The following is a 95,447-nucleotide window of genomic DNA, read 5'->3' as shown; positions in this document are numbered from 1 at the left end:
CCCCCCCCCCCCCCCCCCCCCCCCCCCCCCCCCCCCCCCCCCCCCCCCCCCCCCCCCCCCCCCCCCCCCCCCCCCCCCCCCCCCCCCCCCCCCCCCCCCCCCCCCGAGACCAAGCCTCCCCCGCCCGAAAACACAGCTAACCTCCGTGATCATGGCGACCCTCGAGCTCAGAAGACACAGCCTGCGCAAGACCGGCGGCGGGTCGCAACTCTCCCAGGCCGGAGTCGAGCTGGCCCGCGAGGTCGGCCGAACGATGGGCCCGTACGACCTCGTGGCGACCAGCGTGGTGCCCCGAGCCCGGGAGACAGCGCTGGCGATGGGCTTCGCCGTCGATCATGAAGTGGTGACGCTCGGCAGCGATCCGGGCCTCTACAGCGAGGGCGGGCAGGCGGGACTCGCGCAGGCCGAACAGCCGTTCGTCGTGCTGGCCGAGTTGATCAGGTCCGGCGGCGCCTACCACCGCTACGCCCACTCGCTGGCCGCGCTCTGGCGGGACCTGATGACCCCGCTCGATCCGGCCGGCTCGGTCCTCGTGATCGGCCATTCGGGCGAGCTGGAGGCGACCCTGGTGGCCTGCCTGCCGCAGGCCGACTACAGCACCTGGGGCGGGATGTTCGGCTGCTGCGAGGGCGCCCGGTTGACGTTCACCGATCACTTCATCGACGTCGAGTTCCTCCGGCTCTGATCATGATCGAACTCGAACGGGAACTCGCGGCCCTGCTGAGCCGGCACTGGTCGATCGACGCCGTGCTGACCGCGCCGGACCGTGGCACGAACAACCTGATGCGGATCGTGCACAGCGCGGCCGACCCGGCCGGGCGGCCGCTCGGTCTGATCCGGGTCTACCAGAATCTTGATCATGATCGGGTGCTCCGGGAGCACCGGTTGCTGGAGCGGCTGGCCGGCGCCGGGTTGTCGTTCCGGGTGCCGCGGCTGCGGCCGGCCGCGGACGGGCGAACCGTGATCGAGACCGAGGCCGGCCCGGTCAGCTTGATCGACTGGATCGACGGTGCGCGGCCGGACCTGAGCCGGCCCGAGGCACTCCGGGCGGCCGGCCGCGCCCTGGGGCAGCTGGATGCCGCCCTCGCTGACGTACCCACGGAGGAGGCGCCGTTCGACTGGACGACTCCCGACCTCGCGTTGGCCGGGATCGACGAGGGAAGGATCGACGCCCTCGCCGCGGCCGGCCTGGCGGCCGAGCAGGTCGCCTGGCTGCGTGACCATGCGGGACCGCCGCCCCGGCGGGCCGGACTGCCGCTGCAGGTCATCCACGAGGACTTCGGCGCGTCCAACCTGCTCGCGCTGGGGCCGCCGACCGTGATCACGGGCGTGATCGACTTCGAGGTGGCCGGCCGTGATCTCCGCGCGAACGAGCTCGCCATCGCGCTCGACCAGTCCGGCGCCCTGGACGGCCAGGACTGGCGGCAGAAGACACTGGCGCTCGCCACCGGGTACGGCGAGGCACTGCGGCTGAACGAGGCAGAGATCGCCGAGCAGCCACTGTTGATCATGGGCCGGACCCTCGGCACGGTCGGCTGGCGTACCGGCCGCTGGTTGGCCGGCCACGACACGCTCGACGACGTCGCCGGCCGGATCGAGGCGTCCCGGACCGCCGAACGGTGGCTGGCCGGCAACACCGCCGAACTGGTGGACCTGCTCCACGAGGGTCTTGCGGTTACCCTCGACCGGTGAGCCGAACCGTCTACGTCGCCTCCGTCGAGGGGCAGACCGGCAAGTCCGCCGTCGCACTCGGGCTGCTCGACGCGCTGATCCGCGAGGTCGGGTCGGTCGGCGTCTTCCGGCCCCTGATCAGCGCCGCCGGCGAGCAGGGCCGGGACGTGATCTTGGACCTGCTGGTCAGCCGGCCGGGCATCGAGCAGACCTACGACGAGGCCGTCGGCGTCGGGTACGAAGCGGCGCGGGCCGATCCGGACGAGGCGCTGCACCAGATCGTGCAGCGCTGCGCGGTGCTGCGGGAGCGGTTCGAGGTGGTGCTCGTGCTCGGTTCCGACTACACCGACATCACGACGGCGACCGAGCTGTCCTTCAACGCCAAGATCGCGGCCAACCTCGGCGCCCCGGTGGTGCTCGTCGTGCACGGCCGGAACCGTACGCCGGAACAGATCCGGGCCGCCGCCGACGGTGCGCTGGCCGAGTTCCGGGCCCAGCACGCGCAGGCCGTCGCGGTGATCGCGAACCGGGTCGACCCGGGCGCGGTCACCGAGGTGGTGGCCGCGCTGACCGGCCCGCCGGGACCGCCGCTGGTGGCCGCGCTGCCGGAGAGCCCGATGCTCTCCGCGCCGACGGTACGGATGCTGGGCCGGGCCGTCGACGGACAGCTGGTGCAGGGCACCGAAGCCTGGCAGGACCGCGAGTCGCAGGGCATCATCGTCGCGGCGATGAGCCTGCCCAACGTGCTGGACCGGCTCACCCCGGACGCGACCGTGATCACCGCCAGCGACCGCGCCGACCTGATCCCGGGCCTGGTGCTGGCCCACCAGTCCGGCACCTTCCCCACCCTGGCCGCGATCGTGCTGACCGGCGGCTACCCGCTGCCGGACTCGATCCGCCGGCTGGCTCGTGGCATCGAGCAGGACCTGCCCGTGCTGCTGACCGAACTCGGCACGTTCGACACCGCGGAGCGGCTGTCCCGGGTCCGCGGTCCGATGACCAAGGACTCGACGACCAAGATCGAGACGGCCCGGCGGCTGTTCGCCGAGAACGTCGACCAGGCGGCGCTGCTGCAGGCGATCGAGGTCTCCGCGTCGCAGGTCCGGACGCCGATCATGTTCGAGCACCAGGTGATGGAACGGGCTCGGGCCCGGCGGATGCACATCGTGCTGCCGGAGAGCACCGACGACCGGATCCTCGAAGCCGCGGCGATCATCCTGCGCCGCGGGGTGGCCGAGCTGACCTTGCTCGGCGACGAGACCAAGATCGTTTCCCGGGCCTCCAGCCTCGGCCTTCAGCTGGACCAGGCCAAGATCATCTCGCCGACCGACCCGGAGCTCGTGGAACGGTTCGCGGCCGCCTACGCCGAGGCTCGCGCCCACAAGGGGATGACGCTGGAGAAGGCGCGTGAGGTGATCACGGACGGCGCCTACTTCGGCACCATGATGGTGCATCTCGGCCTGGCCGACGGCATGGTGTCCGGCGCGATCAACACCACCGCGCACACGATCCGGCCGGCGCTGGAGTTCGTCAAGACCCGGCCCGGCGTGGACGTCGTGTCCAGCGTGTTCCTGATGTGCCTGGCCGACCGGGTGCTGGTGTACGGCGACTGCGCGGTGATCCCGGAGCCCACCGTTGATCAGCTGGCCGACATCGCGATCGCCTCGGCCGAGACGGCTCGCCAGTTCGACGTGGAGCCGCGGGTCGCCATGCTGTCGTACTCGACGGGGAGCTCGGGCACCGGCTCCGAGGTCGACCGGGTCCGGCAGGCGACCGCGCTGGTCGCGCAGCGGGAGCCGGATCTGCCGCTGGAGGGACCGATCCAGTACGACGCCGCGATCGACCCGGGCGTCGCGGCGACCAAGCTGCCGGACTCCGAGGTGGCCGGCAGGGCGACCGTGTTCATCTTCCCGGACCTGAACACGGGTAACAACACCTACAAGGCGGTGCAGCGCAGCGCCGGAGCGGTCGCGGTCGGCCCGGTGCTGCAGGGCCTGAAGAAGCCGGTCAACGACCTCTCCCGCGGCGCGACCGTCGACGACATCGTCAACACGGTGGCGATCACCGCGATCCAGGCTCAGGCGGTGGCCCGATGAGCGCGGTGGCACAGCGTCCGGTCCTGGTGATCAACGCCGGCTCCTCGTCGGTCAAGTATCGCTTGATCATCCCCGGCTCCGCCGAGGTGCTGGCCGACGGGACGATCGAACGGATCGGCGAGCACGGCGGCGAGCTCACGCACGAGACCGGCGGCGAGACCCACTCCGGCGATCATGCCGCCGAGGACATCGGCGCCGCGCTGGAGTTGATCACCGACCAGTTCGCCACCTACGGACCGGATCTTGATCACCTCGACCTGCTCGCGGTCGGTCACCGGGTCGTCCACGGCGGCCCGGAGTTCTCGCAACCGACCAAGCTCACCGATGACGTGCTGGCGACCATTCGGGATCTGTCCGGCCTGGCGCCGCTGCACAACCCGGCCGCCGTCGCCGGCATCGAGGCGGCCCGGCAGCGGTTCGGCGGGGTGCCGCACGTCGCGGTCTTCGACACCGCCTTCTTCGCCGAGCTGCCCGAGGTGGCCCGGACCTACGCGATCCCGCGCGAGCTGGCCGAGCGGCACCGGATCCGCCGCTACGGGTTCCACGGCACGTCGCACGACTACGTCGCCGGCGTCGCCGCCGAGCTCGCAGGGACCGGGGACCCGTTGCGACAGGTCACCTTCCACCTCGGCAACGGCTGCTCGGCCGCGGCGATCCTGGACGGCAGCCCGGTCGAGACCTCGATGGGACTCACGCCGCTGCAGGGACTCGTGATGGGAACCCGCTCTGGCGACGTCGACCCCGGCCTGCACAGCTACCTGTACCGGGAGGCCGGGCTGGGTCCGGACGAGGTCGACACCCTGCTGAACAAGGAATCGGGACTGAAGGGACTGGCCGGCGTCAACGACTTCCGCGAGGTGCTGCAGCGACGGGCCGACGATGATCATGATGCGGCGCTGGCGTTCGCTGTGGTCGTGCACCGACTGAAGCACTACCTCGGTGCCTACTGGGCGATCCTGGGCGGCCTCGACCAGCTGATCTTCACCGGCGGGATCGGCGAGAACAGCCCCGACCTCCGTGCCGCCGTGGCCGACGGACTGGCCGGCCTCGGCCTCCGCGTGGACCCGGACCGCAACGCCGAGGCCATGGACGAGGCCCGCGTGATCTCCCCCGACGACTCCGGCGTCGCCGTGCTCGTCGTACCCACCGACGAGGAGCTGGCGATCGCCAGGCAGACGGCCACCGTCGCCGAGGGCTGATTCCCCGGACGGGTGCCGTCGTCGCGTGCGAGCATGGTGCCCATGTCCGCCGAGTCGAGCGATCCGGTCCAGGCGCTGTTGATCGTCGATGTCCAGAAGGCCTTCGTCACCGGACCCGGGGCGGCGCCGGCCAGTGATCAACTTCTGCCGAGGGTGGGCAGCCTGCTGGAGCGCGCCCGGCAGGCTGGCGCCCTGGTCGTGCAGCTGCAGAACGACGGTCCGCCCGGCGCGGTCGACGAAGCCGGCCGGACCGGTTGGGAGCTGTACTTCCCTGCGGTGGAAGCGCAGCGCGAGACCGTGGTCCGGAAGTCCCAGGACGACGGGTTCATCGGAACCGCGCTCGAGGAGATCCTGCGGCGGCACCGGGTCGAGCGCCTCTGCGTGGTGGGGTTGATGTCCGAGATGTGCGTCCTGGCGACGGCCCGCGGCGCCCTCGAGCGAAAGTTCGGTGTCGTCATCCCGCACGACGGCCATGCGACGTTCGACATCGGCCCGGCGCCGGGCGCCACCGAGGGCGTACCCGCGGCGATGGCCTCACGGGTGGCCGAGTGGGCCCTCGGCGACGAGGTGGAGATCGTCGCGTCCACGACCGACATCTCGTTCACCGAGGTCTGACCGGCGCTCAGCCGGGCGGCGGCGTGAAGTCGGCGGGGCGTTCCCGGTTGAGCCGGTCGATCGCGGCCTCGGCGCCGGGGACCCGGACCGGGTACTGCAGCGAGGCGAGCGCGCGGGTGTAGTGACGGTGCGGGGCGAGATCGTACGAGCGCCAGTACGGCAGCGTCCGGAGCAGCGAACTGACGAAGGCCGCGGCCACCTCGCGGTTGCCGTGCCGGCCGAGCTCCTCGTACATGCCGAACAGGGCCGGCGGCAGCCCGGCCAGATCGTCGGTCTCGAACAGGTCGGCGGCCGTCCCGGCCCGGGCGACGAAGGTGTCGAACTCCGGCTCGGACATCGCCGCGAGGGCCCGCGGCAGCAGCCAGCTCTGCAACAGCCGCAGCAGGTCGACCAGCGCGAGGTACTCCTCGGTGCTGAGCACCGAGACCCGCCGGGTCCGGTGCGGCTGTCCGTCGATCAGGCCGGCGGCGATCAAGACCCGGATCGCCTCCCGGACCGGGGTACTGCTGACCCCGAGCCGCGCCGCGATCTCGGTCTCCCGGACCGGATCGCCGGGCTTCAGGGCGCCGCGCAGGATGTCCTCCTGCAGCTGCTCGATGACCTCCTCGTGCCTGGTCCGGCCGGCTTCCACCGGCGCCGTCTCGGCCGGCTCGGCCGGCTCGGCCAGGTGCGGCAGCACGGTCCGCATCCGGTCGGCGAAGCCCGTCATGAGTTCCGAGTACGCCCTCGCGGCCAGCCGCAACTGGCGGTCCCGCAGCGCCGTGGCGATCCAGCGCAGCTGCGCCGACCAGCCGGACCACGGCGTCCACACCTCCGCCGGGAAGAGCACCAGCGACCCGGCCCGGCGTACCGTCTCGTTCAGCTGGCGGCCCAGCTGTGGCTGGCGGCAGGTCGCGGCCAGCAGCTCCACGAAGCCGACCGCCGCACCGATCACCTCATTCGGGTCCTGCCGGTCGAGCGCGCCGGCCATCGCCTCGGCGCCGTCGGCGAGCCGGTCCAACTCGACCCCGGGGGCCCAGCGTCCGGCCCGTTCCAGCGCAGCCGGGATCAGCACCCCGAGCAGCTCGACGATCTCGATGCCACGCTCCGGGCTGAGCTTCATCACCCGTCGCCGTCGGTTCCGGCCGCCCTCGATGTAACCCTCCGAGATGAGCTGCCAGACGGCCTCCCGGACCGGGGTCGGGCTGACGCCGTACCGCTCCGCGAGCTTGACCTCGTTCACCGGGTCGCCGGGCTTCAGCACACCGGTCAGGATCTCGGCACGCAGTCTGGGCAGCACGGCCTTCGGCTCCGGCACCTCGCCGCCTCTCACCCCGATGCGGACCTACAGAATCCGGCCCTGACCGACGACATTCTGCAGCGTCCGCCGGAGCCGGGACGACCACCGTACGCCCTTCCCGCGCGGGGAAACCGGGCACCCGCCGTGCCGAGCCGAACGGCCTCCGACAGAATCACGGGCGCGGACGGGCCGGATTCTGTAGTTTTATCGTTGCAGCAGCCGGCCCACCAGCATCGCCAATTCGCGTCTGGTCAGGGCCGACAGCCGTCGCTGCTGCAGCCGGCGGACCACCGGATCAGCCCGCAGCGCCCGCAGCCGGTCCCGCAACGGCGGGCGGTTCATCGCCGGGGCGCGGAGCCACTCCTTCAACCGGAGCCCGGCTCGCTCCCGTACGGCGTCGGCGAGCGAGTCGAGCAGCGGGTCCGGCCGGTCCAGCGGCAGCAGCCGGAGCCAGGCCGCCGAACCGGCGATCGGCGGCGTGAACGCCGACCCCGGCACGGTCCGGCGAACCATCGCCGCGAACCGGGCGGAGACGTCGAGCGAGATCGCCGAGTAGTGCGGATCGGCCGGCACCGCGGTCACGGCCTCGGCCCAGCGGCGACCGACGCAGAGCTCCGCGGCCCGCAGCCGGGGCAGCCGCCGGGCCAGGCCGATCACGTGGTGCAGGGCCGAGAACGGCGGGTTGGCGATGATCATGGTGACCTCGCCGAGACCAGCCGGATCGAGGTCCTGGAGCCGGGCCGGCCGGAGGTCGAGGCACGGCAGCCGGGCCAGCGCGGCCAGGCAGCGTGGATCGGGCTCGACGGCGATCACCGCGCGAGGCCGGTGCCGCAGGATCGCCGCGGTCAGGGCGCCGGTGCCGGCGCCGATGTCGAGCACCACGTCGTCGCGGGTGATCATCGTGCCGGCGACCAGGTCGGCGGCCAGCCGGACGTCGAGCAGATGTTGATCAAGGTCGGGGTCGAGCGGAAATGAGTGCGCGGGCATGCGTCTCCGAGGGGCCGGGGTGGGCCCATCGGCGACAGCGAGAAGGGGTGCCCGGGCGGGCGGTGGCCGACGGACCCGGGAAAGGGTCGAGATCGACGCCGGCGGCGCGCGTGCTCGGACGCCGGGTGCATCCTCGGTGCACCGGCCGTGGGAGAGTTAGCGGGCCGTCCGGCCCTCGTTGGCGCGACGCATGTTCCGCTCCAGCCACTCGGCAGTGGGACAGCGCCACCCTAGGCGCGCGACAGGGCGCACCACCACCGGTTTTCCGCGTTACGCGAGCTCGGTGTGCTCCAAGATCAACTGGCAGAACATGGCGTTGGCCCAGGAGAACCACGGCCGGGTGAACCGGCTCGGGTCGTCCACGTCGAAGCCCTCGTGCATCAGGCCGGTGCCGCCGTCGGTGTCGATCAACAACTCGATCAGCCGGCGCCGCTCGGCAGGCTCGCGGCTGGTCAGGCCCTCGACGGCGAGCGCGATCGGCCAGACGTAGCGCGGCGGCGTGTGCGGGCTGCCGATGCCGGAGGCCGCGGAACCCTCGTAGTAGAAGGGATTCTCGGGGCTCAGGATCAACCGACGGGTGGCCTGGTAGACCGGGTCGTCCAGCTCCACGCAGCCGAGCCAGGGCAGCGACAGCAGGCTGGGCATGTTCGCGTCGTCCATCAGCAGCGTGTTGCCGAGACCGTCCACCTCGTAGGCGTACACCTCGCCATGATCGGGATGCCGGACGATGCCGTGCCGGCGCACACCGTCGGCCAGCTCGCCGGCCAGCCGCCGCGCGTCGTCGGCCAGGCGCTGATCACCGAGGACCTCGGTCGCCAGCTCGGCCAGGTGCCGCAGCCCGGTCGCCGCGAACAGGTTGCCCGGCACGTTGTAGTTGTAGGTGCAGGCGTCGTCACTGGGCCGGAAGCCGGACCAGGTCATCCCGGTGAACCCGACCGGGGCGCCCAGGCCGTCCCGGGCCAGGGTCTCGGTCTGGATGCCGACGTCCCGCACGAAGCGGTACGCGGAGCGCGCCTCGTGATCTTGCTCGAGCCGGAGCTGATCGACGATGATCCGGGCCGCCGCCCAGAACTCGTCGCCGGCGAAGTCGGTCCGGCCGGTCAGCCGCCAGAACCGGTGGGCCAGCCAGAGCGGGAACGCGAAGCTGTCGATCTCGTACTTCTGCTCCCAGATCCGCGGGTCGTCGCACAGGTCGCCCGGATGCCCGGACCCGGTCGGCGCCCGGTTGAAGGCGTTCGCGTACGAATCGACGGTGATCAACCGGAACTGGGTGCCGATCACCCCGGCGATCAGCTCCGCCATCGGAGCATGGTCGCGGGCCAGGCCGAGATAGGGAGCGAGCTGGGCGGAGGAGTCCCGGAGCCACATCGCCGGGATGTCGCCGGTGATCACGAACGGCCGGCCCTCGTCGTCGGCCTGGATCGTCGTCTCGATGGTGTTGCCGAAGCTGCGCCGGAACGCCTGCCCGATCCGTTCGCTGCCGGTGCGGTCCGTCACCGAGCTGACCAGGTCGTCCAGGAGTACGGCCGGCAGTGCCTCGGCCACGAGATTCGGCATCACCCGACAAGGGTGATATAAATCCATCAATTTGTCATTTCTCGGGCTACAGATTTGGGCACGTGCCGAACGCGCGCTGAGCCTGTCGAAGCCCCGAGCAGGATCCGGCCTGGCCCTTCGACGGGCTCAGGGAACGGGTTTCGACACCGCCGTTCTAGGGTGTCTGCCATGGCGACAGCTCTGATCACCGGCGGCACCTCCGGCATCGGCGCCGCGTTCGCGCGAGCCCTGGCGGCCCGCGGCACCGACCTGGTCCTGGTGGCCCGGAACCTCGACCGGCTGAAGCAGGCGGCCGATGAACTCTCGGAGCGGTACGCCGTCGCGGTCGAGGTGCTGCCGGCCGATCTCGGCGTCCGGGAGGACGTGTTCCGGGTGGCCGACCGGCTGACCGACCCGCAGCGACCGATCGAGATCCTGGTCAACAACGCCGGCTTCGGCATCCACACCAAGCTCACTGCGGAGGACCCGTCGCCGCACGAGCACGCGATCGACGTGATGTGCAAGGCGGTGCTGACCCTGGGCGGCGCCGCCGGACGCGCCATGGCCGACCGAGGACACGGCCAGATCATCAATGTCTCCAGCACCGCTGGTTTCGTCGTGCTCGGCAACTACTCGGCGATCAAGGCCTGGGTCACGTCGTTCTCGGAAGGCCTGGCCGTCGAACTGCGCGGCACCGGCGTCACCGTGACCGCCCTCTGCCCCGGCTGGGTCCGGACCGAGTTCCACGAGCGGGCGAACCTGAAAACGTCCAAGATCCCCGACCCGCTCTGGCTGGACGCGGACCGGGTGGTCGAGGAGTGCCTGGTCGATGTCGGGCGAGGCCGACCGGTCTCGATCCCGTACAAGCGCTACCAGCTGTTGATCTTCCTCGCCCGGCACCTGCCGCGCCGGGTGATCGGCGCCGTCTCGGCCCGGATCTCCTCCGGCCGGCGCTGATCGATCATGGACTGAGCGCCGCCCGGGTGCCGTCCAGATAGTCGGTGATCCGGACCAGGATCCGCGGATGGATCCGCAGCCTGCCGATCGCCGCCGGCCGGAACCAGCGCACCTCGTGCGACTCCTCACTGACCCGCAGCGCGCCGCCGACCGCATGGCATTTGACGCAGACCGAGAATTCCTGGCGGACCTCGCCGTCGTCGTAGGCCATCACATGCGCCGGATCGGAATACACGGCGATCACATAATCGGCGACGACGTCGAGTCCGGTTTCCTCACGCACCTCACGTACGGTCCCGTCCCGCACCGATTCACCCAATTCGATCGCACCACCGGGAAGTGCCCAGAGCGAATTGTCGATGCGACGATGGAGCACAATTCGACCGCTGTCATCCGTCACGACGGCCGACGACGCGACCACGAGTGCATTCGGTGCGGGGCCCTCGCCGTTGTCGTAATCGACCCGCACCATGGTCAGCCCCAGTCCTCGTCGGGAACCGGGACCGTGGTCAGCCAGATGTTCTCGAAATGGTCGGCGAACCTTGAGAACAAGCCGTTGTGGCCTCCTCCGCGCAGCCGCAGTGTCGGCGCCTGGGCGCCGGGCGTGCCGTACAGATGTGGGGTGACCAGCATGTGATCATCAAACCGGAAGATCGAGTTGTAGAGCGGGACATCCTGATAACGAAATTCCAGATTCGCCTGGGTTCGCAGTTTGCGGAAATACTTCAGCGTCGTACCGATGCGGGCGACCAACGTGATCGGATGCTGTTCCTCCTGATCGCGCTGCGCCACGTGGGGAGAACGCGGATCGGCGATCACCAGCCGAATTCGACAACCCTGCGCGCATTTCTCCGCCAGCGTCGGCAAGAGGTCCGGGTGGTCGAGCGGCAGGAAGTAGAGCGTGTAGCCGAGCAGATCGATCTGCCGCTCGGCGCCGGTGATCATCGACCACCAGTCCCCGGCCGGCACGTTCGACCGGTACGGATAGGCGGCCACCAGATCACCGGTCGGCGAACCGTCCGTACTCGCCGGCCGGGACTGCGGCCAGAGCCGGCCCTCGTCGGTGCCGAGATGCCTCGCGACCAGATAGCGCTGCCGCGGGTGCGGCACCCGGCCGCCGATCCACCGGCTCACCGTCTTCGGGTCGCGTCCGGTCATGGCAGCAAGATCGTGAATGGACACGCCCGCCCGCGCCATGGCAGCCCGCAACTGCTCGTTCGTCATGCCGACCCCGCAAGTCTCGAATGTTCGCGTTTCCTCAAAAATACCTCAAAAACGTCCCAAACGTCCTCAAACTGTGGTAGCGGCGTCCCCTCGACTGACGAGAGTGTTTGGACCATGACTTCTGCGGACCCCCGATCCGTGCTCGACCGCGCCGTGATGGCGAACAGCAACCCCACCGATCTCCAGGAATGGAGCACCGAACACGCCGCTGCCGCCGAGCAGCGCGTCCAGCTCTGGTTCGGTCCGCACGTGCTGCGGACCTACCGGGCCGAGTCCGGCGCTGCCGAGGAATACGCCCGGGCCATCGGCCGGCGTTTCCCGGGCCTGCGGGTCACCCTCGATCGCGATGTGGCGGACGGCATGGAGCCGCTGCCCGGCGAACAGCTCTGGTCGCTCACCCCCTGAGTCACGCTCCGGGCGGGGCCCGCGCAAGCCTGCTTTGGTCAGGTGGAATAACAGATCCGACAGCGCGGGAATACAGTTGACCTCGTGTCGAGCACCAGCAGCTACACCTCACCGATCCGGGCGGGAGCACGGTTCGTCACTCAACGGTTGCTGATGAAGTCCCTGGTCTGGTCGATCACGGACGTCACCGTGCTCGGCCGGGAGCGCCTCAAGGGAATCGGCTCACCGGTGATCGTGGTGGCCAACCACTCCAGTCACCTGGACACGCCGCTGATCCTCGGCGCGCTGCCGCGCAAGCTGTCCCGCTGGATCGCGATCGGCGCCGCCGGTGCCTACTTCTTCGACGTGAAGTGGCGCCGCGGCGTGACCTCGCTGTTCTTCAACCTGTTCCCGATCAACCGGCCCGGCGAGAAGAGCAAGAACGAGCGCCGTGGCATGGCCAGCACCCTGCTGGACGAGGGCGTACCGCTGCTGATCTATCCGGAGGCCACCCGGTCCCGGACCGGCGAGATGGCGCCGTTCACCGCCGGCCCCGCCGCCCTGTGCCGCAGCCGCGGCGTGCCCTGCCTGCCGATCGGGCTGGTCGGCACCTTCGACGCGATGCCGTACGGTGCGAACTGGCCGAAGCGCGGCCGCCCGCCGGTGTACGTCAACTTCGGTGCGCCGATGACGGCCGAGCCGGACGAGACCGTACCGGAGTTCGCGGCGCGGATGGCCAAGGAAGTCCGCGGCCTGATCGACGAGGCGGAAGAGCACCGGGCCGCGCGCGGCCGCTGATCATCACCCGGCGCGCCGACAGGGCGGCCTAGGAAGGGAAGTGGGATGCCGAACGTCAAGCACATGAAGTGGTGGGGCTGGGGTGTCGAGGGGGTCGGCTTCCACCACGAGGACAAGCCGGGCATGGCGCCCTTCGTGATCAAGGCCATCGACCTCGATCTCAACGAGGCCCCCGAGCTGAGCATCGACTTCGACGGGTTGGACATCCCCGATCCCAGGATCGGCGCGGACCTGCTGGCGCGGCTGACCGACATCGTCGGCGCCGACAACGCCGTCTCGGAGCCGATGGACCGGATCGTGCACACGTACGGGAAGAGCCTGCGGGACCTGGTCCGGCTGCGGAACGGCGACATCCCGCGGGTGCCTGATGTGGTGCTCTACCCGGCCGACGAGGACGAGGTCCGCGAGATCGTCGACGCGGCCGTCGACGCCGACGCGGTGCTGATCCCGTTCGGCGGCGGCAGCAACATCGCCGGCTCGCTCGAGGCACCGTCCGGCGAGACCCGGCCGGTGATCTCGCTCGACCTCGGCCGGCTCAACAAGGTGATCGACGTCGACGAGACCTCCGGGCTGGCCCGGATCCAGGCCGGCGCGCTCGGCCCGGACCTGGAGGAGCAGCTCGGCCAGCGCGGCTGGACCCTGGGCCACTTCCCGGACAGCTTCACCCACAGCACCCTCGGTGGCTGGGTCGCGACCCGGTCGTCCGGCATGCAGTCGGACAAGTACGGCGACATCGCGCAGATCGCCCGCGGCCTGCGGGTCGTCCAGCCGGGCAAGCTGCTGGTGCTACGGCCGCTGCCGGGTTACTCGACCGGGCCCAGTGTCCGCGAGATGATCTTGGGCAGCGAGGGCCGGCTGGGCGTGATCACCGAGGTGACCGTGCAGGTGCACCGGCTGCCCGAGGAGCGGCTCGTGCTCGGCTACCTGTTCCCGAGCTGGGAAGCCGGGCTGGACGCCATGCACGCCATCTCGGTCAGCGACGCGACCCCCTCGATCACGCGTGTCTCGGACTCCCGCGAGACCGGATTCTCGTTCGCCACCAGGAAGAAGAAGCCGGGCTTCTCGCTGTCCTCGGTGATCAGCAAGGGTCTGATGTCGGTGTTGGAGAAGCGCGGCTGGAACCTTGATCAAGTCTGCCTGTCCTTCATCGGGTACGAGGGCAGCAAGGAGCACGTGGCCCGGCAGAAGAAGCTGGTCAAGGACATCGTGAGCAAGCACGGCGCGATCGTCCTCGGCAAGGGTCCCGGTGAGCTGTACGACCAGAAGAAGTTCGACACCCCGTACATCCGGGACTTCCTGCTCGACCGCGGCGCCGCCGGCGACGTGTCCGAGACCGCCGCGCCCTGGTCGCAGCTGAAGTCGCTCTACTACGGGGTCGTTGCCGCGGCGAACTCCGCGTTCGACGAGATCGGCGTGAAGGGGTGGATCATGTGCCACCTCTCCCACTCCGAACACTCCGGCGCCTGCCTCTACTTCACCTTCGCGTTCAAGTTCGACAAGATCGATCCGCTGAAGCAGTACGACGTGGTCAAGCAGGCCATCCAGCAGGCCTTCGTCGACAACGGCGGCACCCTGTCCCACCACCACGCGGTCGGCGTCGAGCACGCGCCGTGGCTGGTCGAGGACCTGTCACCGGCGGGCGCGGAGCTGATGACCGGGCTGTTCACGTCGTTCGACCCGAAGGGCAACTTCAACCCGGGCAAGATCACCGGGTAGGAGCGTCGGAGCGCGCACTGGAACGTCAGGCCGGACAGGCTGGACTCGAACGCGCACTGAGCCTGTCGAGTGCCAAGCCAGAATCGGGCCTGCCCTTCGACAAGCTCAGGGAACGACGGGCTGGACTCGAACGCGCACTGAGCCTGTCGAGTGCCAAGCCAGAATCGGGCCCGCCCTTCGACAAGCTCAGGGAACGACGGGGGTGGACAGGGCTCGGGCTTCCGCGGCCAGCTCGCCGCCGAACTCGCGCAGGATCGGGACCAGTTCGGCCGGCCGGAGCAGGTCCAGTTCTTGATCATCCAGGGCGATCCGGGCCGTCTCGTAGCGGCCGCGGGCCGGGTTGTCGAACTCCGGTCCGTGCCGGGCGCCGTCGTCCAGGCTGATCAACTTCGCCAGGGCGTAGCGCTGGATCGCCCGTCGCGGGTTGCTCACGTACGCGACGTAGGCGGTGGGCCCGATGATCACCTCGGCGCCGACCTCCTCCCGGCACTCGCGGGCAGCGGCCTGGTCCCAGGTCTCGCCCGGCTCCACCCCGCCGCCGGGCGTGGTCAGGTACCGCGCCCGGCCCGGCCGGATCCGTCTGATCAAGATCAACTCGTTCGCCGGCCCGAAGAGCAGCACCCGGCTGGACCGGCGCAACGGCTTGCCTTCCATGATCATCCTTCCTCCGCAGGATCGGCGACGGCCGCGGCCACGGCGGTCAGTTGCTCCAGCACGACCCGGACCGCCTGCCGAGCCGCCCGGTCGGGCCGGGCCAGCGCACCGAGGTAGCGGGCCGCCCGCTCGTCGCGGAGCGGAACCAGGGCGAACCGTCCGGAGCTGCGGTCCCGCGTCGTGTACCGGGGCAGCAGGGCGACCCCGTGGCCGCCGGCGACCAGCCGCTCCATCAGCGGCAGATGGGTGGTCCGCAGCAGCACCCGCGGCGCCACGCCGGTCTGCCCGGCGAGCGCGGTGAGCACCCGGTCGATCGGGAAGCCCTCCGGCGGCGCGATCCAGTCCTCGGCGATCACGTCGGCCGGCGCGACGCTGCGGCGGCCGGCCATCCGATGGTCGAGCGGTACGGCGACGTCCATCGGCTCGCGCAGCAACTGGACCACCCGCAAGCCGCCCCGCGCGGTCCGCCGCTGGTCCGACCGGTGCGCGACCACGATGTCGTAATCCCTGGTCAGCGGTGCGAACTCGGTCTGCCCGACATCCTCGTCGCCGAACTCGAGGGCGATCTGCGGGTACGCGCGGAGCCGGTCCAGCAGGCCGGGCAGCAGCAACTCCGAGGCCGAATGGAAGAACGCGATCCGGACCCGGCCGCTCGCCTCGGTGCGGTACGCCAGCCAGGACGCCTCGGCCTCCGCCCAGGCGGTCAGCACCGCGACCGCGCCGTCCGCGAGGGCCCGGCCCGCGTCCGTGAGCCGTACCCCACGGCCGGAGCGCTGCACCAGCTCGGCGCCCACCTGACGCTGGATCAGCTTGAGCTGCTGGGAGACCGCGGACGGGGTCCGGTCGGTCGCCCGCGCCACGGCGCTGACCGATCCCCGGTCGGCCAGCTCCCGGAGCAGGACCAGGTGGCCCCGGTCCAGCCCGCGCCACGACCCGTTCATGAAGTCAAGCTACAACTACTCGGCAGAGAATTGTGATTGTCCTTCATGATTCGAGCGGCGCACACTGGCCGCGTGTCCGTCCGCGATCGCCTGCTCGCCGTCTTCGTCGCCGTCTGCTGGGGCCTCAACTTCCCGGCCACCGCGATCGCCCTGCAGCACTTCCCGCCGTTCCTGATGGGCGCGCTGCGGTTCACCTTGATCGCGATCCCGACCCTGCTGCTGGTGCCGCGGCCGAAGGTTCCGCTGCGCTGGCTGATCGGCACCGGGGTCGGGCTCGGCGTGCTGCAGTTCGCGTTCCTCTACGTCGGCATGGTGGCCGGGATGCCGAGCGGGCTCGCGTCGCTGGTGCTGCAGGCCTCGGCGCCGTTCACCGTGATCATCGCCGCGGTCGCGCTGCGGGAACGGCTGTCCGGGCGGCAGTTGGCCGGCATCCTGGTCGCGGTCGGTGGGCTCGCCGTGATCGCCGTACACCGGGCGCAGTACGCCAGCCTGCTGCCGGTGATCTTGACGCTGTGCGCCGCGCTGGGCTGGGCGATCGGCAACATCTGCAGCCGGCAGGCCGGCACACCGTCCCCGTTCCGGCTGACCCTGTGGATGTCGGTGGTGCCGCCGATCCCGTTGTTGATCATGTCCCTGATCTTCGAAGGCCCGACCCGGATCGGGCAGACCATGATCACCGTGATCACCCCGGCGGCCGTGCCGGCCGTCTTCGGGCTGCTCTACATCGTGCTGATCGCCACCCTGATCGGGTACGGGCTCTGGAACGGTCTGCTGGCCCGGTACCCGTCCAGTGAGGTCGCGCCGTTCTCCATGCTGGTGCCGATCGTCGGCGTCGCCTCGTCCTGGGTGGCGTTCGGCGAGCGAGCCGAGCCGGTGGTGATCATCGCCGGGCTGGCAGTGATCGGCGGCGTGCTGTGGGCGTCGAGAAAGGGGCGACTCAGGGGCGTCCCCGACCCGGTTCCGGTGCCGGCACCCCTAGGCTCGGGTCATGGCAGGCTTCTCTCGCGTGGCCTCCCGGCTGTACGCGCTGTTCACCAGGAATCCGTCGACGGCCCGGGTGGTGGTCGAACAGGCCCGGCTGCAACCGAATGACCGTGTCCTCGAGGTGGGCTGCGGTGCCGGTGGCGCGGTCGACCTGGCCGCGCAGGCGCTCGGGCCCGATCGGGTGGCGGCGGTCGACCCGTCGCCCACGTTCGTCGAGATGGTGTCCCGGCGGGTGCCCGGCGCCGACATCCGGGTGGCCGGCGCCGAGGACGTACCGTTCGATGATCAACGGTTCACCGTGATCTTCAGCGTCGCCTCGATGCACCATTGGGACGACCGCGCCGCCGGGCTCGCCACCCTCACCGCGAAGCTCGCCCCGGGCGGTCGGATGCTGATCGCCGAGCGGTTGCTGAAGAAGCCCGGCCACGGCATCACACCCGAGCAGCTCGCCGAGGTGGAGGCGGAATTGACCGAGCTCGGCCAGATCGGCGTCCACACCGTCGAGCGGAAGGCCGGTCCGCGGCAACTCGCGATCATCCGCTCCACCCGGCCGCTCGCCGCCGCCTGATCGATCGGGTTCCGGCGTGCGCAGTGATCAACTCGTGGTGCTGGTCAACGGTGTGCCGGCGGCCGGCAAGTCGACGCTGGCTCCGTCGCTGGCCGAAGCGCTCGGGCTGCCGTTGATCAGCAAGGACGTGATCAAGGAAGCCCACGCCGACATCCTCGGCGCCGAGCCGCCGGACGATCGTCCGCAGCGGGACTGGAACCGGGCGCTCGGCGCCGCCGCGTCGGAGACCATGTGGGCGCTGTTGGCGACCGCGACTCCGGGGGCCGTCCTGGAGAGTTCCTGGCGCGCCGACGTACGGGAACTGGTCGTCGCCGGGCTGGCCCGCGCCGGCGTGGACTCCGTGGTGGAGGTCTGGTGCGACGTCCCGGCCGAGGTGGCCCGGCGCCGCAACAAGGAGCGGTGGCCGTCCAGGCATCCGATCCACGGCGCCCCGATGACCGAACCGGAGCGGACCGGGGTCGAGCGGCACGCGGAGCCGCTGGGACTCGGCCCGGTGATCCGGGTCGACACCACCCGCCCGGTCGACGTGGCTGCGCTGGCGCGCCGAGTCAGGGCGGCCCGGTCATAGCGCCGGACCGCCGTCGATCGCGACGGCTGGTGGATTCTCGCCGGTCAGTCGCGGCGGAGATCCACTCAGGATGTCGTTGCGGCCGTGACGCGGTCCAGCCACTCGCCGAACAGCGCCCGCGCCAGCACCGGCTGCTCGGCGTCGAGGGCGTGACCGGCCCGGTCGAGCACCGCGAACGTGGCCCGCGGATAGCGCTCCAGGATCGTCCAGGCATCCCGGTAGCCGGTGATGTGGTCCTGCCGGCCGGCCATGATCAGGCACGGCCGCGGGAAGTCGGCGACATCGACCGGGAAGCTGCCCTGATAGTTCGCGGCGATCCGCGTCGTCACCTCGGGGTCGGCCAGGTCGAGCCCGGGCTGGACGTAGGTCTGCAGGGCCCGCCAGGTCCCCTCGGTCTGGGCGACCAGGAGGTCCTCGGTGTCCAGTTCGGCGCCGAGCCGCTGCACCAGTTCCGGGTCCCGGACGAGCACCCGCCGCGGCGGCAGCTCGCGCTCCTCGTGCCGCGGCATGATCACCGGCACGATGATCGCCAGGCCGTCCAGCCGGTCGGCATGCGCGGCGGCGAGGCCTCGGGCCTGATAGCCGCCGTACGATTGGCCGACGAGCGCGTACCGGCCCGGGACCAGGGCCTCGACCGCGGCCCGGAGCACCCGGAACACGTCGTCGCTGCTCGCCACCCCGGGGGCGACGGTCCGGCCGTGACCGGGCAGGTCCAGGTAGATCCGGCGCCAGTGCGGGCGTTCGGCGAAGACCGGCTCGAACGGTCCGGACAGCACCCGATGATCCACCGTGAACCCGTGCACCAGCACCACCGTCGGCGCGGCCGGATCGTCCGGCCCGGTGATCACGTGGTGCACCCGGACGCCCTCGACCTCGACAAACGGCATGCGCGCTCCCCTCGTCCTCCTGATGCACCCATCCTCGCCTGCCGCGGTCCGGCCGGTCCGCCGGTAGTTCGCCGAATGTGAGACTGCGACCTCGAAAAGGCGCTGACGCCGGTCGCAACCTCACACTCGACGACGTGTCGCGACGAGGCCGGCGGTCCGATCGCGCCACCCACCCTGGCCCGGTCCGCCCACCACCCGATCGACCGATCACAACGACGAGGCCGGCGCCCATCCGATCGCGCCACCCGCCCCGGGCCCGATCAACCGCCCACCACCCGATGGACCCATCACTACGACGAGGTCGGCGCCGGTCCGATCGCGCCACGCGCCCGATCCCCTTCCCCACCGAACGACCGGCCATCACCACGAGGCCAGCGCCAGTACTACCGCCGCCGCCCGATCAACCCACCGTCGACCGACCGATCACAACGACGAGGCCGGCGCCCGTCCGATCGCGCCAGCGCCCGATCCCCTTCCCCACCGAACGACCGGCCATCACCACGAGGCCAGCGCCAGTACTACCGCCGCCGCCCGATCAACCCACCGCCGACCGACCGACCACAACGACGAGGCCGACGCCCGTCCGATCGCGCCACGCCCCCGATCCCCTTCCCCACCGATCGACCGGTCACTTCTGCAGCGACACGCCGCCAGAACGCCTGCTTTTGTGACCGGTCGGCGGGTCTTTTGGGGGTTCTCAGAGGGCGAGGGTCCAGCGGATGGGGTCGAGGCAGCGGAAGGAGGCTATGCCTCGGTGGTGGATTCGTTCGCCTTCCGCGGCTTCGCCGAGGGCGGAGACGGCGAACAGGCGGTGGGCGAAGGGGCGGCCGTGGTGGGGGGCGGTCATGGTGTTGAGGAAGCGTTCGGCGCCGAGGCGGATCAGCAGGCTGCGGACCTCGGCGTCGAGCAGGGCGCCGTCGTCCTCGTCGTAGCGGAGGGCGGCCAGGCCGGGGTCGCGCTGGAAGGCGGCGCCGGGGTTGGACATGATCCGGCTCCACTCGGTGCCCTGGACCGCGCGCAGGGCCTGCATGGTGTCGAACTTCGACAAGATCATCGCGATCGGCGGGGTGGCCGAGCCGAGCAGCAGGATCAGGTTCTCGAGTACGGTCTCCGGGCTGCCCGCCTCGTGCAGCTGCGGCGGCAGCAGATCCTTCAGCATCTCCCGGACCTGGTTGACCGCGGTCGGGTCGAACATGAAGAAGACCGAATCGGCCTGGGCGAAGTAGCTCAGGTGATCGACGCCGACGGTGCTCGCCTCCAGGTCCTCGCCGGCCACGTCGCGGATCACCAGGTAGCGGCGCTGGCCGTCGATCACGCCGAGACTCAAGATCAACGGCTCCCGCTGGTACGCGTCGGCGACGCCGGCCGCGGCCGTCGGCGGCATGATGCCGCGGGCCTCGAACAGCGGCCGCTGGTAGACGTCGGTGTAGATCCGCCTTGAGGTGTCGGTGGCGAACTTGAGCGACGATCCCATCCGGGACAGCAGGTAGTCGAGCTGTTTGATCATGACGCCGATGTAGACGCTCTTGCCGGTCGCCCGGGCCCCGGCCAGCGCGACGCAGGTCGCCGTGCCGAGCCGCCACTCCGGCGGCAGCCCGTAGTGGCAGTGCGGGCAGACCTCGACACCGGGCTGCTGGCAGGACGGGCACAGGTGGGCGTCGTCGGGCAGCCGCCAGTGCTTGACCTCCGGATTGCGCCGGACGCTGTGCATCGGCCCGATCCGGACCCCGATGCCGGTGTGCGCGGAGCCGACCGGGTCCTCGTACTCCTGACAGCGGCCGGACCGGCAGGCGAACACCCACTCGCCGTCCGGCAGTCGCCGGAAGCAGCGCGGGCACTTCGTCATGATCATGGCGTTCCGATCAGGTTTCCGGCACCGATCAACGGACCGGCTGCGGCCAGCAGCGAGGCGACGATCCGCCCCACCTGGTCGCGATCCAGCGGCTGATCACCCGAGAGTACGGGCACGCCGGTGGCGCCGGCGCCCAGGGGTCCGGGCGGTTGGGCCTCGCCGACCACGACGACGCCGGTCAGCGTCCGGTCGGCCAGCCCCGGCGGCACCGCGTCGGTGATCAGGAACCGGGCCGTCCGGTCGGCAGCCGACCCGGCCGTGCTCTCCTCGAACAGGCCGGTCCGGCAGCCGATGTCGAGCGGCCGGTCGGCCAGCCCGGTGATCATGGTCGCGGCGAACTCGGCGGCCGGGCCGGCCGGCACCGGCACCGGCTGCCAGCCGACCAGGGTGCCGTGCGCGGTCTGGTCGCCGGCGATCACGACGCCCAGGCCGGCGAAGATCTCCAGGCAGGGCCGGGCCAGCCGGTCCGCGGGCAGTCGCCGCATCGAGGCCGACGTGTCCAGCCCGACCACCAGCCGGACCCGCCGCTCGGCCGGCAGCCGGGGCAGGCCGAGCACGCCGCGGGCCGCGTCCCGGGCCATCTCGGCGGTGGCCGGCAACGCCTCGTCGTTGACCACGCCGACGGTGCTGATCTTGATCCGGCCGGCGTCGGGTTCCATGATCACGATGTCCCGGCGGCGCAGCCCGGACAGGTCCACCGCATCCAGAACGGCCCGGTCCGCGTCGCCGCCGGCCGGGCTGTCCGGTCCGAGCGCCACGGTGACCACGCTCTGCGGCCCGAACACCTCGCCCTCCGGCAGCAGGCTGACCTGGACCGGTTGGTCGACCACGGGCACGATCACCTGGTCCGGCCGACGCACGGTGCGCACCGGCCCGCGTTGACCGGCAACCTCGACCCGGTACCCGGCTGTGTCCCCTCGGTCCGAACCGCCGCCGACCGGCTGCACCCGGATCGCGATCGGGAGCGCGTCCACCCGGACCGAGTGGCCCTCCCGTAGCAGGTACGTGGTCATGATCAGTTGCTCCTTCCGCGGAGGAAGCCGGGCCGGTCACCCGGGCCCGACTGGCCTCGGGCGATCGCCCGCAGCCGGGCGTCCGCCTGCCGTTCCAGGGCTCGCCGGTCGACGTCCATCCGGGCATACCGCTGGGCCAACCGCTCCGCGGTGACCCGGCGGGCCTGGTCCCAGCGGTTCCCGATCTGGTTCCCGGCCCAGTCCTGCACGAGCGTGTTCAGCAGGGACTTCCGGCTCGAGGTCAGCGAGCCGAGCCACTGCTGCGGCGTCCGGTCCACCCCGCCGAGCGCGAAGCCCCGGTCCGCCAGCAGCGCCGCCCGCAGCCAGGGCTCCTTGCGCTCGGCCGAGAACAGATTCTTGATCAACAACGCCGAGTCCAGCTTGAGCTCGAACCCGCGACCGGAGTTGATCTTGCTACGAAGCCGTTTCGCACCGGGCAGGCCCAGCTCCCGTACGGCATCGAGGACGAGAGCACAGAGCAGCGCGTCGGACGCGTCCTCGGCCAGCCGGCCGGGCAGGTCCCAGGCCCAGAGCGCGCCGGAGATCACCGCCTGCACCTCGGCGTCGGGCGGGTTGCGCCGGTTCTGCAGCCAATACTGGTCTCGGGCCAGCAGCCGCAGCACCAGCAGGTCGGCGCCGACCTGGCGATCATGGTCCAGGCCGCGCAGCAGGGGATCCCGGAGGTCGTCGATCAGCCGGGTCAGGTCGTCGCTCGGCGGGGCCGCCTTCACGGTCGGCGCCCACTGCCGGACACCGACCGCGGCCGGCCAGCGGCGCCGGATCAGCAGCAGGTCACCGGCCGGCCAGGCGCCGCCCTCGAACGCGCGTTCCAGCTCGGGCGGCGGCGACTGGTAGGGCGCCAGCGCCCGCAGCGCCGACCAGGCGACCAGCGGCCGTTCGGCCGGATGGCGGTCCGGGTCCGTCGTCCACCGGTGGTACGCCAGCTCGGCCCGCAACGGGTCGTCGTCGCCGGCGGCCAGCCGACCCAGCGGCGGCGGCGCGCCCTCCTCCGGATGGAGCCACTCGGCGACCGGGGCAGCCAGCCGGCGGCCGATGGTGCCGCGGACCACCCACTCCTGACCGACCAGCACCGGCCGGATCACCCAGCGCAGGGCCCGCTCGGACACCGGGCCGGCCCGTTCGATCAGGGCCGGCGCGGGGTGATCGCTTCCGAGCAGGTGACAGCAGCGTTCCAGGGCGTCGACCAGCGGTTCCGGCGGCTCCAGGTGGTCCAGTCCGCTGCGGGCCAGCAGGTCGGCCAGGTGCAGCACCGCCACCGCCCGGTCGGGTTCGGAAAGCCCGGCCGCGGCGATCCCGGCGCAGGCGTCGCCGACTCCGGCGATCAGTTCCCGCTCGGTGATCATGGACAGCCGAGGCGCCGGCTCGGGCAGCGCGGCCGCGCCCGGCCGGGCCAGCCAGGCCGGTTCGGCGACCGCTCGGCGCAGGTAGGCTTCCATGATCAACTGCGCGGTCTGGCCGCCGACCCGGGCCAGCGCCTCGGGATTGCCGGCGATCTGCCAGGCGTCGGCGGTCGTCCGGCCCAGGCCGCGCCCGATCAGTTCCCGCGCGGTCCGGTGCAGCTCCTCGTCGGCCGGCGCTCCGTTCGGGCCGGTCCGGGTCACCACGGCGGCCGCCTCGCGGACCGCGTCGGCAAAACGGTCCCCGGCCCGGCCGACCGCCATCGCCAGCGGCCAGGCCACCGCCGCGGCGGGCAGGTCCGAGCCGTCGAGCCGGGCGGCGATCCGGTCCAGTTCGGCCAGCGCCCAGGCCGCGCCGGCCTCGTCGCCGAAGATCACCTGGGCCAGGACCGACCACTCGGTGACGGTGATCCGGTCGCCGGCGGCGGTCCGGTGCGGCTCGCCGTCGAGATCACCGATGGCCAGCGGCTCCGATTCGTCGATGATCACCACCGGTGTCTGGGCCCGCAGCGGGCTGCGTGGATCCGCAGCGGCCGCGGCGACCTGCTCTTGGTCGACCACCGGTACGCAGGCCAGCTGGACCCCTTGATCGAAAACGTTCGGGACCGAGGAGATCCGTTCCAGGGTTGAGAAGGAGAAGCCGGCCGCCTGCTGTGCCGCCATCAGCAACGACACCGCTCCGGTCCACAGCGCGGCCCGGTCGGTCGACTCGGTGATCAACACGATCCGCGGGCCGCCGGCCAGGGCCGCGGCGGTCGCGTCCAGCAGTGCGGCCAGCACACCGAACCGGAACCGGGTCGGGTCGAGCAGGAAGTTGATCACCGAACCGGCGGTGATCATGGTGCCGGACTCCGGCCGCGGCCGGTCACCGAGCCGGGCCCGGCTGACCTGATCGGCGCCGTACGGAGCCAGCCAGTCCGGGGAGCGCCAGAGCTGGATCGGCCGGACCGCCGTCGGCTCCGGGGCTCCCGGGGTGCGGTCCAGCACGACGTGGGTGAAGACGTTGCCCGGCCGGCCGGTAGCGTCCGGCCCGGCCGGCCCGGCGTGCCACCAGGCCGCCGCTCCACGCTTCGCGCCGGGGTCGACCGGCGCGTAGACCAGCCGGCGCGGCAGCTCGGCGATCTGCTCCGGGGTCGGGAACCGGGGGATCTCCACCCCGGCGTCGAACTGGGTGGCGACCCGGGCCCGGAGTTGCTCCCGCTCCTCCCGGTTCAGGTCGCCGTCCTCCTCGACGATCTGCCAGCCACCGGCGCTGATCCGGGTGCCGGCGGCATTGACGCCGTGCAACGAGGTGTAGGTCAGCCGCCCGTACCGCGGGCTTCTGGAATCCGGCATGGTCAGCCCAGCCGCAGCGAGTCGACCGGCGGATCGAGGATCGCGACCAGCGAGGTCCGCTCCGGCGGCAGGTCGGCGAACAACCGGACATAGCCGGTGCGGCCCCGGACCGACGCCTTCCAGGCCACCGCGCTGGGCCGGGTGCCGATGCCGTCCGGCCGGAACCGGAGCACCGGCCGGGTCACCTCCTCGATGTCCTCGGTGACCTCCAACTGCTGGCCGTCGCCCGGGTGCAGCGGCAGCCGGGTCGGGTGGTGCACCAGCACCAGCGGCGGGCAGTTGCTGATGTCGGACTCGCTGGACAGCCGGACCAGCACCCGGTCCGGCTTCAGCAGCAGGGTGCGGCGCAGCTCGAGCCCGTACCGGATCCGCATCAGGCCCGGGTAGCCCACCTCGACCGGCACGCTCTCCCGCCGTTCGCCGCCGACGAAGGAGACACCGGTGATCCGGACCGTGGCGCCGCGGTTGGGCAGCGGCCGGCCGAACTGGACGCCGCCGAGCTGGTTGTAGAGATCGGTCGAGCACTCCACGGTCCCGGTCACGTCGCCGCCCTGCAGGATCTCGGCGAGTACGGTCGCGGCGCCCGGCGGCCAGCCGAACTTGAGCACCTGCTGGTCGCACCGTTCGACGATCACCGGGTCGTGCACCGGCCGGACCCGGACCGCGGGCACCGTCCGGCCGACCCGGGCGACGCCGTCCAGCACCACGACCGGGGTGAAGTAGGCCCGGTCCCAGCGGCGCGGCCAGGGCACGTTGCGCATCCCGACCCGGCCGTCCGGTTGCGGGCTGATCGGGTGGGCCAGCCGGTCGCTGTCGGCCAGGTTCATCTGCGGCAGCGCCGACTCCGGGTGACTGCCGTGCTCGGCCCCGGCCAACGGCCGGTTCTCGGTGCGGTAGACGAACACCCGGCCGGCCGGCTGCGGCGACCAGAGCAGATCGAACTGCCAGTCGTCACCCCGTTCTTGATCAGCAGGGGCGCCGTGCTGGGAGACCTCGAGGTCCTCGATCGGGTCGACGACGGCCGAGACGCCGACCTCGACGGTGACCGCCCCGGACAGCTGCGGTACGCCGTCGACGGTCGCCTCGGTGCAGAACTGGTAGAGGTAGCGGCGGCCACGCTCCGCGTCGTTGTCGACGAAGCCGCCCAGGTTGGGCTCGGCGGCCAGGATCCGGTACCGCGGATCAGGCTGGCCGGGCCGGGCCCGTTCCACCGGGGTCCGGTAGATGTGCACCCGGTCGATGCCGTACCAGACCGACCACTGGCCGATCACCCGTCCCTCGTCCTCGCGCAGCTCGACGTCAACGACGCGGCTGATCACCGCCTTCTCGGCGATCAGCCGCGGTTGGCCGCGCCGGGCCAGCGCCAGCGTGGGGCCGGTGTTGCACCAGACCTGGTAGTAGCGGACGGCCGCCGTGAACGGCCGGCTGTCCAGCGTGCCCCGTTCGGCGTCGCCGAGGACGACGCCGACCAGGTCGGCCCGGTCCGGTGAGTACGGCCGGTGCTCGTCGCTGGCCACCACGCGGTACGCGGTCGCACCGGCCAGCCCGGACGGCTGGTCCCAGGCGAGCCGGACGCCGTCGGAGCCGGTCAAGGACCGCAGCGCGACCGAGGACGGGCCCGCCTCGGCGCCGAACCCGGCCGCGTCGAGATCGGAGCCGAACTCGTACGGGGCGAAGCCGGCGGCAAGATCGGGCGACGGCACCCCGGCCGGTGCCGCCGACGGCTGGTGCTGGTCGGCGGCGCGGCGGGGACCGGGCGGATCCACGACGTGCGCTGAGCTTGTCGAGGCGCCGGGGCTGATCGGGCTTTGCCCTTCGACAGGCTCAGGGAACGTGGGGTGACCGGGCTCAGGGAACGTGGCTTGTGCGGGCTCGGAGCGCGTTGGTTCAGGCGTCGGTTCAGGGCGCGTCGGTTCCGGGCGCGTCGGTTCGGGGGGCGTGGGGGCGTGCTGGACCGCGGTGACCGGGGTGTCGTTGAGCTCGGCCGGCATCGTCGGCGTCGCCGGGCCGGCCGGGGTGGCGACCAGGCGCTCCAGATCGGGGGCGTACTTGCGCAGCGCGGCCGGCAGCATCGCGGCGATCTCGGCGGCCCGGCGCTGGCCGGACCGGGCGACCGCGCGCAGATAGGTGTCCTTGATCTCGCCCAGCTGCAGCCGGCTCTCCAGCACCTCGCGGTCCCGCCAGGCCTTGAGCCGCTCGAACGTCGGGTCGACCGGCGCGCCGCCCAGGGTGTGGTCGTCCATCAGAACACCTCGTCGATCTCGGGCATCGGCCAGCGCGTCCGGTCGGCATCGGCGTCCGGGGTGCCGGCGCCGGGCACCGCCGCGAGCTCGTACGCGGCGAAGGCCTCGGTCAGCTGGACCAGGACCGCGGCCCGGCTCAGCTCGTGGCCGGTGCCGCGGAACCAGTTGCTGACGATCCGGTGCCGGCCGGCCACCCGGGCCTCGGCCCCGAAGCCGACCTGGTCGAACTGCTGCCCGGTCCAGGTCTCGGCGGGCTGGTCCAGCCCGGCCATGAATTCCGGGTACGGCCGCGGCGTCGACTCCTGGCCGGCCATCCGGACCGACGCGACCAGGGACCGGCCGAGCTCGCTCTCCGGCAGCGACCGGCCGACCGCCTGCCAGAGTGCCCGGCCGCCGTCGCTGAGCGGATCCCCGTCCGCGGCGTCGGCCGAGCCGGTGGTCCCGGCGGCGGACTCGAGCAGGTCGGCCCAGCGGACCAGCAGACTGCCCTCGCCGGCCTGCTCGGCGTACATCCGTTCCGGGCTCTGGGCCAGGTCGATCGCCTCCGGCCCGAGCCGGCCGGGGGCCGATTCCAGCAGCGCCTGCCAGGGCCGGCTCAGCCAGCCGGCCCGGAACACCTCGCGCCGGATCACCGTGGCCGCCTTCGCCACCGCCTCCGGCTGCAGGTCGGCCACCCCGATCCGCGCCGACAGCGGCAGCCCGGCCGCCGGCAGCCGCCGCTTCGGGCCCGAGTCGGCGGGCCCGCCGAACGGGGCCGCCAGCACCACGCCGGCGATCCGGGACCAGGCCAGGAACTGCTCGTACGCGGCGGTCAGCCGGTTCAGGTCGCGCAGCACGTGGCCGAGGTTGACCCGGTTGGCGTCGGTCTGCGAGGCGGCGTCGCGGCGTCGGTTCAGCTCCCGGAACAGTTCCCGCTGGCTGACGAAGAACACCGCGCAACTGCCGAGCAGCCAGACCACCACGGCGGCCACGATCGCGATCGTCACCGTCTCCCAGGTCAGCGCCTCGAACCCGCCGAGCAGCAGGAAGATGACGATCACCACGGCGAGGCCGATCAGCAGCCCGCGCATCCACCAGGTGAGCCGCTTCATCTTCCGGCGCAGGTCGTCGGACGGCTCGTCGTCGGTGCCGGCCTGGGCCAGCGAGCTCAGGATCGCCTGCGCCTCGTCGCGGGCGTCGGAGACCGCGCGGCCGAGCCGCTGCCCCACCTTCACCGCGTACGCCGAGCGATAGCGAGCCAGCCAGCCGTCCAGCCCGGCCCGGGCCCGGTCCAGCTCCGGGGTGAGCTGGCCCTCCGGCGGATTGAGCCGGGTCTGCGCGGCGTGCATCCCGAGCAGGTCGTACGGCGCGACGTCGGCACCGCCAAGCTGGCCGGGCGCCTTCCAGCGGTGCTGCGGGCCCGGCACCACCTGCGCCGGATCGGCCAGCACCGCCCGGTCCGCTCCGACCTGCAACGGCGGCAGGTCGGCGATCCGCTCGCCGCCGTCGGCCAGCGTGTAGGCACCCGCGAGGTAGTCCTGCCAGAGCGTCGACAGGTCGTGCCGGCCGCCGGTCAGTTCGCCCGAGCCGCCGGACTCGCCGATCACGCCGGCCAACTCGTTGGACGCCCGGGCCCAGTCCCGCCAGTCGGCGCCGGTGCCGTCCGGGCGGATCCCGCGGACCACCACCGCGTACGCCGACGGCGCACGGCCGAACACGCTGCCGTGCACGGCGGCCGCCGCGGACGAGGCGAGCTTGTTGGTGATCGCGGCCCGCCACCGCATCGGGGTGTTCTTGATCGCCGCCCAGATGAACGAGAACAGCATCCGCAGCGCGGCCAGCGCGCCGATGTCCTTGACCGGGCTCGGTGACGGCTGCACCCGCGGCCCGCGCAGGACCGCGCCGTGCTTGCGCCACAACGCGTCCGCCATCGTCCGGGTCGCGGTCTCCACGTCGTCATGGCCGGCTCCGCCGGCCTGACCCTGTCGATGTGGCTCGCCGATGCGTAACGACTGCGCGCCGGCGACCCGGACCGCGGGGAGCCCGCCGGCCGTCGACGTGACACCGTCCTTGATCGCCTGCTCGACCGCCGAGGCGTCCAGCGACCGGAAGAACACCCGGCCGACCCGGACCGTCCGGCCGGGCGGCACCGCGATGTCGTCCAGCGGCGCGTCCGGCAAGCCGGACCAGAGCCCGGTCAGGCCGGCCACCGCCGTCGCGGCGGGGCCGCCGATCAACGCCGGGTCGTCGCTCGGCTCCAGCACCTGGTGCCCCAGGCCCGGACCGCGAGCGTCCTCCGGCGAGATCACCACCGTGTGCCAGCCGTCCCGACCAAGATCATCCGCGGCTGCCGTACCGCCGGGACGGGTGATCACACAACGCAGTCGTTCGATCCGGCTGGTGCCACTGGAGCGCCGGACCAGGTCGACCAGATCCCGCTCCTGCCCTTCGACCGGCTCGGCGAACGTGGCGGGAAGGACGGCCGCCAGTGAGCAGACCCGGACCCGGTCGTACTGGCGCTCGGCCAGCACCTGCTGCACCGTCACCGGACGACCGGCCCCGTCCTTGATCAACTCCGCCGCCACCGAAAGTTGATCATGACCGAGTTGATCATGATCAGGGGCGAGGCGAACCCAGCAGAACTCCTCGATCAGGCCGAGCGCGGACAGGTCGCGCAGCGCGTCCCGGGCGCCGGTGAGCACGCCGTCCGGCGCGGCCAGCAGCACCAGGTTCGGTGAGTGGACCTCGGACATGGAACTCAGTACACCCCGCCCTCGGGCAACTCGATCGTCGTCCGCGGCGCCGGGCCGGGCTGTCCGTCCAGGCTGCCGCGGGCCGCGTCGGGACCGGCCTTCGCGAGTTCGTACGCGTCGTCCAGGAGCCGGGTCAGCTGTCGGGCGGCCCAATGGATGTCCGGCGCAAGATCACGGAAGATCGGCGTCTGGCTGGCCTGGTCCCGGCTGGTGATGCTGGCGAACGCGCCGCCGCCAGGCGCCCCGTCCACCCCGGCCGGCATGAAGTGCACCGAGGCCAGCGTGCCCGGGCCCTTGGCGCCGTTCAGCCACTCCTTGGCGGCATCGCGGCGCTGCTCCGGCGTGGTCGCCTCGGCCAGGCCGGCGATCCGCGAGGTCAGTTCGCCCTCGCCGCGGATCCAGGCGGCCAGCCGCTCCCGCCCGGACAACGGCACGATGCCGCCGGCCGGCCGCAGCGCGTTGCTGTCGTACAGGGCCCTGAGCAGGCGGTACGGCCGCAGCGAGGACAGCACCGGCGACTCGTGCACCCGGGCGATCGCCAGCAGCTGGGACTCCAGCACCGCCGGCAGCCAGTCGTACGGGGCGACGAACTGCTGCGGCGGCGTCAGCATCGGGTACGGGAACTCGACCCACTCGCCGGCCGCCCGGTCCAGGATCCGCACCCCGCTGTCGTACGGGGACGGCGGGATGACCAGCTCGCCGACGATCTGGCCGAGATACCAGCCGGCCACCAGCGTGCGCCGCTCCACGTTCGCCATCGGCAGCGCGGCGTCCAGCGGCCGGGACCGGCGGTGCGCCCAGAACGCGTCCCGGCCCTGCGCCGTGGTCGCGCCCCACTGCTCAGCGATCGGCCGCAGCACCGACGAGAATGCGAGCGGCGAATAGAGGGGATAGGAGCCGAAGATGTCGATCCGGCGCGGGTTGCCCTGGTCGGTCAGCGCGGCGCCGAGGTTGTCCCGGCTGGACGCGTCGATGCTCGGGTTGTCGACCAGGATCCGCTCCAGGTCGTCGGCGATCGGCAGCTCGGCGAACGGCACGTCGGAGAACTTGTAGCGGTACTCGACGGGCTGGCCGCCGTGCAGCAGCCGGACCACCTGCTCGTCGACGCCGATCAGCGGCATCGCCAGCGCGAGCGCCTCGGTGAACTTCGTCGTGACGTCGCGGATCCGCGCGTGCCGTTCGGACTCGGCGACCTCCGGGCCGTTGATGAAGTCGCGCAGCGAGACCGCGCAGAACCGCTGGAACGACTGCTCGGACCGGGCCACGAACGCGCGCGCCCGCTCCAGCACCTCACCCGGCTTGGCGTGCACCTGGAACCGGGCCCGGCTCGGGATCAGGGCGTCGCCGGTGGCCGGGTTGGTCGGGAAGACCCGGGACCGCCAGGGCGCGGTCTGCACGATCAGGTTCGGCTGATGCGGGTCGAGCGCCGGCGGGCGCTCGCCGCCGGTGGTCTCCCAGATCCCCTCGATCACCTGGGTCGGGACCAGCTGGGCCGGGCTGTTGCCGGCCTCGTCGGTCGGCACGGCACGGGCCAGGTCCGCCGCGTACTGGGCGGCGAAGTCGCGGGCCGGGGTGAGCAGGACCTCGTTGCCGGCCTCGTCGAACCGGCTCGGCACCTTGACGTCGGCGTCGGACGGCCAGGCCGCGTACTGGTCGGTGGCGAGGCGGGCCAGGCCGTCGTGCTTCACCTGGGAGCCGCGGGCCTGCTCGAGGACGCGTTGCGCCTCCCGGATCGCCTCGGTCAGCGGGGTCAGCACGTCCGGGATGAACGTCGCCAGGGCGTCCGCGGTCAGCGCCGAGGCCCGGGTGTAGAGCTGCGTCCGTACCTTGATCCGGACGCCGTCGACCAGCCGTTCGACCAGCGTGTCACCGCCGGAGATCGCGCCCTTGATCGCCGCGACCGCCTGCCGCAGCTCGGACGGGAGTTCGGCCAAGCTGCCCGGATCGGTCCGGCCGAGCGCCTCGGTGCCGGGGATGACGACCCCGCGCAGGTGGGCGTCGAGGCGTTCCAGCACGGCGGCGGCGTACGGCAGGCCGAGCCGGCTGATCCCCTCGGTGAGCACGGTGACCAGCCGGTCCAACAGCCCCTGCTGCCAGGCGAACGCCCAGTCGTAGGCGGCCTTGCCGGCGGCCTCGGCCAGTACGTGGCCGCGGGACCTCGACCTCTGTTGGACGGCCTCCAGCCATTGCCGGGCCTGCTGCCCGCCCGGTGCGGGGAGGTGCGGTACGTATTCGGCGTCGACCACCCGCCGGGCCGCCGTGTCGGCGTCGGCCCGGGGCAGCGCGACCGTGGTCATCCAACTGCCCAGCTCGGCGCCCGCCTGCTGCCCGGAGCCCAGCCCGACCGGCAGCTGCAGCCGCTCGCAGAGCCGCGCCCACTGGCTGTCCACCAGGGCCTTGACCTGTTCGGTCCCGGAGGCCGAGTTGCCCGGTTGCAGGTGCCCGTCGAGCAGCCGGTCGACGGCGCCGCGGGCGATCCGCTGCGCCGCGTACTCGGCGTAGCGCTCGCGGCCCATGCTCAGGCTCGCGAAACCGTACGAACCCCAGGGGATCGGGTCCAGCTGGGCGCCCCAGGCCAGGTAGTCGCTGTCCGGTGGGATGCTGCCGGTGTTGCCGAGGTCGAACGAGACGAACTGGGTGCTCGCCACCTCGCTGATCATCATGCCGCCGAGGCCGCGGGCCAGGCCGCGATAGACCGCCTTCGGGCTGCCGTCGCCGAACAGGGTGCGCTGCGCGCCGATGAACCGGCCGATCGGGAACACCCGGGCGAACGGGATCTCGGTGCCCTGGCCGTCGCCGTATCCGAGGCCGGAGAGGATCTCCACGTCGTGCCGGCGGGCGGCGCCGGTCTGGCCGGCGACGATCTCGCCGAGCATGGCCAGCGCGTTGGCCCGGACGCCGCTGCGGGCGGACGGCGGCAGCGAGTCGAAGATGTCCGGCGCGACCATGAAGACCGCGGTCAGCTTCGGGTTCACGCCGGGGATCAGGGTCAGCAGCCGGCAGACGTCGAGCGCCATCGAGGCTCCGGAGCCGCCGGCCATCGACGTCACGACCAGCACGATCGGCGTCTCGTTGGCGTTGAACGTGGAGCCGACCGCGTCGGCCAACTGCCCCATCTCGGTCAGCGTCTCGACCCGGGCCAGCTGCTCCCAGGCCGACTGCAGCCCCTGGTGCACCTCGCCGGCCCGGGCCAGCGTGATCATCCGGCCGATCGAGCGGTACTGCCCCGCGCCGACGTCGATCGGCGTCGCCACCGACTGCGGCTGCCGCGGCGCCCAGCCGGCCAGCTCGTCCAGCGCCCGGGCACCGAGCAGCTTCTGCGAGACCGCGTAGTCGAGGTCGGAGTAGGAGCCGCCCTTGGGCCCGAGCCCCAGGTAGCGGCCGCCCTGCTGGGGCACGTTGCCCAGCCCGTCCGGTCCGGGTTCGGGGCCCGACGGCACGTCCAGATGGACGAACTGCCAGCCGGCCGGCAGCGTCAGCCGCCGGTCGATCGCGGCCAGGTCGGAGGCCAACTGGTCCATCAGGTAGGCCAGGGTCGCACCGCCGGAGCCGCCGCACCCCACCACCAGAAACCGTCTCACGCCTACCGCGCCCCTTTCGTCGGTTCGGGACCCCAAGTTTTTCACGCTCGCGAACCAGGGACCCCAGGAATCACCCGGACCATCAACCCCAATTCCGCCGACCCGACCGCAACGCCGTGGATTCTGCGGCTTGCCGCGGCCGCTGCCGGTGGGTGGGGCGGACCGGGACCGGGCGATCGGTTGAAGCACCTCCGGTCGCGACGCCCGGGCCGGTGATCTGTCGCTGAGGTCCCTCGCTGTGACCGGAAGTCGCCCGAAGCGGCGCCTTCACCCCACAGCGGGGGACGTTCGCGACAATCGGGCTGGCCGGCGACCAAGGCCCGCGAGACCGTCGCGGCGGACGCGACCGCACTTCGGGCCGGCCCGGACCGCGGCACCCTCGGGCAGACAGTCCGCCGCGAGGCGCGCACGGAGTCACCGCCGGCCCCACCGAGCACCCGGCTCCGCTGGACCCAGCGCGCTGATGACCGAGATCCAGCACACTGAGCCCGTTCCGGCAGGAATGAGCAGGTTCGGCGTGAAGTGCGCTGGATTTCGGTCACCAGCCGACCAGAGCACAGGGCAACGGTCAGGGCTGCGCCCCGGGCCGGCCGGGGTCGTCGTCGAGGTCGTCGAAGTCGAACGACCAGTCGTTGTCGGCCGGCCGCTGTTCCGGCGGCGGTGCTGAGGCCATGCCCGGCTGCCCCGACGGAGGCTGCGCGGGCGGCGGTTGCGCCACCGGAGGATGGGCGGGCGGAGGTTGAGCGGCCGGGGGTTGCGCGGGCCCGCGTGGGGCCGCCGGGTGTTGATCTTGGCCACCGTGATCGCGGTACGGGCCCGCCGCCTGCTGGGCCTCGAAGGGGTTCGCCGACTGGGCCGCGGCGGCCGGACCGTCGAACGGTCCCGCGGCCGGCTGCGGCGTCGCGTCCGGCGCGGTCCCGGCGGCGTGCAGCCGGGCCACCAGCTCCGGCGCCTTGCGTTCGATGTCCTCGGCCATCGCCTGCAACCGGTCCGGCGTCAGGTCGGCGCCGATGAAGATCAACAACTCGGCCCGCTCGGGCGGTCCGGCCGGGTCGTGCTGCACCACCCAGGTGTTGTGGACGGCCAGCGGCAGCCGCGCGTCCCGGCCCGGACCGTACGGCGCGGGATCGGTGGACGAGGCGCCGATCAGGCCGGGCGAGGTCACCACGACGAAGCCGGCCCCGAACGGCGACCGGCCGATCGTGGTGCGCAGCGTCGCGCCGTCCGCCTCGGCGGTCCGGGACCCGGAGTTGGACAGCCGCACCATGTCGGTGAAGTCGGCCTCGGTGAGCCGGAACGGGCCGCCGTCGCGGAGCACCCGGCCCCCGGTCGGCCCGGCCTCGACGGTGATCGGGATCCGCCGCGCCAACAGGGCCCGGCTCGGGATCGTCGCGGTCAGCCACTTGGCCAGATAGAGCAGGCCGAGCGGGATGCCGGGGCCGAGGATCAGCGCCGCGATCAGGGCGGCGGCGAAGTTGATCGGGTTCAGCGGCCGGTACAGGTCGGCGGTGAAGTCGATCTTGACGTCCATGATCCGGCCCGGCTCGCGGTCCGGCGAGAGCTTGATCGTCAGCGCGCCGTTGAGGCTGCCGTTGCCGCCCTCGGCCGTGGTCAGCCGCAACGGCAGCTCCGCCGTCCGGCCCTCCTCGATCCAGAGGCAGTTCCGGGACCCGTCGTTGCCGGAGGTGATCTTGACCGCACCGATCGTGTCCGGCCCGGATTCGATCTCCGGCGCGCCGTCGCCCTCGACCCAGACGCAGCCGGGCCCGGTCACCGGCAGGGTCGCGGTCAGATTCGCCGGGCCTTCGGCCGAACCGAAGTTGATCTTGCCGGCCGGCACCGGGAAGCCCTTCTCCGGCGCGATGGTGACCGGGATCTCGACCACCCGCGGAGCCAGCTGGGTGCCGGCCACCCGCTTGCCGTTCGCGTCGACCGTCGCGGCCGTGGTGATCGCGACGCCGAGCCGGAGGGTGGCCCGGCCCGGGGTCACCTTGGTCAGGTCGATCGACCGCGGCGCGGCGATCTCGCCGGCGCCGGCCTGGTCGGCCAACACGATCTGCTTGCCGCCCGGGACGGTCAGCACCGCGCCGAAGTTCGCCGTACCCAACAGGGAGCCCGGGTCGATCGCCTTGCCGTCGGCACCGGCCAGCCCGAACCGGACGTTCTTGATCGTTTCGCCGGCCCGCAGCTCGGTCTTCTTCGCGTCCGGCCAGGCCGGGAAGATGTCGCCGGACACCTGAATGTTGGTACGCGACCTGGCCTTCGGCGACTTCGCCTTCGGGTCGACGAAGACCACCGCCCACTGCCCGGTCCAATCGGCCTTGGCCGGCCGAGTCAGGTCGATGCTCACGGTACGGTTCGACTGCCAGCCGTAGTTGATCTTGATCCCGCCGGACTGCTCCTCGGTCGTGCGGCCCGGATCACCGCGTTTCAGGGTGATCAACTTTCCGTCCGGCCGGACCAGCACGACAGTCAGACCGTCGACGTTGGCCGAGCCGAGGATGTGCACCGAGTTGAGCGAGTTGTCCAGGACGAAGGCATGCCGCTGCCGGCAGACCTCGCCCTGGCAGACGCCGGCCTCGGTCTGGGTCGGCTCGCTGGACGGGTCGCGCAGTCGGTCGAAGGCGAACAGCAGGTCGTCGATGTTGCTGGCCAGGGTGAACTCGCCCGGCGGCGGTTCGGTGATCTTGCCGCAGGTCTCGTCGCCGGAGGCACCGGTTGCGATCGACCGCATGGTGTCGAAGTCGGAGGCCTTCGCGTCGGCGCCGCGCAGGCCGATCGCGAACAGGGTGACCCGGTTGCCGCGCAGCTGGTCGGCCAGCCCGCCGGGCCGGCACAGGTCGCGCCGGGCGGTCGCCTCGGCCTCCCGGACCCGGTCCTCGGTGTCCAGGTCGAGGTCGGGCGCGTACGGCTTGTGCTCGCCGTAGCGGTCCCGGTCCTCGGCGGTGCGGCGCAGGTCGAGATCGAGGGTGCCGTCGGTGAACCAGACGATCGCCTGGCACCGGTCCGGGTCCTTCGCGGTCCGGGCGGCCAGGGCCTGCCGGGCGCCGTTCAGGCCGTTCCAGTAGTCGGTCTCGTAGCCGGCGTTGCGGTCCCGGAACGAGTCCAGCGCCGAGGTGAGGGTACGGGTGCCGTCGCCGGCCAGCCGGGTCCAGCCGCCGACCGCGTTGTAGTCGGACGCGAACCCCGCCACCGCCACGTCCAGCGCGATCTTCCCCTCGCCGGCGAACGCGCCGAGTTGGTTCAGCAGGTAGCCCGCCGCGGTCACCCGGGCACCGTCCGGATCGGTCGTCTTCAGGCTGGCCGACTCGTCGATCAGCAGCACCAGATCGCCCTTCTTCTGCGACATCAGGCAGCCGCCGAAGACCTCGATCGCCGACTTCTCCTTCGCCGCCGCGGGGGTCGCCGGCAGGATCACCAGGCCCAGCACCGCGAGGGCGTACGCGAGCGTGCCCAGCAGCAGCCTGCGGGTCCGGCGGCGGGTCGCGGTCACAGGCGACCCACCCAGAAGGCGATCCGCAGCGCCGCCACGACGACCGCCACGCCGCAGAGCACCAGCGCCGCGACATAGGCGGGCCGCACCCAGTTCGGCGCCGCGTAGACCGGCCGGGCCCGTTCCGCCGTGTCCGCCTTGATGAAGTACGCCAGCACGCCGATCGCGACCGGCCCGGCCAGCACCCAGGCCGTGATCGCCAGCCCGGGAATCGTGCCGAGCAGCGCGGCCAGCAGCAGGGCGACCAGCGAGATCGCCGCCGCCAGGCCGAGGTACGGCAGCGGCGGCCGAGCGATCTCCAGCGTCGCCGTTCCGACCGTGCCGGAACTGGTCCAGTCGGTCGCGGCCAGCCCGCCGCCCTGGTCCCCGCCGCCGAACGGGTCACCCGCCGGCGAGTTCGAGGTGTCCGGCCCGCCCGGGCCGAGCAGGCCGGAGCCGCCCGGGTCGCCCGCGCCGGAGCCGGCCGGCCGCCGAGGCTGCCGTGGATCCGGGTCCGCGAACTCGGAGAAATCCCACGGGTCGGGGTCAGGCACTCCGACACCTCCAACCGTCTGTCGTCAGGGGGAAAAGCTACCCGAGTGGGGAAAGCCCGTGGGGTGCGCGCTGCCGGGTCCGGACGGTTTTTCACGTTGCGTGAAAAACTGCCGCTTCCCGCGAGAAGTAACGCGCGCAAAGCGACAGGAAGTGTGGCGAAGTGGGGCGGGTGAGGTTGCGTAGGCTGACCGCATGAGCCACGACCCGGCCGGCTCGCCGCGCCCGTTCGACTTCGGCGACGACCCGACGCCCGCGGAGTCCGGCCGCGCGAGCGGGAACCCGTTCGAGGACCAGCCACTCGAGCAGCCCGGCAGACGCCGGTTCTCCTGGATCGCGCTGATCGTCGCCGTCGGGGTCGCGCTGCTGGTCGGGGTCGGCGGGTACGTCCGGACGGCGGCCTACGCCGACGGCTGGGACGTCGACTCCGGGATCCGCTGGGCCGCGCTCACCGTGCTCTGCGTGATCGCGATCCTGGTCGCCATCGTGCTGGCCGTCGTCGCCGTGGTCCGGGGCCGGCCGTCGGCGTCGGGCGGGTCCCGGGTCCCGCTGCTGATCGCCGTGATCGCGCTGGCCGCCGCCCTGGTGCTCCCCTGGGTCGGCTTGGTGCTCGGTTCCTCGCTCGCCCCGCTGCCACCGACTCGCTGAGTCCGTACTTCACAAGACAGTCGCCGGAACGGTTCGGCGGGAGCCGCGAACGCCAGTATGGTCTTTCCCCGTGGCCATCACCGTGCGCACCATCACGACCGAGGAGCATGTCGCGTTCAATCGCGAGCAGCCCAGCGTGAGCTTCCTGCAGACTCCGGCGTGGGCACGGGTCAAATCCGACTGGCGCGGCGAATCGCTCGGCTGGTTCGACGAAGGCGGCAAGCAGATCGGGGCCGGACTGGTCCTGTACCGCAAGCTGCCCCGGATCAAGCGCTACCTGGCGTACCTGCCGGAGGGCCCGGTGATCGACTGGGAGTCCGACGACATCGGCGCCTGGCTGACCCCGCTGGCCGAGCACGCCCGCCGGCAGAAGGCGTTCGGGATCCGGATCGGCTGCCCGCTGGTCGCCCGCCGCTGGCACACCGAGACCGTCAAGGCGGCGATCGCCGACCCGAAGCTATCCCGGCTCAGCCAGGCATCGCCGGACGTCGTCAACCACGCCGCGACCCGGACCCGGAACCAGCTGCGCAGCCTGGGCTGGCGGCCGCCGGACTCCGAGCAGGGCTTCGCCGCCGGCCAGCCGCAGTACGTCTTCCAGCTGCCGATCGCCGACCGCACCACCGACGAGGTGCTGAAGGGGATGAACCAGCTCTGGCGGCGCAACATCAAGAAGGCCGACAAACTCGGCGTGACGGTCCGGCAGGGCACCGTGGACGACCTGCCCGCCTTCCACACCCTGTACGTGGAGACGGCCGAGCGTGATCATTTCGGGCCGCGGCCGCTGTCGTACTTCCAGACGCAGTTCCGGGAGCTGCTGGCCGAGGATCCGGACCGGATCCGGCTCTACCTGGCCGAGCACGAGGGCGACCTGGTCGCCGCCACCACCTGGATCCGGGTCGGCGATCACGCCTGGTACTCCTACGGCGCCAGCTCGACGGCCAAGCGCGACGTCCGCGGCTCCAACGCGATCCAGTGGCGGATGATCACCGACGCGATGGTGGCCGGGGCGACCGTGTACGACCTTCGCGGGATCACCGAGAGCGTTGACGCCGACGACCCGCACCTCGGCCTGATCCAGTTCAAGGTCGGCACCGGCGGCGAGGCCGTGGAGTATCTGGGCGAGTGGGATCTGCCACTCAATCCCGTGCTGTACAAGGCTTTCGACCTGTACCTGAAACGGCGCAGGTAACCTGATCGCCGTGACGGGACTTACGCTGCGTCTGGACGCAGCCCGCTGGCGGATGCATCTGCAGACGGTGGCCGGTGCCACGCCCGGCCTGGTGCCGGTCGCCAAGGGCAACGGTTACGGGTACGGGCTGCGTCGGCTCGCCACCGAGGCGGAGCAGACGATCGGGGTGGACACGATCGCCGTCGGCACCGCGGTCGAGGTGGCCGAGGTGCACGACGTGTTCAGCGGCGACATCGTGATCTTGACGCCGTGGCGACCGGACGACGAGCTGGCGACCGAGCTGGCCGGCGACCCGCGGATCATCACCACGGTGTCCCGGGTGGCCGATCTGGAGGCGCTGACCGACCTGAACCGGGATCCCCGGGTGCTGCTCGAGGTGCTCACCTCGATGTGCCGGCACGGGATCTTCCCGGACGAACTGCGCCGGGTCCGGCCGCTGCTGGAGCACATCCGGTTCGAGGGCTGGACGATTCACCTGCCGATGCTCGACGAGGGCCGGTACGCGGAGGCGGAGCGGCTCGGCCGGACCGCGCTGGAGGCGGCCCAGGGTCCGCTCTGGTTCTCCCACCTGCCGGCCGAGGACGTCGCCGCGGTGGCCCGCCAGCTCGGCGGCGCCGGCGCGGCCGCGGTGCCGACCCGGCTGCGGCTGGGCACCCGGCTCTGGCTCGGCGACCCCTCCAGCCGGACCTCGACGGCCACCGTGCTCGACGTGCACCGGGTCAAGCGGGGCCAGCGGGCCGGCTACCGGCAGCGCCCGGTCTGGGCCGACGGCTGGATCCTGGTGATCGCCGGCGGCACCTCGCACGGGATCGGGATGGAGGCGCCGACCCCGGCCACCTCGGTCCGGCAGCGCGCCGTGTCGGTGGCGACCGGCTCCCTGGCTGCGGCCGGCCGCGCCCTGAGTCCGTACACCGTGAACGGGAAGAAGCGCTGGTTCCTGGAGCCGCCGCACATGCAGTCGAGCCTGGTCTTCCTGCCGGCCAAGGAGACCCCGCCGGCGGTCGGCGAGGAGGTGCCCGTGGAGTTGCGGCTGACCACGGCGACCGTCGACCAGATCATCGAGGCCTGACCTCCCACGTCTCTGACGGAAGCTGTGCCAGGCTGACTGTTCCCGTCACAGAGGAGGCCCAGCCCCATGACCCAGTCAGCCCAGCCCGGACCCGGTGCCACCGATCCGGCCAAGACGATGGGCATCGTCGGCCTGATCCTGGCGATCTTCTGCGCGGTGGTCGGTCTGGTGGTCAGCATCATCGCCTTCGTCAAGTCGCGCAACGCCGGCTTCACGAACATTCCCGCCCTGATCGGTATCGTCATCGGGATCCTGGCCTGCCTCGGCTGGGGCTGGGGTGGCGCGACGATCAACTCCCAGGTCAATCGGTGAGCCTGGCCCGATAACGATTCTGGCGTTTCGACGCGGCCGCGGGCCGCTCGTGTGACGCTGCTCCCACCTTCACTGTGGGAGCAGCGATGTCCACTCAGGTTCCGGGGCCGGGGCAGCGGCCCGACCGGGCGACGCAGCCCGGCTGGTCGCCGTACCACTCGCCCACGCCCTACCCGTCCCAGCCCTCCCAGCCGCTGCCGGCGCCGGGGCCGCGGGTCGTCTACGGTCCGGTGCCTCGCTACGGTCACGCGTCCGATCCGGGCAGGCAGCCAGACCCGTCGCAGGTCGGGGTACGGGTTCGGCCGGCCCGGTCCGGTCCGCTCCCCTGGTCCGCGTACCCCGGCCCGAGCGCGACGCCGCCGCTCGGCCGACCGGAGCGAGACCCGGCCAAGGTGCTCGGCATCGTCGGGCTGGTCCTGGCGTTCTGCTGCTCCTGGATCGGCCTGACGCTGAGCATCGCCGCGGTGGTCCGGTCCCGGCGGGCGGGCTACACCAACGTGCCGGCGATCCTCGGCATCGTGGTCAGCCTCGTGGTCGTGATCGCCTCCGTGATCTTCGGCGGCACGGTCGGCGAAGCCGTCTTCACCTGCCTGCAACGGGGTCCGGGCGAGCACCAGGTCGGCGACCGGATCTTCACCTGCCCGACCCGCTGACCGATCGGCTGCGTGATCGATCAGGTTCGAAGAAGCCGCGCCGGGCGAGGCGCCCTAGGGTCCTGTGCCATGAGCACCGGGCAGGCGACGGCCAACCTCTCGTACCGGGAGGTGCTGCGGGATCGCCGGGTGGCCGGCCTGCTGGTCGGCGACCTGCTCGCCGGGATCGGTACCGGCATGATCATCGTCGCGATGCCGATCCAGACGCTCGCGATCCACGGCACGCTGCCGCGGGCGATCGCGATCGGGCTGGTCGAGGCGGCACCGTTCGTGCTGTCCACCGTGCTGGCGCTGGCGATCGGGCTGGGCCGGGTCCGGGTGCCGCCGCGGGTGCTGCTGATCGCCGACTGCGTACTGCGGTCCCTCACCTTCGCAACACTCGGCCTGCTCGGCATCACCGGGAGGCTGACGCTGCCCGTCCTGATCGGTGGGCTGCTGATCGGCGCCGTGTTCCGGATGGCCGCGGCGTCCAGCCGGCGGCTGCTCGCCACCGAACTGGCCGGTGACACCGGGCGCTACGCCGCCAACGGGCTGCTCGGGCTGAACGCCAGCTTCGCCCTCTACATCGTCGGCCCGGTGCTGGGCGGTGTGATCGCCACGACGACCGCCCCTGGCGTCGCCCTGCTCGCCGACGCGGCCGGTGCGCTGATCCTGCTCGCCGCGGTGATCATCTTCGTCCCCCGCTCGGTCCGGCCCGCGCCGCCCGATCCCGCCGGGGCCGCGCGGCCGAGCTCCGGATGGCAGATCCTGCGCCGCCGTCCGGCCGCCGCCCGGCTGCTGGTGGTCGTGTTCTTCTTCAACCTGCTCTACATGCCGATCGAGATCGCACTGCCGCTGCTGGTCCGGGACCGGCTGGCGGGCGACCCGTCCGCCCTCGGCCTGCTCTGGGGCGCCCTCGGCGCCGGCGCCTTCGTCGGAGCCGCGCTGGTGAACCAACTGCGCCGAGTGCCGCAACGACAGCTCTTGATCATGATCATCGGCCTCTGGGCGCTCTGCCCGATCGCCCTCGCCTTCGCCGGCTCACTGCCGGTTGCGCTGGTGATCTTCGGCCTCGGCGGCCTGGTCTGGGCCCCGTTCACCCCGGTCGCCTACAGCTTTCTGCAGGGCGGCCTGGAACCCGACGAGCAGGTGCAGGTGGTGACCCTGTGGACCACCGGCTCCGTCGTCGCCGCCCCGCTCGGCCTGTCCCTTGGCGGGCCCTTGGTCGAGGCCGCCGGCGTGACCGGCGGCCTGATCCTGTCCGGAGCGCTGACCCTGCTCCTGGTCCCGATCGCCGTCCTGGCCGTCCTGCGCGCCGCCGGGGATCCTGAGTGAATTTCTGCCGCGACTGACCGGCAAGGAACTCACTCCGCTCTCCAGGAGGTACTCGCCAGGCCCGAATCGCCGCGGTCAGTCGCCGAGGAGCTTGGCGCGCAGGCGTTCGGTGTCGGCGTCGGTCCACCCGATCGAGGTCAGGTACGGCAGCACGCCGCCGTGCTGGCGGTCCAGGTGCCCCAGCACGTGTTCCATCGTCTCCGGCCGGGTGTGGTGCGAGGAGAGGGGACGGCCCTCCAGGTTCGCCGCATACGTCGTCGAGCGGCGCAGCCGGGCCACGATCTCGGCGACCTTCTCGGTGCTGGCGGCGTAGTCGGCGATGATCTCGGCCCGGTCGGCGCCGGCGACGGACAGGGCCAGCGCGACGATGGTGCCGGTCCGGTCCTTGCCGGCGGCGCAATGGACCAGCGCGGCGCCGGGCGCCTCAGCGATGTCGCGCAGCGCAGCGAGCACCGAGTCGGGCCGGTCGGCCAGGTAGGACAGGTAGAACGAGGCGGAGGTGTCGGAGACCTGGACGCTCGGCTCCAGGTCGATCCACGGCAGCGCCTCGGCCGGCGCGGCGTCGACCTTCTCGTGCGGCTGGTCGTCACTGACGTCCGGGTCGCCCTCGCGGAACATCGAGTGGTGGTGGATCCGCACCTCGTCCCGTCCGGTCAGCGGACCGGGTCCCTCCGACTCGACCTCGAGCGTCGAGCGCAGGTCGATCACGTCGGTCAGCCCGTACCGCAGCAGGGCGGTGATGTCGCCGTCCGTCAGCGACTGCAGGTTGTCGGACCGCAGCAGACGTCCGGATTTGATCTTGTTCCCGTCGTCGGTACTCATCCCGCCGACGTCGCGCAGGTTCACCAGGCCATCAAGATCAATCCAGTTCGGCGTCACGCCTGCGAGTCTAGTCGGGGCCAGATCAGTGTCGGCGGTCGTACGCCCGCTGGGCCTGGTCCACCTGATCCATGTGAGCCTCCGCCCAGACCTTGAACTGGCTCACCAGCACGGCGAGCGAGCGGCCCAGCGGGGTGAGCGCGTAGTCCACCCGGACCGGGACCTCGGCGGTCACCCGGCGGGTGATCATGCCGTCCCGCTCCAGCGTGCGCAGCGTCTGGGTGAGCATCTTCTGACTGACCCCGACCAGCCGCTGGGACAGGCCGGAGTAGCGCAGATCGCTCTCGTTCAGGGCGCTGATCACCAGCGTCACCCACTTGCTGCTCAGGCTGTCCAGCAGCCGCCGACTGGGGCACTCGGCGAGGTACGCGTCGTACGCGATCTTCGCCTCGCGCCGTCGCTGCGTCGCGGTCCGGGTGGCCATCCGACTCACTTCCTTCCCACTTACGCACTTTCAGGTGCCTACTTCCCGATAGGAAGTTACGTGCCCAAACTGAAGTCCGTCAACCCCAACGAAAGGAAGACCCATGAAGGCCGTTGTGATCACCGAACCCGGTGACGTCGATGCCCTGCAGCTGATCGACCTGGACCTGCCGGAGCCGCGGCCGGGCGAGGTCCGGCTCCGGGTCCTGGCCGCCGGAGTCAATCCGGTCGACCTGGACACCAGGGCCGGCTTCTTCCACCGCGCCGGCTGGATCACCGGGGACCAGGTCGGCCTGGGCTGGGACGTGGCCGGCGTCGTCGACCGGGTCGGGCCGGGCGTGGCCGGGATCGAGCCGGGACAGGCGGTGGCCGGATTGCTGGACCGGCTCGATGTCCCGGTCGGCACGTACGCCGAGCAGCTGGTGCTGCCGGCCACCTCGGTCGCCCCGGTTCCGGACGGCCTCGGCCCGGTCGCCGCGGCCACCGTCCCGCTGAACGCGAGCACCGCGCTCCAGGCCCTCCGGCTGCTGGACCGTTCCGCCGGGGACCGGTTGTTGATCACCGGCGCCGCCGGTGCCGTCGGCGGGTACGCGGTGCCGCTCGCCGCGGCCGAGGGCTGGCGGGTGACCGGTCTCGCCCGGGCCGAGGACCGCGAGTTCGTGCTCGGCGCCGGCGCGGCGGAGGCGGTCACCGGCCTCGAGGACGCCGCCTTCGACGTGGTGCTGGACGCGGCCGTACTGATCGAGCCGGCCCTGGCGGCGACCCGGGACGGCGGGACCTACGTCAGCCTGACGCCCGCCGCGCTGCCTGCGACGGACCGGCCGGTCACGGTCACGGCCGTTCGGGTCGCGGCGGATCCCGCCGATCTGGCCGAGGTCCTCCGGCTCGCCGCGACCGGCACGCTCTCGGTTCGGGTCGCCGGCACGCTGCCGCTCGCCGAGGCCGGGATCGCGCACCGCTGGCTGGCCAAGGGTGGCGTCCGCGGCCGCTGGGTGCTGCTGCCCTGACCTCAGCTGGCCCAATGGCCGGTGAAGAACAGCCAGCACCACCAGAGCATGATCAACACCGACAGCGTGAACGCGGTCGCCACGAGCACCCGGTGCACGATCGCGAGGCCGGGCCGGCGTGGCGTCCAGGTGCCCCAGCTGGCCACCATCAACCAGAGCGGGAACCACAGCAGCACGGCGCGGTTGACCGAGAAGAACCAGTACGACATCGAGAATGCGAGCACCTGCACGGCGACCCAGCTGGCCTCGGCCCAGAGCCGCCGGACCAGGCACCAGACGGTGACCACGACCCCGAGCGCCATCGACGCCATCTCGAACCGGAACACCTCGGCCCAGCCCGGATGATCGGCGTACGCCCCCGGCTCGATCGCCGGCAGCGTGTTGAGGAAGGACTGCCAGGGCCAGGTGAAGCCGCGGGCCCAGCCGGACTCCTGGGCGGCGAACCAGGCCGTCCAGGAACCGGTCAGCAGGTAGAGGAAGATCACGAAGGCGGCCAGGACGGAAGCCGGGATGATCAAGAACGCCAGCCGGCGGAGCCGGGCCGGCCAGCCGATCTTGCGGGTGGTGATGATCATGACGAACAGGGCGCCGATCAGGAACAGCCCGGAGACCCGCAGCGTGCAGGCCAGCGCGGTCAGGCAGGCCGCGGCGAGCCAGCGGTCGGAACGGGCGCGATCCCAGGCCCAGAAGGCGGCGGCGCAGAACAGCGACTCGGTGTACGGGACCGTGGTGAACACGGCCGTCGGCGCGAACAGCCAGGCGATCGCCGCCCACTGACCGCCCAGCCGGGCCAGCGCCGCGGCGGCGAAGGCCGACCCGATCGTCGACAGGACCACGCCGGTCACCGCGACGGGAATGCCGAGCTGCAGGCCGAGAGCGAGCAGGCCGGGCAGGCCGGGGAAGAAGGCCATCAGGTTCGGTGCCGACTGATAGCCGCCCTGGGCCAGCTGGCTGAAGTGCTGTACGTCCCAGTTGCTCACCATCGAGGTCAGGGTGCGCTGCTGGGTCAGCGCGAGCAGCAGCGCGACCAGGCAGATCAGGCCGCGGCTGAGCAGCCAGGCCTGCACCACCGCCCTCCCGCCACTACGGGCCAGCAACCGCTCCAGCAGCCCGGTCGCGAACGCGGGCAGGCCGCTCGGTGCGGGCCAGCGCCGGGCCCGTGCCGTTCGGGAGCCCGCCGACCGCCGTCCCGCCGGTGCCGCCGGTGTCGGATCAGCCATCGGGGTCGGATCAGCCATCGGGGTCGGATCAGCCATCGGGGTCGGGGCCGGCCGCGCGCGCCGGGGCCCGGGCCGGGGCGGTCGCGACCGGTCGGGACCTCAGCCCGGCCAGCGACCAGCCGCGGTCGGCCGCCCGGTCCAGCACGCCGCCGCCCGGATCGTCGGCGCCGCCGGCCCGGACCACGTCGCGTTCCGGGCGCAGGGCGTCCAGCACCACCTGCACGGCGAGGTAGCACTGCACGCCGATCCGGACGATCACGGCGACCCAGTAGAGCCGGTCCGCCGAGCCGTCGGCCGGCTTCAGGACCCCGGCCAGGTGCCACCAGATCGCCGCGAAGTAGAAGAGTTCGGCGGCGGTGAACAGCCACCAGTCCCGCCACCGCGGCCGGGCCAGGATCAGCAGCGGCAGCAACCAGAGCACGTACTGCGGCGAGTAGACCTTGTTGGTGATCAAGAACGCGGCGACGACCAGGAACGCCATCGCCCCGAACCGTGGCCGGCGCGGCGCCGCCATGATCAACCAGCCGATGGCGAGGCAGGCCGCCAGCAGCAGCACGGCGTTGACCAGGTTCAGCGCCGGGACCGGGTGGCCGGCGAGCTCGAAGACGTACCAGAGCGAACCGAGATCGCCTTCCCGGTCGGAGTTGAACGTCCAGAACGCCAACCAGGACTCGGGAGCCAGCAACACCACCGGCAGGTTGACCAGCGACCAGCTGATCATGAAACCGCCGAGCGTCGCGAACAGGTCGTTCAACTTCTTGGTGCGTACGCAGAGCAGGATCAACGGCCCGAGCAACAGCACCGGATAGAGCTTGGCCGCGGTCGCCAGGCCGAGCAGGACACCGGCGACGATCGGCTTCTTCCGGGCCCAGAACAGACAGCCCAGCGCGGTCAGCGCGATCACCAGCAGATCCCAGTTGACCTGGGCGGCGGCCGCGACGCAGGGCGAGGCGGCGAGCATCATCGCGTCCCACGGCCGGCCTTCGACCGTACGCACCTGGGCCCAGACCGCGACCAGGAACAGCAGGCCGAGCAGCACCTGGTTGACGTCGACGAACAGCAACGTGGAGGCGACCTGCTGCTGATCACTCAGCCCGGTGCCCTGCGCGCCGCCGAGGAAACGGGTGATCAGCCGCTCGATCTCGAGGAACCAGCCGGTCAGCACCGGATACTCCAACACCGGGTAGTCCGGGCTCGACTGCAGATACGGCGTCAGCCCGGCCATCAGCCCACGGCCCTGATAGAGCAGCCCGATGTCGGAGTAGCACATCAACCGGAAGTGATCCGGCGCCTGCCCCGGCACGGTGATCCGGCACGGGATCCGGAAGATCATCCCGACCAGGTACGTCAGCGTCGCGACCGCCAGCGTGACCCGGATCGGGCTCCACCAGACCCGCCCGGCCGCCGCCCGCCGCCCGAGCGGCCCGCCGAGCCGGTGACTGACCAGCCGAACGAACCCGTCCTCGGCCGACGGCTCCGCCACGACATCCCTGGGCCGGGCCGGCTGGTCAACAGTCATCGGTGCGACTCTACTCAGCCGCGGCCCCGCCTCGCGCCCCTGCCGGTTTTTCACGTTGCGTGAAAAACTGGCGCTTTACCAGAGAAGCTTCTCGTGTAAAGCGCCAGGAAACCTGGTGGAGTTGAGTCAGGAGGGGCCGGCATGAGCGACTTCGACGGCCGGACCGTGCTGGTGACCGGGGCGAGCGGTGGGATCGGCGGCGCGACCGTACGTCAGCTCGTCCGAGCCGGGGCCCAGGTGATCGCGAGCGGCCGGTCCGAGCAGAGCCTGGCCGCGATCGTCGAGGAGACCGGGGCGCGGGCGCTGCCGTTCGACCTGACCTCCGAGGACAGCATCCGGACCGCCCTGGACGGGGTCGACCTGTGGGGCGTGGTCAACTGTGGCGGCTTCGGTGGCGAGATCGCGACACCGACCGAGACCGACATCGCCGTGTTCGACCAGGTGATCAGCGTCAACGCCCGCGGCGCTCTGCTGGTGATCAAGTACGCCGCGCGCTCGATGCAGCGGCTCGGCCGGGGCGGCTCGATCGTCAACGTGTCCAGCCAGGCGAGCCTGGTCGCGCTGCCGGGCCACATCTCGTACGGCTCCTCGAAGGCGGCCCTGGACAACATCACCCGGGTCTCGGCGCTGGAGCTCGGGAAGTACGGCATCCGGGTGAACAGCGTGAATCCGACGGTCGTGATGACCCCGATGTCCGCCTGGTACTGGGGCCGCGAGGACATCGAGCGACCGTTCCTGGAGGCGATGCCGCTGGGCCGTTGGGCCACCGAGGACGAGATCGCCGGGCCGATCGTCTTCCTGCTCAGCGACGCCGCGTCCATGATCACCGGGGTCAGCCTGCCGATCGACGGCGGCTACAGCTGCCGCTGACGATCAGGGGTCGGACTCCCCTACCATCGCGGCCATGACTTCTGCGGACGTACCCGAACCTTCCCCACCGCCCCGGCCTCCGGGCGCACCGAGCCTGTTCAACGGCGCCACGGTCCACGGCTTCCTCGGCCAGCGCGGGGTGCGGCACCCGAGCGAGATCGCGCTCCTGGTGATCGGGATTCTGGTCACCGTGATCGGCTATCTGGCGTTCTTCGTCGTGGCCCTCACCGGTCCGGCGGACGCTGCCGCGGGGGCCGTCTTCGCCGTCCCTGAACCGCTGGCCAGCTATCTCTGGGTCGGGCTGTTCGCGCCCGTCGCGATCTGGGTGGTGCGGGCGCTGGAGTACGCGAACCTGCGCACCCAGGCGGTCCGGATGACGCCCGGGCAGTTCCCCGAGGGCTATCGGATGGTCGCCGAGGCGGCCCGGCAGTTCGGGCTGCGCCGGGTGCCGGACGCGTACGTGGTGCTGGGCAACGGCGTGATCAACGCCTTCGCGGTCGGCCACGGGTTCCGACGCTTCGTCGCGGTGCACTCCGACCTGTTCGAGGTCGGCGGCCAGGCCCGGGATCCGGAGGCGCTCCGGTTCGTCATCGCCCATGAGGTCGGGCACATCGCGGCCGGTCACACGTCGTACTTCCGGCTGGTGTTCACCACGCTGCTGCGCCAGATCCCGCTGATCGGCCCGGCGTACTCCCGGTCCCAGGAATACACGGCGGACAACTTCGGCTACCTCGCCGCCGCGCCGGGGGCGCCGGGCGTGATGGGGACGCTCGCCGCCGGCAAGTACCTGAACGCCCACGTCAACTTCCACGAGCTGTGCGACCGGGCCGCGACCGAGAAGGGGCTGTGGATCCACGTCGCGAACTGGCAGCTCAGCCACGCGCCGAACACCTGGCGCTCGAACGCCCTGCGGGATCGCTCGCATCCCGGCCGGATCTGGTTCCGTCCAGGTCTCCTCGGTGGTCGCAAGACGCAATTCCTGGCGCCGCTTCCGCCGGGCAACGAGCGCTCGGCCCGCTACCCGACTCCGGACCAGGCGATCACGCTGCTCGACCAGGCCGACACGGTCGCCCGCGAGCAGCAGTTCGGCCGGTTCCCCGGCGTTGACTATGCGCAGCTGCCCGGGATCCGAGACCTGCAACTGGCCCAGCCCGCCCTGTCCCAGCCGGCCGGGCCGCAGCCGACGACACCCGACGAACCGGGTCGCGACTAGGAACAGACCAGGCCGTGAGGAGTCTTGACCAACCAGACCTCTCCACGGCTTCGCGAGGACGGGCGTGCAGGCGCCGCCGGAGATGGTCAGCTTTCGGCCGGGGCTGCTCGTTCTCGACGGTGTCGAATCCGAACTCGGCCGGCGTCGGCAGCGGCGTCCCGGCGGCGGCTTCAGCCGGTACTGGAGCCGTCGGAGCTCGAGTCGCCGCCGAGGATCGAGCCGCTGGACCCCGTGCGGCCCGAACTGCTCGCGTCACCCGTGTCCGACGATCCGCTCGAGTCCGAACTGCCCGACGAACCGTCCGAGTCCGTACTCCCCGACGACCCGCTCGAGTCCGAGCTCCCGGACGAACCGTCCGAGTCCGTACTCCCCGACGACCCGCTGGAATCCGAGCTCCCGGACGAACCGTCCGAGTCAGAGCTCCCGGACGAACCGCCGGAGTCGTCGGTCGAGCCGCCGGAATCGCTGGAACCGCCCGAATCGGACTGGCCGTTCGAGTCGGAGTTGCCGCTCGGTTCCTCACTCGGCTGCTCCGACGGTTCCTCACTCGGTTGTTCCGAGGGCTCCTCGCTCGGTTGCTCCGACGGCTTCTCGGTGGGCTTCTCGGACGGCTTCTCCGTCGGCTCCTCACTCGGCGTCTCGGACGGCTCCTCGCTCGGTTCCTCGGTCTCCGGCTTCTCGGTCTCCGGATCCCGGGTCTGCTCCTGTTGATCATCGCCGGGATCGTCGTCCCGCGGCCGGTCCAGGTTGACCCAGGCCGGGTCCTCGAACTCCTCCACCGGCTGGTCCTTGGTGGCCTTCTTCATGTAGTCGGCCCAGGTCAGCGCCGGGTACGTACCGCCGAAGAAGGTGCTGTCGCCCGGCCGGGCATAGTCGTCCAGGTCCTCGTTGCCACCGTCGCCCGCGACGTACATGACCGAGGTCGAGATCTGCTTCGTGTACGCCACGAACCAGGCCGAGGTGATGTCGTTCTTCACGCCGTCCTTGGTGCCGGTCTTGCCGGCGACCGGGCGGTCCAGGGTCTGCACGGTCTGACCGGTGCCCTCCTCGACCACGCTGGACAGCGCGTACGTGACGTCGTGGGCGATGTCCTCGCTGACGGCGCGCTTCTCGGCCGGCTTCGCCTCGTAGACCACGTTGCCGGCGGCGTCGGTCACCGACTCGACCACGTGGTTGGCGACGTGCACCCCGTCGTTGGCGTACGTCGCGTAGGCACCGGCCTGGTTCAGCGGGCTCACCTCAGCCGCACCGAGCGCGAGCCGGGTGTTCTCTTCCCAGCCGCCGGCCTTCGGCGCACCCGCGGCCTGAGCCGCCTTGCTGATCTTGCTCGGCCCGTCCTCCATCTCCACGGTCATGTCGACGAAGGCGGTGTTGATCGACTCCGCCGTGGCGCGGCGCAGGCTGACCGAGCCGTACTGGTGGTTGAACTCGTTGCGCACCTTGACCGGGTCGCCGTCCGGTGTGAACGAGTTGCCGTTGAAGTACGAGCGCAGGCTGTAGCCGTCCTCCAGACCGGCCGCGAGCGCGTACGTCTTGAAGGTCGAGGCGGTCGGCCGCGCCGTGGTGGCCCAGTTCCGCGAGTTCGCCACGTAGTCGGGCCCGCCGTAGACGGCCAGCACCCGGCCGGTGCCGACCTCGACCGATGCGATCGCCGCGTGCAGGTCGGACTTCTTCTCGTCGGCGGCGTCCGCGGCCTTCTTGGTCCACTTCTGCGCCGACTTCACCGCGGCGTTCTGGGCCGCCTTGTCGAACGTCGTGGTGATCTTGAGGCCGCCGCCGTTGATCGTGCTGGAGTCGAAGCCGGCCGCGAGCAGTTCCGCCTCGACCATCTTGAGCAGGAAGCCCTTCGGACCGCCGTAGCGCTGGTTCTTCTCGATCTCCGGGAACTTCGGCAGCGCCTTGGCGTACTTGGCCGCCTCGGTCGGCGTGATCGCGCCGGTCTCGGCCATGCTCTGGATCACGTACCGATAGCGCTCCAGCAGCCGTGTGTTGTGGCCGTCGTCCACGTCCGGGTCGAACACGGTCGGGTTGTTCAAGATCGCGGTCAGCGCCGCCGCCTGCGGCACCGTGAGGTCCTTGGCGTCCACGTCGAAGAAGGCCTTCGCCGCCGCCTGGATCCCGTACGCGCCGCGGCCGAAGTAGATCGTGTTCAGGTAGCCCTCGAGGATCTGCTCCTTGGTCAGGTCCTTGTTGAGCTTGTACGCAAGGAAGACCTCCTTGAACTTCCGGGCCAACGTCTGCTCGGAGGTCAGGTACATGATCTTGATGTACTGCTGGGTGATCGTCGAGCCGCCCTGCAGCGAGCCACCGGTGGCGATGGCCCAGGCGGCTCTGATCATGCCCGGGATCGAGATCCCCGGATCGGTCCAGAAGTCCCGGTTCTCGGCCGACACCAGCGCATCCTTGATCGACTGCGGCATCTCGTCGAACGTCAGCGGCTGCCGGTTCTGGGTGGCGAAGCTGCCCAGCTGGGCCTTGCCGTCGTTGTAGTACACGAAACTGGTCGCGGTCTGGAAGTCGGCGTTCGGGTCAGGCAGCTCGGTGGTCTGATAGCCGACGACGACGATCGCGGTGGCGCCGATCAAGCCGATCAAGATCAGGGCGACCAGGCTGCGAACGATCCGGCGGGCCCAGCGGCGGCCCTTCGACAGCGGTTTCTTCCCCGATTTCCTGGCGTGGTTCTGGCGCGACCCCAAGGGGCGCTCAGCCATAGATGTCCTCGACGGTCTGCTGCCGGCGCGGGGGCTTGCGCTTCACCCCGTCCCCGAGCAGGTACGACATGATCATGAAGTTCCAGCTGCAGCTGAGGCACACCTCGACGACGACGACCTTGAACTCGCCGAACTCGTGCGCCATCTCCTCGAGCTCGGCGATGCGCTTGATCCGCCCCGAGTACTGTCCGAGCTGGTCGCCGAACACGTAGTGCAGCTGGATGAACTCCGGCGAGTCGCAGACCGGGCAGGTGCCGTCGACCTTCTCGCCGTGATGCTTCGCCGCCCGCAACAGCATGGGGTCGGCGTCGCAGGCCTCGCGCCGGGCCAGCCGGCCGCCGGGACGCCGCAGCGAGGCCAGCGTCGATCGACGCTGCAGCGCGTAATCGACAACCTCCCGCTGGGACCACATGGGCACCAGGGTACGTGCCGATTTCGGCGTTGGCGATATCGCAGTTGGGGTCGGAGGGATAGGACGCACAAGCAGAATTCACGGACGGGGCGGTGCCAGAGTTCCCGAGTGCCAGGACATCGTCGGCCGTCGGGCGGCGTGTCGTGACCACCGTCACCTTGTCGTGCGGTAATGCGCGTCGGAGTCTTGTCATGATGAATTTCTGATTTGTACGATGATTGAATGTCCGACCGCATCCGTACCCTGACGCTGTCCCTGGCCTACCTGCCGCTCGCCGTACCGATCAGTGACGCGAAGGTGCTCACCGGCCGGCAGCGACCCCTGACCCAGGTGGCCCTCTTGTTCGCCGAGGTGACCACCGAGGCCGGTTTCGAGGGGCTGGGCTTCAGCTATTCCAAGCGGGCCGGCGGGCCTGGCTTGTTCGCCCATGCGCGCGAGATCGGTGCCGACGTGATCGGCGAGGATCCGAGCGACATCGCCAAGCTCGGCACCAAGCTGGTCTGGGCCGGGGCGTCGGTCGGCCGCAGCGGCCTGGCGACCCAGGCGATCGCCGCGGTCGACGTGGCCCTGTGGGACCTCAAGGCCAAGCGGGCCGGGCTGCCGTTGGCCAAGCTGCTCGGCTCTCATCGTGATGCGGTGCCCTGTTACAACACGTCGGGCGGGTTCCTGAACGCGCCGATCGAGGAGGTCCTGGACAACGCGGCCGGGGCCGTGGAGCGCGGCATCGGCGGGATCAAGATCAAGGTCGGGCAGCCCGATCAACTGGCCGACCTGGCCCGCGTCGAGGCCGTACGAGCTTCGTTGCCGTCATCGGTCGCCCTGATGGTGGATGCCAATCAGCAGTGGGATCGCGGGGCCGCGCTGCGGATGGGGCGGCAGCTGGAGCCGTTCGGGCTGGTCTGGATCGAGGAGCCCTTGGACGCGTACGACGCGGCCGGGCACGCCATGCTCAGCGGGCGGCTGGACACCCCGATCGCAAGCGGCGAGATGCTGACCAGCGTCGCCGAGCACCGGGCCCTGATCTCGCGGGATGCGGTGAGTTTCCTGCAGCCGGACGCGCCGCGCGTCGGCGGGATCACGTCCTTCCTGCGGATCCTGGCGCTGGCCGACGAGGCCGGCCTGAAGGTCGCCCCGCACTTCGCGATGGAGCTGCACCTGCACCTCGCGGCGGCGTACCCGGGCGAGGTCTGGGTGGAGCACTTCGACTGGCTGGAGCCGCTGTTCAATGAGCGGCTGGAGATCGCCGACGGGCGGATGCTGGTCCCCGATCGGCCCGGGATCGGCGTATCACTCAGTGAGCAGGCGAGGGCCTGGACCGTCGAGACGGCAACCTTCGGTGGCTGAGAGCCTGACCGCCCGGGTCGTCTCGGAGCTGACTCGGGAGATCGCCGAGGGAGTGGTCGCGGCCGGCGAGCGACTGCCCACTGAGGCGGCTTTGATGCAGCGATTCTCCGTGTCACGGACCGTGGTGCGGGAGGCCGTGGCCCGATTGCGGGCGGCCGGCTTGGTGGACTCGCAGCAGGGACGCGGAACCTACGTGCTGACCAGGCCGAGCGGTGTCCGCTTCGAGTTCGGCGAGTCTGTGGTGCGGAGCGTGCCCGAGCTGTTGGAGCTCGCGGAGTTCCGGATCGGCGTGGAGTGCGAAGCCGCGGCGCTGGCGGCGCGGCGGCGCGATGATCAAGATCTGGTACGCCTCCGGAGGGCGGTTGCGGAGCAGCGAGCTGCGACGGATGCCCCCACCCGCTCCATCCAGGCCGACTTCGACTTCCACCACGCCATCGCCCGCGCCTCCCGCAACCGCTACTACCCGGATCTCCTGTCGGCCATCGGCCCGATGATGATCATCCTGCCCAAGGGGCGGCGGCGAGCCGGGCGTCCGGCCGATCCCGTCGGAGCCGAACACGAGGCGATCCTCGGTGCGATCGACTCAGGCGATCCCCAGGCTGCGGCCGCCGCTATGCGTACCCACTTGATCAACTCCGCCACCCGCCTCCGCCACGAGTAGTCACGTCGGAACGCAGTCCATAGAGCACACCGCCCGCGACTCGCCCGCCGAACGTGACGCACTCCCGGCTGCCGAGCGCACGCCAACCCACGCGCCCTGAGCCTGTCGAAGGGCCAAGCCCGAACCCGCCGAGAAGTCAAACCCGAACGTCCCCTGAGCCTGTCGAAGGGCAAGCCACAATCCTGTGTCAGAGCCGCACCCTAGAGTCGGACCCATGATCGACACCGCCGCCCTCGCCGAACGCTTCCTCACCACCCTCGAGGCCCGCGACTGGGAGGCCTGGCAGGCGTTGCTGTCCGAGGACGTGATCTACGAACTGCCCCAGACCCGGGAGCGGATCCGCGGCCGAGCGGCGTACCTGACGTTCAGCCAGACCTACCCCGGCGACTGGCACCTGACCCCGAAGGTGATCATCGGCGACGGCCAGCGCGCCGTGATCTGGTTCGGCTGGGAGGTCCGCAGCCCTGACGGCGACGAGTCGGCTGACGCCCAAGTCTTCTTCGAGTTCGACGAGCAGGGCATGATCACGAAGGTCACCGATTTCTGGCCCGAACCCTACGAGCCGCCGGCCAGGCCCGAGGGCCTCATCGAACGCTGGTGATCATTTCGCCCGAGCCCGGTGCCGCCGCACGGCATCCCGATTGGCACACCCCGGACTGCAATACCGCTGCCGCCCGTTCCGCGTGAGATCCACGTACACCCGATCGCAGTCGTCTACGGCGCACCGCCCCAACCGATTCATCCCCCGCCCGGCCAGGTGCAGGGCGGTCCCCGCCGCCATCATCGCCCCCACCTGATGCCCGACACTGATCTTGTCCGGCCGGTAATGCAGATGCCACCCCGTGCCGGCGTGATCAGTCAGCGTAGGAAACGAGCAATAGGCCTGGGTCATGGCGTTCACCCGCCTCCCCCGCTCCTCCGGCTCCGTGGCGTCGACCACCGCCAACCACTCCCCAATCGCCCGCGCGACCAACTCAAGATCATGAGCGGTGATCGGCATCTCCCGAATCAGCCCATGATCATCACAAATCCGCCGCAGCTCATCGGCCGACGTAGGCGGCCGATTCGCCAGATCCTGCGCCATCACCACACCATCGACGCCGTAAGGGTTGAGTTGCATAAGACCATTACAGCATCCTTGAGCCATGACCGCGACCCGCGACCACCAGCACCACTGGCAGACCGCCTCCGAACACACCACCAGCCAAGGCCGCCTCGCCTACCAGTCCTGCCCCTGCGGCCACTGGCGCATCCTCCGCCTGCACACCCTGGCTACGGTCGTCACCGGCGCCCGCTGACGCGGCCTTTCGCGTTGGCCCGACCCGCCCACGATGCCGTACCATCGAGCGTCGAGCAGCTTCGGCCGCTCACGGGGCCATGGCGCAATTGGTAGCGCATCTGCTTTGCAAGCAGAGGGTTAGGGGTTCGAGTCCCCTTGGCTCCACCGAACGACGAAGTTCGCGGTCAACCTCCAGGACCGCTGTGAAGGAGGGAATCATGAGCCAACGACTCCTGTACGAGAAGCCCTGCCCACCGTGGCGGGGGCTGTCACGGACGGAGTACATCGATGGCTCATTCCCCACACAAGCAATGGAAAGGCTGCCAGCTCTGCAAGCCGCATAAGCACCGGGCCCACGGCCGTTCGGTACGTGAACCCTGGTCGGTTCTGCGCAAGCTCGGCAAGAAGCGACGCGTGCGTCGAGGCGACCTCGGTCGGGACTTGTAGGTGACCCATCTGGTTCGACATGACTTGCTGCGTGGCGGTTGCTGTGGACCCCCTTGGACGACTTCGATGCAGCGTTCCGGTCAGCGTGGGCGTGAGCCAACTCCACCACTCTGCCGCACTCCCCCATCCCACGCCCCATTGCGTATCCCACCCGGGCTGCTGACCGGGCATCGAAAGGCCCATCGACGCAGCGATGGTCGACTACTTCCGACCTGAGATCACCGGCCGAGCCGACGCCGCTACCTGAGGATCAGGCTGCCATCGAAGGTGTCCAGGTCCTGCAGAGTCTCTCGGTATATGGGGTTGAGGTCCGGCAGTCTCGAGCGGTCGAAGAACTGCGCGTCGACCGTCTCGTCAGTCTCACCGAGGAGCGTGCCCGACCAGCGGTCGACGCGGAAGGCCACGGTGAACATCTGGTGTTGGCCGCCGTAGGCGTTGGTGAACCAGAAGCGCTTCTCGGTGTAGAGCGCGAACGGGGTCGCGGCTTCGACGGTCAGTCCAGTCTCCTCGCGGACCTCTCGGATCAGGGCTTCCCAGATCGACTCACCGAGTTCGAGGCCGCCGGCGGGCATGGCCCAAGCGTGGTTGTCCGATCGGCGGATGAGCAGGAGTCGATCTTCGTCGTCCATGATCACGGCCCGCGGGCCAGGAGTGATCAGGCGGCGATCGCCCACGACCTGGCGTAACGATCCTACGTAGGAGCCCTCGTACGACATGGACTACTACCCGCGTAGTTCGCGGACGCGTTCGGCCAGGCGTTTGGCCTCGTCGTCCGACAGTTGTGCACCTGCCTGCCGGGCGAGGTCGGCCAGGTCGTCGGGGTCGTAGTCCTGTCGTTCCAGGTCCCCGCCGGCACGGCCGATGGCGGTGTAGTCGAGGGTGACGGTGAAGAGTGTGGGCGTGCCGTCGGGGTCTTGGCCGTGGCGGTTGAGCATGAGAGAGGAGCGGAAGTGGGTCGTCGGTGAGGTGCTGGTCCAGTGGTGGCCCATCTCTACGTCGACTCGGCGGACCGGGAGCTCGTCGGTGGAGTGCATGAACTCCCAGTCGCCGGCCCGCTTGCGCCACAGTTGCCAGGCCTGGCCGCCGGGGTGTTCGGAGTCCGAGACTCGGATCTGGTGGGGCCAGAGGCCGCCGTCGATCTCGGCTCCGTCGGCTAGTTCGATCGGGATCAGGGGTGGGATGCCGATGCCGGGGTCGCTGAGGTAGCGGCGGCCGTCGAGGGTGACGCTGAGGACCAGGTGGGTTCTCGGGGACGACGTCGGATCGCCTACGCGGGCGAGGCGGGGTTCGACGGTGTAGCCGAGTTCGGTGAGGACGGCGTGGAAGAGGGTGCCGTGCTCGAAGCAGTAGCCGCCTCGGTGCCTTCGGACGAACTTGTCCTGTACGGCAGCGAGCGAGACGCCGGGATGCTGCTCGAGGAGGACGTCCAGGTTCTCGAACGGGAACGTACGGACGTGGGCGGTCTGGAGGCGGCCGAGGGCCTCCAAAGAAGGCGGCTCGGCGGTGGCGCCCGTGCGGGCCAGGTAGGCGTCGAGGTCGAGGTCGGCGGTGTCCCAGGTCATGGGGACATCATCCATGGTGGAAGCTTGATCATTGTGAAGAACGTGTACGTCGTCACCCACCCCGAGGCCACCCATCATGTCGACGGTCTGGTCGGCGGGTGGTACGACTCCGACCTGACCGAGCGGGGGTGTCACGCAAGCCGGCAAGATCGCGGAGGCGTTGGCCGAGGAACTGAACGGCGTCGAGGTCACCGTTCACTCCTCCGACCTGCTCCGGACCCGGCGCACCGCGGAAATCATCGCGGGGCGGCTGAAGGCACCGTTGACCACCGATCCGGGGTTGCGGGAGCGCTCGTTCGGCGAGGCCGGTGGGCGGCCGCAGGCTTGGTTCCAAGATCATCTCGTACCGGTTCCGGAGGGCGTCGACTGGTGGCGGTACGACGAGGGATTGGCCGGGGCCGAGACCCGGATGGCCGTGGCGGAGCGGGTTTACGGTTCCCTGCAACGGATCCGGGACGAGCCGGGCGAGCATCAGGTGATCGTGACGCATGGCGGAGTGGCCGGTTACGTCTTCGCGGCGTGGCTCGGAGTGCCGGTCGAGAGCGCGCCCGGCGCGTACTTCCGGGTCTCGTCCGGAGGGATCAGCCTGCTGCGCAAGGATGATCACCACTATCCCTCCGAGCTCGCCCGACTCAACCGGACCGACCACCTCGACTGACGGGCTGCCACGGGGCAGACCATCCTGCTGTGCGAGGGTACGGACGTGAGTGATCATTCCGGCAAGGTCGCGCTCGTCACCGGTTCTTCTCGCGGAGTCGGCGCCGAAACCGTTCGAGGTCTGGTACGGAAAGGCATCGCGGCCGTCGTCAACTACCGCGACAAGGCCAACCGGGCCAACGCCCTCGCCGCCGAACTCCGGGCCGACGGCGGACGGGTGCTGACGGTCCAGGCCGACGTCACCGATCCAGCCGCCGTTGCACGGGTGCGCGACGCGATCGCCAAGGAGTTCGGTGGCCTGGACTTCCTGATCTTGAACGCCTCCGGCGGCATGGAACGGGACGCCGACGAGACGTACGCCATGAGGCTGAACCGCGACGCCCAGGTCGCCCTGGTCGAGATCATGCTCCCGGTGCTCCGGCCGGGCGGGCGGATCGTGTTCGTGACCAGTCATCAGGCCCACTTCTTCGGCCGGCGTGAGGTGCCGGAGGCGTACCGGCCGGTGGCGGAGAGCAAGCAGGCCGGCGAGCGCGCCCTCCGCGAGCGGATCCCTGCCCTGGAGCAACGCGGACTGAAAGTCACCGTCGTCTCCGGCGACCTGATCGCCGACACGATCACCGTCAAGATGCTGGAACGCGCGCAGCCCGGCACCGTGGCGGCTCGCGAAGCCGGCGCCGGCCGCGTCCTGACGGTACCGGAGTTCGCCGACGCGGTCGTGGCGGCCGCCCTCGACCACGCAGCTCCGTCAGGCGAAACGATCTTCGTCGGCGGCGCCGACTACCTCCACGAGCTCGAAGATCGACCGTGATGTCACAGGTCGGGCGCGTACTTCGTCTTCGGGGTGGTCACGCATCCGAACACGACGGAGGAGTCACCATGAACGCTCGACTGAAGCTCATCGGCAACCCGGCCGCCATGCCGGTCATGAAGGCCATGATGGGCGCGCACAAGGCCCTGGCCGGTTCGTCCCTGCCCACATCCCTGCAGGAGTTGGTCTCGCTGAGGGCCAGTCAGCTCAATGGCTGCGGTCCCTGCATCGACATGCACTCGAAGGAAGCGGCCGCAGCGGGCGAGACCTCGGAACGGCTCAATCTGGTCGCGGCCTGGCGGGAGGCGACGGTGTTCACCGTCGCCGAGCGGGCGGCGCTCGAGCTGACCGAGCACGGCACCAGGCTCGCCGACAGCCCGGAGGGAGTCCGCGACGAGGTCTGGCAGCGGGCAGCGGAGCAGTTCGACGAGGAGCAGCTGACCAGTCTGGTCATGCTGATCGCCATGATCAACTCCGCGAACCGGATCAATGTGATCACCCGGCAGCAGGCGGGCGGTTACCAGGCCGGTGCGGCGGCGGCTCACCTGGCCGCGGCCGGCTGAACCGAAGGGTTGGCGATGGGACGGGCGGAAGAGTTCCAGGAGTTGCGGTCGTTGCTGTTCGCGATTGCGTACCGCATCCTCGGCAGTGTCACCGAGGCCGAGGACGCGGTCCAGGACACCTGGCTCCGTTACGAGGCGGCCGAGTCGACGCCCGTGTCACCGAAGGCTTATCTGTCGACCGTGGTGACCCGGATCTCGATCGACCTGCTGCAATCCGCCCGGTCCCGACGGGAGACCTATGTCGGCCAGTGGTTGCCGGAACCACTGCTGACCGATCCGTACGAGGATCCGGCTCGGTCCGCGGAGCTGGCCGACTCCGTCTCGATGGCCGCGCTGCTCCTGCTGGAACGGCTCAGCCCGCTCGAACGGGCCGTGTTCGTGCTGCGCGAGGTGTTCGGGTACGGGTATGACGAGATCGCCGCCGCGGTGGGGCGTACGCCGGCGGCTTGCCGTCAGCTCGTCGTACGGGCACGGCGGCACATGACCGAAGGTCGGACCCGGTTCGAGGCCGACAGCCGGGCCCGCGACGAGCTCGCGAACCGGTTCTTCGATGCGATCAAGATCGGTGATCTTGAAAGCCTGCAGGAACTGCTGGCGGCGGACGTCCAGTTGGTCGGGGACGGCGGCGGCAAGGCTCCGCAGCTGGCCCGGACCGTCCACGGCGCCGACAAGGTGTCCCGGGTCGTGGTCAAGGGCTTCCCGCCCGTGTTCGAACTCGACGTGGTGCTGGAGCGGCACGAGATCAACGGCCAGCCCGGCGCCATCCTGCGGGTACGGGACGGCGGCGTGATCGGAACGATCATCCTCGACGTCCTGGACGGTCGCATCCAGGCGATCCGCTCGGTGATCAACCCGGACAAGCTCGGCCACCTCGGCCCGGTCGCCGACATCTGGGCGGTCCGGGACGAGGTGAGCCGGCGAATCCGGCCGCGGCCGTAGTCTCGGCACGGACCGGTGTCGCGATATGTCAGCCCGGTAGCGGTTCGCCACGCGGGATGCTGGTCGGCTGCAGGCTGTCCTTCAGCGCGTCGGCGAAGGGGACTCCGGGATGCGCTCGATGGGTCCAGCGTTGCCATCGCGACGGATGACGTGGACCGTCACCGACCTGCCACACCGGAAGGCCGCTCCCAGCGACACGGTCCCGAAGCCACTCGACCTGGCTCCGGAAGTGTCCGCGAGCGGTCCCGGTCGGCTCGCCGGCGCCGTAGGCCAGCAGGACTCCCTCGGCGCCGGTGATGCAGTCCATCAGAGGCTGCCGGGCGGACAGCCAGCCAGCTTCGTTCGCACCCAGCAGCGCGATCTCGTTCGTGGTCTGGGACGACTCTGCGAACAGATTCGCGATCTCGACGCGGGCGAACCCCAACAGGTCGGCCGCCAGCTCGACCCGACGGAGCGTGCGCGTGCCCTCCGTCAACGGAGGGTTCGCCAGAATCGCCGCCAGGACTCCTTCAGCTGGGCTACCCACGGGCGCTATTCCAGCATCGTTCGGACTGGCTGCGCCAAGGGGTCGGTTCGTGAGGTCTGCCCTTCGACAGACTCAGGGAGCGTTGAGGTCGCTCGCCCACGCGAAGTCGTCGTCGGGGACGCGGGCCGGCGCGATCCAGCGCAGGTAGGGCTCGGCCAGGGCCAGGATCTGATCATGCCGGAGGTCGGGTGAGCGCAGGCTGACTCCGACGGCGTAGTTGGTGACAACCGAAGCGAGCAGCCCGGGCAGTCCGACGGCGTTGATGCCCGAGCGGGCGAGCAGGGCCGGCCCCTCGGCGAAGACCCAGGCGATCCGGCGACGTTCGGCGACGCAGCGGAGTTGATCAGCGAAGGCGGTCCGCTGATCTTGATCGAGATAGCTGAGCAGGGACGCGGTGAAGACGAGCACCGGCTCGTCGCCGGGCAGTTCGTCGATCACCGCCGCCGTGTCGGTGACAGCATCGCCGCGGATCAGGCGGACGTCGGCGTCCGTGGTCAGGAAGGCCTCGCTGGCGCTCCGTAGTGTGGTCAGGTCGTCGACCCGTTCCGGCCAGATGAACGCCTCCAGCCAACTCCGTGCCTCGGGATCGTTGAGATCGACGGGTTGTTGATCAAGGCCGATGCGCTGCCGTACGGACGCCGGTCGGTCGGCCCACAATCCGCCCGTGGCCGGGCCTCGGTGTGCCGTCTCGATCACGACGGCCGACTCGCGGCCGGGCAGTCTGCATCCGTCCACGCGGTAGGTGTAGTGGTCGAAGATCAGGTTGAGCCCCGCGCTCGTTCCGATCTCGAGCAGGTGGACCGGGCCCGGCCAGTGCCGTGCCATCGCGTGCTGGCCGAGCCGGAGGGCGAAGCAGCGGCGGATCTCGTTGGTCTGCGTCGATCGGGTCGCCAGGAGTTGCTCCAGCGCCGGCCTGTGCTCACGACAGAAGGCGGCGAAGCTCGGGTACAGCCGCGAGTCGCTTTTCCTGGCACCGCCGTGGATCGGGTAGTAGCTGCGCAGCTCAGCGCCCTGGTCCCGCGCGAGCTGCAGGTTCACGGCGGCGAAGAGCAGGCTGGGACGACGTTGATCCGGCGGGGCGACGGAGGTCAGCTCGAGGAGTTGATCATCGTCGGCGACCGCGGCGCTGAGAGCTGCGTAGACGTCCGATCGGCCGCGGCATTGGGTTTCACCGAAGAATCGGAACAGGCGGCTCAGTTGATCGTGGGGGGCCGACACCGCTCCACCCTAGGCCCTTCGACGGGCTCAAGGCACGAGTGCGGTGAACCGGACCACGCCGGATTCGATCAGGATCGGGAGGCTGAGGAGGGCGCCCCAGGAGTGGAAGGGTTCGCTGTTGGGGCGGTCGCAGCCGTGGCCGTGTTCACTGGAGTAGTTCTCGTGGATGTGGCGCTTCTCGCGCCATTCGACCATGGCCAGGGCAGCCGAGCGCTCGGCGAGCCAGGTGGCTTCCTCGGTCAGGCCGGCTCGGCGGAGGCCCAGGTAGGTGAGGAAGTTGATCGGGGGCCAGGCTCGGCCGATCCAGTAGGAGTGCTCTCGGTCGGAGATCAACAACTCGGAGCGGGGCGAGGAGGGCAGGACCCACTCGCCGCCGAAGCCGTCCTCGGTGCGGAGGTGGGCGTCGGTCATGATCTTGGCCCGACCGTCGGTGCCGCAGCCGGCGAACAGGGGGAAGAAGCTGGCCGGGGAGAGGAAGGCTGTTGGCTTGCCGGTCTCGGTGAAATGTCCGCGGTACGTGCTCGACGGCTCGTCCCAGAGCAGCTTCTCGATCAGGTCGCGCACCAAGGCGCCACGCTGGGTCAGCTCGGCCGCTTCCTCGGTCCGGCCGAGCTCCGAGGCGATCTTGCTCAGGGCCTCGCAGTCCATGGCGTACTGGGCGTTCAGGCCGACGTCATGGACGCCGAGCAGGCCGGTCTGCTCGTCGAACGGGATGTCCCGGAAGGCCGGATGATCATCGGCGCCGGTCTCGCAGGTGGCGCCGAAGTGCTTGCCGATCCGCGGGATGTCCTGCGGGGACGGGAACTCCGGCTCGAAGACCGTGGTGCCGGGGCTGATCATGGTGCCGTTGTGCCGGACCCGCCACCACCAGCGGTTCCAGCCGAGCAGGATCGGGTAGACCTCGTCGAGGAACCAGCGTTCGCCGTGCCGCTGGTACAGCTCCCAGCAGACCATCGAGCCGACCGGCGGTTGTGATCCGTCGTACGTCTTCCGGCCGGTCCCCTGCGCGACGTTCGGTACGAAGCCGTCCGGCACCACCTCGCGGCACATCTCGACGGCGTTGGCGTACGCGACGTCGGTGCTGGTCAGGTCGGCGAGCAGGGCGTTGAAGAAGTTGTCCCAGCAGAACAGGGCGAAGCCGCCACGCTTGCCGACGTTCCAGAGTCGGCTCACCGTCGTCACGACCCGGTCCTTGGACGGCTCGTACACGTTGTTCCAGGAGATCGCGTCCCGGACCAGATCACGGTGCTCGGCAAGATCATCTCCGGCCGTCGGCGCCGGGCAGTGCCGCTGCTCCGCCTCGACCAGGATCCGATCGATCTCCGCCAAGGTCCGGCGCGGGCCGGTGCCGACGCCGATCGGGCCCGTCAGTTCCACGGCCAAGTACGGGCCCAGTTGGTCGGCGTAGGGATCCTCGACGACCGGGGCTGTTGACCAGACGGTGGCATGATCACCGACCAGGGTCTCGTCGCCGCGGCGTACGGTCCCCCGCTTGTTCCACAGGTAGGCCGCGCCGATGATCAACCGGGCCGGGCGACGCTGATTGGTCAGCGGGTCGACCTTGATCACCAGGTCGTCGGTGCCGGGCACCTGGGCGGTGGTCACCTCGATGGTGATCTCGGCCCAGCGCACGGTGACCCGGGTGTACTCCCCCAGCGGCGCGTGCGGGCCGAAGGTCACGTCCTCGTCGTCCCAGCCGCCCTGGACGGTGCCGCGTCGGCCGATCTGGGCGGTGGTCAGGGTGGTGCCGCGGTAGAGCTCGTGCAGCCCGAGCGAGATGCCGAAGCCGTACGGGAGCAGCACCTGGCGCAGCACGCTCCGGGTGTCCCAGGTGTTCCAACCGGAGCGCAGGCGAGCTTGCACGTCGGCGTACGTCACGAAACATCCTTCAGGTCGAGGGCGGCGTCCAACAACGTCTGCGTGTACGGGTGTTGCGGTGCGTTGAAGAGGTCCTCGGTCAGGCCGGTCTCAACGATCTCGCCGGACTTCATCACCAGGACCCGGTCGGCGATCTGGCGGACCACCGCAAGATCATGACTGATGAAGATCATCGCCAGTTCGCGTTGCGCACGCAGGTCGGCGAGCAGCCGGAGCACCTGGGTCTGCACCGAGACGTCCAGCGCCGACACCGCCTCGTCGCAGACCAGCAGTCGCGGTCGCAGGGCCAGCGCACGGGCGATGCTGACCCGCTGACACTGCCCGCCGGACAGCTGACCCGGATAGCGGTCGGCCAGGTCCGCGGACAGCCCGACCGCGCCCAGTGCCGCCGCGATCGCCGCCCGGCGATCACCCTCCGGCGCCACCGCGGGATGGGTCTGCCAGGCCTCATTGATCAGATCCGCCACCCGCATCCGCGGGTTCAGCGACGACGCCGGGTCCTGGAACACCATCTGGATCGCCCGGCGGTCCGCGGCCCGGCGACGGCGCAGCAGCGGGCGTCCGTCGAAGATCACCTCCCCGGCGTCCGGACGTTGCAGGCCGACCACACTGCGGGCCACAGTGGACTTCCCGGAGCCCGACTCGCCGACGATCGCGACCGTCTCCTCCGGCCCGACCGTGACGTCGGCGCCGGCTACGGCGACGGCACGTTCCCGTCCGATTCCCCGACCAGGAACAGGAAACGTGACCCGGAGTCCACGGACCTCGAGCAGCGGAGCGATCATGGTGACACCTCCTCGGCGACGTGGCAGGCCGCCATCCTTGGCCCTTCGACAGGCTCAGGGCGCGTGGGGGCACGCAGTACGGGTCGCTCAGTGACGCAGCGATCATGGGCCAGCGCGCACCGGGTGCGGAAGGGGCAGCCGGTCGGGCGGTCGGCGGGCGTCGCCGGAGCGCCGGGCAGCGGGTCGGCGATCGCGGTCCGGGTCCGGACGGCCGGGACGCTCGCCACCAGCGCCTTCGTGTACGGATGCGCGGGTCGGCGCAGTACCTCGACGGTCGGGCCCTGTTCCATGATCGATCCGGCGTACATCACCGACACCCGGTCGGCCACGTGCGAGATCACCCGCAGGTCGTGGCTGACGAAGAGCATCGCCGAGCCCTGCTCGGCCCGGACCTCGCGCAGCATCTCCAGCACCCGTGCCTGCACGGTCACGTCGAGTGCCGTGGTCGGCTCGTCGGCCAAGATCAACGACGGCCCGGCGATCATGGCCATCGCGATCATGGCTCGCTGTCGCATGCCGCCGGAGAACTCGTGCGGGTAGTTGCCGATCCGCCGGTCCGGCTGCGGGATGCCGACGCGGTCCAGCATCTCGATCACCCGGCGGCGCACCTCCGCGGGCGGCATCCCGCGCCGGCGCAGCACCTCCCCGACCTGACGGCCGATCCGCTGCGTCGGATTCAGGCTCGACATCGGATCCTGGAAGATCATCGAGATCTCGGTGCCGCGCCGCTGCGCAGGTGGTGCGGCCAGCAACTCCTGGCCGCGCCACATGATCGCCCCCGACACGTCCATCGAGCGCGGCAGCAGCCCGATGATCGCCCGTGAGGTGAGCGACTTGCCACTGCCGGTCTCGCCGATCAGGCCCAGGGTCTCGCCGGCGTCGATGGTCAGCCCGACACCGTCCAGCAGGGTCAGCCCACCGACGCTCACGGTCAGGCCGTCGACCGTGAGCAGCCGCTGACCCGGTGCCTTCACGGTCTCGGCCTGCGCGTCGGGGGTGGACACGGTCACGACCCGGCGACCTTCGCGGCGCGGAAGTCGGGCAGACCCTGCGGATCGAGGGTGAAGCCGCTGACCTCGGAGTTCCAGGCGTAGGAGGTCTTCACGAACATCGGGAACATGCCGACCGCGTCGTCCCAGATGATCTTGCCCGCCTGCGCGTACAGCTCCTCACGCTTTGCCTGATCGGGATTCGAGCCGGCCTCGGCGAGCAGCTTGTCCAGTTCCGGGTTGCAGTAGCCGTTGCGCTTCGCGGCACAGGTGTAGAGCCGGCCCAGGTTGGTCGAGGCGTCGAAGCCGGCGGTGCCGACCTGCTGGAAGTTGATGTCCCAGCGCATGGCCAGCAGGTCCTCGATGAAGACCGCCTGTTCCTTCTCCCGGGCGTCGATCTTGACGCCGATCTTGGCCAGGTCGGAGACGATCGCCGAGACGAACGGCTTGAACTGCGACTGGTATTGCAGTTCGTACGTCTTGTCGAAGTCGAAGCCGGCCTTGGTCAGGGCCTGCTTGGCCGCGTCCGGGTCGTACGTGACAGGCGTCTGCGGCGCGTAGCCGAACACGGTCGGCGCGATCGCCGAGTCGGCCGGAGTGCCGGTCTCCGGATTGATCTGCTTGATGATCGTCGCGAAGTCGACCGCCTGCCAGAGCGCTCGCCGTACCTCCGGCTTGTCCTTGAAGAACGGTCGCTCGCTGTTGAACCAGATCAGGATCGAACCGGCACTCTGCACCGCCTCGGTCTTGATCGTTCCGGCAGCCCGCAGCTCGGCGAGTTGATCATCGGGGACGCCCCAGACGACGTCGACCTCGCCGGTCTGCAGCGCGGTCAGCCGGGTCGAGATCTCCGGGATCGTGCGCAGCGTGAGCTTGGTCAGCGTCGGAGCGCCGCCGAAGTACGTCGCGTTGGGCACCAGGACGACGTCCTGGCCGGCGGCGAACGACTCCACCTGGTACGGACCGGAGCCGACCGGCTTCTCTCCGACCGCGCCGGCCTTGGCCGGGGTCTCCGACGGCAGCACGTAGAACGTGGTCAGCTTGGACGGAAGCGCGGCGTCCGGCTTCTCCGTCGTGAAGGTGACCGTCTTCGGATCGGGCGCGTCGACGGTGACGCCCGGGAAGTTGGCCGCCGGCGGCGAGTCCAGCTCGAGGAAGCGCTGGAAGGAGGCGACCACATCGGCCGAGTCGAGGGCGCTGCCGTCGGTGAACGTGGCACCCTCGCGCAGCGTGAAGGTCCAGCTGTCGCCGGCTTCGTTGGCCTTCCATGCGGTGGCCAGGTCGCCGACGATCTTGCCGGTCTCGTCGGTCGCGGTGAGCCGGGAGTAGATCTCCTTGGCCACCAGATCCATGCCGGCGGAGCCCCCGCTGGCCGAATGCGGGTCGAGGTTCTCGACCGGATACTGACCGCTGGCCACGACTTCCTGCGCCGCGGTGCCCCCGGTGTCGCCGCCTCCGTTCCCGCCGGTGGTGGTCGTACAGGCGGAAAGGGGAAGCAGCAGGGCGGCTGCCGCGACCAGGCCTTGCACCAGTCTGACGCGGTTCATGATCATGTACCTCCGTTGGTGACGTGAGAGAGGAAGGTCATCGGCTGCGGGCCCGGCCGAAACGGGCGGTGAGTTGATCACCGAGGATGCCGACGCTGACCACCAGGACGGACAGCGCCAGGCCGGGCCAGGCGGAGATCCACCAGGCACTGGCGAGATAGGCTCGACCGGCGGCGACGGTCTGGCCCCAGGAGGCGATCGAGGACGGCAGGCCGATGCCGAGGAAGCTCAGCCCCGCCTCGGCGAGCACCACCAGGGCGAACTCGAGGGTGGCCATCGCCACCAGCGGGCCCGCCGTGAACGGCAGCACGTGCCTGATCAACAGCAGCGGACCGGGGACACCCATCAGCCGGGCCGCGTCCACCCAGTACCGCTCGCGCAGGGTGAGTACGACGCCGCGGGTGACCCGGGCGAACGAGATCCAGTTGGTCACCGACAAGGCGATGATCACCAACAGGAGGCTGCGGGCGAAGATGCCGGCGATGACGATGGCCAGCACGAGGCCCGGAAACGCCTGCAGGACGTCGATGCAGCGGGCCAGCACGGCGTCCACCCAGCCACCACGGAAGCCGGCCACAGCACCGATCAGGACGCCGACGGCGAGACTGATCAACACCACGCAGACGCCGATGATCACCGACGTACGGGCGCCGTGGATGATCTGGCCGAACAGGTCCCGGCCGAGCGCGTCGGTGCCCAGCAGGGCGGTGCCGCCGGTGGACGTCACGGACCCGGGCGGCTTCAGCCGGTCGGCCAGCGGCGTGTTGATCGGGTCGTACGGAACCAGGGCCGGGCCGACCACGGCGGCGATGAGGTAGATCCCGATGATCAACAGCGGGCCGATCATGCCGGGTGAGCGGAGCCGAAGCCTTACGCGGGACGAACTTGTCGGAGACCCTTCGACAAGCTCGGGGCCCGTTGCCGTGGCGGTCATGCCGGCCTCCCCGTACGGATCCGCGGGTCGAGGACCCGGTAGACGAGGTCGGTGGCCAGATTGAGCAGGACGATCACGCCGGCGACGATCAAGGTCGCCGCCTGCACCACCGTGTAGTCCCGGTTGCCGACCGCCTCGACCATCAGGGTGCCGAGGCCCGGCCAGGCGAACACGTTCTCCACCACGACGGCCCCGCCGAGCAGGGCGCCGATGTGCAGGCCGATCACGGTGATCACCGGGATCAGCGAGTTCTTCAGCGCGTGACCGAGCACGGCCTGGCGCAGCGTCAGACCCTTCGCGTAGGCGGTGTCGAGATAGGGCTCCCCCATGTTCTCGGCCAGGCTGCTCCGGGTCACCCGGGCGACGATCGCGACGAACGGGAAGGCCAGCGTCACCGCCGGCAGCACCATGTGCAGCGGAGTTCCGGTGCCGGCGCTCGGCGTCAGCCGCAGCCACAGTGCGAAGATCAGGATCAGCATGATGCCGATCCAGAACGTCGGGAACGATTGCAGCATGGTGGTCAGGCCGGACACGATCCGGTCCGTCCACGTGTTCGGCCGCATCCCGGCCAGGATGCCGAGGGTGAGCCCGACGATCACCGCGAGCGCCGTCGAGGTCAGGGTCAGTTCGATCGTCGCGGGCAGCCGGTCGACGACCGCCTCGATCGCCGGCATTCGGAGCCGGTACGAGTCGCCGAAGTCGAGTCGGACCGTGTCCAGCAGGTAGTTCCCGTACTGCACGAAGATCGGTTGATCGAGACCCAGCTCGGCTCGCAGCCGGGCGATCTGGTCCGGCTGCGCGTCCGGACCGAGCAGCACCGCGGCCGGATCGCCCGGCGCGACCCGGATGATCACGAAGATCAACGTCGCGGCGCCCCACATCACCAGCAGCCCGATCGCGAGCCGCCTGATGATCATGCCGATCACGGCGATCCTCCGGGTTCTCCGCAGGAGTTGCCGATCACCAGCGTGCAGTCCACGATCGTCTGCTGCGGCTGGTCGGCGTCGAGCATGCCGATCAGCGCCTGCACCGCCCGCCGCGCGATCTCCTCCCGCGGCAGCGCGAACCGGGTCCAGTCCAGATGGCTCGGCTCCCAGGACGGCGGGTCGCCGAGCAGCGCGATCGACACATCGCCGGGGATGCTGAGGTTCGACCGCTCGGCCAGCGCGTCCAGGGTCGAGACCAGCGTGTGGTCCTCGCTCGGCTCGATCAGCAGCGCCGTGGCGCCGTCGGCGAGCCAACCGCGGACCCGTTCCTCGGTCAGCTCGGCGGTGGACGACAGTTCGGCGACGGTCACCGCCTCCGGTCCGAGGTCGTACCGCTTCCGGGCGCTGGTCAGGCCGGCCAGGCGGTCCAGGGTCGGTGCCGTGTCCTCCGGCTGCCGCAGATAGATCATCCGGCGGTGACGGAGGCCGACGAGATGGCCGATCAGTTCCTCGGTCGCGGCGATGTAGTCCGGCGCCACGTACGGGATCGTCGCCCCGGGCGCCTCACGACGGCCGATGAAGACGAACGGGAAGTGTTCGGCGTTGAGCTGTTCGAGATCGGCGGTGCGGACGTGGCGGCCGATCATGACGCAGCCGTCAGCCATCCGGAGCCGCTGCAGCCGATCGTCGGCCAGCGGACGGCGGCCCCGCCCGGCCGACGTGAACAGCAACAGGTCGTAGCCCTGCTCCGCGCACTCCTCCTCGACCCCCTGCAGGAACGGGTAGTAGAAGTCGCGGTCGTCGGTCGGGAACACCGACTCGAAGGTGTACAGGCCGATCAGGTGGTTCCGGCCGCCGCGCAGGCTGCGCGCCGCCGGGTTCGCCGTGTAGCGCAGTTCGGCGGCGGCGGCCAGCACCGCCTCCCGGGTCGATTCCTTGATCAACTGCGCGGAGGCGCCGCCGTTGATCACCATCGACACCGTGGCCTGGGACACCCCGGCCAACTTTGCGATGTCGAGCTGGGTCGGCCTGGTCCTGCGCTTCGGTTCGCTCATTCGATCCGCTCCCATCTGATCGCGTCTGCGGCGACGTAACCGTCCGCGTCGTCGCTCAGACTGATCATGGTGGACAACCCGTGATCGAGGTCGAATTCGCCGAGCGTCTGCCATTCCGTGCCGCGCGGATCCCAGGTCCCGTGCTGTTGCTGATCAAGGCGTACGACCTCGTCCGGGCGCCCGGCCCGGTGCACGGTGAACGGCGCGTTCGTGGCCCGGTTGGAGAACGGCAGGATCGCCGACTGGATCCGGTAGCGGCCGGCGGCCGGGATCACCGGCGTCCAGCGCGCCACGGACGTGCCGGTGCCGGCCGGGTGGTGCCGGTAGTTGCTGCTCCAGGCGCCCTGGGTGCCGGCCGCCGAGGTGCCCCAGGTGCCGCTGACCAGCTCCCAGCCCAGCTGGACGTTGTCGATGATCACCTCGGTCGGGCGATCGGGCGCGGGCGCCTTGATCAAGGACAGGCTGTCCAGCCCGAGGGCGGTGCCGCCGCCACGGCCGGCTCCGGTCACCGTGATCTTGATCCGGTTCGCTCCTCGGGCCAGCCGGACGGTGCCGAGGTAGGCCGGCTCGTAGCCCGGCGCGGATTCGCCGGTGGAGTCGAACGCGGTCGCCACCGGGAGCGGCTTCCCGTTGAGGCTCACCTCGAAGGCCGCCCCGTCCAACGGCCGGAAGTAGCGCAGCTGCAGCCGGTAGTCGCCCGGGTCGGCGGCGAACTCGTACTCGACGAACTGGCCGGCGGCCACACCGTCGACGTGGACCCGGGTGCCGCGCCGAGCGATGGGATCGGTGATCTTGGTCGGTCGGAGCGCCCCGGCCACGGGTCGGGTGGCGGCGAACGCGATCACCCGTTCCCGGTACGGGATCGGGTCGGCGAGTCCGTCCCTGCCGCGGGTCAGCCACTCCAGGTTGAATCGGGCCAGCGCCACCCGCTTCGGGAAGCTCGGAATGTCGCCGTCGCAGCCGTACAGGGCGATGATCGTGCCGTCGGAAAGCCGGGCCAGATCGCAGTAGTAGGAGCGTTCCGGCGTGATCACCCGGGAGAACCAGAGGCTGTTCGCCTCGTCGTAGCTGACCGAGACGGTCAGGTTGCGCCGCACCGGCGCGTCCGGTCGCGCGAACAGCATCCGGTCCAGGTCCCGGCTGCCCGGCCCGCCGGTGTAGCGGACCAGTGACGCGTCGACGGCGTTGAAGACGCCGGTCGCGCCGTCCAACTTGGGATCGGACCAGGTCTCGCCGCCGTCCGGGCTGACCGCGACGATCCGCTGCCGGTTGCCACCGGAGCTGGCCCGGGCGTTGATCAACACCGTGCCGTCGCTGCGCTGCACCAGCCGGGCCTCGTTCAGCGGATAGTCCAGCGAGACCGGCACTTCGGCGCCGGCCACCCAGGTCGCCCCATGATCATCGCTGTAGATCGCGGAGACGCCGTAGTAGCGCTCGTTGGCGGGGGTGCCGAGAATGATCCGCCGGTGCGAGACATTGATCAACAGCCGACCGCCGGCGAGCTGGATGCCGTGGCCCGGGCCGGGACCGTGCAACGCCCACTGGTAAGGAAAGTGCTCGAACATGCCGGACAGGTCGCGCGGCTCGCTCCAGGTCGCCCCGTCGTCCTCGCTGGAGATCACGAAGAGGTCGCCGCGATCACCGGAGCAGGTGGTGTTGCCGTCCAACCTGATCGAGAGCATGTAGAAGCAGAAGACGGTGCCGGTCTCGGCGTCGACGACGAAGGCCGGGTTGCCCCAGGACTGCCCGTCGATCGACTTCACCAGGACCTGGGTCGGCTGCCAACTGTCGCCGCCGTCCAAGCTCCGCCGCAGCAGCAGGTCCCGCGGTCCGGCGTCGCAGACCTCGTAGCGGCCCTCGGTCGCGGCCAGGATCACGTCGCCGGGCAGCACCGCGAGGCCGTGCACGTGGTAGTTCTCCAGCGGATCCAGCTCGGCGTCCCACAGGGTCACCTCGTCGAACAACGGCGGACGCCGGCCGGCGGCGGCCGCGACACCGGGCAGCCCGGCGCCGAGCGCGCCAACGGTCAGAGCACCCAGGGTCGAAGCGGTGAAGGTGCGGCGGCTCAACGTCGGGCCCCCTGCGGAAGCGGTCATGCGGGTGTCACTCCTTCGTGTCACGGGTCATGCGGGAGAGTTGATCAAGGCCCCATCGTGCGGTCGGACGAGGTCGAGCAGGCGGCGGCGTTCGTCGTCGTTGCAGGCGATCAGGGGCGGCAGCGCGTCCTCATGCTCCAGCACGCCGCGGGCCGCCAGCAGGGCCTTGATCGTCGGCACGCCACGCCGGATCTGGTGGATCCCGACCAGCTCGGTGATCACGTTCTGGGCCTGCGCGGCATCCTCGGTCCGGCCGTCGCGGAAGGCGGCCCAGAGCTCGGCCACCGGTCCGGGCGCCAGGTTGGCGATGCCGAGCACGATGCCGTCGGCGCCGGACTGCAGCGCACTCAGAGCCACGGTCTCGCCGCCCTGCGCGACGCCGACACCGGCCGCGTGCGCGGTGTCGACCATGGTCCGGTGCTGCTCCGGGTCTCCGGAGCTGTCCTTCATCCCGACGATGCCGGGTAGTTCCAGCAGGCCGGCCAGCGAGCCCTCGGTCAGCGGCGTGGCGTAGGTCGGGCTGTTGTAGATGATCACCGGCCGGCCGAGCTCGGTGATCGCGGCGAAGTGCTCGATCACCTCGTCGTCGCGGTGCCGGAAGTACGTCGGCGGGCTGCAGACCAGGCCGTCCGCGCCGGCGTCGGCGATCGCCTCGGCCCGCAACAGCACCTCGGCCGTGCCGGGCGCGGTGACGTTGACGACGATCGTGTGATCGGGGCCGTACGCGTGCCAGGCGGCGACCGCGTCGCGGACGAACGGCTGCAGCCACTGGGTCGGCACCAGCGGTCCCTCGCCGTTGCTGCCGAGCAGCATGATCCGCCGGATGCCGGCCGCGGCGAACGCCCCGTACACCTGGTGCAGGCCGGCGGCATCGGGCCGCGCGCCGTCGGTGGTCGGTGCCAACGGAGTGATCACCGGAACGGTGACGCCGGTGACCAGGTCGCTGCGCAGTTCGTTCATGATCATCAGTAACCCTTGATCTCCGGCCAGGCGGTCTCCACGCCGGCCTGGTCCAACAGTGCGGAGAACTCGGCGAACAGCTCCGGCTTCTCGCCCACCTCGCCCGGGCTCCGGCCGGTGGCCAGGCAGTGCGCGGCGAGCCGGCCGGCCACCTCGCCGACGTTCCACTCGACCGGGTGCAGCCGGTAGCAGCCGTTGGTGATGTGGGTGGTGCCGAGGTTCTTCGCGGCCGCGAGCAGGTTCGTCACCCGGACCGGCAGCAGCGCGCCGAGCGGGATCTGGAACGGGCAGCTCGCGACGTCGATGTAGTTGTCGCCGCCGGTCGACGGATGCAGGTCGATCCGATACATCCCCACGCCGACCGAGTCCGGGTAGCTGCGGGCGCCGGCGTCGCCGCGGATCGCGTACGAGAGGTCCTGCTCGACCACCGTGGTCCGCGCGACGATCCGGCGCGACTCCCGGATGTACGGCAGCTTGGCGAAACCGTCCTCGGTGCCGAGCACGTCCCCGCGCAGCCGCAAACCCGGCCAGCCCGTGCCGCCGTCCGGGCGGGGCGCCTCGGTCTGCAGCCAGTAGAGCATCGCGCGGCTGAGCTCGCGAGCGCCCTCGAGGTGCCGCTGCCGTTCCGCCTCGTCGGCGCCGATCAGGCTGCCGCCGAGGTAGTCGATCATCGGCCAGTTGACCAGCGTCACGTCACTGGCCAGGAAACCCGGCCGGAACACCCGGCGGGACAGCACCCGGCGGAACGCCCACAGCTCCTTGTCGCCGGGATCCTTGCTCTGGTCGGCGACCACCGGGCCGGTCTCGGCGTTGGGCAGGAACTGGCGGGTGACCGTTTCCAGCGTCCGCGGGTCGGGCGCGGTCAGGCCGACCTGCGGGCCGGGCCAGCCGTTCGGCACGAAGGCGGAGATCCGGGCGTAGTCGGCCGGGCGGTCGATCGTGTGGTCCTCGCCGTCCCGGTGCTCCAGCGCGAAGATCCACGACATCGCCTGCTGGTTGTCCGGCTGCGCGGTCTCGGGCGCGGAGGGTTCGCCGGTTTCGTGGCGGGACTCGAAGCCCGTGACGTGCTCCACGCCGGCCAGCTCCAGCAGATCGCCGAGTTCGGTCGCGTCCAGGAAGTACGGCGCCGTGACCGTGGTCTCGGACCCCGACCGGTCCCGGACCGTCACGGCGGTGATCCGGTCGCCGTCGGCGGTTGCGGCGACCGGCCGGTGCTCCCGCAGCACGGTCAGCCGGCCGGCGGCGATCAGCGGTCCGACCAGGGACTCGAGCACCAGCGCGGCGACCCGCGGCTCGTGGCAGAGCCGGCTGACCCGGCCGTCGCCCGGGTTGAGGTACGGGTCGGCAGCGGCCTCGGCGGTCAGCGGATACCAGCGACGGTAGTGATCGCGGATCTCGTTGCGCAGCCGGCGGTAGCTGCGGGTGCAGCCGAACTGCTCGATCCAGGCGTGCTCGTCGGGCGGCACACCCTGGCTGGTCAGCTGCCCGCCGATCCAGTCGGACTCCTCGGTCAGCACGACCCGGGCCCCCGACTCGGCGGCGGCGAGCGCCGCGGCGACGCCGCCCAGCCCACCGCCGATCACGGCGATGTCTGCGTCCAGCTCTGCCACGGTCACCTCTTCGTCCGACGGTTTGTTGGTACGTATAAAACCTTGTGATCCCGAGACTGTCAATACGTATCAAGAAGTTTGGGGGAGATGCGACATTCCCTGGATGCGCCGGTTGGGGTTTGGGCCGCGGGGGTAGCCCAACGCGCGGATGGCCGTGCTTGAGTGGAGGCTTGCACCTGATCCGGCCGCCTGTCGTGCGGGCGTGGTCGGGCGGGAACGCGAGGTCCAGATCGTGTCAGTCGGCGCGACGTGGATCGCCCGGTTCGCCCCGAACGATCGAGGTGATCAGCGCGCCCGGGACAGGGATGCCGGTGCTCGGCAGCTGGTGCGCACTGTCTTAGCCTGGACCGGCTGCGCGAGACGTACGGCGCGGACTCCCCCGGCGGCGGGTTCGTCCGCAGGACCTCCTCGTACGCGGCGACCGGGCTGGGCCGGTGCCTCGTTCTCCCGGACCGCGGGGAGCGTCGGTGAGATCCCGGCGTCAAGGGGACTCGGCCTGGGTGTCGCTTTTTCTCCTCAACTCGACCGATAAAGCGCTTCAGAGCCTTCCAGGGTTCGAGCTGAGGAGTTCTGGCGACACCTTGGTCGGCCCTTCGACGGACTCAGCGTGTGAGTGATTCAGGCGACGTGGGAGACCCGGAGGATCTCGGTACGGGCGACGGAGCGGTCACGCTGGTCGGCCAGAGCGGTGCGGTCCGGGTCGGTCAGATACGCGTCGAGAGCGGCCTGGTCGGGCAGGTCGATCACCTGGATCTCGTACGGGAGTTGGTCGGTGTAAGCATCGTGGGCGACCCGGCTGACCAGGGTGGCGCCGTGCCGTTCGAGCAGGACCAGCACCTGGTCCTCGTACGCACGAAGGGCCTGCTCCTGACCGGGCCGGGGCCACAACAGCACACAGAGGGTGATCATGAGCCCGACGGTAGTGCCGCGATCACGGTGCGCCGCAGTGCGGCCCGTTCGCCACCCGTGTCGTCCGGCGCGGTGAAGATCAACTGCGCGGTTCCGATCATGGTCAGCGCGATCAGATCCGGCTCGGCGGAAGTCGGCAGCCGACCATGATCACGTTCCGCCGCAAGGTAGTCGGTGATCATGGTCACCGACTCGGACAGCACCGGAATTCCCGCCACACCGGCTTCCCTGAGCTTGGCCCGCATGCCGTCGCGGGTGATCGTCAGGCCGACGGCAGCGAGGCCCAGCGGGTCGAAGACGTCCACCAGCGCCTCGACCAGGTTGTCGACCAGCGTGCCGGTGCCGACCCGGGCCCGCAGCACGTCGGCTTGATCATCGACGCGGCCGATCCGGCGCAGGATCAACTCGGCCAGGAAGCCGTCGAAGTCGGCGAAGTGGCGGTGCAGCACGCCCTTGGCACAGCCGGCCTCGTCGGTGACCGCGCGGCTGGTCAGGGCATTCGGGCCGCGGTCGGTGAGCACCCGTTCCGCGGCCGCGAACAGTTGCTCGCGGACGTCGCGCAGGGCGATGCCGGTGGGCATCCGTCGCCTCCCAAGGTTAGAGTGGGCAGGTGCCCACTATCGAATCGACCGGTCCTCAGGAACCCCATCATGCCCGGCAGCTCGCGGAGTCGTTCGGCACTGATCCGGAACGGTACGACCGCGCCCGGCCCCGCTATCCCGAGGCGCTGATCACCAGGATCCTGGCCGAGAGCCCGGGACCGGACGTCCTCGACGTCGGCTGTGGCACCGGCATCGTGGCCCGGCAGCTCCGGGCGGCCGGTGCCCGGGTACTCGGGCTGGAGCCGGACCCGCGGATGGCCGACTTCGCCCGGCGGGACGGGCTGAGCGTGGAGCCGGGCAAGCTGGAGGACTGGGATCCGGCCGGCCGGACGTTCGACGCGGTGGTCGCCGGCCAGACCTGGCACTGGGTGGATCCGGTCGCCGGCCCGGCCAAGGCGGCCCAGGCCCTGCGACCGGGCGGCCTGCTCGCCCTGTTCTGGAACGGGCCCGAGTTCCCGCCCGAGCTCGGAGCCGCGATCTCGAACGCCTACCGCGAGGTGCTGCCCGACCTACCGTTCCTGCATCAGGCGGGGTCCGGCACCGGGGGCTTCGACGGCTTCCTGACCCGGACGAGCGACGGCATCCGGGAGGCCGGCGGGTTCGCCGAACCCGAGGAATGGCGGTTCGGCTGGGAGCGTACGTACAGCAAGGAGGAGTGGCTGGACGGCGTCCCGACGGCGGCCGGGCACGAACGGTTCCCGGCCGAGACGCTGCGCGACCTGACCGACCGGATCGGTGCTGCCATCGACGCGGCCGGCGGCCGGTTCACGCTGACCTACACCACCGTCGCGGTGGTCGCGCGGCGAGCGTGACAATGGCTCCATGTACGTCCCGCCAGCGAACCAGGTCACCGACGAAGCCGAACTCCGCGCCATGGTCGAGGCCAACCGCACCGCCTGGCTGATCACTGCCGACGAGACCGGTCGCCCGGCGGCGACGCTGCTGCCGATCATCTGGCACGACGCGACCGTGATCGCCCACCTGGCTATCGCGAATGATCACTGGAAGCAGCTCCGCGAGGACAAGCCGTGCCTGCTGATCGGCGCCGGTCCGGACGCGTACGTCTCGCCGTCCTGGTACGCGAGCAAGGCCGAGCACGGCCGCGTCGTGCCGACCTGGAACTACACGGCGGTCGAACTCACCGGCACCGTCCGGGTGCACCGCGACCCGGACTGGCTGCGGCACGCGGTCACCGAGCTCACCCGGCTGCAGGAGGGTGAGCGGGACCGGCCGTGGGCCGTGAGCGATGCGCCCGAGGCGTTCGTGACCGGGCAGTTGCGCGGCATCGTCGGCATCGAGGTGGCCGTGACCGGCGTGACCGGCAAGGCGAAGCTCAGCCAGAACCGCTCCGCCGCCGACCGGGCCGGGGTGATCAGCGGCTTGGACGCCGAGCCCGCTCCGGGCTCCGCCGCGGTCGCCGACGCCATGCGCGACACCGCTCCCTGAGCCAGCAGGGTCAGGCCAACACGCTCCCTGAGCTTGTCGAAGGGCAAGGCTCGATCCAGGTCCCTTGGGGTTCCGGCGCTAGCGTGGGCCCCGTGCCAACGCAGGTGCCGATGTCGATCGAGATCGACCCGGACAGCCCCGACGAAGCGCTCCCTTACGTTGACGTGATCGTGGGCGGTCGACCGATCCGCGCGCTGCTCGACACCGGCTCGGCGCGCACTACGGTCTGCCCGCCGGCAGGATGCGTCATCGAGACAAGACCAGCGGAGGGCACCGGAGTCTTCGGCGGCCTTGCGGTGAATCGAAGGGTGTGGCGCACCACCGTTGAGTTCGGGGACCGGCCGCCCTGTCCGATCGAGTTGGACGTGCGGTCGGCGACCGAGGGTCGCGATTTGCTCGGCCAGGATGTGCTGTCCCAGTTCCGCTGCGAGTATCGGTTCGCTGAGTCGGTGCTCAGGCTGAATGGATCAGTCGCCCAGAGGCCCGAGCATGTGTTTCTTGATCGTGGTCATCACGTCTACCTCGCCGTCGAGTGGGATGGTGCGACCGCGGAGGCCGTGTTCGACACCGGCGCATCACTGTCGGTGGTCGACAGCTCATTCATCCGCAGCCATCCGCATCTGTTCGCCGCGCAAGGGCAATCGGAGGGGACCGATGCCTCGGGGCGACGCTGGTCACGCCCATGGTGCAGATGGCCGAACCACTCGTTCTGGGACACCGTTTCTCAAGCACCACGGCTGCCGTCGTCGATCTCGGCCAAGTGAATGCGTCACTCGAGCGTCCGATGGACATCATCTTGGGCTGGCCGGTCCTCCGGCAGGCCAACTGGTTCATCGACCACGCTTCAAGCGTTGCCGCTCTCGTCGACTGAAGCCTTCACGGCCCAAACTCCACGAGCGGTGGAACGGGCCAGAGCCTGGAGTGGGTCGGTGGCGAGGGTGCGTTCGGGGATGCCGGACTCGCGGCTGAGGGCTCGGAGCAGGCCGGTGCGGGTGGCGTAGCCGGCGGCGAGTCGGGCGGCGTCGAGGTCGAGGCCGGCGCGGAGGGCGGCGACGGCGCGGTTGAGCCGGCTCCGGGTCCGCCAGCGGGCGAAGGGCAGGCCGGTCTGGTCGAGGAAGATCCGCTGCACTTGGCGCACGCTCAGGTAGTGCCGTTCGGCGATCCGGTCCAGCGTCTCGGAACCGGCCACGGCCTCGTCGGCGATCAGCCGGGCGATCGGGTGCTCCGGCTCGCGGACCCAGAAGTGCGGCGCGTCCAACCCGGCCAGCAACTCCTCGAGAGCCCGCCGAAACGGCGCCACCTCGGCCGCGGTCTCGGGTGCGGCGCCGAGGATCGTCGTGATCAGTGCGGACAGGGCGGGCAGGGCGTCGAGCCGGCGCAGCCGCTCGCCGCCGGGTGGCGGATGATCGGGCGACAGCATCGGGCCGACGGCCAGGCTGCCGGCCGGCAGCCGCATCGCGTGCGGCACGCCAGTGGCGAGCCAGACGCTCTCCCCCTCGCACAGCCGGAGCGGTACGCCGTCGACGGTGAGCAGGGCCGTGCCGCGGACGACGTGGACCAGGTGCGGCACGTCGTGCGTGTGCTCATCGTGGCCCAGGAACCGGATCGAGTTCTTGGTCACGACCCGTTCCAGCAGTTCAGTCACACCCCACCTCGATCATGTCGCGTCCGTCGCGGAGGACGGCAGCCCTGTCGCGAGCCGTACCAGCTTCCCACACTAGGTTAGGGTGCACTAACTTCCGGGGGTTTCATGGTCAGCTCACGTCTCCAGCGGTCAGCCGTGGCCGCCTTCGTCGCGCTCGTCGCCGTCCTGCTCGCCTCCTGCGCCGGCGGTACGGCAGCGCCCGCCCCGGCAGGCCGGGGCCCGGAGCGGGTGGTCAAGACCGGGCAGGGCGACGTCACCGTACCGGCCGAGCCGAAGCGGATCGTCGTGCTCAACTTCGCGCTGGCCGGCTACCTCTACGCGATGGACGTGCCGGTGCTGGCGACGATCCCGGAGGACGCCGACGCCAAGGAGGGTGTCTTCTCGCCGTTCTGGGCCGAGGACGCCAAGGCCGACGGCACCGTGTTCCTGCCCTGGAGCAGCGACGGCTTCGCCATCGAGGAGATCCTGGCGCTGGAGCCGGACCTGATCGTCGGCGGCGGGCAGGGCTTCCCGCTGGCCCAGGCGGTCAAGGCGTACGACCAACTCAGCGCGATCGCGCCGACCGTACTGGTCGGCAACGAGTTGCGGTCCTGGCAGGAGCAGTTCTCCTTCCTGGCCGAGCAGGTCTTCGACCGCGGTGACCGTTACGCGGAGCGGCTGGCCGGCTACCAGAAGCGGGTCGCCGAGGTGAAGAGCAAGATCACGCCGCCGCCCGGCCCGGTCGGCTATCTGAGCTTCACCGGCGACCAGCGCCCGTTCGGAATCGTCGAGGACTTCGGGCTGCCAAAGGAACTGGCCCAGCTCGGTTTCGAGCCCGCGCCGTTCTTCGCCGACAACGACTTCGAGACGTACGGCGGCGCCGGCGACATGTTCGAGATCTCGCCGGAACTGATCGACAAGGCCGTCACCATGCCGACCGTGTTCGTGCTCGGCTTCAACGCCGAGACGATCAAGGTCGAGGACCTGGCCAAGAATCCGATCTACGCGCGGCTGCCGGCCTTCGAGAACGATCAGGCCTATCACCTGCCCTACTGGGCGCTCCGGGCCGACTACCACGAGACGATGGCCCTCCTCGACACCATCGAAGAACAGTTCTCCTGATCATGGCCCAGCACCGGATCCAGACCCATCCGATCATCCTGCGCCGGGTCGAGGTGGCCCGCGCCGTCGACCTCACGCCACGGCTCCGCCGGGTCACCCTGACCGGTGATCAACTCGGTGCCTTCACCCGGGACGGACTCGACCTGCCGGCGTTCCACTCCCCCGGCTTCGACGATCATGTGAAGTTGATCTTCGCCGCCGACGGTGACCTGGCCGCCGCCCTGCCACGGCAGCTGGCCGACGGGATCGAGTGGAGTCCGGCGCCGAACCGGCAAGGTCGCGACTACACGCCCCGCCGGTTCGACCCGGCCACCGGCGAGCTCGACCTCGACTTCGTGCTGCACGGCGACGGCCCGGCAGCGTCCTGGGCGACCGCGGCCCGGCCGGGCGACGAGCTGTGGTTCGCCGGACCGAAGTCGTCCACCGTGCTGCCGGACGACGTGGACTGGATCCTGCTCGCCGGCGACGAGACGGCGCTGCCCGCGATCGGCCGGTTCCTGGACGAGCGGCCGCTCGACGTACCGGCGCAGGTCGTGGTCGTGGTCACCGATCCGGCCGCCGAGCTCCCGCTGGCACTGCGGCCGGGCGACACGATCCGCTGGGTACGGGCTCGGCACGCGGACGGACCGGAACTCGAGCAGGCGATCCGGCAACTCGACTGGTGGCCGGGCACCGGCTACGCCTGGTGTGCCGGGGAGAGCCGCGCCCTGATCCCGATCCGACGACACCTGACCCGCGAACGTGGCCTGCCCAGGAGCCACCTGGACGTGACCGGCTACTGGCACACCGAGGAGTCCGGCCCGGCCGGCCCGCGGTTCGCCGAGTGGCGGCCCGCCGACTACGCGGGCGCGACGATCGGCTGGTTCGCGATCAGGGCCGCGCTGCAACTCGGCCTGCTGGACCCGCTGGCCACCGGCCCGGTCGAGCTCGAGTCACTGGCCGAGTTGACCGGCGTGCCGGCCGACCGGCTCGCCGTGCTCGTCGACGTGCTGCTCCGCACCGAGCTGTTGGCCACCGCCGGTCCGACGTCGATCAAGCTCGGCCGGCTCGGCGAACTCCTGCTGGACGATGAGCATGATCAGGAACACTTCACCGGCCCGGACGCCGACCTGATCATCGCGCTGACCGACCTGGCGCCGAGCCTGCGCTCCGGCGCATCACCGTGGTCCCGCCGGCACGGGCGGACTCTGCAGGCCAGCCTCGACGAAGATCAGGAGCGGTACGCCGAGCTGGTCGAGCAGGCCGGCCGACTGCAGTACGTGATCACCGGACTGGCCCGGCTGGACTGCTGGCGTGACGCCGGCCATGTCACGGTGACCGGACCGGGTGCCGTGCTCATCGCCGACCGGCTGCGCGCCGACCTGACCGGGGTGACCACGGCTGTCGTCGATCATCCCGCTGCGCTCGCCGTACTCGCCAAGGAGCCGGCCGACCATGATCACACCTTCACCGCCGACCGGCCGGCGACCGACGTGGCGGTCAGTGTGCTGGCCCTCGGCCAGCGGACCGACGACGAGGCGATCGAACTGCTCCGCGAACTGGCCACCACGGCGCCGCGGGCGGTGATCATCGACGCACTGCGCCCGGACGCGCTCAGCCCGGCAGCGGCTCAGCAGAGCCTTCTGGGTTATGCGGGGACGGGACTGCCGCCCCGGTCCGCGGAACGGCTCCGGAGCCTCGCCGCCCAAGCGGGCTGGACGCCGGTGTCCGACCGATCGCTCGGCTGGGGCGTCGACCTCTTCACCTTCGAACGGGCCTGAGACAAGCGAAACGGCGCCGGTCGTGAAGACCGGCGCCGTTCCAGAGCTCTACGTGCGAATCAGATCGCGCGCACCTTCTCGGCCTGCGGGCCCTTCGGCCCCTGGGTCGTGTCGAACTCAACCCGCTGGCCCTCGTCGAGGGACCGGTAGCCGGTGGACTCGATCGCGCTGTAGTGCACGAACACGTCCGCGCCGCCGCCGTCGACCTCGATGAAGCCGAAGCCCTTCTCAGCGTTGAACCACTTAACGGTTCCTTCTGCCATGGTTCTTCTCCTAGACATCTTGGGCCGCACCTCACAGCCCAACTGCTGTCGGACCTTGAGGCGCCTGCCCCGTGCCCGCGCAAGATCTCAGGCGCAGTACTTCACCACGACTCAGGAATTGCCAGCGCGAGCAGTCTTGCACAAAGTGCGTGCTGTCCGCTCGTCCCCGGTGCACCGAACCCTCGCCGGTGACTAGGAAGTGCGGAAGAGATTCACAGGAAATAGGGGTACGGGAGCGCCTCCGGCCGGCTGGCGACCTCGAGCCGGTCCAGTTGCTCCGGCGTCAGTTCCCAGCCGACCGCACCGAGCAGGTCGTCCAGGTAATCGGTGGTCCGCGGGCCGATGATGGGCGCCGTGACCCCGGGCTGCTGGAGCAGCCAGCGGACGGCGACCTGCGGGATGGTGCGACCGGCCTCCGCGGCGACCGCGGCGAGCTCGTCGACGACGTGCCAGGTGTGCTCGTTGGCGTACCTCTCCCAGCCGTGGGTCCCGGGCCCGGCCACCTTGCTGCCGCCGGGCGGCTCGGTCATTCCGCGCCGGAACCGGCCGGACAGCCAGCCCGACCGCAGCGGAGACCAGGTGATGACGCCCAGTCCTTCATTCCGGCAGACCGGCAGCAGCTCCCACTCCGGCGAGCGGTCCAGCAGCGTGTAGAGCGGCTGCAGGCAGGACAGCGGCTCCCAGCCGTGCAGTTCGCACAGGTCGACCGCCTTCTGCAGCTGCCAGCCGCTGAAGTTGCTGACGCCGAGGTAGCGGACCTTGCCCGACCGGACCAGGGTGTCCAGCGTCGACAGGGTCTCGGTGAGCGGCGTGCTGTCGTCCCAGCGGTGCAGTTGGTAGAGATAGTCGGTGCCGAGCCGGCGCAGGCTCGCGTCGACCGCGTCCAGTAGGTGCTTGCGGGACAGGCCCTGGTCGGTCGGCCGCGGGCCCATCGGCGCCCAGACCTTGCTGGCGATCACGTAATCCGACCGGCGCCGCGTCTTCAGCCAGCGCCCGAGCACCTCCTCGGACCGGCCGGCGCCGTAGACGTCGGCGGTGTCGATGAACGTCCCGCCGGCCTCGGTGAACGTGTCCAGGATCCGTCGGCTGTCCTGCTCGTCGGTCTTCTCGCCGAACATCATCGCGCCGAGGCACAGTCCGCTGACCTTGAGGCCGGTGGTTCCGAGTGATCTGTAGTCCATCCGGCGACCGTACGAGCTGGAGTGCACTCCAGCTCAAGTCCCTTTAGCGAGCACCCTTGTCGTCGGTCAGGTACCACTGCTTCTTGATCTTGATCATCACCAGGGCGCCGTCCAGCGAGGTGATGCCGGGCAGGGAAGCGGGCGGGAACTCGTACCGCTTGTCGGAGACCTTCCGGACCTTGGCCGGATCGATCTTGATCGTCCGCAGCACCTTGTCCTCCTGCTCGCTCGACTCCTCGAACGACTGGGGCAGGGCGAACAGGCAGAGCGGCCTGATCTTCGGCTCGGCGATCGAGCAGGCCTTGCCGGCGTCGTGCCGACCGCTGGCGTGCAGGTAGTACTCGAGGCGGATGATCGCGGCCTGCTTAGCGTCCGCCGGGTTGTCGATCGACACCGGGTCGGGACAGGCGTCGGTGGTGAACGCCTCCTTGGCCATCTGCTCGGTGTGCTTGATCGGGTTCGGTCCCTCCGGACCGGTCTGGTGCTTGTCGAGCTCACCCAACGAGATCGGCCCGCCGACCTCGCCCCAGCCGCCGGCGTAGCCCCACCAGGGCTCGCGCTGGACCTCCTTCAGGTTGAGCCAGGTCTTCCAGGACGCACCCTTGCTGCTGGTCTTGTCCTCGAGCATCCCGAGCGCCTTCAGGGCGGCCGGCAGGCTCTCGATCTTGTACCGCGCGTCGCCGATCGGGTACGAGCCGTGCGTGCCGGTCGCCGAGTAGGCCACCGGGTGCCCGTCCTTCCCGGCCACCTTGGCGAAGTCCATCCGGCATTTCGTCTCGTGCTGGGAGAACACCACGCCGTCCGGCTTGCCGTTCGCGCCGACCACCACGGTGATCCGCTCCCAGTCACCCTCGTGATTGCCGCCCTTGCCCTTGGCGCCCGGGGTCGGGTTGGTCCACGTGTTGAACGGATAGAAGAACCAGTAGACGTAGGCGGTCTTGCCCTGGTTGGCGTCCGTGCCCTGGATGTACTCGACGTAGGCGGGCGTCTTGTCCCCGTCCTTCACCGTCCCCGCCTCGTGGAGCCCGTCCCAGGCGTTGAGGAAGTAGCCCTCCTTGCCGAGCTTGTCCTTGTTGGCGAACGGCCGGGTCCGCTGCGTGGTGTTGTACTCATCGCCCTCCCGGCCCTGGCAGTCGGAGTCGGGCTGAGTCTTGCGGGCCCGATAGCTCCCGGGGTCGGCCAACTTCTGCGGCGTCGGGTCCGGGTCGATCACCTCGTCCTCGTCACAACCGTCGCGATTCCACTCCAGCTTGGAGTTGTCGACGAAGACCAGCGCGTCGACCGGCAGGTTCTTCTCGCCCTGGCCCATCCGGACCAGCGGCGCGTACTTCTTGGCCAGCTCGAGCGAGCCTCCGCCGCCGGCCGGCCCAGCGGTGGCCGGGCCTTCACTGGACAGGGCGGTGCTCGCGGGCGCCGTGGTCGAACCGCCGGCCGGGGGCGGAGTCGCCGCCGCCGTCGGGCCGGCCTCCTCCTCGGGACCGCAGCCGGCCGCGGCCAGCACCGCCAGGAACAGGACCAGCGTCAGGGCTTTGCGCACGGACGGCACTCTAGAGCGACGGCGTGGACTGCGCACTGAGCTTGTCGAGGGCCGAGCCGGACCCACGCGCCCTGAGCCTGTCGAAGGGCCGAGCTGGATGTGACTTTGCCCAACGACCAAGCTCAGGGAACGTTCGTGCTCAGGCGAAGGCTGCCGCCTGGGTCCGGTAGAGCCGGGCGTAGTGGCCGTCCAGGTCCAGCAGTTGATCATGGGTGCCGTGCTCGATCAGCCGGCCCTGATCGACGACCAGTATCCGGTCCGCCGACCGTACCGAGGAGAACCGGTGGCTGATCATGACGATGGTACGGTCTCGGCGAAGATCATCGAGAGTCGCGAAGAGGGCGGCCTCGGCCTGCGGGTCGAGGGAGGCGGTCGGCTCGTCCAAGATCACCAGCGACGGGTCCCGGTAGAGCACCCGGGCGATCGCGACCCGCTGCCACTGGCCCAGAGACAGGTCGGTGCCGCCGTCCAGCTCGACGGTCAGCCGGGTGTCGTAGCCCTGGGTCAGGTCGCCGAGGAACTCGTCCGCCCCGGCCAGTTCGGCCGCCCGCCGGACCGCGGCCGGATCGACGGTGTCGCCGCGGGCCACGTCGCCGATCGCGATGTTGTCGGCGGCGCTGAACCAGTAGCGGGCGAAGGTCTGGAAGATCGCGCCGACCTCGCCGCGCAGGTCCAGCTCATGCACCGGCACGCCGTTCCAGGTCACGCTGCCGGCGTCCGGCCGGTAGAGCCCGCAGAGCAGCTTGGCCAGCGTTGTCTTGCCGGACCCGTTGACGCCCACGATGGCCACCAGTTCGCCGGCCTCGACCGTGAAGGAGACGTCGTCGACGGCCCGGCACGGTGCACCCGGATAGCCGAACCCCAGACCATCGACTTCGAGTCGACGCAACGGAGGCGCTGGATCACGATGGACCGACCGGGTGATCTTCGTCGTAGCGAGCAGACGTTCGAAGTCGGCCAGTCGGAGGCCATGCTCGCTGAGCTGGCCGAGGCTGGTCGCGATCTGCTGGACCTGCGCGCCCAGCAGGAGCGCGGTCGCCCCGGCGACAGCGGTGTCGGCAAGGTTCGCGGTGCCGCTACTGACCATCCACCAGCCGAGGCCGAGCACGAGCAAGAAGGTCGCGGCGACTCCGGCCGCAGCACCAAGAGACAGCCGGGCGAACCGCCGGACCAGGCTGATCAGACCAGCGATCCGCTCGTCGTAGAGAGTCGTCCAACGGCCGACCAGGTAGGACTCGATGCCGAAGATCCTCACTTCGGCCGCCTGGTCCCGGGACGACAGGACGCGTTCCAGCTGGAACCTCTCGCGATCATCCGGCGTCTGGCCGAAGCTGAACGAGTACATCTCCCGTGCGTTGGCTCGGCTGACGAGTAACAGCGGAACCCCCGACAGTGCCACCACCGGAATCATCACCGGTGCAGTGACCGCCGCCGCCGTGATCAGGCCGACCGCTGCGACAACGGAGCCGATCAACTGAGGCACGGCCAGCGCCAACTGCAGTGACGAGTCCGCACTGTTCTTGGCCCGCCGCAACTCGTCGTGGAACTCGGCCCGGTCGAAGGCGATCGCCTCACTGAAGGCGCTGGACTCCAGCACTTGCTGATGGCTGGTGTAGATCACCTGCTCGACCAGCAAGCGATGCAGTCCGGAACCCACGAGGCGACCGAAGGCGATCAACGCAACCAAGGCCACCACTGCGGCGAGCAACGGCACTAACTCGGTGCCCGGCGGACCCGCGGTCAATCGCCGCGAAACCTCGGCTCCGACCAGGACGGCCGCCCCGAGCCCCAGCCCGGAGACCGCCATCGTCGCGACCGTACCGACGAACCACCACCGCCCGGCCGTCGCCACCAGCAGGACACCGCGCCGGACCCCGCTCAACCAGCCCCCGTCGGGCCGCTCAGCTCTCTCCACGCATGGAGAGTATCATTTCGAAAGAGTTCTTTCTATGATCTTCGTCAGTCCTCGACGACGTCGAGGGTGACCTCGATGTTGCCGCGGGTCGCGTTGGAGTAGGGGCAGACCTGATGGGCCGCCTCGGCGAGCTCCCTGGCCTGGTCGGCAGGCAATCCGGGGAGCGCGACCTCGAGCAGCACCTCGAGCTGGAAGCCGCCCTGGCCGTTCGGGCCGATGCCGACCCGGGCGCCGACGCTGGAGTCCTTCACCGAGAGCTTCCGGGACCGGGCCACCGCCTGCAGGGCCGAATGGAAGCAGGCCGAGTAGCCCGCCGCGAACAGCTGTTCCGGGTTGGCGCCCTCGCCGGAGCCACCCATCTCCTTCGGCACGGCCAGGTCGAGGTCGACCCGGCCGTCGGTGGTCCGGACATGGCCGTCCCGGCCGGCTCCGGTGGACAGGGCTTCGGCGGTGTAGAGCGTCTCCATCATGTTCCTTTCGTCGGGTTTCCCTCGGTGAACTCGTGCAAGTGGGCCAGCAGGTCACGGGCCGCGCCGGCCTCGATCGCGACCCGGTCGGCCAGGCAGCGCGGAACCTCGGCCAGTTCGGCTTCCAGCGCGACGCCGCGGTCGGTCAGGCGGACCGTCACGACGCGTTCGTCGCTCGCCTCGCGGGACCTGGCGACCAAGCCGCGCGCCTCGAGCCGCTTCAGCAGCGGCGACACGGTGCCGGAGTCCAGCCCGAGCAGCCTGCCCAGTCGGGTCACGGTCAGCGGACCGTCCCGCCACAGCGCGACCAGCACCAGATACTGCGGGTACGTCAGCTGCCAGGGAGCCAGCAGGTCGCGGTAGTGCTGGGCCATCCGGTGGTTCGCGGAATAGAGCGCGAAGCAGAGCATCTCGTCGAGATCCGGCCCGCGTTTCATGGTGACAACTATTGCACGCAATTAGATTGCGCACAATTTATCTCCCGAACCACCGGGGGAGCCGACCACCCGCGCGGGGGAGTGGTCGGGCTGTTCGCGGCGGGCAGGATAGGGCCATGTCCGTCGTCCGCCCGGTCGTGCTGAACGTCGCGTACCTGATGCTGGGTGCCGCGATCTTCGTCGCGTTCGTGCTGCTCCAGATCGGCGTCGGGCAGTTGCTGGTGGCGCTCACCCCGCTGCCGATCTGGGCCGTGGTGATCATCGTCGTGCCGCCGATGTTCGCGGTCGGGCTGCTGCCCGGTCTGCGCGAGGTCGAGGTCGCCGCCTGCCGGACGCTGCTCCGGGTCGACCAGGAGTTGATCACTCCGCAGCACCCGACCTGGGAGCACCGCTGGCGGGCCGCCGCCTGGGTGATCCTGCACATCCTGGTCGGCGGCGCGATCGGGCTGGCCCTGGTCGGCGTACCGGTCGCGCTGGGCGGCTGGGTGGCCACCGGCGGCGGCGAGATCGGCCCGGACGGGCGATTGGTCGCCGAGCCGGCCTGGGTCGCGCTGGCGATCCTGGTCGGCCTGGTGACCTTGATCGCAGCCGTGGTCGCGGCCTGGCTGGTCGGGCTGCTGTTGCGCCGGCTGGTGCCGATCTTCCTCGGCCCGACCTGGCGGGACCGGCTGGAACTGGCCGAGCAGCGGCTGCTCACCGAGGCCGAGCACCGCCGGCTGGCCCGGGACCTGCACGACGGGATCGGGCACGCGCTGAGCATCATCTCGCTGCAGGCCAGCGCCGGGCGCCGGATCCTGGAAACCCAACCGGAGAAGGCGGCGCGTTCGCTCGAGGTGATCGAGACGACCTCCCGGAACGCCGCCGATGATCTTGACCGGATGCTTGCCGTGCTGCGGGACCGGGCCGCGCCCCGCTCGCCGGACCCGGGCCTGGATTCCGTACCGACCTTGATCACCGCGCACCGCGAACTCGGCGTCGAGGTCGACGCCGAGGTGGACGTGGTGCCCGGGCTGCCGTCGTTGCTGTCGACGACCGCGTACCGGATCGTCTCCGAGGGGCTGACCAATGCCCGCCGGCACGGCACCGGGGAACGGACCCGGCTCGAGCTGGCCGCCGACCAGGCCGGCGTGTCGATCATGATCAGCAACCCGTACCGGAAGCGGCGGCAGACCCGCAGCAGCGGCGGCCGGGGGATCACCGGGATGCGGGAACGCGCGGCGCTGTTCGGCGGCACCGTGTCGGCGGGCGTCGAGCCGGTCGCCGACGGTGAGAATGAGTGGGTGCTTCGGGTACGACTGCCGGCGCAGGGCACGAGCAGGTCCGGAGCAGGGCCAGACGGGAGCAGGGCATGACGGGTACGGCTGACGGCGAGATCACCGTCGTGCTGGTCGACGACGAGCCGATCGTCCGGCAGGGCCTGCAGACGATCATCGAGAGCGACCCCCAACTGCGGGTGATCGGCGAGGCCGGCGACGGCGCCGAGGCGGTCTCGGTGGTCCGGACCAAGCGACCGGACGTGGTCTGCATGGACGTCCGGATGCCGAACGTCGACGGGATCCGGGCCACCGAACTGGTGCTCGGGCTGCCGGAGCCGCCGCGGGTGCTGGTGATCACGACCTTCGCCAGCGACGAGTACGTGTTCGACGCGATGCGGGCCGGCGCCTCGGGCTTCCTGCTCAAGCGGGCCGACGCGGACCAGGTGATCTCCGCGGTCCGGACCGTGGCCCGCGGCGACAGCCTGGTCTTCCCGGAGTCGATCCGGCAGCTGGTCGGCCAGCACAAACCGGAGAAGGCGGGCTACACCGGCCCGGCGCTCACGCCGCGGGAGACCGAGGTGCTCGGCCTGATCGCGCAGGGGCTGACCAACGCCGAGATCGCGGACCGGCTGGTGCTCGGCGTCGAGACCGTACGCACCCATGTCAGCGGCCTGCTCGGCAAGCTCGGCGCCCGGGACCGTACCCAGGCCGTGGTGATCGCTTTCACGACCGGGCTGGTTCCCACGGAATGACCTTTGCCGGGCGCCGGAATCGGGCGTCACGGGGTCGGCGTGGCAGACTAGCCATCGCTCGAACGGCCCTGAGATGGTGTAGGCGCCGGTCGGCGAGCAGGTTGGGGACCAGACCGGCACCTGACGGGCACGGGGAGTGAGGAATGAAGGCGGTGGTGGAATGAGTGCGCCGACGCGTACGGACGACCGCGAGTTCAATCCGGTGTACCACTCCTACGGGGCCCACAAGGCCGGCTTGCCGCCCCTGGTGCCGTACTTCAAGGAGTTGTGGCACCGGCGGGGATTTGCCGCGGAGCTGAGCAAGGCGACCATGCGCGGCGCCAACTCCAACACGTTCTTCGGACAGGCCTGGCTGGTCCTCAACCCGCTGCTGATGTCCGCGATCTACTACCTGCTGGTGACGATCATCCGGAACCGCCACGAACCGGTCTTCTTCACCCACCTGACGCTGAGCCTGTTCGCGTTCTCGATGATCCAGACCTGTGTCAGCACCGGCGCCACGTCGGTCACCGGATCGGGCAAGCTGGTGATGAACACGGCCTTCCCACGACTGCTGATCCCGCTGTCAGCGGTCCGTACCGCCTTCTTCCGGTTCCTGCCGACGCTGGTGGTCTATCTGGTCATCCACATCATGTTCAGCTTCCCCGGCGTCGCCGGGGCCGGGCACGAGCTCACCTGGAGCCCGCGGATGCTGCTCAGTGTGTATTTCCTGCTCTGCATGGTCGTCTTCGGGATGGGCCTGGCGGCGATCTTCGCCACCCTGCAGGTCTACTTCCGTGACACGTCGAGCTTCCTTCCGTACTTCCTGAGGCTCTGGCTCTATCTCTCTCCGGTGCTGTGGAATCCCGCCATGCTGAGCGACATGGGCCGCGAGATCCAGACGATCGCCCAGCTCAACCCCGCGTACCACATGCTCACCGGGTACGCGGCGCTGATGCAGGGCGGTGCGATGCCGTCTCCGGTCACCTGGGTCGTCTCGGCCGTCACGGCGCTGATCGTCCTGGTGGCCGGGTTCCTGTACTTCATGTCGAGGGAGCGTGATTTTGCTGTCCGTCTCGTCTGACCCCGACAACACCGCGACCGAGCCCGAGATCGTGACGGCCCGACCCGACGGCGCTGAGGCAGCGACCACCCCAGCAGGCCCACCGCTCGCGGTGAAGGTCGAGGATCTGTCGATCACGTACAAGACCTCGTTCGAACGCAAGCCGACGCTGCGGCAGGCGCTGGTCCGGTTCGGCCGCGGTCAGCGCGCGGTGAAGCTGGTCAAGGCCCTGAAGGACGTCAGCTTCGACGTCCCGACCGGAACCGCGATGGGGATCATCGGCGCCAACGGTGCGGGCAAGTCCACCCTGATGCGCGCGATGGCGGGCATCCTGCCGCCGTCCTCGGGTCGGATCGAGGTCTGGGGCCGGGCCAGCACCCTGCTCGCCCTCGGCGTCGGCTTCAACAAGAACCTGACCGGGCGGGAGAACATCATCCTGGGCGGCCTGGCCGCCGGGCTGTCCCGCAAGGAGGTCGAGGAGCAGGCCGACGACGTCGCCGAATGGACCGAGCTGGGCGACTTCATCGACATGCCGATGCGGACCTATTCGTCCGGCATGTCGGCCCGGCTGGGCTTCTCGGTGGCTGTGCACATGAAGCCGGACATCCTCATGATCGACGAGGCGCTGTCCACCGGCGACGCGCACTTCCGGGAGAAGGCGAACGCCAAGATGGCCGAGCTGCGGGAGAGCGCGCGGGCCATGTTCCTGGTGTCGCACGGCCTGGGCAGCATCAAGGAGATGTGCACCGAGGCGATCTGGCTGGACAAGGGCAAGCTGATGATGCGGGGCGAGCCGGGCGAGGTCGTCGACGCGTACATGAAGTTCCTCAAGGTCAAGAAGTCGGCCACGACGACCGAGGACATCTGAGTTTCCTTTGTCGATCTTGCGATCGCTGGCCGAGCCGGGTTGGCTGGCCGCTCTGATCGGTGAGCGGTACGGGCTCGCGGTCGACTCCGTCGTGCTGGTCCGGTCCTTCGTCAACGACGTCTACCGGGTCCGGTCCGGGACGGATGATCACCTGCTGAAGATCTATCGGCACGGCGGGCCCGGTCCGGGCGAGGTGGCCTGGGAGGTGGCGCTGACCGGGCACCTGGCCAGGCGCGGGATCCGGGTGCCCTTGGTGCGCGATGCCCTGGATGGCGAGCCGGTGTCCTTGATCGACTTTCCGGAAGGGCCGCGGCCGGCCACCTTGGCGGAGTACGTCAGCGGGAGCAAGCCGCGGCCGCCGTTCGACGATGCGCTCTATCACCGGTTCGGTGTGGCGGTCGCGCAGCTGCACGAGGCGGCCGTGGACTTCGCGAGCGACCTGCCGCGGCGTCCGTACGACCTGGACACGCGGCTGTTCTCGCCGTTGCGGAGGGTGCTCGCGGCCGACGGTCTCGACCCCGCCGACCGGGATCTGGTCCGGCGCCGAGGCGAGGCGGCAGGGGAGCGGCTGGCCGAGCTGCTGCCCGGGCTGGCGGGCGGAATCCGGCACGGGGACGTGACGCTGGACAACCTGCTGCTGACCGATGCCGGCATGATCATCTACGACTTCGACCAGGCCGGGCCGGGGCCGCTGGTGGACGACCTGACCGGTGTCGCCGGCACGCCTCACTGGCCGGCGTTCCTGGCCGGCTACCGGACCGTCCGGGCGCTCGGTGATGATCAACGTGCGGCCCTGCCCTGGCTGCAGATCGCCACGACGATCGAGCACCTGGACTTCCACCTGATCCGCAAACCGGCCATCCTGGGCAGCGAGACGCTGGGCGAGGGATGGGTGTCGGGCAACCTGGAGGCGCTTAAGCTCCTGGTTCCATGATCACCGACGAGTTGATCACCGGGATCGACGAGCAGACCGCCTTCAGTCACCGGTCCGACGGCGTGTCCTGGTTCCAGACCCGGGCCGACCGGCTGCCGGACGGCTCGGTGCTGATGTTGCTGCAGGAGATCATCGACAACGACAACTACCTCGGCTCGCACTGGACCCGGACCGTCGACGGCGGCGCCACCTGGAGCCGGCCGGAGCCGATCCCGTCGCTGGCCCGGATCGATCACGGCGGCGGGCTGGAGGAGTCGGTCCTCGATCTCACGCCCGGTCTGCATCCGCCGACCGGCACCATGATCGCGATGGGCCAGAACACCTGGTATCAGGACGGTGCCCTGCGCACGCCGCTGCACGATCGTTTCATCCACTACGCGGTACGGGACCCGGCCGGCACCTGGGGCCCGCGGCGGCGGCTGGACTGGGACCATCCGGAGGCCGCGGCGTTCCAGTCCTGCGGCTGCGGGCAGCGACTGGTGCTGGCCGGCGGCGACGTCCTGGTGCCGCTCAGCTGCGCGCCGTACGGGCGGCTGGACCGGGCCGTGACGACGCTGCGCTGCGCCTTCGACGGTGACCGGCTCACCGTGCGCGAACCCGGCCGGATCCTGCGCCACCCGGTCGGCCGCGGCCTGCTGGAGCCGAGCCTGACCCGGTTCCAGGACCAGTTCCTGCTGACCATCCGGGCCGAGGACGGGCTGGCGTACGTGAGCCGGTCGGTGGACGGCCTGGGCTGGACCGACCCGCGGCCGTGGACGTACGACGACGGGGAGCCGCTGCCCACCACGACCACCCAGCAGCAGTGGCTCACCCACAGCGACGGGCTCTACCTCTGCTACACCCGCCGGACACCCGACAACCCGGCCGTACCCCGGCATCGCGCCCCGCTCCTCCTGGCCCGCGTCGATCCCGGCACCCTCCGGCTGATCCGAGCCACCGAGCGGATCGCCGTCCGGATGCGCGGCGACGGCCACGCGGTCCCGAACACCGTCCCGATGCTCGGCAACTTCGCCACCGTCGCCGCGAGCGAGTCCGAGTCCTGGATCACCGTCGGTGAGCACAAACCGACCACCGGCTTCGACGGCGACACGATCCTCGCCCGCATCCACTGGTCCCGCCCCAACCGCTTCGTCCAGCCGACGTGAGGCTTGCCACGGCCTGTCAGGAACCGAGCGGCCGTTCGGTTCAACCACCATCCGCATCACTGTCTTCGGAGCCAACCGCCCCACCGGCCGCCTGCTGACCGACCGGGCCCTCGCCGCCGGACACGACGTCGCCGCGGTCGCCCGGCGACCGGACGCCTACCCGCTCGACCATGATCGGCTCGAGGTGGTCGGCGCCGACGTGCTCGACGCCGACGCGGTGGCTGCGGCCGTCGCCGGCCCGGGACGCGGTGCTGTCGACGCTGGGCGTACCGGCCGGGAAGGGTCCGATTCACACCTACTCGCGCGGAGTGATCGACCTGGCCGCCAGCCTCCTCGTCCTCCTCGACGGCCAGCACCCCCACAACCCTCGCCCCGTGACGTCAGTGTGGAAGTTGGAGCCCACCAGACCCGGCGGAACTTTCCACGTTGATCACTCGGCGACGCGGTGACCCGAGCCGTCCTCGGTTGACGCGCCCGGTTCGGGTGTCGCGCGAGCGATCTCGGCCCATGCACGTCGGGCCCAACCCGCGCACGCAGCTGCCCGCGAGTTCTGTGCGCCGCCACCAGCGCTGACCGGTCACTTCTGCAGCGACACGCCGCGGCCGACTCACGCGGTGAGTGCAACAGTTGGATCTGTCGGGTTGGACAGTAGCTCGTGCAGCTTCTCGGCGGGGGTTTTGAAGCCGAGTCGTTTCCGGGGTC

The 95,447-nt window shown here is 70.6% G+C and carries 87 protein-coding genes and 1 tRNA gene; 42 read left to right on the top strand and 46 right to left on the bottom strand.

Going from position 1 to position 95,447, the window contains the following annotated elements; all coding sequences use genetic code 11:
* The first annotated feature begins 151 nt into the window (after positions 1–151).
* From AC6CCG_RS33955 to AC6CCG_RS33935, 5 genes are read left to right on the top strand one after another with little or no spacing between them, the layout of a single operon-like run.
* Positions 152–685, top strand: coding sequence for a histidine phosphatase family protein (locus tag AC6CCG_RS33955; RefSeq protein ID WP_496659289.1), 534 nt, complete (start codon positions 152–154; stop codon positions 683–685).
* Between the two features lie 2 nt (positions 686–687).
* Positions 688–1,692 carry a phosphotransferase enzyme family protein gene (locus AC6CCG_RS33950; RefSeq protein WP_496659288.1) on the top strand — a complete coding sequence of 335 codons (1,005 nt, stop codon included), beginning with the start codon at positions 688–690 and terminating at the stop codon, positions 1,690–1,692.
* On the top strand, positions 1,689–3,767 hold the full coding sequence (gene pta, locus AC6CCG_RS33945; RefSeq protein WP_496659287.1) for a phosphate acetyltransferase: 2,079 nt from the start codon (positions 1,689–1,691) through the stop codon (positions 3,765–3,767). The genes AC6CCG_RS33950 and pta overlap by 4 nt, the downstream gene beginning before the upstream one ends.
* The gene (locus AC6CCG_RS33940) at positions 3,764–4,966 is read left to right on the top strand and encodes an acetate/propionate family kinase (RefSeq protein ID WP_496659286.1); all 1,203 of its coding nucleotides are present in this window, start codon (positions 3,764–3,766) and stop codon (positions 4,964–4,966) included. The genes pta and AC6CCG_RS33940 overlap by 4 nt, the downstream gene beginning before the upstream one ends.
* Positions 4,967–5,008: 42 nt before the next feature.
* A complete protein-coding gene (locus AC6CCG_RS33935) occupies positions 5,009–5,581 on the top strand; it encodes an isochorismatase family protein (protein ID WP_496659285.1) in 573 nt (190 codons plus the stop codon).
* A gap of 7 nt (positions 5,582–5,588) precedes the next feature.
* Here the strand turns inward: AC6CCG_RS33935 and AC6CCG_RS33930 are convergent, their stop codons facing one another.
* From AC6CCG_RS33930 to AC6CCG_RS33920, 3 genes are all read right to left on the bottom strand, one after another.
* The gene (locus AC6CCG_RS33930) at positions 5,589–6,878 is read right to left on the bottom strand and encodes a GntR family transcriptional regulator (RefSeq protein WP_496659284.1); all 1,290 of its coding nucleotides are present in this window, start codon (positions 6,876–6,878) and stop codon (positions 5,589–5,591) included.
* 186 nt (positions 6,879–7,064) lie between these two features.
* Complete coding sequence (locus AC6CCG_RS33925) at positions 7,065–7,847, bottom strand: methyltransferase (RefSeq protein WP_496659283.1); 783 nt, start codon at positions 7,845–7,847, stop codon at positions 7,065–7,067.
* A gap of 270 nt (positions 7,848–8,117) precedes the next feature.
* Entirely contained in the window at positions 8,118–9,404 is a 1,287-nt protein-coding gene (locus AC6CCG_RS33920) for a glycoside hydrolase family 125 protein (RefSeq protein WP_496659291.1), read from the bottom strand.
* Positions 9,405–9,572: 168 nt separating this feature from the next.
* Here AC6CCG_RS33920 and AC6CCG_RS33915 point away from each other — a divergent pair, with 168 nt between their 5' ends.
* Positions 9,573–10,340 (top strand): SDR family NAD(P)-dependent oxidoreductase, encoded by a 768-nt coding sequence (locus tag AC6CCG_RS33915; protein ID WP_496659282.1) that lies wholly within the window; start codon positions 9,573–9,575, stop codon positions 10,338–10,340.
* 4 nt (positions 10,341–10,344) lie between these two features.
* Here AC6CCG_RS33915 and AC6CCG_RS33910 read toward each other — a convergent pair whose 3' ends face one another.
* Both AC6CCG_RS33910 and AC6CCG_RS33905 read right to left on the bottom strand, forming a co-directional pair.
* Positions 10,345–10,812 (bottom strand): NUDIX domain-containing protein, encoded by a 468-nt coding sequence (locus AC6CCG_RS33910; RefSeq protein ID WP_496659281.1) that lies wholly within the window; start codon positions 10,810–10,812, stop codon positions 10,345–10,347.
* A 2-nt stretch (positions 10,813–10,814) separates the two neighbouring features.
* The gene (locus tag AC6CCG_RS33905; RefSeq protein WP_496659280.1) at positions 10,815–11,498 is read right to left on the bottom strand and encodes a DUF5919 domain-containing protein; all 684 of its coding nucleotides are present in this window, start codon (positions 11,496–11,498) and stop codon (positions 10,815–10,817) included.
* Positions 11,499–11,678: 180 nt separating this feature from the next.
* Here AC6CCG_RS33905 and AC6CCG_RS33900 point away from each other — a divergent pair, with 180 nt between their 5' ends.
* The 3 genes from AC6CCG_RS33900 to AC6CCG_RS33890 all read left to right on the top strand — a co-directional run bounded on the left by AC6CCG_RS33900 (position 11,679) and on the right by AC6CCG_RS33890 (position 14,462).
* Positions 11,679–11,969, top strand: coding sequence for a hypothetical protein (locus AC6CCG_RS33900; protein ID WP_496659279.1), 291 nt, complete (start codon positions 11,679–11,681; stop codon positions 11,967–11,969).
* Positions 11,970–12,053: 84 nt separating this feature from the next.
* Positions 12,054–12,746, top strand: a complete 693-nt coding sequence (locus tag AC6CCG_RS33895; protein ID WP_496659278.1) for a lysophospholipid acyltransferase family protein — start codon at positions 12,054–12,056, stop codon at positions 12,744–12,746.
* Positions 12,747–12,791: 45 nt separating this feature from the next.
* Positions 12,792–14,462, top strand: a complete 1,671-nt coding sequence (locus AC6CCG_RS33890) for an FAD-binding oxidoreductase (RefSeq protein WP_496659277.1) — start codon at positions 12,792–12,794, stop codon at positions 14,460–14,462.
* Between the two features lie 186 nt (positions 14,463–14,648).
* Here the strand turns inward: AC6CCG_RS33890 and AC6CCG_RS33885 are convergent, their stop codons facing one another.
* Positions 14,649–15,122 carry an NUDIX domain-containing protein gene (locus AC6CCG_RS33885; RefSeq protein ID WP_496659276.1) on the bottom strand — a complete coding sequence of 158 codons (474 nt, stop codon included), beginning with the start codon at positions 15,120–15,122 and terminating at the stop codon, positions 14,649–14,651.
* Positions 15,119–16,057, bottom strand: coding sequence for a LysR family transcriptional regulator (locus AC6CCG_RS33880; RefSeq protein ID WP_496659275.1), 939 nt, complete (start codon positions 16,055–16,057; stop codon positions 15,119–15,121). Before AC6CCG_RS33880 ends, AC6CCG_RS33885 begins: the two co-directional genes overlap by 4 nt.
* Before the next feature lie 72 nt (positions 16,058–16,129).
* Between AC6CCG_RS33880 and AC6CCG_RS33875 the strand changes: the two genes are divergently transcribed.
* The 3 genes from AC6CCG_RS33875 to AC6CCG_RS33865 are packed head-to-tail and all read left to right on the top strand — an operon-like array spanning position 16,130 to position 18,177.
* On the top strand, positions 16,130–17,149 hold the full coding sequence (locus AC6CCG_RS33875) for an EamA family transporter (protein ID WP_496659274.1): 1,020 nt from the start codon (positions 16,130–16,132) through the stop codon (positions 17,147–17,149).
* Entirely contained in the window at positions 17,046–17,609 is a 564-nt protein-coding gene (locus tag AC6CCG_RS33870; RefSeq protein WP_496659273.1) for a class I SAM-dependent methyltransferase, read from the top strand. Before AC6CCG_RS33875 ends, AC6CCG_RS33870 begins: the two co-directional genes overlap by 104 nt.
* 16 nt (positions 17,610–17,625) lie before the next feature.
* Positions 17,626–18,177, top strand: coding sequence for a P-loop nucleotide/nucleoside kinase family protein (locus AC6CCG_RS33865; RefSeq protein ID WP_496659272.1), 552 nt, complete (start codon positions 17,626–17,628; stop codon positions 18,175–18,177).
* Positions 18,178–18,242: 65 nt separating this feature from the next.
* Here AC6CCG_RS33865 and AC6CCG_RS33860 read toward each other — a convergent pair whose 3' ends face one another.
* The 9 genes from AC6CCG_RS33860 to AC6CCG_RS33820 form a co-directional block, all read right to left on the bottom strand.
* Positions 18,243–19,064 (bottom strand): alpha/beta fold hydrolase, encoded by an 822-nt coding sequence (locus AC6CCG_RS33860; RefSeq protein ID WP_496659271.1) that lies wholly within the window; start codon positions 19,062–19,064, stop codon positions 18,243–18,245.
* A 697-nt stretch (positions 19,065–19,761) separates the two neighbouring features.
* A complete protein-coding gene (locus tag AC6CCG_RS33855) occupies positions 19,762–20,916 on the bottom strand; it encodes a zinc ribbon domain-containing protein (protein ID WP_496659270.1) in 1,155 nt (384 codons plus the stop codon).
* A complete protein-coding gene (locus AC6CCG_RS33850) occupies positions 20,913–21,929 on the bottom strand; it encodes a hypothetical protein (protein ID WP_496659269.1) in 1,017 nt (338 codons plus the stop codon). The genes AC6CCG_RS33855 and AC6CCG_RS33850 overlap by 4 nt, the downstream gene beginning before the upstream one ends.
* A gap of 2 nt (positions 21,930–21,931) precedes the next feature.
* Positions 21,932–24,682: a GAP1-N2 domain-containing protein gene (locus AC6CCG_RS33845; protein WP_496659268.1), complete on the bottom strand. Its 2,751-nt coding sequence runs from the start codon at positions 24,680–24,682 to the stop codon at positions 21,932–21,934.
* Between the two features lie 2 nt (positions 24,683–24,684).
* Complete coding sequence (locus AC6CCG_RS33840; RefSeq protein ID WP_496659267.1) at positions 24,685–26,925, bottom strand: SaeA-related protein; 2,241 nt, start codon at positions 26,923–26,925, stop codon at positions 24,685–24,687.
* Positions 26,925–29,657 (bottom strand): MATE family efflux transporter, encoded by a 2,733-nt coding sequence (locus tag AC6CCG_RS33835; RefSeq protein WP_496659266.1) that lies wholly within the window; start codon positions 29,655–29,657, stop codon positions 26,925–26,927. Before AC6CCG_RS33835 ends, AC6CCG_RS33840 begins: the two co-directional genes overlap by 1 nt.
* Positions 29,658–29,662: 5 nt before the next feature.
* Entirely contained in the window at positions 29,663–33,238 is a 3,576-nt protein-coding gene (locus AC6CCG_RS33830) for a tubulin-like doman-containing protein (RefSeq protein ID WP_496659265.1), read from the bottom strand.
* A gap of 568 nt (positions 33,239–33,806) precedes the next feature.
* Entirely contained in the window at positions 33,807–36,731 is a 2,925-nt protein-coding gene (locus AC6CCG_RS33825; RefSeq protein ID WP_496659264.1) for a vWA domain-containing protein, read from the bottom strand.
* Positions 36,728–37,264 carry a hypothetical protein gene (locus tag AC6CCG_RS33820; protein ID WP_496659263.1) on the bottom strand — a complete coding sequence of 179 codons (537 nt, stop codon included), beginning with the start codon at positions 37,262–37,264 and terminating at the stop codon, positions 36,728–36,730. The genes AC6CCG_RS33825 and AC6CCG_RS33820 overlap by 4 nt, the downstream gene beginning before the upstream one ends.
* Before the next feature lie 193 nt (positions 37,265–37,457).
* On the opposite strand from AC6CCG_RS33820, the gene AC6CCG_RS33815 reads away from it, so the two are divergent.
* The 6 genes from AC6CCG_RS33815 (at position 37,458) to AC6CCG_RS33790 (ending at position 42,447) form a co-directional block, all read left to right on the top strand.
* Positions 37,458–37,910, top strand: coding sequence for a hypothetical protein (locus AC6CCG_RS33815; RefSeq protein ID WP_496659262.1), 453 nt, complete (start codon positions 37,458–37,460; stop codon positions 37,908–37,910).
* 70 nt (positions 37,911–37,980) lie between these two features.
* Positions 37,981–39,099: a lipid II:glycine glycyltransferase FemX gene (locus AC6CCG_RS33810; RefSeq protein ID WP_496659261.1), complete on the top strand. Its 1,119-nt coding sequence runs from the start codon at positions 37,981–37,983 to the stop codon at positions 39,097–39,099.
* Between the two features lie 10 nt (positions 39,100–39,109).
* Positions 39,110–40,168: an alanine racemase gene (locus AC6CCG_RS33805; protein ID WP_496659260.1), complete on the top strand. Its 1,059-nt coding sequence runs from the start codon at positions 39,110–39,112 to the stop codon at positions 40,166–40,168.
* 66 nt (positions 40,169–40,234) lie between these two features.
* Complete coding sequence (locus AC6CCG_RS33800; RefSeq protein WP_496659259.1) at positions 40,235–40,480, top strand: hypothetical protein; 246 nt, start codon at positions 40,235–40,237, stop codon at positions 40,478–40,480.
* Positions 40,481–40,566: 86 nt separating this feature from the next.
* Positions 40,567–41,133 carry a DUF4190 domain-containing protein gene (locus AC6CCG_RS33795; RefSeq protein WP_496659258.1) on the top strand — a complete coding sequence of 189 codons (567 nt, stop codon included), beginning with the start codon at positions 40,567–40,569 and terminating at the stop codon, positions 41,131–41,133.
* Positions 41,134–41,202: 69 nt separating this feature from the next.
* Positions 41,203–42,447 carry an MFS transporter gene (locus AC6CCG_RS33790; RefSeq protein ID WP_496659257.1) on the top strand — a complete coding sequence of 415 codons (1,245 nt, stop codon included), beginning with the start codon at positions 41,203–41,205 and terminating at the stop codon, positions 42,445–42,447.
* A 75-nt stretch (positions 42,448–42,522) separates the two neighbouring features.
* Here the strand turns inward: AC6CCG_RS33790 and AC6CCG_RS33785 are convergent, their stop codons facing one another.
* Both AC6CCG_RS33785 and AC6CCG_RS33780 read right to left on the bottom strand, forming a co-directional pair.
* Positions 42,523–43,326, bottom strand: coding sequence for a tyrosine-protein phosphatase (locus AC6CCG_RS33785; protein WP_496659256.1), 804 nt, complete (start codon positions 43,324–43,326; stop codon positions 42,523–42,525).
* A gap of 25 nt (positions 43,327–43,351) precedes the next feature.
* Positions 43,352–43,750, bottom strand: coding sequence for a winged helix-turn-helix transcriptional regulator (locus tag AC6CCG_RS33780; RefSeq protein WP_496659255.1), 399 nt, complete (start codon positions 43,748–43,750; stop codon positions 43,352–43,354).
* A 103-nt stretch (positions 43,751–43,853) separates the two neighbouring features.
* Here AC6CCG_RS33780 and AC6CCG_RS33775 point away from each other — a divergent pair, with 103 nt between their 5' ends.
* Positions 43,854–44,756 carry an NADP-dependent oxidoreductase gene (locus AC6CCG_RS33775; RefSeq protein ID WP_496659254.1) on the top strand — a complete coding sequence of 301 codons (903 nt, stop codon included), beginning with the start codon at positions 43,854–43,856 and terminating at the stop codon, positions 44,754–44,756.
* 2 nt (positions 44,757–44,758) lie between these two features.
* Here AC6CCG_RS33775 and AC6CCG_RS33770 read toward each other — a convergent pair whose 3' ends face one another.
* On the bottom strand, positions 44,759–45,976 hold the full coding sequence (locus AC6CCG_RS33770) for a glycosyltransferase family protein (RefSeq protein WP_496659253.1): 1,218 nt from the start codon (positions 45,974–45,976) through the stop codon (positions 44,759–44,761).
* Between the two features lie 28 nt (positions 45,977–46,004).
* Positions 46,005–47,495, bottom strand: coding sequence for a glycosyltransferase family 87 protein (locus tag AC6CCG_RS33765; protein ID WP_496659252.1), 1,491 nt, complete (start codon positions 47,493–47,495; stop codon positions 46,005–46,007).
* Positions 47,496–47,636: 141 nt separating this feature from the next.
* On the opposite strand from AC6CCG_RS33765, the gene AC6CCG_RS33760 reads away from it, so the two are divergent.
* A complete protein-coding gene (locus AC6CCG_RS33760) occupies positions 47,637–48,365 on the top strand; it encodes an SDR family oxidoreductase (RefSeq protein ID WP_496659251.1) in 729 nt (242 codons plus the stop codon).
* 34 nt (positions 48,366–48,399) lie between these two features.
* Positions 48,400–49,578, top strand: a complete 1,179-nt coding sequence (locus tag AC6CCG_RS33755) for a M48 family metallopeptidase (RefSeq protein WP_496659250.1) — start codon at positions 48,400–48,402, stop codon at positions 49,576–49,578.
* A 170-nt stretch (positions 49,579–49,748) separates the two neighbouring features.
* Here the strand turns inward: AC6CCG_RS33755 and AC6CCG_RS33750 are convergent, their stop codons facing one another.
* The gene (locus AC6CCG_RS33750) at positions 49,749–52,289 is read right to left on the bottom strand and encodes a transglycosylase domain-containing protein (protein ID WP_496659249.1); all 2,541 of its coding nucleotides are present in this window, start codon (positions 52,287–52,289) and stop codon (positions 49,749–49,751) included.
* Positions 52,282–52,701 carry a DUF5318 family protein gene (locus tag AC6CCG_RS33745; protein ID WP_496659248.1) on the bottom strand — a complete coding sequence of 140 codons (420 nt, stop codon included), beginning with the start codon at positions 52,699–52,701 and terminating at the stop codon, positions 52,282–52,284. Before AC6CCG_RS33745 ends, AC6CCG_RS33750 begins: the two co-directional genes overlap by 8 nt.
* A gap of 222 nt (positions 52,702–52,923) precedes the next feature.
* Here AC6CCG_RS33745 and AC6CCG_RS33740 point away from each other — a divergent pair, with 222 nt between their 5' ends.
* The 3 genes from AC6CCG_RS33740 to AC6CCG_RS33730 all read left to right on the top strand — a co-directional run bounded on the left by AC6CCG_RS33740 (position 52,924) and on the right by AC6CCG_RS33730 (position 55,307).
* Complete coding sequence (locus tag AC6CCG_RS33740; RefSeq protein ID WP_496659247.1) at positions 52,924–54,045, top strand: L-talarate/galactarate dehydratase; 1,122 nt, start codon at positions 52,924–52,926, stop codon at positions 54,043–54,045.
* Positions 54,038–54,706, top strand: a complete 669-nt coding sequence (locus tag AC6CCG_RS33735; RefSeq protein ID WP_496659246.1) for a FadR/GntR family transcriptional regulator — start codon at positions 54,038–54,040, stop codon at positions 54,704–54,706. Before AC6CCG_RS33740 ends, AC6CCG_RS33735 begins: the two co-directional genes overlap by 8 nt.
* Positions 54,707–54,920: 214 nt before the next feature.
* A complete protein-coding gene (locus tag AC6CCG_RS33730) occupies positions 54,921–55,307 on the top strand; it encodes a nuclear transport factor 2 family protein (RefSeq protein WP_496659245.1) in 387 nt (128 codons plus the stop codon).
* Here the strand turns inward: AC6CCG_RS33730 and AC6CCG_RS33725 are convergent, their stop codons facing one another.
* On the bottom strand, positions 55,308–55,826 hold the full coding sequence (locus AC6CCG_RS33725; RefSeq protein WP_496659244.1) for a CGNR zinc finger domain-containing protein: 519 nt from the start codon (positions 55,824–55,826) through the stop codon (positions 55,308–55,310).
* Positions 55,827–55,851: 25 nt separating this feature from the next.
* Here AC6CCG_RS33725 and AC6CCG_RS33720 point away from each other — a divergent pair, with 25 nt between their 5' ends.
* Together AC6CCG_RS33720 and AC6CCG_RS33715 are read left to right on the top strand one after the other, a co-directional pair.
* Positions 55,852–56,004, top strand: coding sequence for a hypothetical protein (locus AC6CCG_RS33720; protein ID WP_496659243.1), 153 nt, complete (start codon positions 55,852–55,854; stop codon positions 56,002–56,004).
* Positions 56,005–56,077: 73 nt separating this feature from the next.
* Positions 56,078–56,150 (top strand) — tRNA-Ala (locus tag AC6CCG_RS33715).
* Between the two features lie 521 nt (positions 56,151–56,671).
* On the opposite strand, the gene AC6CCG_RS33710 is transcribed toward AC6CCG_RS33715, so the two are convergent.
* Complete coding sequence (locus AC6CCG_RS33710; RefSeq protein WP_496659290.1) at positions 56,672–57,061, bottom strand: NUDIX domain-containing protein; 390 nt, start codon at positions 57,059–57,061, stop codon at positions 56,672–56,674.
* Between the two features lie 93 nt (positions 57,062–57,154).
* Entirely contained in the window at positions 57,155–57,994 is an 840-nt protein-coding gene (locus AC6CCG_RS33705) for an arylamine N-acetyltransferase family protein (protein ID WP_496659242.1), read from the bottom strand.
* A 160-nt stretch (positions 57,995–58,154) separates the two neighbouring features.
* Between AC6CCG_RS33705 and AC6CCG_RS33700 the strand changes: the two genes are divergently transcribed.
* The 4 genes from AC6CCG_RS33700 to AC6CCG_RS33685 all read left to right on the top strand — a co-directional run bounded on the left by AC6CCG_RS33700 (position 58,155) and on the right by AC6CCG_RS33685 (position 60,961).
* Entirely contained in the window at positions 58,155–58,652 is a 498-nt protein-coding gene (locus AC6CCG_RS33700) for a histidine phosphatase family protein (protein ID WP_496659241.1), read from the top strand.
* Between the two features lie 45 nt (positions 58,653–58,697).
* Positions 58,698–59,459 (top strand): SDR family oxidoreductase, encoded by a 762-nt coding sequence (locus AC6CCG_RS33695; protein WP_496659240.1) that lies wholly within the window; start codon positions 58,698–58,700, stop codon positions 59,457–59,459.
* 68 nt (positions 59,460–59,527) lie between these two features.
* Positions 59,528–60,022 (top strand): carboxymuconolactone decarboxylase family protein, encoded by a 495-nt coding sequence (locus tag AC6CCG_RS33690; RefSeq protein WP_496659239.1) that lies wholly within the window; start codon positions 59,528–59,530, stop codon positions 60,020–60,022.
* Positions 60,023–60,037: 15 nt separating this feature from the next.
* Positions 60,038–60,961: an RNA polymerase sigma-70 factor gene (locus tag AC6CCG_RS33685; RefSeq protein ID WP_496659238.1), complete on the top strand. Its 924-nt coding sequence runs from the start codon at positions 60,038–60,040 to the stop codon at positions 60,959–60,961.
* A 28-nt stretch (positions 60,962–60,989) separates the two neighbouring features.
* On the opposite strand, the gene AC6CCG_RS33680 is transcribed toward AC6CCG_RS33685, so the two are convergent.
* From AC6CCG_RS33680 to AC6CCG_RS33615, 14 genes are all read right to left on the bottom strand, one after another.
* Positions 60,990–61,436 carry a DUF1643 domain-containing protein gene (locus AC6CCG_RS33680; protein ID WP_496659237.1) on the bottom strand — a complete coding sequence of 149 codons (447 nt, stop codon included), beginning with the start codon at positions 61,434–61,436 and terminating at the stop codon, positions 60,990–60,992.
* A 123-nt stretch (positions 61,437–61,559) separates the two neighbouring features.
* Positions 61,560–62,705 carry a DUF2332 domain-containing protein gene (locus AC6CCG_RS33675; protein ID WP_496659236.1) on the bottom strand — a complete coding sequence of 382 codons (1,146 nt, stop codon included), beginning with the start codon at positions 62,703–62,705 and terminating at the stop codon, positions 61,560–61,562.
* A 27-nt stretch (positions 62,706–62,732) separates the two neighbouring features.
* Positions 62,733–64,583 (bottom strand): MGH1-like glycoside hydrolase domain-containing protein, encoded by a 1,851-nt coding sequence (locus tag AC6CCG_RS33670; protein WP_496659235.1) that lies wholly within the window; start codon positions 64,581–64,583, stop codon positions 62,733–62,735.
* Positions 64,580–65,368: an ATP-binding cassette domain-containing protein gene (locus AC6CCG_RS33665; RefSeq protein WP_496659234.1), complete on the bottom strand. Its 789-nt coding sequence runs from the start codon at positions 65,366–65,368 to the stop codon at positions 64,580–64,582. The genes AC6CCG_RS33670 and AC6CCG_RS33665 overlap by 4 nt, the downstream gene beginning before the upstream one ends.
* Complete coding sequence (locus tag AC6CCG_RS33660) at positions 65,365–66,378, bottom strand: ABC transporter ATP-binding protein (protein ID WP_496659233.1); 1,014 nt, start codon at positions 66,376–66,378, stop codon at positions 65,365–65,367. The genes AC6CCG_RS33665 and AC6CCG_RS33660 overlap by 4 nt, the downstream gene beginning before the upstream one ends.
* Complete coding sequence (locus AC6CCG_RS33655; protein WP_496659232.1) at positions 66,375–67,904, bottom strand: ABC transporter substrate-binding protein; 1,530 nt, start codon at positions 67,902–67,904, stop codon at positions 66,375–66,377. Before AC6CCG_RS33655 ends, AC6CCG_RS33660 begins: the two co-directional genes overlap by 4 nt.
* Positions 67,905–67,941: 37 nt before the next feature.
* Entirely contained in the window at positions 67,942–68,751 is an 810-nt protein-coding gene (locus AC6CCG_RS33650) for an ABC transporter permease (RefSeq protein ID WP_496659231.1), read from the bottom strand.
* An 83-nt stretch (positions 68,752–68,834) separates the two neighbouring features.
* Positions 68,835–69,755, bottom strand: a complete 921-nt coding sequence (locus AC6CCG_RS33645) for an ABC transporter permease (protein WP_496659230.1) — start codon at positions 69,753–69,755, stop codon at positions 68,835–68,837.
* A gap of 5 nt (positions 69,756–69,760) precedes the next feature.
* Complete coding sequence (locus tag AC6CCG_RS33640) at positions 69,761–70,819, bottom strand: LacI family DNA-binding transcriptional regulator (protein ID WP_496659229.1); 1,059 nt, start codon at positions 70,817–70,819, stop codon at positions 69,761–69,763.
* Positions 70,816–72,915: an exo-alpha-sialidase gene (locus tag AC6CCG_RS33635; RefSeq protein WP_496659228.1), complete on the bottom strand. Its 2,100-nt coding sequence runs from the start codon at positions 72,913–72,915 to the stop codon at positions 70,816–70,818. Before AC6CCG_RS33635 ends, AC6CCG_RS33640 begins: the two co-directional genes overlap by 4 nt.
* Positions 72,916–72,942: 27 nt before the next feature.
* Positions 72,943–73,881 (bottom strand): dihydrodipicolinate synthase family protein, encoded by a 939-nt coding sequence (locus AC6CCG_RS33630; RefSeq protein ID WP_496659227.1) that lies wholly within the window; start codon positions 73,879–73,881, stop codon positions 72,943–72,945.
* On the bottom strand, positions 73,881–75,491 hold the full coding sequence (locus AC6CCG_RS33625) for an FAD-dependent oxidoreductase (protein WP_496659226.1): 1,611 nt from the start codon (positions 75,489–75,491) through the stop codon (positions 73,881–73,883). The genes AC6CCG_RS33630 and AC6CCG_RS33625 overlap by 1 nt, the downstream gene beginning before the upstream one ends.
* Positions 75,492–76,103: 612 nt before the next feature.
* Complete coding sequence (locus AC6CCG_RS33620) at positions 76,104–76,394, bottom strand: hypothetical protein (RefSeq protein WP_496659225.1); 291 nt, start codon at positions 76,392–76,394, stop codon at positions 76,104–76,106.
* Positions 76,391–76,975 carry a TetR/AcrR family transcriptional regulator gene (locus AC6CCG_RS33615; protein WP_496659224.1) on the bottom strand — a complete coding sequence of 195 codons (585 nt, stop codon included), beginning with the start codon at positions 76,973–76,975 and terminating at the stop codon, positions 76,391–76,393. Before AC6CCG_RS33615 ends, AC6CCG_RS33620 begins: the two co-directional genes overlap by 4 nt.
* 29 nt (positions 76,976–77,004) lie before the next feature.
* Between AC6CCG_RS33615 and AC6CCG_RS33610 the strand changes: the two genes are divergently transcribed.
* From AC6CCG_RS33610 to AC6CCG_RS33600, 3 genes are all read left to right on the top strand, one after another.
* Complete coding sequence (locus tag AC6CCG_RS33610; RefSeq protein WP_496659223.1) at positions 77,005–77,808, top strand: class I SAM-dependent methyltransferase; 804 nt, start codon at positions 77,005–77,007, stop codon at positions 77,806–77,808.
* A gap of 10 nt (positions 77,809–77,818) precedes the next feature.
* Complete coding sequence (locus AC6CCG_RS33605) at positions 77,819–78,442, top strand: FMN-binding negative transcriptional regulator (protein ID WP_496659222.1); 624 nt, start codon at positions 77,819–77,821, stop codon at positions 78,440–78,442.
* A 92-nt stretch (positions 78,443–78,534) separates the two neighbouring features.
* The gene (locus AC6CCG_RS33600) at positions 78,535–79,206 is read left to right on the top strand and encodes a hypothetical protein (RefSeq protein WP_496659221.1); all 672 of its coding nucleotides are present in this window, start codon (positions 78,535–78,537) and stop codon (positions 79,204–79,206) included.
* 80 nt (positions 79,207–79,286) lie between these two features.
* Here AC6CCG_RS33600 and AC6CCG_RS33595 read toward each other — a convergent pair whose 3' ends face one another.
* Positions 79,287–80,087: a helix-turn-helix domain-containing protein gene (locus AC6CCG_RS33595; protein WP_496659220.1), complete on the bottom strand. Its 801-nt coding sequence runs from the start codon at positions 80,085–80,087 to the stop codon at positions 79,287–79,289.
* 105 nt (positions 80,088–80,192) lie between these two features.
* Between AC6CCG_RS33595 and AC6CCG_RS33590 the strand changes: the two genes are divergently transcribed.
* Complete coding sequence (locus AC6CCG_RS33590) at positions 80,193–81,188, top strand: ABC transporter substrate-binding protein (protein ID WP_496659219.1); 996 nt, start codon at positions 80,193–80,195, stop codon at positions 81,186–81,188.
* 2 nt (positions 81,189–81,190) lie between these two features.
* Positions 81,191–82,948: a siderophore-interacting protein gene (locus AC6CCG_RS33585; RefSeq protein ID WP_496659218.1), complete on the top strand. Its 1,758-nt coding sequence runs from the start codon at positions 81,191–81,193 to the stop codon at positions 82,946–82,948.
* A gap of 59 nt (positions 82,949–83,007) precedes the next feature.
* Here AC6CCG_RS33585 and AC6CCG_RS33580 read toward each other — a convergent pair whose 3' ends face one another.
* The 6 genes from AC6CCG_RS33580 to AC6CCG_RS33555 all read right to left on the bottom strand — a co-directional run bounded on the left by AC6CCG_RS33580 (position 83,008) and on the right by AC6CCG_RS33555 (position 88,748).
* Positions 83,008–83,211, bottom strand: coding sequence for a cold-shock protein (locus AC6CCG_RS33580; protein WP_179752795.1), 204 nt, complete (start codon positions 83,209–83,211; stop codon positions 83,008–83,010).
* A gap of 212 nt (positions 83,212–83,423) precedes the next feature.
* A complete protein-coding gene (locus tag AC6CCG_RS33575) occupies positions 83,424–84,392 on the bottom strand; it encodes an aldo/keto reductase (protein ID WP_496659217.1) in 969 nt (322 codons plus the stop codon).
* A gap of 43 nt (positions 84,393–84,435) precedes the next feature.
* A complete protein-coding gene (locus tag AC6CCG_RS33570) occupies positions 84,436–85,929 on the bottom strand; it encodes a Vps62-related protein (RefSeq protein WP_496659216.1) in 1,494 nt (497 codons plus the stop codon).
* A 139-nt stretch (positions 85,930–86,068) separates the two neighbouring features.
* On the bottom strand, positions 86,069–87,844 hold the full coding sequence (locus tag AC6CCG_RS33565) for an ABC transporter ATP-binding protein (RefSeq protein ID WP_496659215.1): 1,776 nt from the start codon (positions 87,842–87,844) through the stop codon (positions 86,069–86,071).
* A 44-nt stretch (positions 87,845–87,888) separates the two neighbouring features.
* The gene (locus AC6CCG_RS33560) at positions 87,889–88,314 is read right to left on the bottom strand and encodes an organic hydroperoxide resistance protein (RefSeq protein ID WP_496659214.1); all 426 of its coding nucleotides are present in this window, start codon (positions 88,312–88,314) and stop codon (positions 87,889–87,891) included.
* A complete protein-coding gene (locus AC6CCG_RS33555; protein ID WP_496659213.1) occupies positions 88,311–88,748 on the bottom strand; it encodes a MarR family winged helix-turn-helix transcriptional regulator in 438 nt (145 codons plus the stop codon). Before AC6CCG_RS33555 ends, AC6CCG_RS33560 begins: the two co-directional genes overlap by 4 nt.
* Before the next feature lie 116 nt (positions 88,749–88,864).
* Here AC6CCG_RS33555 and AC6CCG_RS33550 point away from each other — a divergent pair, with 116 nt between their 5' ends.
* From AC6CCG_RS33550 to AC6CCG_RS33520, 7 genes are all read left to right on the top strand, one after another.
* A complete protein-coding gene (locus AC6CCG_RS33550; protein ID WP_496659212.1) occupies positions 88,865–90,100 on the top strand; it encodes a sensor histidine kinase in 1,236 nt (411 codons plus the stop codon).
* Positions 90,097–90,756 carry a response regulator transcription factor gene (locus AC6CCG_RS33545; protein ID WP_496659211.1) on the top strand — a complete coding sequence of 220 codons (660 nt, stop codon included), beginning with the start codon at positions 90,097–90,099 and terminating at the stop codon, positions 90,754–90,756. The genes AC6CCG_RS33550 and AC6CCG_RS33545 overlap by 4 nt, the downstream gene beginning before the upstream one ends.
* A gap of 160 nt (positions 90,757–90,916) precedes the next feature.
* On the top strand, positions 90,917–91,819 hold the full coding sequence (locus tag AC6CCG_RS33540; protein ID WP_496659210.1) for an ABC transporter permease: 903 nt from the start codon (positions 90,917–90,919) through the stop codon (positions 91,817–91,819).
* Positions 91,794–92,666 (top strand): ABC transporter ATP-binding protein, encoded by an 873-nt coding sequence (locus AC6CCG_RS33535; RefSeq protein ID WP_496659209.1) that lies wholly within the window; start codon positions 91,794–91,796, stop codon positions 92,664–92,666. Before AC6CCG_RS33540 ends, AC6CCG_RS33535 begins: the two co-directional genes overlap by 26 nt.
* A 7-nt stretch (positions 92,667–92,673) precedes the next feature.
* Positions 92,674–93,600 (top strand): phosphotransferase enzyme family protein, encoded by a 927-nt coding sequence (locus AC6CCG_RS33530; protein WP_496659208.1) that lies wholly within the window; start codon positions 92,674–92,676, stop codon positions 93,598–93,600.
* Positions 93,597–94,745: a sialidase family protein gene (locus AC6CCG_RS33525; RefSeq protein ID WP_496659207.1), complete on the top strand. Its 1,149-nt coding sequence runs from the start codon at positions 93,597–93,599 to the stop codon at positions 94,743–94,745. Before AC6CCG_RS33530 ends, AC6CCG_RS33525 begins: the two co-directional genes overlap by 4 nt.
* Entirely contained in the window at positions 94,654–95,175 is a 522-nt protein-coding gene (locus tag AC6CCG_RS33520; RefSeq protein WP_496659206.1) for an NAD(P)H-binding protein, read from the top strand. The genes AC6CCG_RS33525 and AC6CCG_RS33520 overlap by 92 nt, the downstream gene beginning before the upstream one ends.
* Positions 95,176–95,447 lie beyond the last annotated feature (272 nt).

Source organism: Microlunatus sp. YIM B11417 (assembly GCF_059617205.1).
This window is presented reverse-complemented; position numbering and strand designations above follow the sequence as displayed.

Excerpts from the sequence above, each read along its gene's own strand:
- AC6CCG_RS33665 (WP_496659234.1), bottom strand. The coding sequence starts at position 65,368 with ATGATCGCTCCGCTGCTCGAGGTCCGTGGACTCCGGGTCACGTTTCCT.
- AC6CCG_RS33815 (WP_496659262.1), top strand. The coding sequence starts at position 37,458 with ATGAGCCACGACCCGGCCGGCTCGCCGCGCCCGTTCGACTTCGGCGAC.
- AC6CCG_RS33950 (WP_496659288.1), top strand. The coding sequence starts at position 688 with ATGATCGAACTCGAACGGGAACTCGCGGCCCTGCTGAGCCGGCACTGG.
- AC6CCG_RS33555 (WP_496659213.1), bottom strand. The coding sequence starts at position 88,748 with ATGAAACGCGGGCCGGATCTCGACGAGATGCTCTGCTTCGCGCTCTAT.
- AC6CCG_RS33860 (WP_496659271.1), bottom strand. The coding sequence starts at position 19,064 with ATGCCGTTTGTCGAGGTCGAGGGCGTCCGGGTGCACCACGTGATCACC.
- AC6CCG_RS33840 (WP_496659267.1), bottom strand. The coding sequence starts at position 26,925 with ATGGACGACCACACCCTGGGCGGCGCGCCGGTCGACCCGACGTTCGAG.
- AC6CCG_RS33740 (WP_496659247.1), top strand. The coding sequence starts at position 52,924 with ATGTCCGACCGCATCCGTACCCTGACGCTGTCCCTGGCCTACCTGCCG.
- AC6CCG_RS33655 (WP_496659232.1), bottom strand. The coding sequence starts at position 67,904 with ATGAACCGCGTCAGACTGGTGCAAGGCCTGGTCGCGGCAGCCGCCCTG.
- AC6CCG_RS33835 (WP_496659266.1), bottom strand. The coding sequence starts at position 29,657 with ATGTCCGAGGTCCACTCACCGAACCTGGTGCTGCTGGCCGCGCCGGAC.
- AC6CCG_RS33850 (WP_496659269.1), bottom strand. The coding sequence starts at position 21,929 with ATGACCACGTACCTGCTACGGGAGGGCCACTCGGTCCGGGTGGACGCG.
- AC6CCG_RS33620 (WP_496659225.1), bottom strand. The coding sequence starts at position 76,394 with ATGATCACCCTCTGTGTGCTGTTGTGGCCCCGGCCCGGTCAGGAGCAG.
- AC6CCG_RS33710 (WP_496659290.1), bottom strand. The coding sequence starts at position 57,061 with ATGGACGACGAAGATCGACTCCTGCTCATCCGCCGATCGGACAACCAC.
- AC6CCG_RS33545 (WP_496659211.1), top strand. The coding sequence starts at position 90,097 with ATGACGGGTACGGCTGACGGCGAGATCACCGTCGTGCTGGTCGACGAC.
- AC6CCG_RS33720 (WP_496659243.1), top strand. The coding sequence starts at position 55,852 with ATGACCGCGACCCGCGACCACCAGCACCACTGGCAGACCGCCTCCGAA.
- AC6CCG_RS33540 (WP_496659210.1), top strand. The coding sequence starts at position 90,917 with ATGAGTGCGCCGACGCGTACGGACGACCGCGAGTTCAATCCGGTGTAC.
- AC6CCG_RS33730 (WP_496659245.1), top strand. The coding sequence starts at position 54,921 with ATGATCGACACCGCCGCCCTCGCCGAACGCTTCCTCACCACCCTCGAG.
- AC6CCG_RS33745 (WP_496659248.1), bottom strand. The coding sequence starts at position 52,701 with ATGTGGTCCCAGCGGGAGGTTGTCGATTACGCGCTGCAGCGTCGATCG.
- AC6CCG_RS33940 (WP_496659286.1), top strand. The coding sequence starts at position 3,764 with ATGAGCGCGGTGGCACAGCGTCCGGTCCTGGTGATCAACGCCGGCTCC.
- AC6CCG_RS33910 (WP_496659281.1), bottom strand. The coding sequence starts at position 10,812 with ATGGTGCGGGTCGATTACGACAACGGCGAGGGCCCCGCACCGAATGCA.
- AC6CCG_RS33855 (WP_496659270.1), bottom strand. The coding sequence starts at position 20,916 with ATGATCATGACGAAGTGCCCGCGCTGCTTCCGGCGACTGCCGGACGGC.
- AC6CCG_RS33845 (WP_496659268.1), bottom strand. The coding sequence starts at position 24,682 with ATGCCGGATTCCAGAAGCCCGCGGTACGGGCGGCTGACCTACACCTCG.
- AC6CCG_RS33775 (WP_496659254.1), top strand. The coding sequence starts at position 43,854 with ATGAAGGCCGTTGTGATCACCGAACCCGGTGACGTCGATGCCCTGCAG.
- AC6CCG_RS33585 (WP_496659218.1), top strand. The coding sequence starts at position 81,191 with ATGGCCCAGCACCGGATCCAGACCCATCCGATCATCCTGCGCCGGGTC.
- AC6CCG_RS33615 (WP_496659224.1), bottom strand. The coding sequence starts at position 76,975 with ATGCCCACCGGCATCGCCCTGCGCGACGTCCGCGAGCAACTGTTCGCG.
- AC6CCG_RS33905 (WP_496659280.1), bottom strand. The coding sequence starts at position 11,498 with ATGACCGGACGCGACCCGAAGACGGTGAGCCGGTGGATCGGCGGCCGG.
- AC6CCG_RS33885 (WP_496659276.1), bottom strand. The coding sequence starts at position 15,122 with ATGATCATGGAAGGCAAGCCGTTGCGCCGGTCCAGCCGGGTGCTGCTC.
- AC6CCG_RS33640 (WP_496659229.1), bottom strand. The coding sequence starts at position 70,819 with ATGAGCGAACCGAAGCGCAGGACCAGGCCGACCCAGCTCGACATCGCA.
- AC6CCG_RS33550 (WP_496659212.1), top strand. The coding sequence starts at position 88,865 with ATGTCCGTCGTCCGCCCGGTCGTGCTGAACGTCGCGTACCTGATGCTG.
- AC6CCG_RS33690 (WP_496659239.1), top strand. The coding sequence starts at position 59,528 with ATGAACGCTCGACTGAAGCTCATCGGCAACCCGGCCGCCATGCCGGTC.
- AC6CCG_RS33900 (WP_496659279.1), top strand. The coding sequence starts at position 11,679 with ATGACTTCTGCGGACCCCCGATCCGTGCTCGACCGCGCCGTGATGGCG.
- AC6CCG_RS33880 (WP_496659275.1), bottom strand. The coding sequence starts at position 16,057 with ATGAACGGGTCGTGGCGCGGGCTGGACCGGGGCCACCTGGTCCTGCTC.
- AC6CCG_RS33650 (WP_496659231.1), bottom strand. The coding sequence starts at position 68,751 with ATGATCGGCCCGCTGTTGATCATCGGGATCTACCTCATCGCCGCCGTG.
- AC6CCG_RS33955 (WP_496659289.1), top strand. The coding sequence starts at position 152 with ATGGCGACCCTCGAGCTCAGAAGACACAGCCTGCGCAAGACCGGCGGC.
- AC6CCG_RS33790 (WP_496659257.1), top strand. The coding sequence starts at position 41,203 with ATGAGCACCGGGCAGGCGACGGCCAACCTCTCGTACCGGGAGGTGCTG.
- AC6CCG_RS33685 (WP_496659238.1), top strand. The coding sequence starts at position 60,038 with ATGGGACGGGCGGAAGAGTTCCAGGAGTTGCGGTCGTTGCTGTTCGCG.
- AC6CCG_RS33925 (WP_496659283.1), bottom strand. The coding sequence starts at position 7,847 with ATGCCCGCGCACTCATTTCCGCTCGACCCCGACCTTGATCAACATCTG.
- AC6CCG_RS33725 (WP_496659244.1), bottom strand. The coding sequence starts at position 55,826 with ATGCAACTCAACCCTTACGGCGTCGATGGTGTGGTGATGGCGCAGGAT.
- AC6CCG_RS33525 (WP_496659207.1), top strand. The coding sequence starts at position 93,597 with ATGATCACCGACGAGTTGATCACCGGGATCGACGAGCAGACCGCCTTC.
- AC6CCG_RS33920 (WP_496659291.1), bottom strand. The coding sequence starts at position 9,404 with ATGCCGAATCTCGTGGCCGAGGCACTGCCGGCCGTACTCCTGGACGAC.
- AC6CCG_RS33800 (WP_496659259.1), top strand. The coding sequence starts at position 40,235 with ATGACCCAGTCAGCCCAGCCCGGACCCGGTGCCACCGATCCGGCCAAG.
- AC6CCG_RS33560 (WP_496659214.1), bottom strand. The coding sequence starts at position 88,314 with ATGATGGAGACGCTCTACACCGCCGAAGCCCTGTCCACCGGAGCCGGC.
- AC6CCG_RS33935 (WP_496659285.1), top strand. The coding sequence starts at position 5,009 with ATGTCCGCCGAGTCGAGCGATCCGGTCCAGGCGCTGTTGATCGTCGAT.
- AC6CCG_RS33750 (WP_496659249.1), bottom strand. The coding sequence starts at position 52,289 with ATGGCTGAGCGCCCCTTGGGGTCGCGCCAGAACCACGCCAGGAAATCG.
- AC6CCG_RS33755 (WP_496659250.1), top strand. The coding sequence starts at position 48,400 with ATGACTTCTGCGGACGTACCCGAACCTTCCCCACCGCCCCGGCCTCCG.
- AC6CCG_RS33780 (WP_496659255.1), bottom strand. The coding sequence starts at position 43,750 with ATGGCCACCCGGACCGCGACGCAGCGACGGCGCGAGGCGAAGATCGCG.
- AC6CCG_RS33630 (WP_496659227.1), bottom strand. The coding sequence starts at position 73,881 with ATGATCATGAACGAACTGCGCAGCGACCTGGTCACCGGCGTCACCGTT.
- AC6CCG_RS33575 (WP_496659217.1), bottom strand. The coding sequence starts at position 84,392 with ATGGACTACAGATCACTCGGAACCACCGGCCTCAAGGTCAGCGGACTG.
- AC6CCG_RS33890 (WP_496659277.1), top strand. The coding sequence starts at position 12,792 with ATGCCGAACGTCAAGCACATGAAGTGGTGGGGCTGGGGTGTCGAGGGG.
- AC6CCG_RS33765 (WP_496659252.1), bottom strand. The coding sequence starts at position 47,495 with ATGACTGTTGACCAGCCGGCCCGGCCCAGGGATGTCGTGGCGGAGCCG.
- AC6CCG_RS33770 (WP_496659253.1), bottom strand. The coding sequence starts at position 45,976 with ATGGCTGATCCGACACCGGCGGCACCGGCGGGACGGCGGTCGGCGGGC.
- AC6CCG_RS33605 (WP_496659222.1), top strand. The coding sequence starts at position 77,819 with ATGTACGTCCCGCCAGCGAACCAGGTCACCGACGAAGCCGAACTCCGC.
- AC6CCG_RS33590 (WP_496659219.1), top strand. The coding sequence starts at position 80,193 with ATGGTCAGCTCACGTCTCCAGCGGTCAGCCGTGGCCGCCTTCGTCGCG.
- AC6CCG_RS33870 (WP_496659273.1), top strand. The coding sequence starts at position 17,046 with ATGGCAGGCTTCTCTCGCGTGGCCTCCCGGCTGTACGCGCTGTTCACC.
- AC6CCG_RS33760 (WP_496659251.1), top strand. The coding sequence starts at position 47,637 with ATGAGCGACTTCGACGGCCGGACCGTGCTGGTGACCGGGGCGAGCGGT.
- AC6CCG_RS33915 (WP_496659282.1), top strand. The coding sequence starts at position 9,573 with ATGGCGACAGCTCTGATCACCGGCGGCACCTCCGGCATCGGCGCCGCG.
- AC6CCG_RS33645 (WP_496659230.1), bottom strand. The coding sequence starts at position 69,755 with ATGATCATCAGGCGGCTCGCGATCGGGCTGCTGGTGATGTGGGGCGCC.
- AC6CCG_RS33580 (WP_179752795.1), bottom strand. The coding sequence starts at position 83,211 with ATGGCAGAAGGAACCGTTAAGTGGTTCAACGCTGAGAAGGGCTTCGGC.
- AC6CCG_RS33705 (WP_496659242.1), bottom strand. The coding sequence starts at position 57,994 with ATGACCTGGGACACCGCCGACCTCGACCTCGACGCCTACCTGGCCCGC.
- AC6CCG_RS33795 (WP_496659258.1), top strand. The coding sequence starts at position 40,567 with ATGTCCACTCAGGTTCCGGGGCCGGGGCAGCGGCCCGACCGGGCGACG.
- AC6CCG_RS33635 (WP_496659228.1), bottom strand. The coding sequence starts at position 72,915 with ATGACCGCTTCCGCAGGGGGCCCGACGTTGAGCCGCCGCACCTTCACC.